The organism is Pseudomonas sp. OG7 (assembly GCF_014192825.1).
GTDB classification, from domain to species: domain Bacteria; phylum Pseudomonadota; class Gammaproteobacteria; order Pseudomonadales; family Pseudomonadaceae; genus Aquipseudomonas; species Aquipseudomonas monteilii.
The window spans coordinates 56175-167199 of sequence record NZ_JACHYK010000005.1; the positions used below are offsets into that span (position 1 = coordinate 56175).

Here is a 111025-nt window from a genome sequence, read left to right on the forward strand (position 1 = left end):
GGTACCGACGGTTCGGTGGCCTACCTGTTCGAGCGCAAAGGCCAGATCAGCTTTGCGCCGGGCGTGGACGAAGACGCGTTGATGGAAGCAGCGATGGAGGCTGATGCCGACGACGTTGTGGCCAACGACGACGGCTCGTTCGACGTGTTCACCTCGTTCAACAGCTTCTATGCCGTGCGCAACGCCCTGGAAGAGGCGGGTTTCAAGGCCGCTGACGCAGAAATCGTCATGCAGCCGACCACCAGCGCCGAGCTCGACCAGGAGGGTGCCGAAAAGGTGCTCAAGCTGATTGACATGCTCGAAGACCTGGATGACGTGCAGAACGTCTACTCCAATGCCCAGATTTCCGATGAGATCATGGAAAACCTCGGCTAAGGTTCTTTCGTTGGCCTTGATGGCCTATTCGCGGGCAAGCCCGCTCCCACAGGGGCCGTGCGGTCTTTGTGGGAGCGGGCTTGCCCGCGAAAGGGCCGTACATTTTGAACAAACAGGCACTATGACTCTGATTCTTGGTATCGACCCCGGCTCACGCATCACCGGCTATGGTGTGGTACGCCAGACCGCCCGTGGTTGCGAGTACGTGGCGTCGGGCTGTATCCGCACCGGCAGCGGCGAGTTGCACGAGCGGCTGCAGATCGTTTTTCGTGGTGTCAGTGAAATCATTGCCCAGCACGGCCCGGTCACCATGGGCATCGAGCGGGTGTTCATGGCCCGTAACGCCGACTCGGCGCTAAAGCTCGGCCAGGCCCGCGGTGCGGCCATCGTCGCGGCCGCCGAAGCCGGCCTGGAAATCGCCGAATACAGCGCCACCCAGGTCAAGCAGGCGGTAGCCGGTACCGGTGGGGCTAACAAGGAGCAGGTGATGATGATGGTCATGCACCTGTTGAAATTGACGCAAAAGCCGCAGATTGACGCCTCCGATGCGCTGGCCATCGCCTTGTGCCATGCGCATACCCGTTCAAGCCTGGTACCGCATGGCCTGAGCACGGCACGGCGACGTGGCGGGCGCTTGCGTCTGTAGGCGCTTCATGCGCTGATACACATTTTGTTCGGGTGATGCGTTCACCCGCTGCATTTGCTGATAGGGTTGAGCGGTCTTTGACCGGCTCCCCGAGAGGAAGGATCGGAACGTGATTGGACGTTTGCGCGGCACCTTGGCGGAAAAACAGCCGCCGCACCTGATTATCGACGTCAACGGCGTGGGGTACGAACTGGAAGTTCCCATGACCACGCTGTACCGTCTGCCCAAGGTGGGCGAAAGCGTCACCGTGCACACTCATCTGGTGGTGCGCGAAGATGCTCACCTGCTATACGGCTTTGCCGAAAAGCGCGAGCGCGAGCTGTTCCGGGAGCTCATCCGCCTCAACGGCGTGGGCCCGAAGCTGGCGTTGGCGCTGATGTCCGGCCTCGAAGTCGACGAACTGGTGCGTTGCGTGCAAGCCCAGGATACTTCGGCCTTGGTGCGCGTGCCCGGTGTCGGCAAAAAAACCGCCGAACGCTTGCTGGTCGAGCTCAAAGACCGCTTCAAGGCCTGGGAAACTTCGCCAGCCATGTTCACCCTGGTGTCCGATGGGCCATTGCCGCTCGCCAGCGAGTGCACTGCCGAGGCCGATGCGGTCAGCGCGCTGGTCTCGCTGGGCTACAAGCCGCAGGAAGCCAGCAAGGCAATCGCCGCGATCAAGGACAAGGCCGGTCTGAGCAGTGAAGAACTGATCCGCCGCAGCCTGAAAGGGATGATTACCAAGTGATCGAAGCCGACCGCCTGATCGCCGCCAGTGGCCGCGACCGTGAAGAAGTCCAGGACCGGGCGATTCGCCCGCTGCGCCTGGACGAGTACATCGGCCAGCCGGTCGTGCGCGAGCAGATGGCCCTGTTCATCCAGGCCGCTCGTGGGCGCAACGAGTCGCTCGACCACACGCTGATCTTTGGACCGCCCGGGTTGGGCAAGACCACGTTGGCCAACATCATCGCCCAGGAAATGGGCGTTTCGGTCAAAAGCACCTCGGGCCCGATCCTTGAGCGTCCAGGTGACCTGGCGGCCATGCTGACCAACCTCGAACCGCACGACGTCCTGTTCATCGACGAGATCCACCGGCTGTCACCGGTCGTCGAAGAGGTGCTGTACCCGGCCATGGAGGACTTCCAGCTCGACATCATGATCGGCGAAGGCCCGGCCGCCCGTTCGATCAAGCTCGACCTGCCGCCGTTTACCTTGGTCGGCGCGACTACCCGTGCCGGCATGCTCACCAACCCGCTGCGTGACCGCTTCGGTATCGTGCAGCGTCTGGAGTTCTACAGCGACAAAGACCTGGCCACCATCGTTAGCCGTTCGGCGAACATCCTTGGCCTGGTCATCGAAGATCAGGGCGCCTACGAAATTGCCCGTCGTGCCCGTGGCACGCCACGTATCGCCAACCGCCTGTTGCGCCGCGTGCGCGACTACGCCGAGGTGCGCGGCAAGGGCCAGATCACCAAGGCCGTGGCCGACATGGCGCTGAACCTGCTGGACGTCGACGAGCGCGGTTTCGACCATTCCGACCGCCGCCTGCTGTTGACCATGATCGAGAAGTTCGATGGTGGCCCGGTAGGCGTGGACAACCTGGCGGCGGCGATCAGCGAAGAGCGCCACACCATCGAGGATGTGCTCGAACCGTACCTGATCCAGCAGGGCTATATCATGCGCACGCCGCGCGGCCGCGTTGTTACCCGGCATGCCTATCTGCACTTTGGCCTGAATATTCCCGGGCGCTTGGGGGAGGGCGGTGATTTTTCAGAACCAGGTGATGAATGACAGATCGAATGCGACTTTTCGTGGTCCTACCGCTGGCATGCCCAGGGTGCGCTGGCAATCAGACATTAATGAAGAAAAAACAGTTGCCACAGCGGATTGGCAAGCTGAGGAGTAAGCACTAGAGTATGCGCGCGCAAAATCAGCTCGAACCGTTCGCACACCGTTGTCGCGTCTATTACGAAGATACCGATGCGGGCGGCGTGGTGTATTACGTCAACTACCTGAAATTCATGGAGCGCGCGCGCACCGAACGCCTGCGGCACCTGGGCTTTTCCCAGTCGCAACTGGCCGAAGACAACCTGCTGTTCGTGGTCCATTCCAGCGAAGCGCGCTATCACGCGCCGGCGCGGCTGGATGACGAATTGCGGGTAACCGCGCAAGTACTTGAACTCAATCGCGCCAGCCTGCGTTTCGTGCAGCAGGTCTGGCGGGAAAAGGATGAAACGCTGCTTTGCGAAGGGCAGTTCCTGGTGGCCGCCGTGCGCGCCGACACTTTCAAACCCCGAGCCATACCCCCCCAGCTGCGCGACGCCTTTGCGGCGGACGGCTCGGGTAATCAATCGAATGCAGGAGAATAAGCGTGGAAGCTAACGTCGTCGACCATACCTCCATGTGGAGTCTGGTCAGCAATGCCAGCGTGGTGGTACAGCTGGTAATGCTGACCCTGGTGGCCGCCTCGGTCACTTCATGGATCATGATCTTCCAGCGCAGCACCATGCTGCGCGCCGGTCGTCGTGCGCTGGATGCCTTCGAGGAGCGCTTCTGGTCGGGCATCGACCTGTCCAAGCTGTACCGCCAGGCAGGCAGCAACCCAGACCCGGACTCCGGTGTAGAGCAGGTTTTCCGTGCCGGCTTCAAGGAGTTCTCGCGCCTGCGCCAGCAGCCGGGTGTTGACCCGGATGCGGTCATGGAAGGCGTTGGCCGTGCCATGCGCGTGGCCATTTCGCGCGAGGAAGAAAAACTCGAGCAGAGCCTGCCATTCCTGGCCACCGTCGGTTCGACCAGCCCGTACATCGGCCTGTTCGGTACCGTATGGGGCATCATGAACTCCTTCCGTGGCCTGGCCAGCGCCCAGCAGGCCACCCTGGCCACCGTGGCCCCGGGTATCGCCGAAGCGCTGATCGCCACTGCCATCGGCCTGTTCGCGGCAATCCCGGCGGTCATCGCCTACAACCGTTTCGCCGCGCGCAGTGAAGTGCTGATCGGTCGTTACTACACCTTCGCCGACGAGTTCCAGGCGATCCTGCACCGCAAAGTGCACACCAGCGAAGAGTAATCAGGTAGAAGCCCATGGCCCGAGTTCGCCACAAACGCAAGCCCGTCGCCGAGATGAACGTGGTGCCCTACATCGACGTGATGCTGGTGCTGCTGGTCATCTTCATGGTGACGGCGCCCATGCTCAACCAGGGCGTGAAGGTCGACTTGCCCAAGGTTTCCAGCGAAGCCTTGCCGCAGGACAACAACGTCCAGATCCTCACCATCTCCATCAAGGCCGATAAAACCTATTACTGGAACCTCGGCAGCGAAGTCGATACCGACAAGCAGATGGACAAGGCCATGACCTTGCCCGCCATGACCGACGCCGTGACCAAGATCATTGCTGCCGGTCGTGACCAGGGCAAGCAGACCCAGGTGTTCATTCGTGGCGACAAGGCTGTCGACTATGGCGCGGTCATGGGTGCCATGGGCGGGTTGCAGAAGGCCGGTGTCGGTAACGTTGGCCTGATTACCGAGGCGCCCTGATGCAACAGCGAGAGCCATCCGCCTCGGAAAGCTACTTCTGGCCCAGTGTCTGGGCCATCGGCCTGCATGTGTTGGTGTTCGCCCTGCTGTTCGTCAGTTTTGCCATGACGCCTGAGCTGCCGCCATCCAAGCCGATTGTTCAGGCTACCCTGTACCAGCTCAAGTCCAAGAGCCAGGCGACTACCCAGACCAATCAGAAGATTGCCGGGGAAGCGAAGAAAACGGCTTCGCGCCAGACCGAGGTCGAGCAGCTGGAGCAGAAGAAGGTCGAGCAGGAGGCCGTGAAGGCCGCGGAACAAAAGAAAGCCGACGCTGCTCAAAAGGCCGAAGAGGCCCGCGAAGCCGCCGAGGCGAAAAAAGCCGAGGACGCTGCCAAGGCCGCTGAAGCCGCCAAGGCTGCCGAGGCCAAGAAAGCCGCCGAAGCCAAGAAGGCCGACGAGGCGAAGAAGGCCGCCGAGAAGCAGCAGGCCGACATCGCCAAGAAGAAGGCCGAGGAAGAAGCCAAGAAAAAAGCCGAAGAAGAGGCCAAGAAAGAGGCCGCTGAAGAGGCGAAGAAACAAGCCGCCGAGGACGCCAAGAAAAAGGCAGCCGAAGAGGCCAAGAAGAAAGCAGCCGAGGACGCCAAGAAGAAAGCGGCGGCCGAGGACGCGAAGAAGAAGGCAGCTGAAGAGGCCAAGAAAAAGGCCGCTGCAGACGCCCAGAAGAAAAAGGCACAGGAAGCGGCCCGCAAGGCGGCAGAAGACAAAAAAGCGCAGGCCCTGGCCGAGCTGTTGTCCGACACCACCGAGCGGCAGCAAGCGCTGGCCGACGAGCAGGGTGACCAGGTGGCCGGCGACTTCGACGACCTGATCCGCATGCGAGCGGCCGAAGGCTGGGCGCGTCCGCCTTCCGCGCGCAAGGGCATGACGGTGGTCCTGCAGATCAACATGTTGCCGGACGGTACCATCACCAGTGTCAGCGTGGCCCGTTCCAGTGGTGACGGCCCGTACGACAGTTCGGCGGTGGCTGCGGTGAAGAACATTGGTCGTTTGACCGAGATGCAGGGTATGAAGCCGAGCGATTTCAACCAATATCGTTCGTTCAAGATGACATTTACACCTGAGGATCTAGCGTTGTGATTAAACGTCTTAGAGGACTGCTGGTCATGCTGTGCTGTGTGGCAGGCATGGCTGTGGCAGAGGAAAAGAACATCCTGGTCACCAGCGGCAGCGACCGGGCAACCCCGATCGCGGTGGTGCCGTTCGGTCTGCAGGGCGGCAGCGTGTTGCCAGAAGACATTGCCGATATCATCGGCAACGACCTGCGCAACTCTGGCTACTACTCGCCAATTCCGCGGCAGAACATGATCAGCCAGCCGTCGCAGGCCAGCGAAGTGATCTTCCGCGACTGGAAAGCGCTGGGTGCACAGTACGTGATGGTGGGCAGCATCGTGCCGGCAGGCGGTCGTCTGCAGGTGCAGTACGCGCTGTTCAACGTCGCTACTGAGCAGCAAGTGCTGACCGGCAGCGTCGCGGGTAGCACCGACCAGTTGCGCGACATGGCGCACTACATTGCCGACCAGTCGTTCGAGAAGCTCACCGGCATCAAGGGTGCGTTCTCCACCCGCATGCTGTACGTGACGGCCGAGCGTTTCTCCACCAACAACACCCGCTACACCCTGCAGCGTTCGGACTACGACGGTGCGCGTGCAGTTACCCTGCTGCAATCGCGTGAGCCGATCCTGTCGCCGCGCTTTGCGCCGGATGGCAAGCGTATCGCCTATGTGTCGTTCGAGCAGAAGCGCCCGCGCATCTTCATCCAGAACATCGATACCGGCCGCCGCGAGCAGGTGACCAACTTCGAAGGCCTGAACGGTGCGCCAGCCTGGTCGCCGGACGGTTCGCGCCTGGCGTTCGTATTGTCGAAAGACGGCAACCCGGACATCTACGTTATGAACGTGGCATCGCGCCAGATCAGCCGTGTTACCGCCGGCCCGGGTATCAATACCGAACCATTCTGGGGTAAAGATGGCAACACGCTTTACTTCACTTCCGACCGTGGCGGCAAACCGCAGATCTACAAACAGTCGGTCGGTGGTGGTGGTGCCGAGCGTGTAACCTTCGTGGGTAACTACAACGCCAACCCGAAACTTTCGGCGGACGAAAAAACCTTGGTGATGATCCATCGCCAACAGGGCTTTACCAACTTTAAAGTGGCGGCACAGGACTTGCAGCGCGGAAGTGTAAAGATTCTGTCTGAAACAAGTCTTGATGAGTCTCCCACTGTTGCGCCCAACGGCACCATGCTAATCTACGCCACCCGCCAGCAGGGCCGGGGAGTCTTGATGCTCGTGTCGCTTAATGGCCGCGTGAGGCTCCCACTTCCTACCGCTCAAGGCGAAGTCAGAGAACCGTCCTGGTCCCCTTACCTGAACTGATTGCGGCGTAATACGTTTTGCTTAACACACTGGGGTTTCATTAGGAGTTTCACGATGGAAATGCTGAAGTTTGGTAAATTTGCTGCGCTGGCTCTGGCCATGGCCGTAGCTGTAGGTTGCTCCTCGAAGGGCGGTGACAATGCAGGCGAAGGCGCTGCTGTAGACCCGAACGCTGGCTACGGTGCCAACACTGGCGCAGTTGACGGCTCCCTGAGCGAAGAAGCTGCCCTGCGCGCAATCACCACCTTCTACTTCGAATACGACAGCTCGGACCTGAAGCCAGAAGCCATGCGCGCTCTGGACGTTCACGCCAAGGACCTGAAAGCCAACGGCAACCGCGTTGTTCTGGAAGGCAACACCGACGAGCGCGGCACCCGCGAGTACAACATGGCTCTGGGTGAGCGTCGTGCGAAAGCCGTTCAGCGCTACCTGGTTCTGCAGGGCGTTTCCCCTGCTCAGCTGGAACTGGTTTCCTACGGCGAAGAGCGTCCAGTTGCCACCGGCAACGACGAGCAGTCCTGGGCTCAGAACCGTCGCGTAGAACTGCGTAAGTAAGTTCGTATGCGTATGTGCCGCCGTGTAGTAACCGTCCTCGCACTCAGCCTGCCGCTCGCGGCCTGGGCTGAGGTCCCTGTAGTAGATGACAACGCAGGCGCTTATCCGCCTGCGGGTTATGGCACGAGCGGCGCCTATGCCGGGTCGGGGGCTTCGGCCCCTGCCTCTGCACAGGGCCAGCTGTTCATGCAGCTGCAACAGATGCAGGATCAGCTTTCCCGCCAGCAAGGCATCATCGAAGAGCTGCAAAACGATGTGTCGCGCATGAAGCAGGAAAACCTGGAGCGATACCAGGACCTGGACCGTCGCATCAACAGTGGCGCTGCGCCTGCCGCAACCCCTGACAATTCCTCCGGTGGTGGTGCTTCCAATGCCGCCCCCGATGCAGCAGCAGGTGCTGCTGCGCAACAACCGGCCGCCAGTAGCGAGCCCGGTGATCCGGCGAAAGAAAAGCTCTACTACGATGCCGCTTTCGACCTGATCAAGCAGAAAGACTTCGACAAGGCCAGCCAGGCGTTCAATGCCTTCCTGCGCAAATACCCCAACAGCCAGTACGCCGGCAATGCCCAGTACTGGTTGGGTGAAGTGAACCTGGCCAAGGGCGACCTGCAAGGTGCCAGCCAGGCCTTTGCCCAGGTCAGCCAGAAGTACCCGAAACACAGCAAAGTGCCGGATTCGCTCTATAAGCTGGCCGATGTCGAGCGTCGCATGGGGCACACCGACAAGGTCAAGGGCATCCTGCAACAGGTCATCACCCAGTACCCCGGCACCTCCGCCGCGCAACTGGCTCAGCGTGACCTGCAGAAGCTCTAAGCGCTGTAGCTGTACCTTTCGAAAGAAACCCGCGCCAGTCGCGGGTTTTTTCGTTAGAATCAATGCCCTTTTTTCGTAAACACGCTGCTGCGGATAACGCTATGTCGAGTCCGCGACAGTGCCTGACGGAGGCGGACAGCCTGTTTAGCTGTCACGCCCGTGGCGAGCATGCAAGACACACTACGCATCACCGAAGTCTTTTACTCTTTGCAGGGTGAAACGCGAACGGCTGGGCTGCCCACGGTTTTCGTGCGCCTCACCGGTTGCCCCCTGCGCTGCCAGTACTGCGACAGTGCCTATGCCTTCACCGGCGGCACCATTCGCACCCTCGATTCTATCCTTGAGCAGGTTGCCAGCTTCAAGCCCCGTTATATCTGTGTCACCGGCGGCGAGCCATTGGCCCAGCCGAATGCCTTGCCGTTGCTGCAGCGCCTGTGTGACGCCGGTTACGAGGTGTCGCTGGAAACCAGCGGCGCGCTGGATATCGCTGGCACCGACACGCGCGTTAGCCGCGTAGTCGACCTGAAGACCCCGGGCTCTGAGGAGTCGCACCGTAACCGCTACGAGAACATCGAGCTGCTGACCCGCAATGATCAGGTCAAGTTCGTTATCTGTTCCCGAGAGGACTACGACTGGGCGGTGTCCAAGCTGATCCAGTACAACCTGGCCGAGCGTGCCGGCGAGGTGTTGTTCTCGCCGAGCCACCATCAGGTGAATGCCAGCGACCTGGCAGACTGGATCGTCGCGGACAACCTGCCTGTACGCTTCCAGTTGCAGTTGCACAAGCTGCTGTGGAACGACGAACCCGGACGTTGATTGAGGAGCAAGTACACATGACAGAAAAGCGCGCAGTAATCCTGTTGTCCGGCGGCCTGGACTCCGCCACCGTGGTCGCCATGGCCAAAGCAGAAGGCTATAGCTGCTACACCATGAGCTTCGACTACGGCCAGCGCCACCGTGCCGAGCTGAACGCAGCCGCACGCGTGGCTCGCGACCTGGGTGCGGTCGAGCACAAGGTGATTGGCCTTAACCTCGACGGTATTGGTGGTTCGGCGTTGACCGACAGCAGCATTGACGTGCCGGAAGCCCCCAGTGAAGGTATCCCGGTCACCTACGTGCCGGCCCGCAACACCGTGTTTCTGTCACTGGCGTTGGGTTGGGCGGAAGTGCTGGAGGCGCGGGATATCTTTATCGGCGTCAATGCCGTGGATTACTCCGGCTACCCGGATTGCCGCCCCGAGTTCGTCGAGGCCTTCGAGCGTATGGCCAACCTGGCGACCAAGGCGGGCGTAGAGGGGCAGGGCTTCCGCATTCAGGCGCCGCTGCAGAACATGAGCAAGGCGCAGATCGTGCAGGCTGGTATCGCCCGCGGTGTGGACTACAGTTTGACTGTTTCCTGCTATCAGGCCGACGATGAAGGCCGTGCCTGTGGCAAATGTGACAGCTGCCGCCTGCGTGCAGATGGCTTCAAGGCAGCCGGTGTCGAAGACCCGACACGGTATGTTTGACAAAAAACCTTTGATGAAGTGTTGATTTCCCGTTAGAAATCAGTATTATACGCGCCATCCAACGGGTCGTTAGCTCAGTTGGTAGAGCAGTTGGCTTTTAACCAATTGGTCGTAGGTTCGAATCCTACACGACCCACCATACTCAATACGTCAAAGCCCGCTACCGGCAACGGTCGCGGGCTTTTTCGTCCTCAGCGCGTCATGCGCTCCCAGCTTACTCAGCCCACTCCGGATCCCCGGTGAACACCACCGTCAGCCAGCGGTCCGGCCCTTCGCCACCGACGGCATCACCAATCTCGTTGCGCCATGCGTCCCATTCATCGATGGTCTTCGCCGCCATGGCCTTTGGCACGATGAAGTACAGCTCGATCTCCCGCGAGCGCCCGACCTTGGCCACATAGGCGCGGTATGACTGCAGCCCGTGGCGGGCAACGAAAGCCTTGGCCACTTCATCCACGTGCAGCTTGAGGTCGCCAGGGGTGACCAGAAATATTTCTGACAGCGCCTGACGCACCACCGACATCGGCAACGGCACGATTACCAGGCACACCAGCGCCAGCACGGCCGGGTCGATGTACGGTGATACCCACTCCAGCGACGTGCCCTGCACCGCGTAACCAAAGCAGAACGCAATCAGCAGCGCGGCGGTGATGCTGGCCGACATCACCCAGCCCTTGACGTCCATGCGCACGAAGTCTGATTTCAGCTGGCGGTTGGCGCGGGCTTCGATCACGGCGATGGTCACGCAGGTGATCACGGTCAGCACCGCATAGATCATGGCAATGCCGAATTCGAGGTGACGGCCGCCTTGCAGCAGGCTGCTGACGGCGTTGATCAGTGCGTAGATGGCCACGCCGCTGAGCAGAATGCCGTTCAGTGCCAGCACCATGGGTTCCAGGTGCCAGAAACCCATGGTGAAGCGCTCGCGCAGCTTGCGTGACATCTGCACGCTGGTGGTGTGCGAGGTGATCAGTTTGACCACAACGAGCGACAGGCCACTCATGCTGGCATCGACCAGCGAATAGACGCCGTCGAAGACGATGGAGTAGGAGCCAGAGGCCACGCCGAAGGCGATACCGATGCTGGCGATGAACAGGGTGACGGCAATCGAGGTGCGTAACAGGCCCTGTTCGCTGGTGATGTCGAAAAAGGTGGATCGGGTTGCGGTTTGCATGAATTGTGCTCTGGAAAACGATAATGCTGTGGTGTCTGCAGGGGCCTCTTCGCGGGCAAGCCCGCGAAGAAGGCGCATTGGCCCTTACAGGCTAGACGCGGAATTGCTCCATCAGCGCCTGTTGTTGATTGGCCAGCCGGTTCAGTGCCTGGCTGATGCGGGCCGATTCGTCGGCCTGGCCCGCCAGCGACTCGGTCACATCCCGAATGCCGGCTACGTTGCGGTTCACTTCCTCAGCCACCGCGCTCTGTTCTTCCGCGGCCGAGGCAATCTGCAGGTTCATGTCGCTGATCACGGTCACCGCTTCGCCAATGCGCTGCAGTGCCGGTAGCGCCTGTTCCATGCGCGTTGCGCTGTCCTGTGCCTGGCGCTGGCCCTCGTGCATGGCGCCCACGACATCCTGGGTGCCTTGCTGCAAGCCTTCGATGACCTGGCGAATCTCCTCCACCGACACCTGCGTGCGCTGGGCCAGCCCGCGTACTTCATCGGCGACCACGGCAAAACCGCGCCCGGCCTCGCCAGCACGGGCCGCTTCGATGGCGGCATTCAGCGCCAGCAGGTTGGTCTGCTCGGCGATGGTGCGGATCACTTCCAGCACCGTACCGATCTGCCCGCTGCGGTCTTGCAGGGCACGTGCCTCGTCCATGGCGGTGTCCATGCCGGCAGCCAGGCGGTCGATGCCCTGGCGGGTGCTGTCGATCAGCTGCAGGCCTTCGCGGCTGGCCTGGTCGGCGGCGCGCGCGGCCTGAGCCGCCTGCGAGGCGTTGTGGGCGACATCCAGGGCGGTGGCGCTCATCTCGTTGGCAGCCGTGGCCACCTGCTCGATTTCGCGGTGCTGCTGTTGCATGCCGTTGCTGGTCTGGCTGGCAATGGCGGCTGACTGGTCGGCGGTGCTGCGGGCCTCCAGCAACGAGCCTTTGACCTGGGCGATGATCGGCTGCAGCTTGTCGAGGAAGCGGTTGAACCACCCCGTGAGCTGGCCCAGTTCGTCGTCGCGGGCGTATTCCAGGCGGCGGGTCAGGTCGCCTTCGCCGCTGGCGATGTCTTTCAGGCGCGCAGCCACGGCCAGGATGGGCCGGGTAACGCCGCGTGCGGTCAGCCATACCAGCAGCAAACCCACCACCGCCGCGCCAAGGCCGATCAGCAGGCTGGTGAGGTTGGCGCTTTGGTTGTGTGCGTCCAGGCGTTGATTGAGGGCCACGGCGGGTGCCTGCAGCACGCTTTCCGGCAGCTCCAGCAAAACCTGCCACGGGGCTGCGTCAGGGATAGGCGTGAAGGGGTGGGCCACGCGCAGCAGGCCGTCGGCTACCGCCTTGTCCATGGGCTGGCCGAGCGCGCTGTCGTCGCGGCTGTTGCCTGCCAGCAGGCCGGCAGCGCTGGCGATACTCACCTGGCCCTGGCCATCGAACAGTTCGCGGCGGCCCTCCACGCTCAGTTGCTGGAGGTTGGCAAGGCCAATGTCCAGGCCCACCACGCCGATTACCTTGCCGTGCTCCAGCAGCGGCAGGGCGATGCTGGTCATCAGCACCTGGCGGCCGTTGACGTCGTCCAGATACGGCTCGAGCATGCACGTTTTGGCGGTGTCCTGCGGGCAGGTCAGCCAGCGGTTCTTCGCCGCGCCGTTGCTGCCGATGCTGGCATCGCCGAGCATCGATTCCGGCATGGCCTCACGTTCCAGTGCGCCGGGGCTGGGCTGCGACCAGTACAGCGAGAAGCGCCCGCTGTCGTTGCTGCCTGCGGCATCCTGGCCGACGAACTGGCTGTCCTGCTGATCCAGCGCGTTGGGCTGGAACACGAGGTACAGGCCGATCACGTCCGGGTTGCCGGCCAGGCTGGCACGCGCCTGGCGGGTCAGCTCGGCGCGCAGGTCACTGCCGCCACGGGCTTTCAGAACTTGTACCAGGCGGGCAAAGCCATTGCCGTACTGGTAAGCGTCCATGAAGTAGCGCTGGATACGCAGGGCCTGGGTTTCGGCATGGGCCTGCAGGCGCTGGCGGGCGCTGCTGTCGAGCATGGCGGTGTTGGCCTGGTTGACCAGCGCGGCACTGCGTTGTGCCTGGGGCAGCGATGTGGCCACCAGCAAGGCGACGATGGCCAGCAGGCACAAGCCGGCGAGCAGGGTGATCTTCCATTGGATGGAGAGGCGACGCAGCGGCATGAGGGCTTTCCTTTTCGAGCAAGTACAACGCCCGCGGTCAGGCGCGGGCGTTGTTGGCAGCGTGGGTCATTCGGCGACGTAGTTGGGCGGTGCCGACCGGAAGGCTTTGGTCAGCCAGCCCAGGTAGAACAGCCCGAGCGCAGCCCAGATGCCGCCAAACATCAGCGAATGCGCATTCAGGTCCAGCCACAGCGAGACGATGATGCAGAAGCCGACGGTCGGCAGTACCAGGTATTTCAGCTGGTTGGCCAGGCCTTTGCGGTTGCCTTCGCGCAGGTAGCAGTGGTTGATCACCGACAGGTTGACGAAGCTGAACGCGACCAGGGCGCCGAAGTTGATGATCGAGGTGGCGGTCACCAGGTCGAAGAAGATTGCCGACAGCGAAATCAGCCCCACTACCGCAATGTTCAGCACGGGCGTCTTGTAGCGTGAATGCAGGCGGGCGAAGACGCTGGCCGGGATCACGTTGTCGCGGCCCATCACGTACAGCAGGCGCGACACGCTGGTTTGCGAGGCCAGGCCAGAGGCGATGGTGTTGATCACGGTACAGGCGATGAAAATCGACTGGAACAGTTTGCCACCCACGTACAGGGCGATTTCCGGCAGGGCCGCTTCATGGTCGTGGAAGCGCGCCATGGTCGGGAAATAAGCCTGGATGAAGTACGACACGGTGATGAACACCACGCCGCCGATCAGCGCAGTGAGGAAAATGGCACGTGGGATGGTCTTGCTCGGATCGCGGGTTTCCTCGGACAGGCAGGTAACCGCGTCAAAGCCCAGGAACGAGAAGCACAGGATGGTCGCGCCAGCGGCCAGGGCGCTGAACTGGGTCTGGCTGTCGCCGAAGGGGACCAGGCTCCAGGCGGTACCTAGCCCTTCACCGTGGTCCAGGCCGCGCACGCACAGGTAGATGAACACCGCGATGATCGCTACCTGCACGCCCACGAACAACAGGTTGAAGTGCGCCACCAGGTTCACGCTGCGCATGTTGATCAGGCTGATCAGGGTGACGAAGCCGGCCACCCACATCCACTCTGGTACTTCCGGGAACATGGCCGAGAGGTAAAGCTTGGCCAGCAACGCGTTGACCATCGGCAGCAGCAGGTAATCCAGCAGCGACGACCAGCCGACCAGAAAGCCTACATGCGGGTTGATGGCGCGTTGGGTGTAGGTGTAGGCCGAGCCTGACTGCGGGAAGCGCTTTACCAGGGTGCCATAGCTCACGGCGGTGAACAGGATGCCGGCCAGCGCCAGGATGTAGGCGCTGGGTACGTGGCCGGCGGTAATCCCGCTGACGATGCCGAAGGTGTCGAACACGGTCATCGGTGTCAGGTAGGCCAGGCCGATGATGATCACATGCCAGAGACGCAGGGTTTTGCGAAGTTGGCCGTTGCCGGTAGCGCTGTGGTCATGCTGCATGCTGGCATGGCTCCTGCTGCTGGGCGTAAACGGCGGGCACGGTGTATTGCGCATGCGGCAAGGGCGAGCGGGTGGGCTCCATGTTGTTCACCTTTTATGTTGGAGCGGCGGAAGGCGCGGGGGGGCGCGCAAAGTGGTGAAAATAAAAAACGATGGGTAGGTGGGTGTCAAGTTAAACATGACAAGATGTTACTGAATTGAAACATTTATCGATTTAAAGGCTGTTTTGTTCGGTTTTTGCGCGGTTTTTTGCGGTTATGATCAATTTGAATGTTCGTAAAAATTAACGATTGGGCATCGTCCATGGGCTGGGTGTCAGACGCTTCCAAAAAATGCCATTTCTCGATCCGCACCCGCCTGTGTACCTGTTGCAGTGGTAATCTTCGCTGCGTGGCCTTTGGTCGCCCAACAAGCCCTTACGGACAGCATTCGGTTCTATTCATGAAGAAATCAGTTGGCATCCTTTTCGGCCTGGCTATCGCCATTGCCGTTGCAACCACCGCTGGCGCCTGGTACACCGGCAAGCAGCTGCCGGCCGAGCTGGACAATGCCCTTGCCCGCAGCAACGCCGAGCTGAAGAAAGCCCTGGTGACCACCGGTGGCAGCATGAGCATCGAGCGGGTGTCGCTGGAGCAGCATTTCTTCAGCAGTACCGCCCAGTACCGCCTGAAAGCACGCGACATCAACGTGGGTGACGGCGAGGTGTTGAGTTTCGACGTGGGCGTGACCGACCAGATCGAGCACGGCCCGTTCCCCTGGTCACGGGTCAAGGCGTTCAAGCTGATGCCGGTGCTGGCGGTCAGCAACAGTAGTTTGCAAAAGGACGAAGCCACCGCACCGTGGTTTGCCGCAGCGGGTGAGCAGGCGCCCGTCAGCGCCCAAACCAGCCTGGGCTACGGCGGTAATGTGGTCAGCCAGGTTCGGCTGGCGCCGGTCAAGTTCGACGAAGCGGATGGCAACAGCCTCGACTTCTCGGGCATGCAGCTGGAGGTCAGTGGCGACAAGGAAGGCAAGGCTTCGAAATTCCACGGCCAGGCCGATCGTTTCGTGATGAAACTGGTGCATGACGACCAGCCGCCTGCCACGTTCGAGCTCAAAGGCCTGAAGCTTGGCGGTAACCTGGCAGCCACCGCGCACGACGCCATCTATGTCGGTAATGCCGACCTGGCGCTGGCTGAAACCAAGGTCACCCTGGGGCCCAAACAGCAGGTAATGCTGATCAAGGGCTTCGAGCAAAATGCCCTGCAAACCCTTGATGGTCCGGATACCGTGGGCGGTCGCGTGGAGTACAAGGTTGGCGACATCACCTGGGATGGCCGTGCAGTGGGTAAGGCACAGATGGCGGTGAGCATTACTTCGGTCAATGCACCGGCACTGCAGGCATTGTCGAAGTGGTACCAGGCGCATCTGGCGGAGTTCGAGGCCGCCGCCGCCGCCGGCCAGCCGGTGCCGCAAATCCAGATGGACGACGCCGAGAAGGCCCGTTTCCAGGGTGATCTGCAGAAGCTGCTCGCCGCCAGGCCCAAGGTGGCGATTGAAAATCTGTCGTTCAAGACCGCCAATGGCGAGAGCCGCTTCAACCTGTCGATGGACTTTGCCGCCCCGTCCAGCTTCGACCTGCCGCCGGACCAGTTGAGCAAGCAGATGATCACCGAGGTGAAGAGCAAGCTGTCGTTGTCCAAGTCGATGATGGGTGACCTGGCGACCTTGCAGGCGCTGCTGGATGGTCAGACTGACGCTCAGGCGATTGCCATGCAGTCCAGCCAGGCCGGGGAGATGGTTGGCATGATGGCGCTGCAGAGTGGCATGGCGACTGTCGAAGGTAATGATGTGGTGAGCAGCCTGCACTATGCCGATGGCATGGTTGACTTCAACGGCAGGAAAATGACCGTGGAAGAGTTCGCCATGCTGATGGCGGCGCACCTGGCCGCGTTGTCGCCGCAGGGTTGATTGGTTCTGCCTGTGCTGGCCCTGTCGCCGGCACAGGCAACACAAAAACCACTTTAGTAATCGCTGGATTGTCTGTAGCCTTCGGCCTCCGATAATAATCCGTGCCCGCAGAGGGCCGTGGCGGGCAGTATGCCGTCCGGCGCCCTTAGCCGATCTGTCAGGGCCGGGTGATACACTCGATTTGACGCGCACGCGCGCCTGCAGGTCCAGCGATCATGACCCAGATTTCCGAACGCCTGTTGGTTCAGGCCCACCTCGACGCCAAGCAGCCCAACCCGCTGACAGCCGAGCAGGAGGCCGAATACCGTGCGGCCATCGCTGCCGAGCTCAAGGCCCAGAACGCAGTGCTGGTTGCCCACTATTACTGCGACCCGGTCATCCAGGCGCTGGCTGAAGAAACCGGCGGCTGCGTGTCCGACTCGCTGGAAATGGCCCGCTTCGGCAAGAACCATCCGGCCGAGACCGTGATCGTGGCTGGCGTGCGTTTCATGGGCGAAACGGCAAAAATCCTCACCCCGGAAAAGCGCGTGCTGATGCCGACCCTGGAGGCGACCTGCTCGCTCGACCTGGGTTGCCCGGTCGAAGAGTTTTCTGCGTTCTGCGACCAGCACCCTGAACGCACCGTGGTGGTTTACGCCAACACGTCCGCTGCCGTAAAGGCCCGTGCCGATTGGGTAGTGACTTCAAGCTGCGCGCTGGAAATCGTCGAAAGCCTGATGGATAACGGCGAGACCATCATCTGGGGGCCGGACCAGCACCTGGGCCGTTACATCCAGAAGCAGACCGGTGCCGACATGTTGCTGTGGGACGGTGCCTGCATCGTTCACGAAGAATTCAAATCGCGCCAGCTGGCCGACATGAAGGCACTGTACCCGGACGCAGCGATCCTGGTGCACCCTGAGTCGCCGGAAGCGGTCATCGAACTGGCCGACGCGGTGGGTTCTACCAGCCAGCTGATCAAGGCAGCGCAGACCCTGCCGAACAAGACCTTCATCGTCGCCACCGATCGCGGCATCTTCTACAAGATGCAGCAGCTGTGCCCGGACAAGGAATTCGTCGAAGCGCCTACTGCCGGCAATGGCGCGGCCTGCCGCAGCTGCGCGCACTGCCCGTGGATGGCGATGAATACCCTGGAGCGCGTGCTGCACTGCTTGCGTAATGGCGGTGATGAGATTTTCGTCGACCCGGCGCTGGTGCCCAAGGCGATCAAGCCGCTGAACCGGATGCTGGACTTTACCCAGGCTGCAAGGCTGAAACTGTCCGGTAACGCCTGACGACAGACCGCGTCGTCTTCTTCGCGGGCTCGCCCGCTCCCACAGATACAGCGCAGCGCTCGCAGGCGGTGCGATCCCTGTGGGCGCGGGCGTGCCCGCGAATGGCCCTCAGCGCCCCATCATTTCCCGCACCATGCGCTGCTGCTCCATGATCTCGCGCTGGCGCTGGTCAATCTGCGAGGCCAGCGGGAAGTTGCTGCCCGACCGGCGCTTGGCGTAATCCAATTGCTGGATCGCTTGGTCAAAGTCCCCCACCAGGGTGAAATACTCGGCCCGTGCGCGGTGCAGGCCAATGGTATTGCCCGACAAGCCCCGCACTTCAGCCATGTCATACCACACGTCCGGGTCATCCGGCCGGCTCTTGACCAGTTCGTTGAGCACCTTCTCCGCTTCGGCAGGCTTGTTCTGCTTCACCAGCAAATCGGCGCGGACCTGTTTCAGCGGGTAGTTGCCCGGATACAGCCCCTGCATCCGTTCGGCCCGCTGCTGGGCGTCGGCCAGGCGGTTGTTGGTGATGTCCAGGTCGATCTGCGCCAGGTTGTAGGTGATGTCGTTGGGTGCCTTGGCCAGTAGCGGCTTGAGCATTTCACGCGCTTCGTTCAGCTGCCCGCCTTTGATCTGAGCCAAGGCCAGGCCGTAACGCGCGGCGTCCAGTTTCGGGTCTTCGTCCAGCTGGGCACGGAAGCGCTTGGCGGCAAGCCCTGGTGTGCCTTCGTAGGTCAGCGCCACCCGGGCGCGAATCAGCTGGTAGCGCATGCTGTCTTCAATGCCGCCCTTGGGCGCCTGGTCGGCCCGGTTGCGGGTATCGGCGATACGGGATTCGGTCACAGGGTGGGTCAGCAGGAATTCAGGCGGCTTGGCGTCATAGCGATACTGGCGTGCCAGGCGCTCGAACATGGTCGGCATGTTGCGCGGGTCGTAGCCAGCCTTTTCCAGGTTCTGGATACCGATACGGTCGGCTTCCTGTTCGTTCTGGCGTGAGAACCGGCGCTGTTCCTGGATCGCCGCCGCCTGGGTACCGGCAATCATGCCGATGCCCGCATCGCCGGCGCCACCGGCGGCCAGCACGATACCGGCCAGCAACGCCGCCATCATCGGCAGCTGCATGCGCTGCTGCGCCTCGACGCCTCGGGCGAAGTGGCGCTGCGACAAGTGCGCCAGTTCGTGCGCCAGTACCGAGGCGTACTCGCCTTCGGTCTGGGCGTTGAGGAACAGCCCGCCGTTGACCCCGACAATGCCACCCGGGGCGGCAAAGGCGTTCAGCTCGCGGCTGTCGATCAGGATGAATTCCAGGCGCCGGTCCTGCAGCTGGCTGGTTTCGGCCAGTTTGTAGACGCTGGTTTCGACATAGTCCTTGAGCTGTGGGTCGTTCAGCTGGTTGACCTGGCCACGCAGCAGGCTTAGCCAGGCGCGGCCCAGCTGGTGCTCCTGTTGCGGCGAAACGATCGCGGAACTGGCGTCACCCAGTGATGGCAGGTCGTCAGCATGGCCGGGAAGGGCCATCAGGCAGGCCAGCGTCAGCAGGGTAGGGCGCAGTAGATTCATGCATGAAGCTCGCGTCGGTCAAAGATACCTACTGTAGCGGGCTCACACGTTGGCGACCAGTGGCGCTATCCTAGCCGACCCTGTCAGCAAGCAGTCTGGCAACGCCTTTGGAGACCCTGCGATGAGTGACACCCTTACCTGCGATGCCGAACTGGACGCCAGCGGGCTGAATTGCCCTTTGCCGCTGCTCAAAGCCAAGATGGAGCTCAATCGCCTTGCCAGTGGCGCGGTACTCAAGGTGATCGCCACGGATGCCGGGTCGCAGCGTGACTTCCGCACTTTCGCCCAGTTGGCCGGTCATACCCTGCTGCGTGAAACGGCCGAGGCCGGCACCTACACTTACTGGCTGCGCAAGGCCTGAGTCTTTACCAAGGATCGTCAATGTTCAAAGTGCTTCGCGACTGGATGCAGCGCTACTTCTCCGATGAAGAAGCAGTGGTGCTGGCGGTCCTTCTGTTTCTGGCTTTCACGGCTGTTCTTACCTTGGGCGGCATGCTCGCGCCCGTGCTGGCGGGTATGGTGCTGGCGTTCTTGATGCAGGGCCTGGTCAACGCCCTGGAGCGTGTGCGGGTACCGACGCGGCTGGCGGTAATGTTGGTGTTCGCCCTGTTCATGGGTGCGCTGGCGCTGTTCATGCTGGTGCTGGTGCCGCTGCTGTGGCACCAGCTTATTACCCTGTTCAACGAGCTGCCGGGCATGCTCGGTAAGTGGCAGTCGCTGCTTTTGCTGCTGCCCGAGCGCTACCCGCACCTGGTGTCGGACGAGCAGGTGCTGCATGCCATCGAGTCGGTACGTGGCGAAATCGGCAAGTTTGGCCAGTGGGCGCTGACCTTCTCGCTGTCGAGCCTGCCGTTGCTGGTCAATGCCATGATCTACCTGGTGCTGGTGCCGATCCTGGTGTTCTTCTTCCTCAAGGACCGCGAACTGATCGGGCGCTGGGTGAGTGGCTATCTGCCGCGCCAGCGCACCCTGCTGAACCGGGTGGGCAGCGAGATGAACCGGCAGATCGCCAACTACATCCGTGGCAAGGGCATCGAAATTCTGATTTGTGGCATTGCCACCTACATCGCCTTCATCAGCCTGGGGCTCAACTACGCTGCACTGCTGGCGCTGCTGGTGGGGCTGTCAGTGGTAGTGCCCTACGTGGGGGCGGTGGTGGTGACGGTGCCGGTGACGCTGATTGCGCTGTTCCAGTGGGGCTGGGGCGACCAGTTCATCTACCTGATGACGGTGTACGCGATCATCCAGGCGCTGGATGGCAACGTGCTGGTACCGTTGCTGTTCTCCGAGGCGGTGAGCCTGCACCCGGTGGCGATCATTTGCGCGGTACTGCTGTTTGGCGGGTTGTGGGGGGTCTGGGGGATTTTCTTCGCCATCCCGCTGGCGACCCTGATCAAGGCCGTGCTGGATGCCTGGCCGCGGCAGGAGCCTAGCGTTTCACCGATGCTTTGATCTGATTGGGGCCGCTTTGCGGCCCCAAACGATCTCAAGCCTTGTTCAGCGCTTGGGCTGCTGCCAATACGGCATCCACGTGCCCTGGCACCTTCACCCCACGCCATTCCTGGCGCAGTACACCCTTCTTGTCGATCAGGAAGGTGCTGCGGTCAACGCCCATGTATTCCTTGCCGTACAGCTTCTTCAGCTTGATCACGTCGAACAGCTGGCACAGGGCTTCGTCCTTGTCGCTGATCAGCTCGAACGGGAAGCCTTGCTTGGCCTTGAAGTTCTCGTGCGACTTGATGCCATCGCGCGACACGCCGAACACCACGGTGTTGGCGGCGGCAAAGGCGTCATGCTGGTCGCGGAACCCCTGGCCTTCGGTGGTGCAGCCCGGCGTGCTGTCCTTCGGGTAGAAGTACACCACCACTTGCTGGCCCTTGAGTTCGGCCAGGCTGACGGTTTGCCCGCTGGTGGCCTGGGCCTGAAAGTCCGCAACAGGTTGGTCGAGTGCTACAGCCATGGTGGTTTCCTTACATGGGGTTCTGTGGGCGCCAAGGTTCGATCAGCGCATCCAGGTTCAGGGCATCGGCAAAGTCCAGGAACTGGTCACGCAACCAGCTGATTTGCGTACCGGCCGGCAGAATCACGGTGAACTGGGCGTTGAGCATGCTGCTGCCGGTTTGCGGAGCCAGGTAGGTGTCGCAGGTCATGGCTTCCAGCTCGACGCGGTGGTCGAGGAAGAACTGGCACAGCTCGTTGATGATGTCCGGGCGGTAGGCGGCGCTGACGTAGGCCACGTACGGCAGAGCCTGCGGGCGCACTTCCTGGTCGGCGCTGCGCACCACGTCCAGGGTCAGGCCATGTTTTTTGCCCAGGCCCGGCAGGGTGGACTCCAGGCGCGCCAGGGCGTCCCAGCTGCCGCCCACTTGCAGCACCAGGGCGCTGGTCTCGCCGTGGCGACTCAGGCGCGAGGTGACCACCGCGCAGCGGTTTTCGAAAGCGGCGCGGCTGAGGACGTTGGCCAGTTCCATGGGGTTCGGGCCCAAGGCACTGATGACAAGGAATTGTTCGCGGACGGTGGGGGTGGACATGCAGCATTCCTAAAGCGATGAGCGGTCGGTACAGGACGGGCGAAAGCCTCCTGTCGGCAGGGCCCGGGGCTCGCATGCGAGGTCGTGGACGCTGGCGGGGAGCAAGGTCGACGGCCCGGCGGGCCGCGCTGCACCGATCAAAGGATCAAGGGTAGCGAAATAAGGCGCCGAGGGGAATGCTCCGCCTGCCTGCTTCGCTTGTGCAAGGCCGATGCCCCCAGTACCATTACGGCTCTCTTTTTCCGGCAGGAGCAGTTACATGATTGCGGGCAGTATGGTGGCATTGGTCACACCCATGGATGCACAAGGGCGTGTGGACTGGGGCAGCCTCGACAAACTTGTAGACTTCCACCTGGAAAACGGCACCCATGCGATCGTCGCTGTAGGCACCACGGGTGAGTCCGCCACGCTGGATGTCGAAGAACACATCCTGGTCATCAAGCACGTGGTCGAGCGCGTCAAACGCAGCAGCCGCCGCGTTCCGGTCATTGCCGGTACCGGTGCCAACGCCACTGCCGAAGCCGTGCACCTGACCCAGAACGCCAAGAGCGCCGGTGCCGATGCCTGCCTGCTGGTAGTGCCGTACTACAACAAGCCGACGCAAGAAGGCCTGTACCAGCACTTCAAGCACATTGCCGAAGCCGTCGACATTCCGCAGATCCTCTACAACGTACCCGGCCGCACCTCCTGCGACATGCAGGCCGAGACCGTGATCCGCCTGTCGACCGTGCCGAACATCATCGGCATCAAGGAAGCCACCGGCGACCTGGTCCGCGCCAAGGCCATCCTCGATGGCGTCAGCAAGGACTTCATCGTCCTGTCCGGCGATGACCCGACTGCCGTCGAGCTGATCCTGATGGGCGGCAAGGGCAACATTTCTGTTACCGCCAACGTCGCCCCGCGTGAAATGGCCGATCTGTGCGAGGCCGCCCTTGAGGGCAATGCCGAGAAGGCCCGCGCGATCAACGAAAAACTCATGCCGCTGCACAAAGACCTGTTCTGCGAAGCCAACCCGATCCCGGTGAAGTGGGCGCTCGTCGAAATGGGCCTGATGCAAAAGGGCATTCGCCTGCCACTGACCTGGCTAAGCGAAGGCTGCCACGAAAAAGTCCGTACTGCCTTGCGCCAGTCCGGCGTACTGGTTTAAGAGGAAGTACACCGCATGAAGCGACTGGCTGGTCTTTCCGCCCTTGCCCTGATTATCTCCAGCACCAGTGGGTGTGGCTGGCTGTGGGGCGAGGATGGCTATTTCCGCGACCGCGGCAGCGACTACCTGCAGGCGCACCCGACTGCGCCGATGCAGCTGCCGCCGGACGCCAGCAACGTCAAACGCCTTGACCCGCTGCTGCCCATTCCGCGTAACGTCGCCGACGATCACGTCACGGGCGAGTTCGAAGTGCCGCGCCCGCAACCCCTGACCGGCGGTGCCGCCCAGGTCACCGACTACAGCCTGCAACGCAGCGGCAGCAGCCGTTGGGTGCTGGCCCAGCACTCGCCAGCCGAAGTGTGGCCGGTGGCTCGCCAGTTCTTCGAGGACAATGGCTTCCGCATCGCTGAGGAGCGCCCGCAGACCGGTGAGTTCAACACCACCTGGCAGCGTTTCGACGAGCTGTCGGCATCGCTTGGCCAGCGCCTGGCGAGCACCGCCAGCAGCGGTGACAGCGAAGTGCGCGTGCGTGTCCGCATGGAGCCGGGCGTGCAGCGCAACACCTCCGAGGTGTATGTGGTCAGCGTCGAGCGCCCGGCCGGCAGCACCGCCGAGCCTGACTTCCCGTCCACCTCCAGCAACACGGGTGCCGATGCCCTGCTGGTCGACGAAATGCTCGCCAGCATGAACCGCAGCGCCGAGAAAGGCGGTTCGGTATCGCTGTTGGCCGCGCGCGATTTCGACGCGCCAAGCCGTGTCAGCCTGAGCGAAGACGGCAGCGGCAACCCGGTGCTGTACCTGGGTTCCGACCTGGACCGTGCCTGGTCTGGCGTAGGCCGTGCCCTGGAGCAGGGTGGCGAGTGGCGTGTTGAAGACATCAACCGCAGCCTGGGCCTGTACTACATCAACCTGTCGGAAAAACCGGACGACAAGCAGAACCAGCCTGGCTTCTTCGGCCGGATGTTCGGCAGCGAGCCGACCAAGGAAGAGCGTGAAGCCCGTGCCGAGCGCTACCAGGTTCGCCTGAGCAAGGTGGGTGATAGCGTGCAGGTCACGGTCGAGAAAAACATCAACACCGTTGCCCCGGCCGATGTCGCCCGCCGCGTGCTGAGCGCCATTCAGGACCACCTGGGCTAAGTGCGCTTCGCGGTACTCGGAAGCGGCAGCCAAGGGAACGGCACGCTGATCGCCAGTGGTGACACGTTCATCCTGGTCGATTGCGGCTTTTCCCTGCGCGAAACCGAGCGGCGCCTGGCGCTGCTCGGTGTATCGGCGGCTCAGCTCAGTGCGGTGCTGGTGACCCACGAACATGCCGACCACGTGCATGGGGTGGGCTTGCTGTCGCGGCGCTACAATGTACCGGTCTACCTCAGCCAAGGCACGTTGCGCGGCATGCGCAAGCCGGTGGAGGTGGCCGGTTTTCTCGCTTGTGGCCAAAGCCTGCGTATCGGCAGCCTGGAAGTGACCGCCGCGCGGGTCGAGCACGATGCCTACGAGCCGTTGCAATACGTGATCAGCGATGGCCAGCGGCGCTTCGGTATGCTGACCGACCTGGGCTCTTATGACGCGCTGTTGCTGGAGCGTTACCAGGGCCTGGATGCATTGTTGATCGAGGCCAACCACTGCCGCGACCTGCTGGCACGCGGTCACTACCCGGCCTTCTTGAAGCAGCGGGTAGGGGGCATGCAAGGGCATTTGAACAATCACCAGGCCGCGCGCCTGGTGCACGAGTTGGGCTGGAACAACCTGCAACACCTGGTGCTGGCCCACCTCAGCAGCAAGAACAACCTGCCACACTTGGCTCGCCAGTGCTTCGTCGACACCCTTGGGTGCGACCCGGACTGGCTCCAGGTGGCGAATCAGGAACACGGGCTCGACTGGCGCGAAATCGCCTAGCCCAACACCTCAAGCAAGCGGAGCCCAATCATGGAAAAACGCGACGAACTCTACCGCGGCAAGGCCAAATCGGTTTACAAGACCGACGACGCCGACCGCTTGATCCTGCTGTTCCGTAACGACACCTCGGCGTTCGACGGCAAGCGCATCGAACAACTCGACCGCAAAGGCATGGTGAACAACAAGTTCAACGCCTTCATCATGCAGAAGCTGGAAGAAGCCGGCGTGCCGACCCAGTTCGACAAGCTGCTGGGCGACAACGAGTGCCTGGTGAAGAAGCTGGACATGATCCCGGTCGAATGCGTAGTGCGTAACTACGCCGCCGGCAGCCTGGTCAAGCGCCTGGGCGTGGAGGAGGGCATCAAGCTGGAGCCGTCCACCTTCGAGCTGTTCCTGAAGAACGATGAGAAGGGCGACCCCTTCATCAACGAATCCCACGTTGTCGCGTTCGGCTGGGGCACCGCCGAGCAGCTGGTGGAAATGAAAAAGCTGTCGCTGAAAGTCAACGAAGTGCTGAGCAAGCTGTTCGATGACGCCGGCCTGCTGCTGGTCGACTTCAAGCTGGAGTTCGGCGTATTCCACGGCCAGATCGTGCTGGGCGACGAGTTCAGCCCGGACGGTTGCCGCCTGTGGGACAAAGAAACCCGCAAGAAGATGGACAAGGACCGCTTCCGCCAGGGCCTGGGCGACGTGATCGAAGCCTACGAAGAAGTTGCCAAGCGCCTGGGCGTGCCGCTGTAAGCGGCGCGTTCACGCAAGCGCCTGATACCACGCGATTTTTTTGAAAAAAATGTTTGCGTTTTTAAAAAACGCTGGTAAGATGCGCGGCATTGGAGAGATGCCGGAGTGGTCGAACGGGACGGATTCGAAATCCGTTGTACTGGCAACAGTACCTAGGGTTCAAATCCCTATCTCTCCGCCATACATCGAGAAGCCCCGCAGATTTAGATCTGCGGGGCTTTTTCGTTCTGGACCATCGAGAATCGGCATATCGCCGCTCATTTTTTCATCATCCCCAATTCAGCATCATCCAGCAGCGCCTTGGCCATCGCGCTGAGGTAATGCGAAGCCCAGATCAGTTTCCGGTCGTCGTCCATCAAGCCGGTGATGATCAGGTCGCGGACGTAGCCCATCGGTTCGGATGCCTGTTTACGAGCGTCCTGGCAGGGGATGTCGGGCGCTGGCTTGCCGGCGATGGTCTGCGAAGCAGGCCTGTTGTAGAGCCGTTTTTCGCAACATTTTGTCTTGAACTGCCAATGTCACCTTGCGCTACAATGCGCTCCTCTAATACGCCTTTCACGCCCAGACCAAACGCCGTAATGATTACGCGCTGGGCGATGACCTTTTTCTGACATGGATTCGTTGGATGCTTCGCGCCGTACTGGTCTCCCTCTATGCCCTTCGCTGGACGGCTGAATTGTCGTCTGCAGCCAGTGCTGCACCCTCTCTGAAATCCCCGCACAACGTCGAATGCTGCCGCCAGACCCTGGCTGCGGTACGCGGCTGTGCGCCCCACCGAAAATGGAGTGCTCCACTTGCGTAAGAAATTCGTCGCGTCCCTCTTGGCGGTTGCCATCGCCTCTACCACGGCCTGTGCACAGCTCGGGATCAGCAAAGAGCAAGCGGGCACCGTGATCGGTGGCCTGGCCGGTGTGGCCATCGGCTCGACCATGGGCAGCGGCAACGGCAAGATCGCCGCTGCCCTGATTGCAGGTGGCATCGGTGCCTACGTGGGCAACCGCATTGGCCACATGCTGGATGAAAAGGACCAGCAGGCCCTGGCGCTGCGCACCCAGGAAGTGTTGAGCCAACAGCAGACTACCGCCAGCGCCCAGCCGGTGACCTGGACATCCGACCACTCGGGCGCCACCGCGCAGATCGTGCCGGGCAAGGAATACACCCAGACCAAGAAGGTCGAGGTCAAGCGCGCGCCGAAGATTCAGGCGGTGCCGTCGATGAAGCTGATCAACGAACCCTACGTGACCATCAGCGACAACCTGAACGTGCGTGCCGCGCCTAACCAGAACGGTGAAAAAGTCGGCAGCCTGAAGAACCACACCGAGTTCACCGCCGTCGGCTCCACGGGTGACTGGATCCTGGTCGGCCGCAAGGGCGTGACTGTTGGCTATGTGCACAAGAACTACGTCGAACCGAAGGCGCAGGCAGTTGCCAAGCGCGTAACGCCGGCAGTGAACCTGGACGAACTGGACGTAGCCGCCAGCAAGGAAACCCAAGGCTTCGACCTGGACTCGGTGCAGTCGCTGCCGACCGAAACCGTCGCTGCCGAAGCGGCCTGCCGCCCGGTCACGGTCAACCTGAAGTCGCAAAGCGGCAAGACCGAGCAAGAGCAGAACACCTTCTGCAAACAAGCCAACGGCACCTGGGAACTGATCTGAGGAACTCCATGAAAAAGCACGCGCTCGCGCTGGCTGTGATCGGCGCTTGTGGTCTGGTACCGCAGGCGTTCGCCCATGAGCTGGCCTTCTCGAAGAAAGAAAACATCAAGGTCGAAGTACCTGGGGACGCCACCACCTGGTGCAAACCCGAGGTCGAGCTGACCATCACCCGTCCGGCCTGGGACAACCAGGAGCTGCTATCGGGCTTGCTGACCAAGCTGCCGTTCGTGTTCGCCAAGGACTGCTCGACCGCCAAGGTGAGCTGGAAAGCCGTGGACGCCAAAGGCAACCTCTACGCCAGCGGTTCGGGCAATGCCAGCAACCTGGGCCTGGTGACCCTGGCCGCCGCGCCTGCCGCTGTCGCTGCTGTTCCGGCACCCGCTCCGTCTGCGCCAGCCCCGGCACCTGCACCGGCAGAAGCCCCGGCGGCTGTTGCTCCAGCCCCAGCGCCTGAGCCAGCTCCTGCGGTAGTCGAATCGACACCTGCGAAAGTAGAAGCAGCCCCTGCTGCAGTGCCAGCTCCAGCCGTTGCCGCAGAGCCCGCACCAGCACCAGCAGCCGAAACCCCCGCCGCAGCGCCTGCCGCTCCGCCCGTCGCAGCCCCTGCCGCCGCAGTAGCCGCAGTAGCCGCAGCCCCCACCTCGGATTTCGGTCGCGCCGTGGTCCTGGAAAACCGCAACCTGATGCAGGTAACGGACGGTTCTGGCTGCAAATGGGTACTCAGCCGCGAGATCATCAGCAACGGTGACACCCTGTCGTTCGGCACCACCCCGGCCATGCCGTGCCCGGCGTCCGGTTTTGGCGAAGGCAACTTCGAAAAAATCAGCTGGAAGGCCGTGGGCACCTACCGTGGGGATAACTGGAGCCGCGTATACGTGCACCCGAGCGGCCTGATTTTCAACAAGGTCTACGAGCCTGCGGTCAAGGACAAGGCCGTTTCCTACCTCACGGCAGACGCTGGCCAGGCCGCATTCCTGGTGGGCGAGATCCCCAGCCGGCAGATGAAGGTGTACCTGGCCTTCACCCGTGGCAGCTACGGCGTGCTCCGTCCATTCGGCAGCGACCCTTACTACGTGGCAGTAACCCCGGACGAGTCGTTCGCTCTGGACGCAGCCAAGTACAAGGAAGCTGCGCTGGAAATCTTTGACCTGATCAAGACCACCTCGCCGACCACCACCGACGTGGCCGACCTGCTCATCGTCAAAGACATTTCGGCGATCACGAACAACATGTGGGGCAACGACGCGCAGAAGATCACCCGCAACCGCATCGGCATCAATCGCCAAGGCCTGTTCTTCGATGTGCGCGATGGCGCGAACTGGGCGGTTCAGCGTGAGGAGCAGCGCGTGCGTGAGGCGCGCCGGCGTCAACAGGAACTGGCCAGCGTCCACACCCGCGTACTGGAGCGTTACCAGCAGTTGCAAGACGGCATGAGCGAGTTCAAAGGGCGCGAAACCGAAGCCCTGGCGCAAATGGCCGGCATCAAGGTGCGCTTCGCTTCGCCGCTGGAACAGCAAAACCCGGCAACTTCGGCCCGCGTGGTGCCGATGATGGTCCACGTCACCGGCAAGCAGGGCGATTTCTACGCCATCGACTTCCCGAGCAAGGGCCGCCTGGTGGCGGACGAGGAGTACAGCGAAGGCTGGTACGTGGCGCAAGTGGCCAACGCCACGCCGTACTACCCGCTGGACGATGGCCGCGCGGTGCCCACATACCGTGCCTATAACGCGGGCGAGCCCCAGGCATGCAAACAGGACAAGTGTGCGGACCTCGTGTCGTTCGGCGCCGTGCTGGCCAAGGAATTCCCTAACGCCGGTATCGATTTCAGCTGGACCCCCGAGGTCTCCCAAAAGTACGTGAACGACTGGAACAACGCTTCCGCCATGGTCCAGTGAGGCAAACACCATGATCAAACAGATGAACAAGAAGCAGCTGCTGATTGGCGGTGTGGCCGCAGCGGTGCTGGTGCTCGGCGGTGGTTACGCGATGCTGTCCAGCTCGGGCAAGAAGGCTGCGATGGCCTACTACGACGACTTCAAGGAGCGCTACTTCCTTGAGGACGTGCTGTCTGAAGGTGATATTTCCTACTCGGCGTTCTCTGGCAACCTGACTGTCGCCGACCCCGAGATCCGCGTGGCGGCCGCGCAGACCAACGGTGCCCAGCAATTCATGCGTGGCCTGTCGGGCCTGATGGAGTCGGTTCGCGGTAGCTCGGCGGAGGAAGGCCTGGCCGGTTGGGCCAAGTACCAACTCAACGCCAGCGGCAATGTTGCAGGCGTCTACCTGAAGGCCGATGCGCTGAAGCTGGCGCACGATGGTGACAGCAAGGACGGCACGATCCACATCCAGCTGCTTGGGATGCAGATGGGCAACCCTTTCGTTGCCAGCAAGGGCGCTGAAGTGGTGCTGGTGTCTGATGTCAGCGACGAGATCCAGCCGCGTGCCGAACTGGCCGCCAATGGCCGGGCCACCCAGTCGAACTTCGACTGGGGTAGTAACATGGTTGTGCGTCAGCCAATGACCGGCGCGTTTTTGGTCAGTAGCACGGGGGAATTCGGCACCACGGTAGACGTGGACTTCACCCTCAAGCGCTCCAGTGACGGCGAGGGCTCGATGGCGTTCGTCGTGACCCACCGTAACGATGGCTCCAAGGTGGGTGAGATCGTGCGCAAGGCCGAGTTCCAGTCGCTGCCGGAGCTCGACGATGTCGAAACCCAGCTCAAGAGTGCGTTGAGCGCCATGCTGATCGGGGCCTACAGCACGTACACCGGTCAGGCTGTACTGGCCGAGGCGGTGAGTGGTTTTGCACGCAAGGCCAAGGTGGAGAACTACAGCGTGAGCTACAGCGGCTTCAAACCGCTGAAAGAGGCTTACAGCGACTACCAGCAGAATGTTCCGAAGGCGAAGTTTGCCGCCTTCTGTGAACAGGTCGGGTTGTCGACGTGGAGCAGTGATTTCGGTGCCAAGGGCAAGAACCACAGCGACTCGGAATGTGCCATCGGGCAGAAGCTGGTCGAGGATGGCAAGTTTGAAGAGCACTACACCTTCAAGGAAGGCAAGAGCCTGTTTGCGGCGTTGTTCGTGAGCAAGGCGTATGAGCTGGAAACCAATTGACCGGTTGATCGCTGATAAACAAAGCCCCCGGCAACGATGAGTTGCCGGGGGCTTTTTCAATTCTGCGAATCAGAGGTTTCAGCGCATCGCCGCCAGCTTGATGCCGAACCCTACCAGGCAAGCCCCGGCCAGCCGCTCGAACATATTGGTAATGCGCGGGTTGGCGCGCATGCGTTCGGCCAGCCGGTGGGTCAGCACCACGGCGATCAACCCGTACAGGAACGTGATCACCGCCACCGTTGCCGCCATGAAGCCGAACGTCACCAACCCCTGATGCTTCACCGGGTCGATGAATAATGGGAAGAACGCCATGTAGAACATGATCGCCTTGGGGTTGAGCAGGGTGATCAGCATGGTCTGGCGCAGGTATTGGCCGTTGTCCATGCGGCTGGTGCGCGGCGCGTCACCCGGTTTGCTCAACAGCATGCGTAGGCCCAGGTAGGCGAGGTACGCGGCGCCGGCCCATTGCACGATGTGGAAGGCCGCAGGGTAGGTGGCCAGCAAGGTGGCGACGCCAGCTACCGCTAGCCACAACAGGACTTGGTCACCGACGATCACCCCACAGGTCGCGGCCAGGCCTGCCTTGATGCCGCCCTTGCCGGTGGCAGTGATCAGGGCAAAATTGCCCGGGCCCGGGATGGCCAGAAGAATGATGAAGGCGATGACGAATGCGCCGTAGTCGGTGACGCCGAGCATGGTGAACTCCTGTAGAGCAATGCAAAGGCAGAGTCATGACTATCGTCGCCAACAGCGTGCTTTACAACCTGTTGTTGCACATTCGCAATCCATCATTGCCAAGCACGACTTGGATCCAATGCCTGTTTTCTGTATTATCCCGCCGCCATCAGACGATGGTCGAAGATGATTCATTTAAAGGACTTTGTAATGAAAAAGCTGTTCAAGGCCACCGTAGCCGTTGCTGTAGTTTCGGGTGTTGCCCTGCTGTCGGGTTGCACTGGCCAGGTTTACAACCAGCCGAAAAACTGCACCTACGACTACCTGTTCCACCCTTCGGTTTCCATCTCCAAGATCATCGGTGGCTGCGGCCCGATCGATAAACTGCCTCAGCAGCAGTAATCTTGGCGGTACCCTGATCGCGACGCTTGCGGCGTGATCCAAGGCCCCCGGTCATGTAGATGGCCGGGGGTTTTTGTTTTTGGCGTGACAATCTGCCACTGGGGCAACCCGTCGTCTTGACGCCGGGGCGGGCAATTTGTTTGTGCTGGCATTTCATATACAATCAGAAAAACGATTCAGCGTTGTCGGTCAATTCGACAAAAGGCCGAGTCGTTTTCTGGTTCTCTGGCTGCTGAACAATGATCAACAACAAGCCTGCGCTGAAGAACACGCTTTACCTGGGCCAGCCACAGGCCCGCCCTCTGTTCTCCTGACTGGAATTGATCAATGTTCAAGAAAGCTGGCAAGACCTTGCTGGGTCTGGCTGTCGCTGCAAGCTTCATGCAAGCGCACGCCGCAGAAACCAAGAAAGTAGACGTGCTGCTGGTCGGCGGCGGCATCATGAGCTCCACCCTGGCCGTGTGGCTGCATGAGCTGGAGCCAAGCTGGTCGATGGAAATGGTCGAGCGCCTGGACGGCGTGGCCGAAGAAAGCTCCAACGGCTGGAACAACGCCGGTACCGGCCATTCCGCGCTGGCCGAGCTGAACTACACCCCGGAAGACAAAGACGGCAACGTCAACATCGCCAAGGCCATCGAAATCAACGAAGCCTTCCAGATTTCCCGTCAGTTCTGGTCGTGGCAGGTACGCCAGGGCGTGTTGAAGAATCCGCACTCGTTCATCAACACCACCCCGCACATGAGCTTCGTGTGGGGCGATGACAACATCAAGTTCCTGAAGAAGCGCTACGACGCGCTGCAGGCCAGCCCGCTGTTCCGCCCGATGCAGTACTCCGAGGACCACGCGCAGATCGCCAAGTGGGTCCCGCTGATGATGGAAGGCCGCGACCCGAACCAGAAGCTGGCCGTGACCTGGACGCCGATCGGCACCGACGTGAACTTCGGCGAGATCACCCGCCAGTTCGTTGGCCACCTGCAAACCCAGAAAGGCTTCGACCTGAAGCTGTCCACCGAAGTACAGGACATCACCCGCAACAAGGACGGCTCCTGGCACGTCGAGTACAAGAACCTGAAGGACGGTACCGAATCGGCCACCGACGCCAAGTTCCTGTTCATCGGTGCTGGTGGCGGCGCACTGAAGCTGCTGCAGAAGTCGGGCATTCCTGAAGCCAAGGAATACGCAGGCTTCCCGGTGGGCGGCTCGTTCCTGGTGACCGAGAACCCGACCGTTGCCATGCAGCACATGGCCAAGGCCTACGGCATCGCCTCGACTGGCGCACCACCCATGTCGGTACCGCACCTGGACACCCGCGTGCTGGACGGCAAGCGCGTGATCCTGTTTGGCCCGTTCGCCACCTTCTCGACCAAGTTCCTGAAGAACGGCTCGTACCTGGACCTGCTGAGCAGCACCACCACCCACAACGTGTGGCCAATGACCAAGGTGGGTATCGAGCAGTACCCGCTGGTCGAGTACCTCGCTGGTCAGCTGATGCTGTCGGATGATGACCGCTTCGAAGCCCTGCGCACCTACTTCCCGAACGCCAAGAAGGAAGACTGGCGCCTGTGGCAGGCCGGCCAGCGTGTGCAAATCATCAAGCGTGATGCCGAGAAAGGCGGCGTGCTGAAGCTGGGCACTGAAGTGGTGGCGTCGCAAGACCGCACCATTGCTGGCCTGCTGGGTGCATCGCCAGGCGCCTCGACGGCTGCGCCGATCATGCTGAACGTGCTGGAAACCGTGTTCAAGGAGAAGGTCGCTACTCCTGAGTGGCAGGCCAAGATCAAGGAAATCGTGCCAAGCTACGGCACCAAGCTGAACGATTCGGCAGCGGCCACCCAGAAAGAGTGGAACTACACCGCTGAAGTGCTTCAGCTGGAGAAACCGCCGGTGATCGATGCCAGCGTTGACTTCAACGGCGCGCCGAGCGAGCCGGTTGAGAGCAAGCCTGCGAACGACATGGCGCTGTAATCGGCCATTGTTGTGAAAGAAGCCACGGGGGAAACCTCGTGGCTTTTTTTTTGCCTGTTCGGGCCCTTTCGCGGGTACAGGAAAATCAGCTCTGCCGAAGAATGCACTCCAGCAACCCGGGAAACCGCTCACCCAGCATTTCGCTGCGCAGCGAGTTCATGTGGGTCGTCCCCACATTGCGGGTATGCACCAGCCCCGCATCACGCAGGACGCGGAAGTGATGGGACATGCTCGACTTCGGCCGGCCGCCATCCAGCTCGCCGCAGCTGGCTTCGGTGACACCGGCCAGGTGTCGGACGATTTCCAGGCGCACGGGGTCGCTCAGCGCATAGAGCAGGCGTTCGAGGATCAGGTCTTCAGCGGTGGGGTGTTTGTAGGCTCGCATGGCTCACATGATAACGGGGGTTTCATTAATTGCCATAGTTCGATTATGATCGAACAACAGTATTCAGATGAGCCCGGAGTTTCCCATGTCCGCACTGTTCGAACCCTACACCCTCAAAGACGTCACCCTGCGCAACCGCATCGCCATTCCGCCCATGTGCCAGTACATGGCCGAGGATGGCCTGATCAACGACTGGCACCAGGTGCATTACGCCAGCATGGCCCGTGGCGGTGCCGGCCTGCTGGTGGTCGAAGCCACGGCGGTGGCACCTGAAGGGCGCATCACCCCTGGTTGCGCCGGAATCTGGAGCGATGCCCACGCCCAGGCTTTCGTGCCGGTGGTGCAGGCCATCAAGGCGGCCGGTTCGGTGCCGGGCATCCAGATTGCGCACGCCGGCCGCAAGGCCAGCGCCAACCGCCCGTGGGAGGGTGACGACCACATTGGTGCTGATGACGCGCGTGGCTGGGAGACCATCGCCCCGTCCGCCATTGCCTTTGGCGCGCACCTGCCAAACGTGCCGCGCGCAATGACCCTGGACGACATCGCCCGGGTCAAGCAGGACTTCGTCGATGCCGCCCGCCGTGCGCGTGATGCCGGCTTCGAGTGGATCGAACTGCACTTCGCCCATGGCTATCTGGGCCAGAGCTTTTTCTCCGAGCACTCCAACAAGCGTACCGACGCCTACGGTGGCAGCTTCGACAATCGCAGTCGTTTCCTGCTGGAAACCCTGGCAGCGGTACGTGAGGTGTGGCCAGAAAACCTGCCGCTGACCGCACGCTTTGGTGTGCTGGAATACGACGGCCGCGACGAGCAGACCCTGGAAGAGTCGATCGAGCTGGCGCGCCGCTTCAAGGCGGGTGGCCTGGACCTGCTGAGCGTGAGTGTCGGTTTCACCATTCCCGAGACCAACATCCCGTGGGGCCCGGCGTTCATGGGGCCGATCGCCGAACGCGTGCGCCGTGAGGCGAAGCTGCCGGTGACCTCGGCGTGGGGCTTTGGTACGCCGCAACTGGCTGAAGCCGCGTTGCAGGCCAACCAGTTGGACCTGGTGTCGGTAGGGCGCGCGCATTTGGCTGATCCGCACTGGGCGTACTTTGCGGCCAAGGAGCTGGGCGTGGAAAAAGCCTCCTGGACCTTGCCGGCGCCGTATGCGCACTGGCTTGAGCGCTATCGCTGAGTGATGCCGGGGGCTGCGCAGCAGCCCCCGAATCTAAAACCGATCCAACCGGTAGGCCCCCATCTCAGGCCCACTGGCCTGCTCAGCCAACCGCCCCACCCACTCCGCCGTCACCGCTGCCTGGGTCAGCCCCAAATGCTGATGCCCAAACGCCAGCAGCACCCGCCCATCACACACCCTGTCGATCACCGGCAACGAGTCTGGCAACGAAGGCCTGAAGCCCATCCACGGCGTAGCCCCTTCGGCACTCAAGTCTTGCCGAAACAGCCCCTTGCTCAAATGGTGCAACTGCCAGGCGCGCTGCATGCTCGGCGGTGCCTCCAGCCCGGCGAACTCCACCGTGCCGGCCAGGCGCAAGCCGTCGGCCATGGGCGTCATGATGAACTTGCGTTCCAGCGACGTGACCGCAAACGGCAGGCGCTGACGCTCGCCCGGCAGCATCAGGTGGTAACCGCGCTCCGTGTCCAGCGGCACCCGCTTGCCCGTCAGTACGGCGGTCAGTTTCGCAGAGTGCGCACCACAGCTGATCAGCACCTGACGGGTATTGAACGTGCCATGGTCGCTGACCAGGGTGACCCCGCCGCTGTGCAACCGGCCACCCTCGACCTGCGCCCGGGCAAACCGTACGCCACTGGTTTTGGCCGCTTCGAACAGCTCGCACACCACCCTGTACGGATCGATGAAATGACCGGTCTTGGGAAAGAACAGCCCGCCCAGCAATGATGGGTTCAACTGCGGTGCCGCTTCGCGTATGGCTTCGGCCGACCAGAAGTCCACCGGCACCGCCTGCTGTTGCATGCGTGCGCGCAAGGCCTCCAGCGCCTGGCGTGATTCAGGCTTCTCGAACACCAGCAGTGAGCCATCTTCCTGGAACAGCTCGCTGCGCCCGATCGAGCCCAATAATCGCTGCCAGGCACCCAGGCTGCCTTCGTTCAGTGTGCGGATGCCGGCCACGCTGCGCTGGAACGGCGCCGGGCGCAGGTTGAGCAGCAAGCGAGTGAACCACGGCATGGCCTTGGGCAGGTACTTCCAGTCCAGGCGCAACGGGCCCATCGGGTCCAGCAGCATGCGCGGCAAGCGCTTGAGGATCGACAGGTCGGCGATCGGGAACACCTGCTCGGTCGCCAGGTGCCCGGCATTGCCATAGGACGCGCCCTGGCCGGGCGCCTGACGGTCGACCAGCAGCACTCGGCGGCCCTGACGGGCCAGTTGCAGGGCGCAAGCGACGCCGACAATGCCGGCGCCAACCACCGCGATATCGGTTTCAGCGGTTTCGAGCATGCTCAGCCTTCCCGTTTACCGTCAAGCAGGCGCCGCAGCTGCAGCGGGTTGCCGTGCTGCAACGCCGACGGCAGCAAGGCATCGGGGAAGTCCTGGTAGCACACCGGACGCAGGAAGCGCAGGATCGCCGCCGTGCCCACCGAGGTGGTGCGGGCATCGGAGGTGGCCGGGAACGGTCCGCCGTGGACCATCGCATCGCACACCTCAACGCCGGTCGGCCAGCCATTGACCAGAATGCGCCCGGCCTTGCGTTCAAGGGTCGGCAGCAGGGCGCGGGCGCTGGTGATGTCGGCATCGTCCAGCTGCAACGTAGCGGTCAGTTGGCCCTCCAGATGCTCGGCCACCTGGCGGACCTGTTCATCGCTCGCGCAGGCCACGACCAACGACGCAGCACCGAACACTTCGGCCTGCAACGCCGGGTCTGCCAGGAAGGCTTCGGCCTGGGTCACGAACAACTGTGCCTGGCATTGGTTGGGGCCTTGCCCGGCCTGACCACTGGCTGCCGTCTTGGCATTGGCGTTTTCCGCCAGGGCACCGACACCGGCCTGGTAAGCACTGAAGATGCCCGGGGTGAGCATGGTCTGCGCGGCGGCCTGTTGTACGTGTTCGCTGGCGGCAGCGATGAAGCGCTGCAACGCGGGCCCTTGTCGGGCGATCACCAGGCCGGGGTTGGTGCAGAACTGGCCAGCACCTTGGGACAACGAGGCGACGAAGCCTTGCGCCAGCGCTTCGGCGCGGGCCTGCAAAGCGGCCTCGAAGAGGAATACCGGGTTGATTGAGCTCATTTCGGCGTACACCGGGATCGGCTCCGGGCGTGCCTGAGCGGCTTGGCACAGTGCGACACCACCGCTGCGCGAGCCGGTAAAACCTACTGCCTTGATACGCGGGTCGCTGACCAGGGCGATGCCCACTTCTCGGCCAGAGCCGTACAACAGCGAGAACACGCCGGCCGGCAAACCGCACAGCTTCACCGCTTGCGTCACGGCCTGGCCGACCAGTTCGCTGGTGCCAGGGTGGGCGCTGTGGGCCTTGACCACCACCGGGCAGCCAGCGGCCAATGCCGACGCGGTGTCGCCACCGGCTACCGAAAATGCCAGCGGAAAATTGCTGGCGCCGAACACGGCCACCGGCCCCAGGGCGACCTGGCGCTGACGCAGGTCGGCGCGGGGCAGGGGCTGGCGTTCGGGCTGGGCATTGTCGACCCGTACATCCAGCCATTCACCAGCCCGCACCACCCGGGCAAAAGTGCGCAGCTGGGTGCAGGTGCGGCCCCGTTCACCCTGGATGCGCGCTTTGGGCAGGCCGGTTTCGGCCACGGCGCGGTCGATCAGGGCATCGCCGAGGGCTTCGATCTGCGCGGCGATGGTTTCGAGAAATTGTGCCCGTTGTTCGAGCGAGGTTTCGCGGTAGGCATCGAACGCCGCCCAGGCCAGGGCGCAGGCCTGGGCGACGTGTTCGCCGGTGCCGCCGAGGTAGGCCGGTTCCAGCGTTTGGCCGGTAGCCGGGTTGATGGCGTGGATGGCTTCGCGGCTGCCAGTTACCGGCGTCTGGCCGATCAGCAGGTTGCCTGTGAGGGGCATGTAGCCTCCTTGGAATCAAATACGGGTATCAAGGGAAACCGCAGCCCCTGTAGGAGCGGCCTTGTGTCGCGAAAGGGCTGCGAAGCAGCCCCAGCAATTTGTGCCTCTGCGCGAAAATCCCGGGGCCGCTTGGCAGCCCGTTCGCGACACAAGGCCGCTCTTACAAGAGTCCGCGCAGGTCCAAAGTCAGGCGACGTTTTGCTCAGCCGACCAGCTGGCATACCAGCTGCGGAACAGCGCGTACTGCTGCTCGGCATAGTTGCGCTGGGCATCGGTCAGCACGTCGGTCTCGTTGAAGTGCAGGCTGTACTCGCGGTCACCGTTCAGCACCATCAGATGCTTGTAGTACAGCACCAGGTCGCAACCCTCATCGAACGACGACAGCACCGCCAGTGCCGCTTCCAGCTCACGTGCCAGGCGACGGGCCTTCGCATCGCCCTTGGCCGCCTGCTTGCTCAGGCTCACCAAGTGCAGCACTTCACGCGGCAGGGCGTTGCCGATGCCGGTGATGGCACCGGTGGCGTTGCAGTTGACGAAACCATGCACCACCTGGGTATCCACGCCGACCATCAGGGTCACATCGTCATCCTTGGAGGTGATGTGCTCGGCGGCGTAGCGCAGGTCGGCGCCACCGCCGAACTCCTTGAAGCCGATCAGGTTGGAGAATTCGCGGCGCAGTTCGAAGAACAGGTCGGCGCGGGTGGCGAAGCCGTAGTAGGGGCTGTTGTAGATCACTGCTGGCAGCTTGGGCGCGGCGGCAAGGATGGCCGAGAAGTGGTGCTTCTGGGCGATCAACGAAGCACCACGGCTAAGCACGCGGGGGATGACCATAAGGCCGGCGGCACCGACCTTGGCAGCATGGGCCGCGTGGGAAACCGCTTCGCGGGTGTTCACCGCACCCGTGCCGACGATGGTGGGAATGCCTGCGGCCACCAGGCGCGCCACACCTTCCTGGCGCTCGGCTTCGGTCAGCAGCGGCCAGTCACCCATCGAGCCGCAGTACACCACGGCGCTCATGCCGGCCTCGATCAGTTCGCGGCCCTTGCGCACCAGGGCGTCGAAGTCCGGCTTGCGGTCGGCGGTGCATGGGGTCATCAAGGCGGGCATGGTGCCGGTGAAGATGTTGTCAGTCATTGTTGTCACTCCTCGCAATGTTCAGTCGGAAAAAGCCGGGGTCAGATACCCCAGGCGAACGGGTCTTGTTCGTCGATCAGCAGGGTGCTGTCGGCGGTCATGTAGGCGCGGCCGGTGATGAACGGGCGAATGTGTTCGCCGTCGCGCTCGTAGCGGCCGTGGAACTGGCTGCCGGTGATGCTGGCCTGCACCCAGGTCTGGCCTTCGGCAAGCTTGCCGTCGGCGGCCAGGCAGGCCAGCTTGGCGCTGGTGCCGGTGCCGCAGGGCGAGCGGTCGTAGGCCTTGCCGGGGCACATCACGAAGTTGCGGCTGTCGGCGTTGGCGTCGTTGGCGAACAACTCGACGTGGTCGATGGGGGCGCCGTTTTCACCCGTGATGCCCTGGGCTTCGAGGGCCTTGAGCATGGCCCAGGTGTACTCGGTGAGCGCTTCGCGGTTGCCCAGCTCTATGCGCTGGCCGTGTTCGGAAACCAGGAAGAACCAGTTGCCGCCCCAGGCAATGTCGCCGTGCACCACGCCGTGCCCGGGCACATCCACCGCCACCTGCTGGCGATAGCGGTAAGAGGGCACATTGGCGACGGTGACGGCGCCATCTTCATGCAGGGTGGCGCTGACTTGGCCGACCGGGGTGTCTATCTTTTGCACGCCGGGCGCGATCAGGCCCAGGTGCTGCAACGAGGCGACCAGGCCGATGGTGCCGTGGCCGCACATGTTCAGGTAGCCGGCGTTGTTGAAGAAAATCACCCCGCAGGTGGCGTCGGCCGACACCGGTGGGCAGTACAGCGCGCCCACCAGCACATCGTTGCCGCGAGGCTCCAGCAGGCAGGCACGGCGCCAGTGGTCGTGCAGCTCGCGCAGTTCGTCGCGCTGTTCGGCCATGCTGCGGCCATGCAGTTGCGGGAAGCCCTTCATCACCAGGCGGGTCGGTTCGCCGCCAGTGTGGGAGTCGATGACGTGAATCTGTTTCATGGGCTTGTCCCTTGCGTAAAAGATCAGGAGGCGACGGCGGCAGGGCGGCCGGCATAGGTGTCAGCGGTGGTTTCGCTTTCGTCCTCGCCTTCCAGGCGTACAAGGTGTGCAGGCACGCCAGTGGCCGCTCCCCAGTAGTAGATGCCCAGGGCACAAGCCGCCACGGCTACGGTGTCGAGCGGGTGGCCGATGACCCCCAGGCCGCCGAAGCTGCCCAGCCACGACAGCAGGATGGTTACTGCGTAGAAGCCGATCAGCCATGCCGACGAGCGCACTTGCTGGGCCAGCGACAGGTGCTGGGTGGGCACGAAGCGACCGCACAGCAGGTACAGCACGAACATCACGATTTGCAGGGCCAGTAGCCACGACACGGTATTCCAGCCGGACCAGTACACGATCAGCGCGGCGATGATGAACGACAGCGGGCCGAGCACGCCCATACCCTTGACCCGGAACGGGCGCGGCATGTCTGGCGCATTGCGGCGCAGGGCGGCGACGGTGACCGGGGCCACGGCGTAGCTCAGTACCAGGGCGGCGGATACCACGTTGATCAGTGCTTCCCACGATGGGAATGGCAGGGTCCAGAACACCGACAGGCCAAACGTCAGCCACAGCGCTGGGCGCGGGATGCCGGACTCTGCATCGATGCGGGTGAAGTACTTGAAGAAGGTGCCGGTCTGCGCCCAGCCATAGATCACGCGCGGGGTGGCGTTCATGTAGATGTTGCCGCAGCCGCTGGGCGAGATCACCGCGTCGGCCACCACCAGGTAGGCCAGCCAGCCCACACCCAGGGCAAGGGCGATGTCACGGTAGGGCAGGGCCAGTTCCTTGGTGACCGCAGCCCAGCCGTTGGTGAGCATTTCGGTCGGTACGCTGCCGAGGAAGGCCAGTTGCAGCAGGGCGTAGATGGCGGTGGACAGCAGCACCGAAAGCATCAGCGCAATCGGGATGGTGCGCTGCGGGTTCTTCACTTCGCTGGCCACCGAAATGATCGGCGTCAGGCCCAGGTAGGCGAAGATGATGCCACCGGCCGACACGGCCATTTCTACGCCGGACAGGCCGAACGGAGCAAAACCGTGGACTTCGAAGTTTTCCGGTTTGAAGAAGGTGAACAGCACGCCAATCACCAGCAGCGGCACGATGAACTTGAATACGCTGACCAGGTTGTTGGCCTTGGCGAAGGTTTTCACGCTGCGGTAATTGAGGAAGAAGAACAGCCCCAACAGCGCGAACTGCACGAGCCAGCCAAGCACGGTCGGGTCGCTTGAACCGGTTTTGGTCAGCCCGGGAAACCAGGCGGCGGCGTACTGGCGCGAGGCGACCACTTCGATGGCGATCAGGCTGGAAAAGGCGATCAGGGTGATGAAACCCATCAGGTAGCCCAGCAGCGGGCCGTGCGAGTAAACCGGGTAGCGCACCACGCCACCGGCGCGGGGCAGGGCGGCGCCCAGTTCGCAGTAGACGATGCCCAGCAGCAGTACGGCGAAACCGCCGAGGAACCAGGACAGGATGCCCGCCGGGCCGGCGATGGCCGAGACGTGGCTGGCGGCGAACAGCCAGCCAGAGCCGAAAATGGCCCCCAGGCCGATGAAGGTGAGGTCCAGCAGTGATAACTGTTTCTTGAATTTGCCTGACATGGGTTCGCCTTTTTGTTGGTTATTGGATAGGCAGGTCTGATGTCACGAGATGCGGCTTTTTGGGCCGCGCTCTTGTAGGACTTGGGCGGCTTGCGTGGGGCATAGAGTGAACCGGTCGGGGCGGCGGTTCTTGATGGTTTTCTGCAAGGGGGATGACGAAATCGGCACAGTTGCAAAAAATGCTGGCGGCGAGGGTGGGGTGCTGGATAGGCTGTAGGCCTTAGCGAATAAGGGCTGTAGAGATGTGTTGGTAGTACTGGCCTCTTCGCGGGCACAGCCAGCAGAGAACCGAAGATGACCGACAATCCCTTGGCAACCCTGTACCAGTCTCTCGACCTTCACCGCCCCGCGAGCCTTGAGGCCCTGCTGGCCAGCGTTTCCCTGCTATTGCCGATCCTCGACGTCATCCCCAACGCCGCCATCTTCATCAAAGACCCGGCCGCCCGCTACGTGCTGGCAAACAACACCCTGGTCCAGCGTTGCGGCCTCAAGCGCTTGCAGCCGTTGCTCGGCAAGACCAGCGCTGAAGTCTTCCCGGCACAGCTTGGCCCCGGCTACACCGAGCAGGACCGCCGCGTACTCAAGGAAGGGCTGGTGCTGGACGACCAGCTGGAGCTGCACCTGTACGGCAGCCGCGAGCCCGGCTGGTGCCTGACCCACAAGCGCCCGCTGTACAACCAGGCGGGCGAGATCATCGGCTTGGTAGGCATTTCGGTCGACCTGCAATCAGCCGCCGACACTCACCCTGCCTACCAGCGCCTGGCCGCGGTGGACGAGCATATCCGCCAGCACTTTCACCAGCCGATCAGCATGGGCGAGCTGACCCGCATCGCTGGCATTTCCGTGGCTCAGCTGGAGCGCTACTGCAAGCGGGTATTTCACCTCACGCCCCGACAGATGATCCACAAGGCGCGCCTGGAGCACGCCCACCGCCTGCTGCATTCGGACCTGCCGATCACCGATGTGGCGATGCGCTGTGGCTACACCGACCACAGCGCCTTCAGCCGCCAGTTCAAGCAACTGACTGGTTTCACCCCGCGCCAGTACCGCCAGGCAACCAGCGATCAGGTGGCTTGAAACAGCGCCCGTGCCTCGGCAAAACACTGCTCGGCAATCGCCGAGCGCGGCTCGCTACGGCGCAGCAACAGGCCGACCGGGCTGTGGATGGCAGCGTCGGCCACCGGCAGAATGCGCAGGTGCTCGCTGAGGTCTTCGAGGCCGCAGTCCAACGGCATGATCGCGCAGCACATGCCGGTGTTGATGGCCTGTATCAGCTGGAAAGTCGAGTCGCTTTCCAGTACCGCATGCGGTTCCAGGCCACGGCTGCGCAAGCTCAGGTCCAGCGACTGTCGGTAGTGCATACCCTTGCTCAACAGGCCCAGCGGTATGTCGCTGAGCGCGTCCCAGCGCAGGGTGTCGCTGTCAAACTGGAAGTGCCGGGTGTCGTGCAGCAGGCCCATGGTGGTGGTGCCCAGTTCCAGTACTTCGAAGAAGCTGGGGTTGACCTGGTCCAGGTAGCAGATACCCAGGTCGAGCTGGTTGCGGCTCAGTCCGTCGATGACTTGCTCCGAGCTCAGCGAACTGAGCTGGAAGTGCAGTTCGGGGTATTTTTCGCGTAGCGGCAGCAGCAGGTGCATGGGGTTGAAGCTGGCCAGCGGCACTGTGCCCAGTCGCAGGCTGCCGACCACCTGGCCCCGGCAACTGGCGGCCTCGGCCTGCAGGCCGTCGTGGGCGGCGAGCAGGGTGCGGGCCCAGGCCAGAATACGCTCGCCGGCCTCGGTGAAGCCTTCGAAGCGCTGGCCGCGTTTGACCAGCACCAGGTCCAGCTCGTCCTCCAGGTTGCGCAGGCGCATGGACAGCGTCGGCTGAGTGATATGGCACAGCGCCGCCGCCTGGCCGAAGTGGCGGGTCTGGTCGAGGGCGATGAGGAACTTGAGCTGCTTGATGTCCATGAAAGTGCCTGGCGTATGGTTGTGCAGACCATAACCCACGTCTGCGATAGATGTCATTGATCGGCCGGTAAGCCATAACGATTGGACGCCCCCGCGCCACGCCTCTAGCGTGGTGACAATGCCATTCAAGGAGCTTTTACTGTGCGCGTCCAACCCGATGCGGTCTTCGTACCGCTCAACATTGCCGTGCTGACCGTCAGCGACACCCGTACCTACGACAACGATACCTCCGGCGAGCTGCTGGCCAGCCGGTCGGTCGAGATCGGCCACCGGCTGGTGGCGCGGGCGTTGCTCAAGGACGACCTGTACAAGATCCGCGCCCAGGTCGCCACCTGGATTGCCGACGAGCAGGTGCAGGTGGTGCTGATTACCGGCGGTACCGGCTTTACCGGGCGTGACAGCACACCGGAGGCGGTCGAGTGCCTGCTGGACAAGCGCATCGATGGCTTTGGCGAGCTGTTCCGGGCGCTGTCGATTCTGGATATCGGCAGTTCTACCGTGCAGAGCCGAGCGCTGGCCGGGTTGTCCAACCGCACGTTGGTGTGCTGCTTGCCGGGTTCCACCGGCGCCTGCCGTACGGCGTGGGAAGGAATACTGGCGGAGCAGCTGGATGCCCGGCACCGGCCGTGCAATTTCGTCAAACACCTGCTGCCGATCGAGGCCTGTGCCAGCCGGGGGTGAGTTTTCTCCTGTGACGGCTATCAGCTCAACACATGCTCCACCGGCAACAACGCCGGTGGCAACTGTGTCTCGCCCAACCCCGCCAACACATCCCGCTCCACCGTCCGCACCATGGCATCGGTTGGCAGGTCGTTCTCATCCCGCCCGAACGGGTCCTCCAGTTCGTTGCCAATCGCATCCAGCCCGAAGAACGTGTAGCCCACGATGGTGGTGAACAGCGGTGCCAGCCAGCCCAGCGGCTCGGCCAGGGCAAACGGCAGCAGCAGGCAGAAGATGTAGATGGTGCGGTGCAGCAACAGCGTGTAGGGGAACGGCAACGGTGTGAACTTGATCCGCTCACAGGTGGCCTGCACCTCGGTCAGGCCTACCAGCCGCTGTTCCAGCAGGCTGTAGCGCCAATCGCTGATGTGCTGTTGTTCCGCCAGCCGCGAGCAATGCTGGCCGATGTCGCGCAGGATGCCGTCGCACACGTTGTGCGGGCTGATCGTCTCTGGCCGGGCCAGCCAGGGCCGGGCGGCTGCCAAGTCGTCCTCGTTACGCAGGCGGGCATTCAGCGCATGGGCATAGCCACACAGGCTGCGCAGCAGCTCTGCGCGCAGCGCTTCGTCAGCAATCACCACGCTTTCGCGCACGAACGAGCGGGTTTCGATAATCAGCTTGCCCCAGGCCTTACGGCCCTCCCACCAGCGGTCGTAGCAGGCGTTGTTGCGAAAGCTCATGAAGATCGACAGCGACAGGCCCAGCAACGTAAACGGCGTGGCACTGACCGGGTAGAAAAACGCGGGGAAATGGCGCTCGACCAGCACGATCAGCGCGGCCAGCAGGGTCACCATCAGGCAGCGCAGGGCGATGCGCTTGACGATCGACCCCTTGAGGGTGAACAGCACACGCAGTACATCGGGGGTTGGGTGAACAATCATGGAAATCCAGAGACGGCCATTCAGCCGCCGGTCATGTTCATGAAGCGCAGGATCTGCACATCGCCACCCACTTCGAAGTGGTGGCGGTAGGGCTTGAGGTGCAGGGAGTCGCGGATGGCCTTTTCCAGGCGCTCGCGGTTGCCTGGGTGAGCACGCAGCACGTGCTTCAGGTCTACCGAGTGTTCGTTGCCCAGGCACAGCAACAGGCGGCCTTCGACCGTCAGGCGCACGCGGTTGCAGGTGGCGCAAAAGTTGTGGCTGTGCGGCGAGATGAAACCGACCCGGGTGTTGGCGGCTTCGGCCAGGCGCCAGTAGCGGGCAGGGCCCTGTGATGATTCGGTGGACTCCACCAAGGTGAACTGTTCTGCCAGGCGCTCGCGTACTTCGTCGCTGGAGCAGAACGACTCGCCGCGCTCGTGTTCGCTGATTACCCCCAGCGGCATTTCTTCGATGAAGGTGATGTCCAGCTCGCGATCGATGGCAAAGCGTACCAGGTCGACCAGTTCGTGGTCGTTGCGGCCTTTGAGTACTACACAGTTGAGCTTGATGCGTTTGAAGCCGGCCTGGCGTGCGGCGTCGATACCAGCGATGACCTGGTGCAGGTCGCCGGTACGGGTCAGCTGCTTGAAGCGTCCGGTATCCAGGCTGTCGAGGCTGATGTTCAAGCGCGACAGCCCGGCGTCGAACAGTGGCTGTGCCAGGCGCCCGAGTTGCGAGCCGTTGCTGGTCATGCACAGTTCGCGCAAGCCGGGCAGGGCGGCAATCCGCCCGCACAGCTCGACGATGCCCTGGCGTACCAGCGGCTCGCCGCCGGTCAGGCGGATTTTGCGGGTGCCCAGGGCGACGAAGCGCTCGGCCACCTGGAACAGTTCTTCGAGGCTGAGGATCTGCTGGCGCGGCAAAAACTGCATGTCTTCGGCCATGCAGTACACGCAACGGAAGTCACAGCGGTCGGTGACCGACATCCGCAGGTAGTCGATTTTCCGGTTGAAGCCGTCGATCAGGGCCCGGCTGTTCTGTTCCACGTTCGCGCTCGAATGGGGTGGGTTCACTCCAAGCTATAGCCTGGCCGCAGGGCCGTCAAATTGCTTTGCCCGACTGGTTGATCGATGGTTTCTATCACGGCTGCAGGCCCGATGCCTCAAAGCTTCCACCCCATGATCGAAACCGCTTATCACGCCGTAAGATCTTTCGATTGGACGCCCCACCCCCACGCTCAATAGGCTGAATAAAAGCATCGAAGCGTGAGGATTCATCGCATGAGCCAGGACGAACACATCAGGGACTACAAAGGCGCAGCCGCCGGCTGGGGAGCGCTCAAGAGCGTGACCAAAAGCTGGCTGGGCAGCGAAAATGCCTTCAAGAACCTGCGGGCCATGCTCAAGACCAACCAGAACGGCGGCTTCGACTGCCCCGGCTGTGCCTGGGGGGAGTCGCCGGAAAGCGACATGGTCAAGTTCTGCGAAAACGGCGCCAAGGCGGTCAACTGGGAAGCCACCGGCCGCTCGGTTGACCCGGCTTTCTTCGCCAAATACAGCGTCAGCGCGCTGAAGGACCAGACTGACTATTGGCTCGAATACCAGGGCCGCCTCACGCACCCGATGCGCTACGACGCTGCCACCGACCACTATGTCGAAACTACTTGGCAGGAGGCCTTCGAGCTGGTCGCCAGACACCTGCGTGCGCTGCAGTCGCCAGACGAGGCCGAGTTCTACACGTCGGGCCGGGCCAGCAACGAGGCGGCGTTCCTCTACCAGTTGTTCGTGCGCGCTTACGGCACCAACAACTTCCCCGATTGCTCGAACATGTGCCACGAAGCCAGTGGTGCAGGCATGTCGGAAACCCTCGGGGTGGGCAAAGGCACTGTCGTGTTTCACGACCTGGAGCTGGCCGATGCGATCTTTGTCATCGGTCAGAACCCAGGCACCAACCACCCGCGCATGCTCGAACCGCTGCGTGAGGCGGTCAAGCGCGGGGCTCAGGTGGTGTGCTTCAACCCGCTGAAAGAGCGTGGCCTGGAGCGCTTCCAGCACCCGCAGCACCCGTTCGAAATGCTCAGCAACGGCTCCGAGCCGACTTCCAGCGCCTACTTCCGCCCGGCCTTGGGCGGTGACATGGCGGCCATGCGTGGCATTGCCAAATTCCTGTTGCAGTGGGAGCGCGAAGCCCAGGCCAACGGTGAGCCGGCGGTGTTCGACCATGCCTTCATCGCCGAGCACACCAGTGGCGTCGATGACTACCTGGCGGCAGTGGACGCCACCTCCTGGGCGCACATCGTCAAGCAGTCGGGCTTGACCCTGGCCGAGATCGAGCTGGCGGCCCGCATGTACCGCAAGGCAGAGCGGGTGATCATGTGCTGGGCCATGGGCGTCACCCAGCACCGCCATTCGGTGCCTACCGTGCAGGAAATCGTCAACCTGCAGTTGCTGCGCGGCAACGTCGGCAAACCCGGCGCTGGCCTGTCGCCGGTACGTGGCCACAGCAACGTGCAGGGCGACCGCACCATGGGCATCGACGAAAAGCCCAAACCGGCGCTGCTCGATGCCCTCGAAAAACGCTTCCGGTTCCGTGTGCCGCGTGCCCATGGGCACAACGCGGTGCTGGCGATCAAGGCCATGGAAGAGGGGCGGGCCAAGGTGTTCGTCGCCCTGGGCGGCAACTTTGCCCAAGCCACCCCGGACACCCCGCGCACCCACGCGGCGCTTCAGAACTGCGCGTTGACCGTGCAGATTTCCACCAAGCTCAACCGCTCGCACCTGGTCACTGGCCGCGATGCGTTGATCCTGCCCTGCCTGGGCCGGACCGAAATCGACCTGCAGGCCGAAGGGCCTCAAGGCGTGACCGTGGAAGACACCTTCAGCATGGTGCACATCTCTAACGGCCAGTTGCGCCCGCGTTCACCGCACATGCGCTCGGAGCCTTGGATCATCGCCGGTATGGCCAAGGCCACGCTGGGCAATCAGCCAATCGACTGGGAGTATGCGGTGGCTGACTACAACCGCATTCGTGACATGATTGCCGACGTGATCCCTGGTTTCACCGGCTTCAACGAACGCCTGCATAGCCCGGGCGGTTTCCACCTGGGCAACAATGCCGCCGATCGCAACTTCCGCACGGCCACGGGCAAGGCACGGTTCATGCCCCACGCGCTGCCAGAGGAGTTGATCAACGCCAAGGTGCTGGCGCGGGGTGACAAGCCCGACCTGATCCTGCAGACCCTGCGCTCGCACGACCAGTACAACACCACGCTGTATGGCCTGGACGACCGCTACCGTGGCGTGTTCGGCCTGCGTGAAGTGGTGTTCGTGAACGAGGCCGATATTCGTCGCCTGGGCTTCGAGCCGGGTGAGCATGTGGACCTGGTGTCGCTGTGGGAGGATGGCGTCGAGCGGCGGGTGTCGGGGTTCCGCCTGGTGGCGTATGACGTGCCTGAAGGGCAGGCGGCGGCGTATTACCCGGAGACCAATCCGCTGGTGCCGCTGGAGAGTTATGGCGAGGGGACCTATACACCGACGTCGAAGTTTGTGGCGATCAAGGTTGAGAAAGCCAAGGCGGGGAACCGGATTGCGGCGGTGCTGGCGGCTAACTGATTGGTTGCCTGTACCGGCCTCTTCGCGGGCTTGCCCGCGAAGAATCCATCACCGATTCAGGATCGATGCACCGGGTACGCTGTGGTGTACTTCATCTGCTCCATGGCAAAACTGGACGTAATGTTCGACAGCCCATCGGTACGGGTAATCAGCTTTTTGTAGAACCGGTCATACGCCGCAATATCCCCCACCACCACCCGCAGCATGTAATCCCAGTCGCCGGACATGCGGTAGAACTCCATCACTTCCTCGAACCCGGTCACGGTCGCGGCAAACTGCTCAAGCCAGGCGCTGTCGTGGCGCTGGGTCTTGAGCTGGACGAACACCGTCAGCCCCAGGCCAAGCCGTTCGGGGTCGAGCAGGGCGACGCGGCCAAGAATGTAGCCTTCTTCTTCCAGGCGCTTGACCCGCTTCCAGCAGGGCGTGGTGGACAGGTTGACGGCCTCGGCCAGGTCCTTGAGCGATATCGAGGCATCGCGCTGAAGCAGGGTAAGAATGTGCTGGTCGAAACTGTCCATATCGCGCGCGGGCCGTGAAGAAAATTTTTCACAGATTACCCCAAGGCCAGAACATTTGGGTTGTGCGATAGTTGCAGCCTTAACTCTGCCAATGGGCCTGACCATGTCCGACAAGCCGCGCAATTTCGCCACCCGTACCATTCACGCCGGCGAGCAGTTCAGCGTCGCTGAAAACGCCATTTTTCCAGCCATCGTCACCGCCAGCTCGTTCACCAAACGCAGCCTGGATGACAAACCGGAATACTCCTACAGCCGCGTTGGCAACCCCACCCGGCATGCCTACGAAACCTGTGTCGCCGCGCTGGAAGAGGGCGTGGGCGCGGTTGCCTGTGCCTCGGGCGTGAACGCTACCGCGACGGTGCTGGAGCTGCTGCCCAAGGATGCCCATGTCGTGGTGATGAACGGCGTGTACGGCGGCACTTTCCGTATTCTGGAAGACTACCGCAGCCGCACCTCGGGCCTGACCACCACCTATGTCGACCTCAACGACCTGGAGGCCGTGGCTGCCGCCATCAAGCCGGAAACCCAGCTGATCTGGATCGAATCGCCGACCAACCCGCTGCTGCACCTGGTCGACATCAAGGCCGTGTGCGACCTGGCCAAGGCCCGGGGCATCCTCACCTGCATCGACAATACCTTCTGCTCGCCGTGGAACCAGCGCCCCATCACCTTGGGCGTGGACCTGGTGATGCACTCGGCCAGCAAGTACATCGGTGGCCACTCCGACCTCACCGGTGGTGTGGTGGTGGCGGCCAACGATGCACTGCTGGCGCGCCTTCGCCGCATCAGCATGGCAATTGGCGCGGTGCAGGGGCCGTTCGACTGCTACCTGGCCCTGCGTGGCCTGAAAACTCTGGATGTGCGCATGGAGCGCCAGTGTGGCAATGCCCTGCAGGTGGCGCGCTTCCTCGAAAACCATCCGCAGATCGAGCAGGTGTATTACCCGGGGCTGGAAAGCCACCCGCAACACGAATTGTGCAAACGCCAGATGCGCAGTGGCGGGGCGGTGGTGGCCATGAAGGTCAAGGGCGACCGCGCCGCGCTCAACCGCTTGGTGGAAGCGTTGCAGATCTTTGTGCTGGCCGACTCGCTGGGTGGGGTGGAGAGCATGATCAACCACTCGTGGACCATGTCGCACTGCTCGCTGAGCCCGGAGCAGAAAGGGGTGATGGGGATCAGCGAGAACCTGCTGCGGCTTTCGATGGGGATCGAGGATTACCGTGATCTGATCGAGGATCTGGATGGCGCCTTGAAAGCTTCGGCAGCTGTGTAAGGGTTGCTGGCCCCTTCGCGGGTGAACTCGCGAAGGGGCCAGTGAATTCAATACATTTCCATCAGGATTTCGGCGGATGAATGATCCGTTCGATCTTGTCCTTGATCAGCAACCGTTCCTTGCGCAGGCGGTTGACGGCGTCGTCGTTGGTGCCGTTGACTTCGGCGGCGACCACCTCCTTGTCCTTGGCGTTGTATTCCTTGTGCAGTGAGTGCAGCGTCTGGTCCTTGTCAATGAGCGCCTGGAATGCATCGGCGGTAACGTGCAGGTCAGCGAGCAGATCATGCGGAACTGGCATTTCTTCACCTCTGTCAGGGTTGTCGGTAAGGTCCTGACCTCTGAGGATAGCCGCCTTTGCGCAGGCCGGTGATGTCGGCCAGCCTGAATGGCAGCTGAATGAAGCGCCGTAAATCACCGAAAGACGCGTCCTCACGAAATTGTTACCAACTTTTTCACAAAAAATTGATGACGCGCTTTCTAGAGTTCGCCCAACTTTCCCACGGTGCCAGCCGGCCTGGGGGTTGATAATCACTCTTGATTGCGAACGCTAATGCTCAACTTCAAATCCCTGCGGACTGAATGGGTCACGCTGCTGGCCAGCCTTTATCTGCTGATTGGCTTGAACATGTTCCTCTGGGAGCACCTGCAAGAGGTGGTGCCTGCCGGCCTGTCCGGGCTGTGGCTGAGCCTGGCGTTTGCCGTGCTGATGTTGTTCGCTTTCAATCTCATCCTCACGTTGTTTGCCTTCCGATATGTATTCAAGCCGATACTTATCCTGTTGTTCATGAGTGGCGCGGGTGTGGCTTACTTCATGAATCAATACGGCGTACTTATAGATGCGGGTATGTTCCGCAACATTGCAGAAACCAACGTAACCGAAGTACGCGACCTGCTTTCGCTGAAGTTTGGCTTGTATATTCTGGGCTTGGGCGTGGTGCCTTCGGTGCTGTTGTGGAAGGCGCCCATTGCCTACCGTCCCTGGCCCCGCGAGCTGCTGGGCAAGCTGGTAGTCAGTGGCGCCTGCGTGGTAGCCCTGGGCTCGGTGGCGCTGGTCAACTATCAAGGGTTGTCCTCGCTGTTTCGCAACCACCACGAATTGCGCCTGATGCTGACCCCCAGCAATATCGTCGGTGCTTCCATTGGCTATGTCAGCGAACGCGTCGGTACGGCATCGCGTCCTTTCCAGCACTATGGCGAAGATGCCAAGCGTGATGTCGCCTGGCAGAAGCATGAGCGCAAGTCGTTGACCGTGCTGGTGGTGGGTGAAAGTGCGCGGGCCGACCACTTTGGCGTGTTGGGCTATGACCGCGATACCACTCCGAACCTGGCCAAGGAGCAGGGCCTGGTGGCGTTTTCCCATGTGCATTCGTGCGGTACGGAAACGGCTGTCTCGGTGCCGTGCATGTTCTCGGGTATGGCCCGCAAGGAATACGATGCCCGCGTGGCCAAGAACCGCGAAGGGCTGCTGGATATCCTCCAGCGGGCCGGCCTGGCCGTGCAGTGGCGCGACAACCAGTCGGGCTGCAAAGGTACCTGCGACCGTGTGCAGTTCATCGATGTCAGCAACCTCAACGACCCGCAGCTGTGCGCCAATGGCGAATGCCATGACCAGATCCTGCTGCAAGGGCTGGACGCGCTGATCGACAACCTCGACAAGGACACCGTGCTGGTGCTGCACCAGATGGGCAGCCACGGCCCGGAATATTTCAAGCGCTACCCAAGTGACAGTGAGCGCTTCACGCCGGTGTGCCAGAGCAACGCGCTGAACCAGTGCAGCGAGCAAGACATCATCAACGGTTACGACAACACCCTGGCTTACACCGACAAAGTGCTGGCGTCGCTGATCGACACCCTGCGCAGCAAACAGGACAAGGTCGACACCGCGATGATTTACCTGTCCGACCATGGCGAGTCGCTGGGTGAGTACAACCTGTTCCTGCACGGCACGCCTTACGCCATCGCCCCGGAACAGCAGAAGCACGTGCCATTGCTGACCTGGTTCTCCGACAGCTACAAAGAGGATTTCGGTATCGACACCGACTGCCTGGCCAAGCTCAGCGATGCGCCGCTGTCGCAGGACAACCTGTTCCACTCCATGCTCGGCCTGTTGCAGGTGCGTACCGAGGTGTATCAGCAGTCGCTGGACATGTTTGCCAGCTGCCGTCCGTGGTTGGCGGCCAAACGCTGACCCACACAACACCACCACTTATCGATATCAAGGATGGCCCGGGTTTCACCAGCAGTGCCCGCGCCGTATATACTGCGCGCCAATGTTAGTGGGAGAGCCTTGTGGCCATCGAAATTCACTGGATCCGTGACGACCAGAGCCTGGCCGAACACTGCCGCGACTGGCACCAACTGCCTTTTGTCGCTGTCGACACCGAGTTCATGCGGGTTGACACCTTCTACCCGAAAGCCGGGCTGATCCAGATCGGCGACGGCCAGCGTGCCTATCTGATCGACCCGTTGCTGATCGGTAACTGGCAACCCTTGGCCGACTTGCTCGAAGACAGCGGTGTGGTCAAGGTGCTGCACGCCTGCAGCGAAGACCTCGAAGTGCTGTTGCGCCTGACCGGCAAGCTGCCGCAGCCGCTGTTCGACACTCAGCTGGCAGCCGGCTACCTGAACCTGGGCTTCTCCATGGGCTATTCGCGCCTGGTGCAGGAGGTGCTGGGTATCGAGCTGCCCAAGGGCGAAACCCGCTCCGACTGGCTGCAGCGCCCGCTCTCCGACACGCAGGTCAGCTATGCCGCCGAAGATGCCGTGCACCTGGCCGAGCTGTTCACCGCCTTGCGCCCGCGCCTGAGCGACGACAAGTACGCCTGGGTGCTGGAAGACGGCGCCGAGCTGGTGGCTGCGTTGCGCCGTGAGGTCGAGCCCGAGACCCTGTACCGCGACGTCAAGCTGGCCTGGAAGCTGGCCCCTCAGCAACTGGCGGTGTTGCGAGAGCTGTGCGCCTGGCGCGAGCGTGAAGCCCGTAGCCGCGATGTACCGCGCAACCGCATCCTCAAGGAGCACTCGCTGTGGCCCATGGCCAAGAGCCAGCCGAACAACCTGTCGGCGCTGGCCAGGATCGACGAGATGCACCCGCGCACCATTCGTCAGGACGGTGAGTGCCTGATCAAGCTGATCCAGCGCGCCGCCAGCCTGCCTGCCGAGCAGTGGCCCGCGCCTTTGCCCGAGCCGCTGCCGATCGAGGCCGCCGGCATCCTCAAGCAGCTGCGTGCCATCGGCCAGGCCGAAGGCGAGCGCCTGGGGATCGCCCCCGAGCTGATGCTGCGCAAGAAAGCCCTGGAAGCGCTGCTCAAGAGCGGCTACCCCAATGGCCCTTATCAACTGCCCGATTCGCTGCGCGGCTGGCGCCGTGAGCGTATGGGCCAGGCCCTGCTGGACAGCCTTGCAGGTGCCGGAGAGACCCGATGAAACGCATTTGCTCGATCTACAAGAGCCCCCGCAAGAACGAAATGTACCTGTATGTGCTCAAGGCCGAGGGCCTGGAGCGCGTGCCGGAAGGTCTGCTGCCATTCTTCGGCACCCCTGTGCATGCCTTCGACCTGGTGCTCACCCCGGAGCGCAAGCTGGCCCGCGAGGACATCGCCAAGGTGCTGGAGAACCTCGACAACCAAGGCTACCACCTGCAGATGCCGCCGGCGGAAGACGAGTACATCGAGCACCTGCCTGAAGAGCTGCTGCGCCGAAACGACCCGGTCTGACCATGCGCGTACTGATTGCTGAGCATGATCATGCTCGTTACGCCGCGCTTTTGCGTGAAGCCGCGCCTGATCTGGAAGTACTGACCAGCGGTGATTCCGCCGAACTGGCCCGCCTGGCACCACAGTGCAAGGTGTGGCTGGGCCAGCCGGACCTGCTGGCGAGCTTGCTGCGCCAAGGCCACAAGCCGGACTGGGTGCAGTCGACCTGGGCGGGTATCACGCCGTTGCTGGCCGATGGCTTGCCGCGTGACTATCGCCTGACCCGCGCAGTAGGCATCTTTGGCCAGGTGATGGCCGAGTACATGCTTACCTACATGCTCGGCCACGAACGCGAGGTGCTGTCGCGCCTGGTCAGCCAGGTGGAGCGGCGCTGGGACGCTCGCCCAGGACGTACGCTGGAAGGGCGCAAGGTGCTGATCGTGGGCACCGGCGATATTGGCCAGCGCGTGGCCGAGTTCCTGCAGCCGTTTGGTGTGGTGTTGTATGGGGTTGCCAGCAGTGCCCGGGAGCAGGCACCGTTCGTCGAGGTGGCGGCACTGGCCGACTTGCCGCGCATTGTTGGCCAGGTCGACTACGTGCTCAACCTGTTGCCGGATACCCCGGCGACCCATGACCTGTATGACGCGGCGCTGTTCAAGTGCTTCCAGCCGAGCACGCTGTTCATCAATGCCGGGCGAGGCGCGGCGGTGGTGGATGCGGACCTGGTCGAGGCGCTGAAGGAAGGGCATCTGGCCGGTGCAGTGATCGATGTGTGCCGCCAGGAACCACTGCCTAAACAGCACCCGTTCTGGACCGCCTGGGGCTTGCTGCTGACCGGACACAGCTCGGCACCTACCTCGCCGGCGGCGATGGTGCGGCTGTTTGTCGAGAATATGCAGGCGTATGAAGCGGGGCAGGGGTTGCGGGGTGAAGTGGATTTTGCCCGGGGCTATTGATTTGTAGTGCCTGTACTGGCCTTTTCGCGGGCATGCTCGCGAAAAGGCCAGTAAGGCCATCACAGGGCTTACAGGCTGAAATCACCCTCGGCAGCCAGCTCGCTCAATGGTTTGCGCGGGCTCGGCACTTCACGTGCCTGCAACGCCTCATCCAGGCTGGCCTTGTCACCCAGTTTGCCGATCGCCACCATGGCATGCAGCACATAACCTTCAGGAACCTTCAGCTCCTGACGCGCCAGGTCCTGGTCGAAGCCGGCCATGCCATGGGTGTGCCAGCCGCTGATGCTGGCCTGCAGGGCCAGGTGCCCCCAGGCGGAACCGGTGTCGAAGGTATGCCACAGCGCCGGCTTTTCCTCCGTGGCGCCCGGGGCGGCGAAGGTGGTCTTGGAAATGATCAGCACCAGCGCCGAGGCCTGTTGTGCCCAGCTGCGGTTGAACGGCACCAACAGGTTCAGGTAACGCTCCCAGTTTGGCGTGTCGCGGCGGGCATACAGGAAGCGCCAAGGCTGCGAGTTGTACGCCGACGGAGCCCAACGGGCGGCTTCCAGGAAGCTCAGCAGGGTCTCTTCGCTGATCGGCTCGGCGGTGAAAGCACGCGGCGACCAGCGGTTGATGAACTGCTCGTTGATGGCGTAATCGGCAATGCGAGGGTTGGCACTCATGACAGCTCCTGCAAAAGGACGGGAAACCCGCACGCTACTGCGTCCCGTCGCGACTGACAAGCGGTCTGGCTTTGCGCAAGGTCAGGCTCTAGACTGGCGCCGCCGCGCGCCGTGGCCTATCGATGAATGCAGGAAACCGTGTGATGATCGCTGAAAACGCGCCGTTCTGGCGGCGCAAGACCCTCGAACAACTCAGCCCACAAGAGTGGGAGTCGCTGTGCGACGGCTGCGGCCTGTGCTGCCTGCAAAAGCTTGAGGACGAGGACGACAACAGCGTCTATTACACGCGCATCGCCTGCAAGCTGCTGGACTTGCACACCTGCCAGTGCAGCGACTACCCCAACCGCTTTGCCCACGTGCCGGACTGCATCCAGCTCACTCCGGGCAAGGCCGACCAGTTCAAGTGGCTGCCGAGTACCTGCGGTTACCGCCTTGTCAGCGAGGGCAAGGACTTGCCCGCCTGGCACCACCTGGTCTGCGGCGACCGCCAGCAAGTCCATGAACAGCGCATTTCCCAGTCGGGGCGTATGCTCAGTGAACACGATGTGCACGAAGACGACTGGGAAGACCACCTGATCTTCCGCGCCAGCTGACCGGCGCGGCCCGCTGCCACGGGGAAACAAGGAGTTTCTGTATGCGTTGCCAGCTGTTGCTGTTGTTGGGCCTGATGGCCAGTTCGCCGGCCTGGGCGAAAAAGGTCGACCTCGACTACCAGGTGCGTTTGTTGCCGGCCAGTGGCCAAGCTGAAGTCCGCCTCACATTGGCCGAAGGCAGCGCCGTGCGCAGCCTGGACTTCGACCTGGGCAAGGCCGGGGCCTACAGCGGCTTCCAGGCCGATGGCCAATGGCAACTGCAGGGGCAGCGCGGTGTGTGGCAGCCGGCGGCCGGCAAGACCAGTCTCACCTACCGCGTGCAGTTGGACCAGAAGCTCGCCAGCGGTGCCTATTCTTCGCGTGTTACCCCGCACTGGGCGTTGTTCCTCGGTGACCAGCTGGTGCCGCCCGCGCGCCTTGATCAGCAGGATGGCACCGAGCTGGTGGCACGCCTGGCGTTCGACCTGCCCGAGGGCTGGAAGAGTATCGAGACCTCCTGGCCGCGCATCGGCAAGGACAAGTTCCGCATCGACAACGTTTCGCGCCTGTTCGACCGCCCCACTGGCTGGATGCTGGCTGGCGATCTTGGCAGCCGCCGTGCTCGCCTTGGCGATACCGAGGTCACCGTGGCCGCACCGGTGGGGCAGGGTATGCGGCGTATGGACAGCCTGACCCTGCTGACGTTCATATGGCCGCAGTTGCAGGCGGTGTTCCCGCGCAATCCGCCGAAGCTGCTGCTGGTCGGTGCCCGTGACGGCATGTGGCGTGGTGCAATGGCGGCACAGGGTTCGCTGTACCTGCACAGCGCCCGGCCGATGGTAAGCGAGAACGGCAGCAGCCCGTTGCTGCGCGAAGTGGTTCAGTTGTTTGCGCAGATCCATGGGCGTGACGGCAGTGACTGGCTGGTGGAAAGCCTGACCGACTACTACGCCAGCGAGTTGCTGCGCCGCTCGGGCGGGGTGAGCGATGACCGTTACCAGGCCTGGCAGGCACGCCTGAGCAAGCAGGGCGCCAAGGTCACCCGGCTCAAGGGCGAGCGCGCAAGCCCGGCTCAGGTGGCGCGCGGGGTGATGCTGTTGCAGGCACTGGACAAGGAAATCCGTATCCATACCCAGGCCAAGCGTTCGCTGGACGATGTGGTACGCGGGTTGATGCGTCTGCCCGGCGTGAGCACCGAAGACTTCGTGCAAATCAGCGAGAACGTGCTGGGTCGCAAGTCCGAGGTGTTGCAGAGCAAGGCGTTGCGCTAGATATCTGCATCGCCTGTACCGGCCTCTGCGCGGGCAGTGCAGAAATCAACGTCCAGCCAACGGATCCTGCCCAGTCACCGACACCCCTCTGGTCGCGGCCTTGGCACTGGCCTTCAACGCCTCCAGCTCCGCCGCGCTGCGTTCTATGTCCGAACGCAACCGGTGATATTCCTGCCGATGCCGCTGCCACCACGCCTTGGTCGAGCAATGCCCGCTGACCCCGCGTGCCACCGCAACGCCTCCCACCACCATTTGCAGCAAACCAATCAGGCCGCCATGGCGCAGCCCCTTGCTGAACATCAACGCGCCACCGGCCAGTGAGCCGACCCGTTCCAGGCCATGGACATTGTGCTGCGACGACGTCGCGTTATGGATATCAAGCATGGCAAGGCCTCCTTGTGAAGTGTAAGCAGCTGACCCTTTCACCCTCGCCAGGGTTCAGTCGGTGCGCCCGGCGACATCCCGTGTCGTGCAGAAGGCTCATCCACGCTGGGTTTCGATCCAGAAGAGCAAGACCGGTGCTGTTCTGACGGAGTTCGGCACCTGGCCGCCCTGCTATTGCAGTGGCGGCCTTTTTATTACTTGAACTTCGGCCCCGAGCGGGTATTCAGCCCCTTGGCCATGCGGTCGTACAACACCACATTCACCGTCGCCGCCAGGTTCATGCAACCTTCGGTCGGTATGTAGATGGTCTCTTCACACCAGCCCCGCACATCCTCGCTCAACGAGCCGTCCTCTGGCCCGAAGATGTAGATGGCACGGTCCGGGTGGGTGTATTCCGGCAATGGCCGCGCACCTTCCACCAGCTCCACCGCCACCGGCGTGCAGCCTAGCGGGATGATGCGTTGCAGGTCGTCGATGCCGATCAGCGGAATGTCGTAATGCACGCGCTTGGTGTCGGTGACGAAGTCACGCGCGCGTTCGTAGCGTTTGCCGGTGTAGAACACCGAATTGACGCCGTAGCAGCCCGCCGCGCGCATCACCGAGCCGACGTTTTCTGGCGACTTGGGGTTGAACAGGCCGATGCAGCTGTATCGTTTGTTTGCCACGTACCGGGGCCCTTCGCGAAAAAAGCGCGATTATACGGGCTGCCCGGTAGCAGCGGGGGGGCGAATCGATGGTCAGTCTTTCTTCAACATGCCCGCCAGCCCGGCGAACGGGTTGTGGGTGGCCTTGGCGATGCTCGGGGTGCTGGTGGAGCCTTCGCTGAAGTACTGCTGGTCGGTGTAGCGCGAGTGCTCGTTGTCGTGGCAGTACAGGCACAGCAGTTCCCAGTTGGAGCCGTCCTGCGGGTTGTTGTCGTGGTTGTGGTCGCGGTGGTGTACGGTCAGCTCGCTCAGGCGCTTGCCTGAGAACTCGCGGGCGCAGCGGCCGCACACGTGCGGGTACATTCTCAGGGCCTTGTCGCGGTAGCCCATTTCCTTGTCACGCTTGGCATCGGCCAGGATGCGGTCGAGGCGCGCGGTGGCGGCGGCGGAAGAGGTGGAGCTCATGGTGTTTCCTTTGTTCTGATCAGGCAAATGACGGTTATGTCATTGAGTCTAGCGCGCTAGCAGGGCGGGCGGACAGGCGAAAGCTTTGATTTAGGCGTAGCCTGTAGGAAGGTTCCCGACAGGAGGTTGCTGATGGTTCACGCGATCCTCACCGTGCTGTTGTTGGTTGGCTTGCCGCTGGCCGAAGCGGCAAGCACGCCACCCCGGTTGACGACGCCTGTGCCTGGTGCACCGGGTACGCCGACGCCCACGCCATACCCGCAGGTTACCCCGAGTACGCCGCCCAAGGCTTATGACAGCCAGCCGGGGGCGCCGCTGTTGCCGCCCATGCCGGTGCCGGGGCCACCGAAGGATCAGCCGTTGCCGGGGTTGCGGCCGGAGCCGCCGAAGCCGGCGGTGCAGGATGATTAGGGCTATACGGCTTTAGTTTTTTGGCGCCTGTGAGATCGAGCGCCGCGCCGGCGGCGCTCGGTTTCACAGGCGCAGAAAACCTGTCGGCGAACCCTCCAAACCTCACACCATACCCAGCTCGCCAAACACGAACGCATATTCCAGCGCCACATCCTTGAGCCCCTGGTACCGGCCGCTCATGCCCCCATGGCCAGCACCCATCTCGGTCTTGAGCAGCAGCAGGTTGCTGTCGGTCTTGCGGGTACGCAACCGCGCCACCCATTTGGCCGCTTCCCAGTACTGCACGCGGCTGTCGTTGTAACCCGCCACCACCAGCATCGCCGGGTAGGCCTGGGCTTTCACGTTCTCATACGGCGCATACGCCTTGATCCGCTCATACACCTCGGGCTCTTCAGGGTTGCCCCATTCGTCGTACTCGGTCACGGTCAGCGGCAGCTCGGGGTCGAGCATGGTGTTGAGCACGTCGACGAACGGCACTTCGGCAATTGCACAGCGGAACAGCTCGGGGCGCAGGTTGAGCACCGCGCCCATCAGCAGGCCACCGGCGCTGCCGCCACTGATGGCCAGGCGGTCAGATGAGGTGACGCCTTCGGCAATCAGGTGCTGCGCACAGGCGATGAAGTCGCTGAAGGTGTTGTGTTTGTGCTCCTGCTTGCCGGCGCGGTACCAGGCCTCACCCAGTTCACCGCCGCCACGCACATGGGCGATGGCAAAGGCCACGCCGCGCTCCAGCAGGCTCAGACGTGCATGGGAGAACCACGGGTCGAGGCTTTCGCCGTAGGCACCGTAACCGTACAGGTAGAGCGGCACGGTCTTGCCAAGGTCCTGGCGGCGACGCACCAGGCTGATCGGCACCCGGGTGCCGTCTGCTGCGCTTGCCCACAGGCGCTCACTCACATAGTCATCGGCATTGAACGCACCCAGTACAGGGGTTTGCTTGAGCACGGCCTGGGCGCCTGTGGCCAGCTCCAGCTGGCGCACCTGGGCTGGGCGGTTGAGTGCCTCGTAGCGCAGGCGTATGCGGGTGCTGGCGAACTCCAGGCTGTCCTGCACGTACAGGCTGTAGGCCGCGTCTGGGAGTTCGACGCGATAGGCCGGCAGAGCCTGCGGGCGTACTTCGATGATCGGCAGGCCGCCTTCGCGCAGGCTCAGGGTCAGGGCGCCGGCATTCAGGCTGAGGCCTTCGAGCATGATCGTGTCGCGGTGTGCCACCAGCACCTGCCATTGCTCACGGCTTGGTACGGGCGTGACCGGTGCGTGGTACAGGGCAAAGTTGATGCCGTCCTGGTTGGTGCGGATAAACCAGCGCCATTCGCCATCGAGCTGACCGTGGTCGGGGAAGTACTCGTGGCCTTCGACACGCGGGGCCAGGCAGGTAAACGGCGCCTGTGGAGTTTCGGCGTCCAGTACCCAGGCTTCGCTGGTGGTTTTGCTGTTCAGCAGCAGCACCAGCTGGCGCTCGGAGCTGGTGCGGTAGCAGTGCAGGAAAAAGCGCCCGTCGGGCTCTTCGAACACGGTCTGGGCACCGTCTTTGCCCAGGGTGTGGCGGCGCAGGCGCCATGGTCGGTGGGTGTCATCCAGTTCGGCGAAGAACAGCGTCTGGCTGTCGTTGGCCCAGGTCAGGCTGCCGTCGCAGTCGTCGAAGGGCAGGGCAGTGACGTTGCCGTTGGCCAGGTCTTTGACGTACAGGGTGTAGATTTCGTCGCCGCTGGTGTCGAGGCTGTAGGCCAGCAGGCGGTGGTCGGGGCTGACGTTGAAGGCGCCCAGCGACAGGAAACCACCCTTGGCCAGGGCGTTGGGGTCGAGCAGCAGTTGCTCCTGGCTTTCATCGACCGTATTGGCGTCGTCGGCCGGACGAGGGCAGCGGTAATGGCGTGGGTATTCGTCGCCAGCGGTGGTGCGGGTGTAATAGAGGTAAGGGCCCCAGGGAGACGGCAGCGACAGGTCGGTTTCCTGGATGCGGCCCTTGATTTCTTCGAACAGTTGCTCGCGCAAGGGGGCCTGGTCAGCCAGGCAGGCTTCCTGGTAGGCGTTTTCGGCTTGCAGGTAGGCGAGCACCTCGGGCGTGTCGCGCTGTTGCAGCCAGGCGTACGGGTCGGTGGTGTTGTCGGCGTGGGCGATGGGCGGCTGGGGCTTGTTGGGCATTGGTGATCTCTTGGCTAGGGACAGGCAAACACTGTCTGCGCCCGGAAAAGTGTTTATCATAGGCGTCTCTTTGCCTGGCTTGCACGAACACCATGACCGAGAACGACTACACCTTCGCCTGGGGCCTGTACGCTGTGGCCGCTTTGGGCTGCCTGCTGGTGGGCTTCAAGCTCACCGGCTGGATGTGGCGCTGGCTGCGCGAACCGCTGCGGGTGGTGCTGGCGGTGCTGTTGCTGACCCCGACCGTGGTTGACCCGGTAAAGGACAGCTTCGCCCCGGCCATCGCCATCACGGCCCTGGATGTCGCGTTCAAGGTCGGCAACAACGCCTGGCGTGCGGTGTCCGACTTCGCCATGTACGGCATGATCGCCTTCGGCCTGTATTTCCTCTTCGTGTTGCTGCGCTGGCCACTGGAAAAGCGCGCCCGCGAGCGCCGTGCGCAAGCCGAGGCTGCTGCCCATCGCCAGGCGACCGAAGATGACCAGCTCTCCGCCCAGGCGCCCTTGGCTGCCGATCGCGGTGACCGTTACCGCGACGACCCACGCCCTGCCGCACCGCGCGGCAATGGCCGGGTCGAGCCCCGTCTGTAAGCGCAGGAGACACGCCTATGTGCGAACTGCTGGGCATGAGTGCCAACGTCCCCACCGATATCGTTTTCAGCTTCACCGGTCTGATGCAGCGCGGCGGGCGTACTGGCCCGCACCGTGACGGCTGGGGCATCGGCTTTTACGAAGGCCGTGGTCTGCGCCTGTTCCAGGACCCGGCAGCTAGCAGCGAATCGGAGGTGGCCAACCTGGTGCAGCGCTATCCGATCAAGAGCGAGGTGGTGATCGGCCACATCCGCCAGGCCAACGTCGGCCGGGTGTGCTTGTCCAACACCCACCCGTTCGTGCGGGAAATGTGGGGCCGCAACTGGTGCTTCGCGCACAACGGCCAGCTGGGCGACTTCAAAGGCCTGGCCAGTTTCTACCGGCCGGTCGGCGACACCGACAGCGAAGCGGCCTTCTGCGACCTGCTCAACCGCATCCGCAGTGCGTTCCCCGAGCCGGTGCCGGTGGAACAGCTGCTGCCGGTGCTGGTCGAAGCCTGTGCCGGCTACCGTGGCCAGGGCGTGTTCAACTGCATGCTCAGTGACGGCGACTGGCTGTTCTGCTTCTGCTCGACCAAGCTGGTACACATTACCCGACGTGCGCCTTTTGGTGCCGCGCGGTTGAAGGATGTCGACCTGATCGTCGATTTCCATACCGAAACCACCCCCAACGACGTGGTCACGGTGATCGCCACCGAGGCCCTGACCGAAAATGAGACCTGGCAGCGCTACGAGCCGGGTCAGTGGGCCCTGTGGCGGCACGGCGAGTGCGTGGCGCACGGCCAGAGCTAAGGACGCTGCATGTTCAGAAGTTACCTGCGGTTGCTGCTGTTCACCTTCGGCCTGCTGGCCGGTATTCAGGTCCCGGGGCTGGTCAAGGACTACAGCCAGCGGGTCGAGGCGCACCTGTTCGAATCGCGCGAGGCGCTGGATGGCTTCCGGCAAACGGCCGAGCGTTTTTTCAAGGGCGACTTGCAGGCGCTGCTGCAGCATTACCGCAGCAGTGACGACCCGGTGTTCAACAGTGATGCCAACAGCATCGAAAGCCTGATGATCCGCAACGAACTGCTGGAAAACGAATGGCAAGCGTTGCAAGGGCCGTGGGCGCAGCGTACCTGGCATGTGCTGGTGCAGGCTGATCCGCAGTTGCGGGAAGAAACGCTGAATGGCTACAGCTACCAGATTCTGTTGGTCCCCGAGGCGGTCGGCTGGGGGGTAGGGGCCGGGTTTGTGCTGGCCTTTGTGGTTGAGAGCCTGTTGCTGGGGATTGGCTGGGTGATCCTGGGCGGGCGGCGTGGCGCGGTGAAAGAGAGCTGGCGCTGACGTTCGCCTCGATCTCACAGGCGCGGAAAACCTAACGGCGAACAGCTACGAAGCTAGCACAATCCGCTGCCCACCCACATCTCGGGCATACAGCTCCAGTACCTGCCGGCAAACCCCGACCACTTCATCCACCAGCGCCACCCCGGTCTGCCAGGCCACCACCAGCTCCAGGCTGGGCGGGGGTTGTAGCCCTTCCAGCAACACCAACTCACCCCGGCCCAACTCGGCATCCACCAACGCTGGCGGCAACGCGCCAATACCAAACCCATCGCGTAACAGCCGGGTAATCGCCGCCACCGAGTTCACGCAGTTCAGCCGCGGTGCCTCAGCCCCCGCAGCTTGCAGCAAGCTCAGCACCTCCTGGTGTGGCCGCGAATTTTTCGAAAAGGTGATGATGCGCTCGCGCCCAAGCTCGGCCAGCGACGCATAGTCCCGGTGCTGGTGCGAGCCTGCGGCCACTACCCAGCCCATCGGGTAACGCGCCAGGTCCAGGCTGCGGATCGACTGCTCGCGCAGGAGGTCGGTCTGCAGGATCACGTCCAGAAAACCCTTCTGCAGCTGCTCGCGCAGGTTTAGCGCAGTGTCGGCCACCAGTTCGATTTCCACCTGTGGGTAGCGCTCGGTCAGCTCCGCCACCAGTGCGCTCATCCAGGTGTGGATCACGGTGTCCATCACCCCGATACGAATGCGCCCAACCTTGGCCCGGTCGCTGTCCAGCGACTGTTTCATGGCCTTGGCGGTTTCCAGCATGCGTTCGGCATATTCCAGCACCTTGCCGCCTTCCGGCGTCAGGCTGACCCCGCGTGAGTCGCGCAGCAACAGCTTCACGCCAAGGTCTGCCTCCAGCGCGGCAATGCGGCTGGACACCGAGGCTTGAGTGGTGAACAGCTTTTCTGCGGTCAGGCGGAAGCTCTTGAGCCGGGCGACCCAGACGAAGGTTTCGAGGAAGCGAAGGTTCATGATCAGTTTTTCTTGTTCCAGACCGGCGGTTTTTCTCGTTGGACGCAGGCGGCGTGGCCTCTGAACAATGGTGCCCAGGCCGCGACGCTTTATGTCGCCCATAAAACAATACCAACAAGCCGAGGCATCCATGAACCCCACCGGCGTGCAGCAGCAGGTCAGTTCCCCACCTTCGTCCGGGCCTTTCGCCTGGTACCGCGATATCGACAAACAGCAACGGCGCACGTTCTGGAGCTGCAAGATCGGCTACGGCCTGGACGGCATGGACACGCAGATGCTCAGCTTCGTCATCCCTACGCTGATCATGCTGTGGGGCATCACCACCACCGAAGCCGGGTTGATCCACACCAGCACGTTGATCGCCTCGGCCGTAGGCGGCTGGGTCGCCGGCATCCTCTCCGACCGCATCGGCCGGGTGCGTACCCTGCAACTGACGGTGCTGTGGTTCGCCTTTTTCACCTTCCTGTGCGGTTTTGCCCAGAACTACGAACAGTTGCTGATCGCCCGGACGCTGATGGGCTTTGGCTTCGGCGGTGAATGGACTGCTGGCGCGGTATTGATCGGCGAGGTCATCCGCGCCCAGGACCGTGGCAAGGCGGTGGGCATGGTGCAATCCGGCTGGGCCATCGGTTGGGGCCTTACGGCGATTCTCTACGCGCTGCTGTTCTCCTGGCTGCCGCCAGAGCAGGCCTGGCGTGCGCTGTTCCTGCTGGGGCTGGTACCCGCTGTCTTCGTGATCTTCGTCCGTCGCCTGGTCAAGGACCCTGAGGTGTACCGCGAGGCCAAGGCGGTGGAAAACGCCGAGGCACCTTCGCATTTCTACGAAATCTTCGCCCCGGGCATGCTCTGGACCACTGTACGTGCGTCCTTGCTGACCACCGGCGCACTGGGCGGCTACTACGCCATCACTTCGTGGCTGCCGACCTTCCTCAAGAACGAGCGCGGCCTGAGCGTGCTGGGCACAGGTGGCTACCTGGCCATGGTGATCGTCGGCTCCTACGTGGGATATGTGGTCAGCGCTTACCTGTCCGACCTGCTGGGGCGCAAGAAGAACTTCATCCTGTTCGCCGTGGGCTCGTTCGTCATCGTGCTGCTGTACACGCAAATGCCGGTCAGCGATGGCGTGATGCTGTGGCTGGGCTTCCCGCTGGGCTTCTTCGCTTCGGGCATCTTCAGCGGCATGGGGGCGTTTCTCACCGAACTGTTCCCTACGCGCATTCGCGGTTCGGGGCAGGGCTTTTGCTACAACATCGGCAAGGTCGTTGCGGCACTGTTCCCGTTGCTGATCGGCATGCTTGGCCAAAATGTGCCGCTGGGCTTGGGTATCGGTGTGTTCTCTGCTGTGTCCTACGGGATTGTCATCGTGGCCGCCTTGAGCCTGCCGGAAACCTGCGGCAAACAGCTCAAGGCGCGGTAAGGTAGGGCTATGGACAACAACAAGGGAGACCGCGTGGTGGAACGCCTGCTACTCAATTGCGACATGGGCGAGAGCTTCGGCAGCTGGCGCATGGGCCTGGACGCCGAGGTGATGCCCTACATCGATTGCGCCAACATCGCCTGTGGCTACCACGCAGGTGACCCCGGCATCATGCGCCGCACCGTGGCCCTGGCGCTGGAGCATGGGGTGACCATCGGCGCGCACCCCGCTTACCCGGACCTGGTCGGCTTTGGCCGCCGCTCCATGGCTTGCAGCCCGGAAGAAATCCGCGACCTGCTGCACTACCAGATCGGTGCGTTGGCGGGTATCTGCAAAGTGCTGGGGGGCCGCGTGGCCTATGTGAAACCTCATGGCGCGCTGTACAACGACATGATGGCCGACCCGCTCAAGCTGCGCACCGTGCTGGAGGCCGTGGCAGCCTACGACAGCAACCTGCCGCTGATGCTCATGGCCACTGCCGACAACCGTGCTGCCCAGGCTCTGGGCGATGAAGTCGGCGTGCCGCTGTGGTTCGAAGCGTTCGCCGACCGCGCCTACACCGCCAGCGGCCACCTGGTGTCGCGACGCCTGCCTGGGGCGGTGCATCACGACCCGGCACTGGTCGTTGAGCAGGCCGTGCGTCTGGCTCGGGGCGACACTCTGGTGGCGGACGATGGCAGTGCCCTGCGCCTGCACGCCAGCACCCTCTGCGTGCATGGCGACAACGACAGTTCGGTGGCAGCGGTGCGGCAGATACGCCAGGCCCTTGATGCCATGGAGGCACGATGAAGCCGCGCATCGAAACGGTGGCCATCGACAGCCTGATGGTGCGCCTGTTCGATCGTATCGACGAGGCGAACATGCCCTGGATGCTCGCCGCCAGTCAGCGCCTGAGCGCCGCGTTCGGTAAGCACTTGCTGGACCTGGTGCCGTCCTATACAACCCTGATGGTGCAGTTCGACTTGCCGCCGGGTGAGGCGAGGGCGCTGATCTTCCAGGCCCTGGACGGTTTGCAGCCAGACACCGGCAGCGGCGGTCGGCGTCATGAGATTCCGGTCTGGTATGACGCCAGCGTCGGCCCGGAGCTGCCCGTTCTGGCGGCCCGCAGCGGCTTGAGTGAAGCCGATGTCATCCGCTTGCACAGCGAGCGCGACTATCCGGTATTCGCTTTGGGCTTCGCCCCAGGTTTTGGCTTTATGGGCCTGGTGGACGAGCGCCTGGCCAGCCCGCGCCTGAGCACCCCGCGCAAGCGCGTGGCGGCGGGTAGCGTGGGCATTGCCGAGCGGCAGACGGCAGCGTATCCGGCGGTATCGCCGGGTGGCTGGAACCTGATTGGCCGTACCCCGGTGCGCCTGTTCGACCGGGATCGCGAGGGCTACAGCCTGTTGCAACCCGGTGACCGGGTGCGCTTCGTGCCGGTTTCGCGCAGCGAATTCCTGGCCTTGGGTGGTGATGTGGAGGCGCAGGGATGAAGCAGTTGAAGATCGAGGCCAGTACGCCGTTGTGCCAGTTGCAGGACGCCGGGCGCTTTGGCGTGCGCCACTTGGGCGTAACCCAGGGCGGTGCGCTGGACTGGGTGGCGATGCACTGGGCCAACTGGCTGCTCGGCAACCCGTTGGGGGCGCCGGTGGTCGAGGTAGCGCTGGGTGGGTTCTGCGTGGTGGCCGAACAGGCGTGTGTGCTGGCCTTGGCCGGTGCCGATCTGGATGCGCGGGTTGATGATCAGCCTTTGGCCCCCTGGCGCAGCTTTGCCCTGGCCAAGGGGCAGCGCTTGACCCTGAAGCAGCCTAAGCAGGGCGTTCGGGCTTATCTGGCGGCACCGGGCGGGTTCCTGGGCGAAGATGTGCTGGGCAGTTGTGCCACGGTGGTACGTGAAGAGCTGGGTGGCATTGATGGCCAAGGGGCTGCGCTGGTTAAAGGCCAGGCATTAGCGTTCACCGGTAGCGATGCAACCCTGCGCGAGGTGCCGCATGCGTTGCGGCCGCAGTACGCACAAAAGCCTGTGCTCGATTTGGTCATGGGCGCGCAGATCGGCGACTTCAGTGGTATCAGCCTGTTCGAGGCGTTCAACAGTGACTGGGCGCTGGACAGCCGGGCCGACCGCATGGGCATCCGCCTGCTGGGGCCGCAGCTGGTCTATCAGGGCGCGCCGATGATTTCCGAAGGCATACCGCTGGGGGCCGTGCAGGTGCCGCCAGATGGGCAGCCGATCGTGCTGCTCAATGACCGGCAGACCATTGGTGGTTATCCGAGGCTGGGGGCGTTGACGCCGCTGGCGTTGGCGCAACTGGCGCAGTGCATGCCGGGGGCAGTGGTGCGGTTCAGGGCGGTGGTGCAGGATGAGGCGTGGCGAGAGCAGCAGGCTTTTGGAGTGCGTTGGCTTTGAGATCTATGGGGCCGCAAAGCGGCCCCATACTCACTTGGACAGGTACCGCATCCCTTCCTCCAACCCCTGCAAGGTCAGCGGATACATCTTGTCTTCGATCAAATCCCGCACCAGATGGGTCGAAGCGGTGTAGTCCCAGGCCTGCTTCGGATACGGGTTGATCCAGATGATCTTCCTGAACTTCTCCATGAAGCGCAGCATCCACACATACCCGGCCTCTTCGTTCCAGTGCTCCACGCTACCCCCCGGCTGGGTGATTTCGTAGGGCGCCATGGCCGCGTCACCCACGAACACCACCTTGTAGTCGTCGCCATACTTGTGCAACAGGTCGAAGGTGGAATACCGCTCCGAGGTGCGGCGCAGGTTGTTCTTCCATACCGACTCGTACACGAAATTGTGGAAGTAGTAGTACTCCAGGTGCTTGAACTCGGTCTTGCACGCCGAAAACAGCTCTTCGCACACCTTGATGTGCGCGTCCATCGAGCCGCCGATGTCGAACAGCAACAGCAGCTTCACCGTGTTGCGCCGCTCAGGGCGCATCTGGATGTTCAGCAACCCGGCATCACGCGCGGTGTGGTCGATGGTGCCGTCGATGTCCAGCTCTTCGGCAGCCCCCTCACGGGCGAATTTGCGCAGCCGGCGCAGGGCCAGCTTGATGTTGCGCGTGCCCAGTTCCACCTGGTCGTCCAGGTTCTTGTACTCGCGCTGGTCCCACACTTTCACTGCCTTGCCCTGGCGCTTGCCGGCTTCGCCCACGCGGATACCCTCGGGGTTGAAGCCGCCTGAGCCGAACGGGCTGGTACCGCCAGTGCCGATCCACTTGTTGCCACCGGCGTGGCGCTCCTTCTGCTCCTCAAGGCGCTTCTTGAATTCTTCGATCAGCTTGTCCAGGCCGCCAAGGGACTGGATCTGTGCACGCTCTTCGTCAGTGAGCGAGCGCTCGAATTCCTTGCGCAGCCAGTCTTCGGGGATCAGTGCCTCGATGTGCCGGTCGAGGTTTTCAAGGCCCTTGAAATAGGCGGCAAACGCCCGGTCGAACTTGTCGAAATGGCGTTCGTCTTTCACCAGAATGGCGCGGGCGAGGTAGTAGAATTCGTCCATGTCGGCGAACACCACGCGCTTTTGCAGGGCCTGGTGCAGGTCCAGCAACTCGCGTACCGACACCGGCACCTTGGCCGCGCGCATTTCATTGAACAGGTTGAGCAGCATGGCCCGGCTCCTGTCAGCGGTTGCCGCGCCGGCTCATGAAGGCCAGGCGCTCCAGCAGTTGCACGTCCTGCTCGTTCTTTACCAGCGCACCGGCCAAGGGTGGGATGGCCTTGGTCGGGTCGCGCTCGCGCAGCACCGCTTCACCGATGTTGTCGGCCATCAGCAGCTTCAGCCAGTCGACCAGCTCGGAGGTGGACGGCTTTTTCTTCAGGCCAGGTACCTTGCGCACGTCGAAGAACACATCCAGCGCCTCGCTGACCAGCGACTGGCTGATGTTCGGATAGTGCACGTCGACGATCTGCTGCAGGGTAGTGCGGTCAGGGAAGGCGATGTAGTGGAAGAAGCAGCGGCGCAGGAAGGCGTCCGGCAGCTCCTTTTCGTTGTTGGAGGTGATGATGATGATCGGGCGCTGCTTGGCCTTGATGGTCTCGTCGATTTCGTAGACGTAGAACTCCATCTTGTCCAGCTCTTGCAGCAGGTCGTTGGGGAACTCGATGTCGGCCTTGTCGATTTCGTCGATCAGCAGGATGACCCGTTCTTCGGCCTCGAAGGCCTCCCACAGCTTGCCCTTTTTCAGGTAGTTGCGCACATCGTGCACCTTGTCCACGCCCAGTTGCGAGTCACGCAGGCGGCTCACTGCGTCGTACTCGTACAACCCCTGGTGGGCCTTGGTGGTGGACTTGATGTGCCAGGTGATCAGGCGCGCGCCGAACGAGGCAGCCAGTTGCTCGGCAAGCATGGTCTTGCCGGTGCCGGGCTCGCCCTTGACCAGCAGCGGGCGTTCGAGGGTGATGGCCGCGTTTACCGCCAGTTTCAGGTCGTCTGTGGCGACGTAGTCGCGGGTGCCTTCGAACTTCATGGGTGTGTCCTCTGCGGGTGTGCTGTTCTGGCCCTATCGTCGGCAAGCCAGCTCCCACAGGTACTGCACAAGTCTTGAAAACCGTGGGGTCCCTGTGGGAGCTGGCTTGTCGACGATAGGGCCAGTACACACACACCAGTTTTTGATGTGTTACCGACTATAACGCGGGGTTGGCTGGCTGAAAACGCAGACCGGGTATTCAGTCCCTGAATGCCCCGTCACGCTCACTCAGTCGGAATCCGGCCTGGGCTGCTCATACCGCGCATTGAACGCCTGAATGAAGCCATTACGCAGTATCTGCAAGAACGCCTCGAATGCGCTGACATCCTGTTTACGCACACTGCCACTGAGCTCCACACGGGTGGCGAACTGGTTCTTGCGCTGGTTCTTCAGTACAGTCTCGGTCGCCCCAATCAGCGCCTCCCACACCGAGCGGAAAAAGCCTTTGTCCTTTTCCTGCACGTCCTGTTGCCAGTTGAACACGTCCACATCACGCAATAACGGTTTGATATACCCCGTAAGCCGGCCATTCTCGGCCTGCGCCTCGATCACCAGGTCACCATGGCCTGCATTGAAATCGAACTTGCCGTAGGCGCTGGAAAAGTCATTGAGCCTGCGCAGCTCAATGCCCGTGGCGCGCAAGCGGAACTGGAAGTCGTCGAAATCGCTGAACGGGTCGAATGTGGCACGGCTTTCGACCCTGGCATCGCCCAGCAGCAGGGCACTGGCCTCCAGACTGGCGTCGCGCCGGCCCTGCTTGTTGCGCACGTTGGTCAGGTTGCGAATGTTGGCATTGAGCTGGGTGGCCTTGAGGTCGACCGGTGGTTTGGAGTTGAAGTTGCGGAAGGTCAGCACGCCGTTGTCGATACGCACCTCGTTGAGCGTAATGGGCAGCAGTTTTTCCAGTTGTTGCCGCCAGTCGGTTCCCCGGCCGGTCTGCGATGCCTGTTTGCTGCCGCCGTCGACGAAATTCAGCACAGGACGGGCGAAGGTCACTGTGGCCACCACGGCCTTGTCGTACCAGAGCGAGGCCCAACTCACCGACAGGTCGATCAGCGGTGCATCAAGGAAGGGCACCGGAACCCTGCCGCTCGTCTTGACGATTTTCAGCCCGTTGATCTGGTAAGCGCCGCGCCACCAGGCCAGGTCCACGTCGGCCACCTGGCCCCGATAGTCGCCCATGTTGGCCAGTTTGTCGTTCAGGTAGTCGCGCACCAGGTAGGGCAGGGCCAGGTGCAGCGTTACCAACAGCACGACCAGGCTGCATATGCCGATCAGCGGCCAGCGATAACGGGCTCTCATCGGGGCGTCTCCAAGGCGGGATGTGCGGTTGACCGCAATGCCCCCGGTTGAGTTCGAACAGGCTTTACGGGCCACTGGCCGGGGCTTACCCTTGAGGTCTTTCCCTGCTCTTTTTCATGCCAAGGACCCCTGCCATGAGCCGTATCTTTGCAGACAATGCCCACTCCATCGGTAACACGCCGCTGGTGCAGATCAACCGCATCGCCCCACGTGGTGTGACCATCCTGGCCAAGATCGAAGGGCGCAACCCAGGCTACTCGGTCAAGTGCCGCATCGGTGCGAACATGGTCTGGGACGCCGAGAGCAGCGGCAAGCTCAAACCGGGCATGACCATCGTCGAACCCACCTCGGGCAACACCGGTATTGGCCTGGCCTTCGTCGCCGCTGCCCGTGGTTACAAACTGATGCTGACCATGCCCGCTTCCATGAGCCTGGAGCGTCGCAAGGTACTGAAGGCACTGGGCGCCGAACTGGTACTGACCGACCCGGCCAAGGGCATGAAAGGCGCCATCGAGAAGGCCAACGAAATCGTCGCGTCCGACCCGGCCCAGTACTTCCTGCCGGGCCAGTTCGAAAACCCGGCCAACCCGGCCATCCATGAAAAAACCACCGGTCCGGAAATCTGGAACGACACCGACGGCGCAGTCGACGTGCTGGTGGCGGGTGTGGGCACCGGCGGCACCATCACCGGTGTATCGCGCTACATCAAGCACACTCAGGGCAAAGCCATTCTGTCGGTGGCCGTTGAGCCGGCTTCGTCGCCGCTGATTACCCAGACCCTGGCCGGCGAAGAACTCAAGCCCAGCCCGCACAAGATCCAGGGCATCGGCGCCGGTTTCGTGCCAAAAAACCTCGACCTGTCCATCGTCGACCAGGTGGAAACGGTAACCGATGAAGAGTCCAAGGCCATGGCCATCCGCCTGATGCAGGAAGAGGGCATCCTCTGCGGTATTTCCTGTGGCGCAGCCATGGCTGCCGCCGTGCGCCTGGCCGAAAAGCCGGAAATGCAAGGTAAGACCATCGTCGTAATACTGCCGGATTCGGGCGAGCGTTACCTGTCGAGCATGTTGTTCAGCGACATGTTCAGCGAGCAGGAAAACCAGCAGTAATCGGCCTCGCCGCTGACCCGGCGCAACAATCGGCGGCCTGGTTTATTGCAAAATCTTCATGAATGCGATCCCGCCCGGGTTGTTTTTACCTCGGCGGGATCGGTTTATGATGGCAGGATGATTTTCAGGAGAGCAGGACGCGCAGCCCTGGCTCTTCCCCAAGGAGTGAAAGCATGACCTTTTCCTTTGCAGCCAAGGCGGGTGTCTTGCTGGTGTTTTTCGGCAGCGTGCTGTTCGTGCACTTGCGCGGCAAGGCCCGCCTGCCGGTGTTGCGCCAGTTCGTCAACCATTCGGCGCTGTTCGCCCCGTACAACGCTTTGATGTACCTGTTCTCCGGCGTGCCGTCCAAGCCCTACCTGGACCGTCAGCGCTTCCCTGAACTGGACGTGTTGAAAGACAACTGGCAGGAAATCCGCGAAGAGGCCATGCGCCTGTTCGACGAGGGCTACATCCGCGCTGCCGAGAAGGACAATGACGCCGGTTTCGGCTCGTTCTTCAAGAAAGGCTGGAAGCGTTTTTACCTGAAGTGGTACGACAAACCTCTGCCTTCGGCCGAAACGCTGTGCCCACGCACCGTCGAGCTGGTCAGCAGTATCCCCAACGTCAAGGGTGCGATGTTTGCCCTGCTGCCTGGCGGCAGCCACCTGAACCCGCACCGTGACCCGTTCGCAGGGTCCCTGCGCTACCACCTGGGCCTGTCCACCCCCAACTCCGATGCTTGCCGCATCTACGTCGATGGCGAGGAATATGCCTGGCGTGATGGCGAAGACGTGATGTTCGACGAAACCTATGTGCACTGGGTCAAGAACGAGACCGACGTTACCCGCGTCATTCTGTTCTGCGACATCGAACGCCCGCTGAGCAGCCCGCTGATGACCCGCATCAACCGCCAGGTCAGTGCCTTCCTCGGTCGCGCCACCGCGCCGCAGAATACCGATGACGAGCGCGTGGGCGGGATCAACCAGGCGTATGCCTGGAGCAAGCGCTTCAGCAACAGGATCAGCGGCCATGTGAAGCAGTTCAAGCGCGCCAACCCCAAGGCCTACCGCGTGCTGCGGCCGGTGCTGGCGGTGTTGGTGGCCTATTTGCTTTATCGTTGGTTGTTCTGACCGGCAGGGCCGGCCTCTTTGCGGGTTTAGCCGCGAACTGGCCGGCTCAGGTTGTTGCCCAATCCAGCATTCACCGTTATATTCCGAAACACATATCTTCCCTGAAGACCTGAACATGCCAGCCACCCCTTCCACCGCAAACTTTGCCATCGCGCCAGTCGCGGGCATGGTCGTGCGTGGCAGCCAGCAGCCGGCCATGATCAGTCACTACCCACCACCTGTCAGTGGCGTTGTAGGCGGCGTAGCACCGCCTCCTTGCGTGGTCGTGCTGGGCTGATCGGCTTCTGGCCGAACCCTTTCGCACACGCAACCTACTGAACACGGTCGGCTACTTCCCCTGCTGAAGTCTACGCCCACCGTTCGGCTTATTTGCCCGAATACAGGTGCATACATGTCTGTCTTTTCCAAAACATCCGTGGCCTCGGCGGCCACTACCAGCCTGTTCGTCCTGCTGTGGAGCAGCGGGGCGATCGTCTCCAAGCTGGGCCTGGCGCATGCCAGCCCGTTTGCCTTCCTGCTGTTGCGCTCGGCGCTGGCGCTGACGGGCCTGCTGTTGATCGGCCCGTTGCTGGGGCTGCGCTGGCCGCGTAGCCGTGGGGCCATTCTGCGTGCCCTGGGCACCGGGTGTGTGCTGCTCGGCGCCTACCAGATCTTCTATTTGCTGGCGCTCAATACCCATGTCACCCCGGGCGTCATGGCCACGGTGATGGGGGTTCAACCCATCCTGACCGTGGTGCTGATGGAGCGGCAACGTTCCTGGAGCCGTCTGTTCGGACTGGGGCTGGGCTTGGCTGGCTTGATCATGGTGGTCTACCAGGGCATCAACCTGGGCGGCGTGTCGCTGGCGGGGATGCTGTTCGCCCTGCTGGCGCTGGCCAGCATGACCTTGGGTTCGATCCTGCAGAAGCGCATCACCGACAACCCCATGGGCACGCTGCCGCTGCAGTACCTGGCCGGTTTTGCCATGTGTGCGCTGTTCGCGCCTTTGCAACCGCTGCAGGTCGAGTGGACCGGCGGCTTCATCGGCGCGCTGCTGTGGATGGGCCTGGTGGTCTCGTTGCTGGCGACCCTGCTGCTGTACCGGCTGATCGCCAAGGGTAACCTGGTCAATGTCACCAGCCTGTTCTACCTGGTGCCGGCAGTGACCGCAGTGATGGACTTCCTGATCTTCGGTAACCGCCTGGCACCGCTCAGCCTGCTGGGCATGGGGCTGATCGTGGTGGGCCTGCTGTTCGTGTTTCGCAAACCCGCTGCCCGGTTGGCCGAGGCGTAAGCCTTAGCGGAACTCTTCGGGGATGGTGTGGCGCAGCACGCCTTCCTCGAAGTCCAGCAGGCCGGCTTCGCGCTGGGTGAGCAGGTAGTAGAGCAGGGTATCGAGCGACCGCTGCGATGGCACCTCGACAGCCAGCATCTTCACGGCCTGCTCGGTTTCGCAGTTGCAGCCGAAGTCCTGCAACGCTGCGCGTACCTGGTCCAGGGTTTCCGGCGGTTTGACCACCACCCGAAACACCGAGCTGCCGCTGCGCTGGCGCAGTTCGGCGAACCAGGTCTCGCCGGCGTCTTCACGGGTGCCGATCACGTCGCCCGGGGCGATGCCGTAAACGTGGAAGGGAATATTGTCGACGGCATAGCCACCTTCCACGGCTTTTGCCCACAGGCCCTCGACCGAGGCCGGTGGGTAGCCGGTCTCGTCCTGTTCCAGGCGGAACAGGACTTTCTTGTACGCGCTGTTCATCGTGTACCCCGCTTCAACTGCGCGCCGGGCGCAGCACCAGCCACAGTGCCACGCCAATCAGCAAGCCGCCGTACAGGTGTGCCATCGACAGCGGCTCGTCCAGCAACCACGCCCCCCACAATACGCCGAATGCCGGGATCAGGAAGGTTACGGTGCTGGCTTTTACCGGGCCGATTTCTTCCAGCAGGCGGAAGTACAGGATGTAGGCGAATGCAGTGCACAGCAGGCCCAGGCCCAGCAGCGACAGCCATACCTGCCAGCCCCCCCAGCTGGCGGGCGGTTGGGTGAGTGCGCTCCAGCCGAACAGCGGGCTCAACATGAGGGTGGCGCCGAGCATGCTGCCCAGTGCTGACAGGCGGCTGTCCAGACCACTGACCCAGCGGCGGGCGAGGAACCCGGCAAAGCCGTAGCAGGTGGTGGCCGCCAGGCAGGCGAGGGCGCCTTGCACCAAGGCCATGTCCAGTGCCACCGGGCCAGCGCCGCTGAGGATGCCGACCCCGAACAGGCCCAGGAAAATGCCGCAGAGCTTGGGCAGGGTCATGGGTTCGCGGAAGAACAGCACGCCGATCAGTACGCCCATCAGCGGCGTGGTAGCGTTGAAAATGGCCGAATAGCCAGCCGGCAATACCTGGGCCGCTACGGAATAGAAGGTGGCGGGGATGCCGGAGTTGATCATGCCCAGCACCAGGCAGGCGCCGAGCTTGCCCTGGAAATCCCAGCGTACGCGGGCGGCGGCGACGATGGCGACCAGGCCCAGGCAAGCGATGGACACACGGAAGAACGCGGTCGGCACCGTGCCCAACTCGGGGGCGATGATGCGCATGAACAGGAAACTCGCTCCCCAGACGGCGGCAAGGGTTAGCAGGCGGGCTAGGGCGATGGGGCTCACAACGGTCTCCGGAGGCAGGGCAGGGGCGCGAGTTTACGCGAGGGGGCGGGGAGATTCTTGTGCTTTCTTGCGGTGTAATCCTGTGCGGCTAAGCTGTCTATCTCACCCCGCACCGAGGTGTCCCGCATGACCCAGCACTGGCCTGCCGGCGAGATCGCCCGGATGATCCTCGATGGCTTTGACGACTATCGCGAGCATTTTCGCCGCATCACCCTCGGTGCCCGTGAGCGTTTCGAACAGGCGCGCTGGCAAGCGTGCCAGCGCGCCGCTGCCGCACGGATCAACCTGTATGAGCAGAAGGTCGGCGAGGTCAACGGCTGGTTGCGGGATGCGTTCGATGACGAGGTGCTGCTGGAGGTCGGCCAGTGGCCCTTGGTGAAAAGTGCCTACATAGGCCTGATCGACCCGCGCCTGGACGATGAACTGTCGGAGACCTGGTACAACTCGCTGTTCTGCAGCCTGTTCAGCCATGACCAGATCAGCGACGGCTGCATGTTCATCCACACCACCCGGCCGTCGATCCGCAGCCATCAGCGCGCTGCGCAAACCCGTACCTATTGCCCCGATGGCAGCCTCAAGGGCCTGTTGCGCGCGATCTTCGCCGACTACGCATTCGTCTATGGCGACCTTGAAAACGACCTGTCACGCCTTGAGGAGCAACTGCGCGAATGCCTGCCGGACTGGGTCTGCAAGGACCCGACGCTCGCGGTGGAGCTGTTTTCACCGGTGTTGTACCGCAACAAGGGGGCCTACCTGGTCGGTCGGCTTTACAACAGCGACGAGCAGTGGCCACTGGTGATCCCGCTGTTGCACCGCGAAGGGCATGGTGTAGAGGCCGATGCGCTGATTACCGACGAGGCCGAGGTGTCGATCATCTTTTCCTTCACCCGCTCGTACTTCATGGTCGATGTGCCGGTGCCGGCCGAGTTCGTCAACTTCCTCAAGCGCATCTTGCCCGGCAAGCACATTGCCGAGCTGTACACTTCAATCGGTTTCTACAAACACGGCAAGTCGGAGTTCTACCGGGCGCTGATCAACCACCTGGCCAGCAGCGACGACCGCTTCGTCATGGCACCCGGTGTGCGTGGCATGGTCATGAGCGTGTTTACCCTGCCGGGCTTCAATACGGTGTTCAAGATCATCAAGGACCGTTTTTCGCCCTCGAAAACCGTTGACCGCGCCACGGTGATCGACAAGTACCGGCTGGTGAAAAGTGTCGACCGTGTCGGGCGTTTGGCCGATACCCAGGAATTTGCAGACTTTCGCTTCCCGCGTGACAAGTTCGAGCCAGAGTGCCTGGCCGAGCTGCTGGAGGTGGCGCCATCGACCGTGGCGCTGGAGGGTGACACGGTGCTGATCCGCCACTGCTGGACCGAGCGGCGCATGACGCCGCTGAACCTGTACCTGGAGCATGCCAGCGAAGGCCAGGTGCATGAGGCGCTGGAAGACTATGGTTTGGCCATCAAGCAGTTGGCGGCGGCGAACATCTTCCCGGGTGACATGTTGCTGAAGAACTTTGGGGTGACGCGTCATGGCCGGGTGGTGTTCTACGACTATGACGAAATCAGCTTTTTGACCGAAGTGAATTTCCGCCATATCCCGCCGCCGCGTTACCCGGAAGACGAAATGTCGGGCGAACCGTGGTACTCGATCGGCCCGCATGATGTGTTTCCCGAAGAGTTTCCGCCGTTTCTGTTTGCCGATATCGGCCAGCGGCGGTTGTTCAGCCGGTTGCATGGGGAGTTGTATGACGCGGATTACTGGAAGGGGTTGCAGGCGGCGATCAGGGAAGGGAAGGTGATTGATGTGTTTCCTTATCGGCGCAAGGCTCGGTAAACCTGTTTTTGCAGGCCCGCGAAGAGGCCAGGCCTGTTGAGCACAATTATCCCCTCAAACACTTCAACTCACTGAAATCCGTTCGCACCTTGGCCAACCTATCCTGCAAAAACCGCCGCTGTTGCGGCGTGCTTTGCTGCACCAGGTCCACCAGTAAACTCCGGGCCTGTCGTTCGGTATTCTGAAACGCCGCACGATACGCCGGCGTCCACAAACTCTCCTTGCGCTGCAGCAACGTCGCCAGCCGCGGCTCGAAACTCGCGTCATTGCGCTGGTTCATCGCCAGCAGCAATTGCTGCTGCCAGTGGGCGCGGTTGGCGATCCATTCGCGGTTCTGGTCACCCAGCGCCTGCGACCAGGCTTGCACCCGCTGTTTCTGCACTGGTGTCAGTTCCCCCAGCCATGGCGTCAGGCGTTTTTCCATGCGCTCGGTACGGCGGGCGATCTGTTTGGCCAGCGGTGTATCCACATACTGCTTCTGCCGTTCGCTGATGTCGTCGCGAAAGGCATCACGCATTTCCGCCACTTGGGTGTCGCTCATGCCACGCAACAGTTCAGTGGCCGACGGGGTGATTTCCTCTGCCACCCGGCCAATCGCCTCGCGGGCCTCATGGGTACGTTGCTGCAGGGCCTGGTCGGTCACCTGGTCGTCAGCGACCATGCCGCGTACCCGGTCCAGCCAGTCGAGGTAACCGGGCAGTTGGGTCTTGCAATGCCAGGCCAGGTGCTCGCGCAAGCGGTCGTCGAGCATGGCCTTCTGCTCGCGGTTCATGTCCAGGTAATCGCCCAGCGACCACGGCACCAGGCGATCAAGGTTGCGGTAAGCCAGGTCGATACGGCTGCAGGCGGCCAAGGCCAGGGCGAAGCCGATAGCGACAAGCAGGGCTTTGGACAGGCGTGCAGGCATGTACTGTTCCTTCCCGAATCGGGCCAGACCGTAGACGCCAAGGAGCACGGACGGTTCCACTGCATCAGCGGTCGGACGGTGTGATGGCTTCAGGTGTAGAATAGCCCCCTTGTCTTGAGGATCATCAGAAATGGCTCTGCTTGGGCGTTACAACAGTTTGCAAATCGTGAAGCACGTGGACTTCGGCCTGTACCTGGACGGCGGTGCCGACGGCGAGATCCTGCTGCCCGGGCGCTACATCCCGAAAAACGCCGAAACCGAGGTGGATGACTGGCTGAACGTGTTCATCTACCTGGACAGCGAAGACCAGCTGATCGCCACCACCGAAAAGCCCAAGGTGCAGGTCGGCGAATTCGCCAGCCTCAAGGTCAAGGATATCAACGGTGCCGGCATCTTCCTGGATTGGGGGCTGTCCAAGGACCTGCTGATGCCGTACTCGGAAGAGGCACGGCCGCTGAAGATCGGCGACTACTGCGTGGTGCACGTCTACCTCGACAAGCGCACCCGCCGCATCACCGCTACTTCACGCCTGGACCGCTACCTCGACGTCACCCCGGCTGACTACAAGGTCGGGCAACCGGTCGAGCTGCTGGTCGCCGGTGAAACGCCGATGGGCTTCAAGGCCATCATCAACAACCGTCACTGGGGCCTGATTCACAAGAACGAGGTGTTCAAGTTCCTGCGTTCGGGCATGCACGAGAAGGGCTTCATCAAGGAAGTGCGCCACGACGGCAAGATCGCCCTCAGCCTGCAGCCATTGGGCGCGGCCCTGTCCGACAGCCTGCAAGAACAGATCATGGCACGCCTGGAGGCTGAAGGTGGGGTATTGGGCGTGTGCGACAAGAGCGACCCGGCGCTGATCAGCAAGCTGTTCAACGTCAGCAAAGGCAACTTCAAGAAGGCCATTGGCGGGTTGTTCAAGCAGGGCCTGATCGTCATCCATGACGACCGTATCGAAAAGGTCTGATTGCCCTTACGCCTGTACGAAGTTGCGGAAGTCCAGTTGCTCGCCACCCGGACGGGTGTCGCGCAGCAGCGAGTCGCGGTCAGCGCTGAGGGCCAGGCTGATGGTCGAGCGGCGCTTGCCGGGCTTGCGCACTTCCATCTGCTCCAGGTGAGCCTTGAGGAAGTTGGTGGGCACCTTCAGGTGCTGCAGCTCATCGCTTTCTGGCGTGTGCAACAGCAGGTTGACCCAGTCGGCCTGGCCCTTGCCCAACAGCGCCACGGGCACTTCGAACCACCACAGGTTGCGTTTGTTGTCCAGGATGGCGAACAGGGTGTTGCTGCTGGTCAGCACCGGCCGGGCCAATGCTTCGTTGCGCCGGGCGATGGCGGCGGGTTTGTCGAGTTTCATGCAGGTTCCTGCGGGTTGACGCTATGAAGGCCTGCATTGTGAGGGGTGGCACGGGGCGGGGCAAGGTTTGTGATTTGCGGTGCCTGTGCCGGCCTCTTCGCGGGTTTACCCGCGAAGAGGCCAGTAGCCTTACCGCCGAACCGGCAGGCTCAACTCGGAGGTTGCCCCATCGGCAGTGGTCACGGTTGCAGTAAAGCTGCGCAACCCGCCGATGTTCTCCAGCACCTGGGCAAACCGCGCCTGTCCCTGCTCGTCACTGTTCACCAGCACGTCCCCAAGGTACTGCTCCGCCTCGGTGCCATCGGCTTGGGCATTACCAAAGAACTCCACGCGCAACAGGCTCGACACCGGTCCCTGCACTTCGCCGCGCAATACATTGCCTTCCAGCGCCATCAGCCGTGGCGCCTGTTGGTTGTGGTTAGGCAGCGGCTGGCAAGGCTTGGGCTCGCCCTTGGCATCACAGATGATCGCCTGGTCCTGCTTGGGCAAATCGGCCCCCACCCCGCGCGAACCTACATACAGCGCATGCGCCTGCGCCGGGACGCCAAACACGATGGCGCCCGTGCGTTGGTCAGGCACGCAGGAGCCGCCCGCCTCGCAGCGGCGGATATCCTGGCTGTTACCCCAGATGCGGTTGGCGCTCAGGCGCGTGGCGGTCGTGTCCGGCTCCGGGCGCAGGGCCACGCCGATGCGGTTACCGTGGATCAGGTTGCCGTCGAGGACGTTGCCCTCGCCGGTCACGCTGACCCCGATCGAGTTGCCGCTGAAGGTATTGGCTGCCAGGTAATTGCGCTTGCCCCAGTTGATCTGCAGGCCGTCGGAGTAGTTCTCGAAGCGGTTGCGCACCACGCTGTTGTCGTTGCCCAGCAGAATCTCGATGCCTTGCGAGGGCTCCGGGTTGCCAGCGGTGGAGCGGAACAGGTTGTCGGCCACCAGGTTGAACGCCGCGCCACGGGTCAGCTCCAGGCCGTCGCCATTGTCGATCAGCTGGTTGCGCAGCACCTTGTTGTTGTTCGTGGTGGTGGCGGTGGGGTTACCGGCACCGTCATCACCGGTCAGCATGATGCCCGCGCCGCCCTTGTTGGCGACGATGCGGTTGTCTTCGATCACGTTGCCGCTGGCGCGGTTGACCAGGATGCCGATGCAGAAGTTGCGCACTTCCAGGCCGCTCAAATGCACGCCTTGGGTATCGCGCAGCACCAGCCCGGGGTGGGTGGTGGTGCGCACGTTGGTGCCAAACTGGCCGGGCAGGGCGCCGGGGCAGGTGCGCACGCCTTGGTCCTTGATGTAAGCCGAACCGTCGATGGCGATGTATTGGCCATCGCGTGCCCAGGGCAGGCCAGTGATGCGCACCGGGCCTTTGATTTCTGGCAGTGGGCTATTGGGGCGGATGACGTAGGGCGGCTTGCCCACTGCCGCAATGTCGATGCGGTAATGGCCAGGGTTCTGGTTGCTGGTTTCGATGGCCCAGCGCAGCGAGCCGGGTTGGCCATCGTCGGCGTAATGCTCGACACGCAGGGTTTCAGGGTGGGCCGGTGCGGCGGCCAGGGCGGGCAAGGGGAGCAGTGGCAGCAAGGCCACCAGCGCAGGCATCAGACGCATGGGTGCGGGTATCCGGAAAACATTGTTTTTATGAAGTGCCAGCCTGCTTTGGGCGGACGTTTGCGGGGGATTTTAGGGCAGGGCTGATGGCATCGCGCGGGCGCAGGGGCGATTCGGTGCGGTATTCGCCCGCAGTTTTACCGCTCGGCCCAAGGGTTACAAATCCGTTGAAACTCCTGGCGAGGGCGCTGGGTCCACCAACTGTCGGCACGGTTTACGTGTCTCCCATTGCAGGAGTTTTGCCATGAGCGGTACTAAAGACAAAGCGAAAGGCCTGGCCAACGAAGCGGTTGGCAACATCAAAAAGGGCGTCGGCAAGGTGACCGACAACGACAAGCTGCGGGCCGAGGGCAAGGCGCAGGAACTGAAGGGCGAGGCGCAGCAGGTCAAGGGCAATGTGAAGGATGCGGTGAAGAAGCCTTGATTCGAGGCAGTCTGACCCGGCCTCTTCGCGGGCAAGCCCCCGAAGAGGCCGGACCTGTGTAAGCAAATTCTTCAAGCATGGCGGGGAGCAGCACAGCAACCGCAGGGTCTATTAGACTTACCCGTTGTATTGATGAATCAAGCGGCGAAAGGAGACGCTATGATTTTCCCCGACCTGCGCGGTCTGCCCCTGCACCGCGTGCTGGTACGCACCGTCAAGGAATTCCTCGACGACGAGATGTCCACCTATGCCTCCGCGCTGGCTTATCAAGCGCTGTTTTCGCTGTTCCCCTTCTTGCTGTTCCTGATTGCCCTGATTGGTTTCCTGCACCTGCCAGACTTCTTCTCCTGGCTGCGCCTGCAAACCGAGCTGGTGCTGCCGCCCCAGGCACTGGAGCAGGTAAACCCGGTAATCGACCAACTCCAGCAGTCCAAGGGCGGGCTGCTGTCGGTGGGTATCGTGATTGCCCTGTGGACCGCGTCGGCGGGCGTGCGACTGATGATGAGCGCCATGAACGCCGCCTACGACGTGCCCGAAGGGCGACCGGTATGGAAGCGCATACCCCTTTCCATCATCTACACCGTAGGCTTGGCCGGCATGCTATTGGTGGCGGCGGCGCTGATGGTGCTGGGGCCGCAGGTGATGGAATGGATTGCCTCACAGATAGGCATGCAGGAGTTCATCGTAACGCTGTGGACCATCCTGCGCTGGCCGGCGATCATTATCCTGCTGATGGTGGCCGTTGCGGTGATCTACTACGTGATGCCCGACGTTAAGCAGAAGTTTCGCTTCATCACACCCGGCTCGGTGCTGGCGGTGGTGGTGTGGATCGTGGCCTCGCTGGGCTTCGCCTACTACGTGAAAACCTTTGCCGACTACAACGCCATGTACGGCAGCATTGGTGCAATCATCGTGCTGTTGCTGTATTTCTATATCTCGGCTGCCGTATTGCTGCTGGGCGCCGAAATGAATGCGGTGATCGAGCACATGTCAGCCGAAGGCAAGAACCCGGGCGAAAAAGATTTCAACGGCGAAAAGCCCAAGGAAACCTTGACGGTGCTGGGCCACGAGCACCCCAACCCGAACGCGTCCAATACTGTCGAGCCGAACACCAGATGATCCGCGACATTCTTAAAATGGGTGATGAACGCCTGCTACGCATCGCCCCGCCCGTGCCCGAGCACCTGTTCGGCACGGCCGAACTGCAGCAACTGATCGACGACATGTTCGAAACCATGCGCCATGTGGGCGGGGTCGGCCTGGCCGCGCCGCAGATTGGCGTCGACCTGCAGTTGGTGATCTTCGGCTTCGAGCGCAGCGAACGTTACCCCGATGCCGAAGCGGTGCCGCAGACCATTTTGCTCAACCCGGTCATCACACCGACCTCCACCGAGGTCGAGGACGGCTGGGAAGGCTGCCTGTCGGTGCCTGGCCTGCGTGGCGTGGTGCCGCGCTTCAAGCACATCTGCTACGAAGGGGTCGACCCCCAGGGCAACCCGATCAACCGCTTTGCCGACGGCTTCCATGCACGGGTGGTGCAGCACGAGTGCGATCACCTGATCGGCCGTTTGTACCCATCGCGCATTCAGGACTTCGCCAAGTTCGGTTACACCGAGGTGCTGTTCCCGGGGCTCGACGTCAGCGACGACTAAGCCCGCTCCAGCGCTACCAGGCGTTTGCTGCGCTGGTAGCGCAGCAGGCGGCTTGCCAGGCTTTCGGGCAGTTGCCCGGCCATGTGGAAACCCAGGCGCTGATAGAAGGGCGCCAGGTCCGGGTGGCAGAACAGCCAGGTTGGGCCATTGGCCTGCTCCAGCGCCGCATCGATCAAGCGTCCGGCCACCCCCTTGTTGCGCTGTTGCGGGTCGACGAACAACCCGGTCAGCCAATAACCATCGCCTACGGGGCTCAGGCTCAAGCCTGCAATGATGCCCGGCGCCCTCGCCACCCACAGTTGCGCATCGCTTGCAGCACGCATGCGCGAGCCGTGCTGACGGTAAAAATGGTCCAGTAGCCGGCGTTTAGTGTCCGAAAGCGTCGAGCAGTGAAGATATGTTAATGAAATGGCGAGTCCTGCCCTGAAAGCTGGCCAGAGGCTCTGGCTGGATGTTTTGCGGCTAATTTGACGCAGATTGTTGCAAATCCGGCAAGGGTGAATATCCGACTACGGGGTTCAACTATTGCCATGCGGGAGTAGACTTTTACACATCCCCCCTGGCAGTACGAAGCGGGATCGGTACTTCGTGCCATCTTCACCGTAGATGGCAACTTCTCCGTGCCGTTCACGGCAATAGAAGTCAATCGATCAGCTTGAATGCTTAAAAGGCAAACCCACATGAAACCATTACTGATTCTTGCATTGGTCGGTATGTCCTCGTTCGCGCTCGCCGATGAGGCCACCCCCGTCTCCAGCCAGCCTGTGGCCCAGCAGTATGACTATTCCATGAACCTGGACATCAAACGGGTGATCAACTTGTCGACCATCCCCAATGTCTGCGAAGTGGTACCTGCCACCATGACCTATGAAGACCACCAAGGCCAGGTGCATACCATTCAGTACCGGGCCATGGGTGAGGGTTGTCAGCAAGGTTGAAGCTGAAGCGATCCTTTAGGAGCGGCTTTAGCCGCGAACACCGGCGCAGCCGGTGCCATCCACCATCGGTAGATGGATCGCGGGGAAGCCCGCTCCTACAGGCTATAAAACCACTGCTCGAGAGAATAATTTCCAAGGCCTGTCGATTCCTCCGTTCTCCATTCGACCATAGGTGAAGGCACCACCGTGCCCCCATGACCTGTCGGAGGAACCCCCGATGAGCACCGCAGCCGAAACCGAGATCCGCCAACTGATCGAGCGCTGGATGCAGGCCGTGCGCGATCGCGACATCCCCAAAATCACCGCCCCCTATGCCGATGACATCGTCGCCTTCGATGCCATCCAGGCGCTGCAATTCAAGGGCAAGGCTACCTACACCGCGCACTGGGAAATGTGCATGGGCATGTGCACCGGCCCCATGGTCTTCGAACTGGCCGAACTCACCGTACACGCCGCTGGCGACCTGGCCCTGGCCCACTGGCTGAACCGCTGCGGCCCGGGCGATGACGAAAGCCAGTGCGGCTTTATGCGTGCCACCGTGGGCTATCGTCGTCAGAATGGCCAGTGGCAGGTGATCCATGAGCACTGGTCGGCGCCGTTCGACATGGAAACCCAGAAAGCCCTGTTCGATCTCAAGCCCTGAGCCGTTATCGCCAAACGCACTTTGCCAAAGCCCTGGAGGCGACCATGAAATACCTGTGCCTGGTCTATTGTGACGAGGGGCTGCTGCACAGCCTGCCCGACAGCCCGGAAGACGCCGAATGCATGGCGTATGCCGAAGCCATCCAGGGCTCCGGGCGAATGCTGGCGGCCGAGGCGCTGAAGCCTGTGCAGACCGCCACCACGGTACGGGTGCGCAACGGGCACATGAGCCTGACCGACGGCCCGTTCGCCGAAACCAAAGAGCAACTGGCGGGCTTTTACCTGGTGGAGGCCCGCGACTTGAACGAGGCGCTGAACATCGCCAAGGGTATTCCTGCCGCACGGGTCGGTAGCGTCGAGGTAAGGCCCGTGCGCCAACTGCAACCCTGACAGCCAAGGAGCACAACAACAATGAGCCTTGCCCAACCTGCACCTGCCCAACACGAGTTGTCCATCAGCCGCTTGATCGACGCACCCCCGGCCAAGGTGTTCCGCGCCTGGACCGAACCCCAGTGGCTGATGCAGTGGTGGGGGCCGCACGGCATGACCACACCGGAGTGCGAGATGCAGTTGTGGGCCGGCGGCCTGTTCCGCACCCTGATGCGCGCGCCGGATGGCAGCGAGTACCCGAACCAGGGTGTGTTTCTGGAGATTGCCGCACCACGGCGGCTGGTGTTCACCGATGCCTTCGGCCCCGGCTGGGTGCCCTCGAACAAGGCCTTCATGACCGCCGTGATCAGCTTTGACGAGGAGCAAGGCAAAACCCGCTACACCGCCCGCGCCTGGCACTGGAATGCCGCCGACTGCCGGGCCCATGAGGAAATGGGCTTTCACCAGGGCTGGGGAGAAAGCCTGGACCGCCTGGTAGAGGTGGTGACCCAGCGGATGCCCGACTGATGGCGGCACTGGCGCAAGTGCGCACCGAAGTCGAGGCGGTGTACCGGCGGGAGTCGCGGCGCATTTTGGCAACGTTGATCCGCTTGCTGGGTGATTTCGACCTGGCCGAGGAGGCCATGCATGATGCCTTCTTCATCGCCGTCGAGCGTTGGCAGCGCGACGGCATCCCCGAAAACCCAAGGGCGTGGCTGGTTTCCACCGGGCGCTTCAAGGCCATCGATGCGCTGCGCAGGCGCGCACGTTTCGACCGCTCCCAGGCCGACCTGAGCATGCTGCTCGACGGCCAGGCACAGGATCCCAGCGAAGAAGAGTTGCTGGCCGATGACCGCCTGCGGCTGATCTTCACCTGCTGCCACCCGGCACTGTCCGCCGATGCCCAGGTACCGCTGACCCTGCGTGAAGTCTGCGACCTGACCACTGAACAGATTGCCCGCGCCTTCCTGCAAAGCCCGGCCACCATCGCCCAGCGCATTGTCCGCGCCAAGGCCAAGATTCGCGATGCAGCCATCCCGTACCAGGTACCGGAATTGAACGAACTGCCTGAACGGCTGGAGAGCGTTTTGCGGGTGATCTACCTGGTGTTCAACGAAGGCTATTCGGCGTCATCGGGCGAGGCGCTGCTGCAGCAGGACCTAAGCGATGAAGCGATCCGCCTGGCGCGGTTGCTGGTGCAGTTACTGCCCGACCCGGAGGCGGTTGGCCTGCTGGCCTTGATGCTGCTGCAGGCGTCCCGGCAGCAGGCGCGAACCGATGCCCAGGGCAACCTGGTGGTGTTGGAGCAGCAAGACCGCAGCCTGTGGGACCGGCAACGCATTGAGGAAGGCTGCGAGCTGGTGCGCCAGGCGCTGCAAAGCCGGGCGTTCGGCGCCTATACGGTGCAGGCCGCGATTGCCGCGGTGCATGCCGAAGCATCGACGGCAGCGGAGACGGACTGGGCGGAGATTGTCGGGCTTTATGACGTGTTGCAGCGGCATTGGCCTTCAGCCGTGGTGGAGCTGAACCGGGCGGTGGCAGTGGCCAAGAGGGATGGACCGGAGGTTGGCTTGCAGGTGGTCGAGGGGATTATGGCGCGAGGGGAGCTGCTGGACTATCACCTGGCGCATGTGGCCCGGGCGGAGTTGCACTATCAAATGGGGCAGGTCGAGGAGGCCCGTGCGGCTTGGCGGCAGGCGCTGGCGCTGACCCGGCAGGAGCCGGAGCGCAGGCACATTGAGCGGCGGCTTCAGTCCATTGAATGATGTTTGCTGTGCCGGCCTCTTCGCGGGCACGCCCGCGAAGAGGCCGGTACTGGCTATATCGATCTTCAGCTAGCCACAAAATTCGGCGGCGACACCAGCTCGACGGTCTGCTGCTTGCGCGGTGCCAGGATCTCGGCCTCACCCTCGACCACCAGCTCATCGTTCTGGTTGTACACATTGGTGGCGATACGCACCTTGAACTTCGGCAGTTTCTCGAGGATTTCCAGGCGCACGGTCAGGGTATCGCCAATTTTCACCGGCTTCTGGAAGCTCATTTGCTGGCCCAGGTAGATGGTGCCAGGGCCTGGCAGGGTGCAGGCCACTGCTGCACTGATCAGCGCGCCGCTGAACATGCCGTGTGCAATACGTTCGCGGAACATGCTCTTGGCGGCGAACTCGGCATCCAGGTGAACCGGGTTGTGGTCACCGGACATCGCGGCGAACAGCTGGATGTCGCGTTCTTCAACGGACTTCTTGTACTCGGCCTTCTGGCCGACTTCGAGGGCTTCGTAAGGCGTGTTGGTGACCTGGGACATCGGTGCTTCCTTAAGCGTTAGGCGAGGGTGGCTATCATTCACTGCGCACGGGGCGGCCAAGGGCCAGCGCCTGTTCAAGCCAGCCGAGGATATCGGCGGTGACCTCGTCACGGTTGGTTTCGTTGAGTACTTCATGCCGCGCTTGAGGATAGACGCGCAGCTGTACATTTCGATTGCCGGTCGCGCGCAGGGCGTCGGCCAGATGGGTGAGACGCTTGCCGGCACTGACCGGATCACATTCACCACCGATCACCAGCATCGGCAGGTTCGGATCGATCTGCGCGAGGTTACTCGGCTGGCTGATCTGCGCCAAGCCTTGTAACAGGTCGAGCCACAGCTGGTTGCTGCAACGAAAGCCGCACAACGGGTCGTTGACGTACAGGTCGACTTCGGCCGGGTCGCGGCTGAGCCAGTCGAATGCGGTGCGGTTGGGCTTGAACGCCTTGTTGAACGAGCCGAACGACAACCACTCGATCAATGCACTTTTGCCCAACGGCCCCTGACGCCAGGCTTCCAGCCGGGCAATCTGCCGGGCCACTCGGTAAAGCGTTGCCGGCTGGTAGTTGGAGCCACTCAGGATGGCCCCGTGCAGGCTGGCACTGTGGTGCAGCAGGTAGGCCTGGGCGATGTAGCTGCCCATGCTGTGGCCGAACAGGAACAGCGGCGTGCACGGGTATTGCTGACCGATGTGCTGGGCCACCCGGCCGAGGTCGTTGACCACGGCATTCCAGCCATGATGGCGGGCGAACAGGCCGAGGCTGCCCTGTTCGGCAGTGCGCCCGTGACCGCGCTGGTCGGCCGCGAACAGGGCAAAGCCCGCCTCGCTCAGGGCCTGCCCAAGGCGTTGGTAGCGCCCGGCATGCTCGGCCATGCCATGGGCCAGCAGCACCACGGCTTTCACCGGTTTGGCCGGCAGCCATTGGTGCACGTACAGGCTGCAGTGCTCGCTGGCGGGTAGCCAGAAGGCGTCGTGAGGCATGGCGGGTCCTTGTGCGCACGGGTACCCGAACAGTGTATGCACAACCGGCCGGATTGCAGGAAGGGCACAAATAAGATTCACAATGTTAATGGCGGCACTTGGCGTATATGCCACCTTGGACTTACCTGTTAACGTCGGATCAACGCCTTTTCGCCGGCTGGCGATCAGGTAAGGGACTAAAGGACGCAGTGCAGGTCCAGGCAGAGGAACAATAATAAATGCAAGCCGACTTCTGGAATGACAAGCGCCCGGCGGGCGTGCCTTCCACCATCGACATCAATGCCTACGCCTCGGTCGTCGAGGTGTTCGAGCGCTCCTGCAAGCGCTTTGCCGACCGCCCGGCGTTCAGCAACCTGGGCGTGACCCTGACCTACGCCGAGCTGGAGCGCCATTCAGCCGCCTTCGCCGGCTGGTTGCAGCAGCACACCGACCTCAAACCGGGCGACCGCATCGCGGTGCAGATGCCCAACGTGCTGCAATACCCCATCGCCGTCTTCGGCGCCATGCGCGCCGGCCTGATCGTGGTCAACACCAACCCGCTGTACACCGAGCGCGAAATGCGCCACCAGTTCAAGGACAGCGGCGCGCGCGCACTGGTGTACCTGAACATGTTCGGCAAGCGTGTGCAGGAGGTGTTGCCCGATACCGGCATCGAATACCTGATCGAGGCGAAGATGGGCGACCTGCTGCCCACCGCCAAAGGCTGGCTGATCAACACGGTGGTCGACAAAGTGAAGAAGATGGTGCCGGCCTATCACTTGCCCCAGGCGGTATCGTTCAAACAGGCGCTGCGCCAAGGGCGCGAGCAGTCGCACAAACCGGTGCCGCTGAGCCTGGACGACATCGCCGTGCTGCAATACACCGGCGGTACCACGGGCCTTGCCAAAGGCGCGATGCTCACCCACGGCAACCTGGTGGCCAACATGCTGCAGGTGCTGGCCTGCTTCTCGCAGCATGGCCCCGACGGGCAGAAGCTGCTCAAGGACGGGCAGGAGGTGATGATCGCGCCGCTGCCGCTCTACCACATCTATGCCTTTACCGCGAACTGCATGTGCATGATGGTCACCGGTAACCACAACGTGCTGATCACCAACCCACGGGACATCCCGGGCTTCATCAAGGAGCTGGGCAAGTGGCGTTTCTCCGCGCTGCTGGGGCTGAATACCCTGTTTGTTGCGCTGATGGATCACCCGGGCTTCCGTCAGCTGGACTTCTCGGCGCTGAAGGTCACCAACTCCGGCGGCACGGCGCTGGTCAAGGCCACTGCCGAGCGCTGGGAAGCGCTTACGGGGTGTCGCATCGTCGAGGGCTACGGCCTGACCGAAACCTCGCCGGTGGCCAGCACCAACCCCTATGGCAAGCTTGCCCGACTGGGTACGGTGGGCATCCCGGTGGCGGGTACCGCGTTCAAGGTGATCGACGATGACGGCAACGAGATGCCGCTGGGCGAGCGGGGCGAGTTGTGCATCAAGGGCCCGCAGGTGATGAAGGGCTACTGGCAGCAGCCCGAGGCCACGGCCCAGGCCCTGGATGCGGACGGCTGGTTCAAGACCGGCGATATTGCGGTGATCGACCCGGACGGTTTCACTCGCATCGTCGACCGCAAGAAAGACATGATCATCGTCTCGGGCTTCAATGTTTACCCCAACGAGATCGAGGATGTGGTGATGGGCCACCCCAAGGTCGCCAACTGTGCAGCCATCGGTGTGCCGGACGAGCGTTCCGGCGAGGCGGTGAAGCTGTTCGTGGTGCCGCGTGAGGGGGGGCTGAGCGTGGATGAGCTCAAGGCCTACTGCAAGGCCAACTTTACCGGCTATAAGGTGCCCAAGCACATTGTGCTGCGCGAGTCGTTGCCGATGACGCCTGTGGGCAAGATCTTGCGGCGGGAACTGCGGGATATCGCTTGATGGGTATGGCTTTGACTTAGTGGTGTTGTTGAGATCGAGCGCCGCGCGGGCGGCGTTCGATCTGCGAAACCTTACAAAACTCAAGCCATCCGCGACATTTTGGTTAAAAACTCTAAAAATGACTTGTATTGTTCATTGAGTCATTTTTGTGACTGCAAGGCCTGTTTTGGCCTCTAGGCGACCCTAGGCAAAGCTGTTACTCTCGGCCCGCTTTCAGACGATCCGGTTTGCAACGAACCGCCGTCTCATATCAATAATAAGCGCATCGACGCGCCAATCGAACTTCGCTGTTGCTGAAGGAGTGGGCTTCCATGATCGAACATTTTTGGAAGGATAAGTACCCAGCCGGGATTACGGCGGAAATCAATCCTGACGAATTCCCCAATATCCAGGCAGTACTCAAGCAATCCTGCCAACGCTTTGCCGACAAACCGGCCTTTAGCAACCTGGGCAAGACTATCACTTATGGCGAGTTGTATGCGCTGTCGGGGGCGTTTGCGGCCTGGCTGCAGCAGCATACCGACCTCAAGCCGGGTGACCGCATTGCCGTGCAACTGCCCAATGTCCTGCAATACCCGGTCGCAGTATTCGGTGCCATGCGTGCCGGGCTGATCGTGGTCAATACCAACCCGCTGTACACCGTGCGGGAGATGGAACACCAGTTCAACGACTCCGGCGCCAAGGCCCTGGTGTGTCTGGCCAACATGGCCCACCTGGCTGAAAAGGTGGTGCCCAAGACCCAGGTCAAGCACGTTATCGTCACCGAAGTGGCCGACCTGCTGCCGCCGCTCAAGCGCTTGCTGATCAACAGCGTGATCAAGTACGTGAAGAAAATGGTACCGGCCTACAACCTGCCGCGTGCCATACGCTTCAACGATGCGTTGGCATTGGGCAAGGGCCAGCCGGTAACCGAGGCCAACCCGCAGGCCAACGACGTGGCGGTGCTGCAGTACACCGGCGGCACCACGGGCGTGGCGAAGGGGGCAATGCTCACCCACCGCAACCTGGTGGCCAACATGCTGCAGTGTCGGGCGCTGATGGGCTCCAACCTGCACGAAGGCTGCGAAATCCTTATCACGCCGCTGCCGCTGTACCACATCTATGCCTTTACCTTCCATTGCATGGCGATGATGCTGATCGGCAACCACAACGTGCTGATCAGCAACCCGCGTGACCTGCCGGCCATGGTCAAGGAACTGGGCAAGTGGAAGTTCAGCGGCTTTGTCGGCCTCAACACCTTGTTCGTTGCCCTGTGCAACAACGAGGCGTTCCGCGCCCTGGACTTTTCGGCGCTGAAAATCACCCTGTCTGGCGGCATGGCTTTGCAACTGAGCGTGGCCGAACGCTGGAAGGCCGTTACCGGCTGCGCCATCTGCGAAGGTTACGGCATGACCGAAACCAGCCCGGTGGCGGCAGTGAACCCGGCAGAGGCCAACCAGGTGGGTACCATCGGGATTCCGGTGCCTTCGACCCTGTGCAAGATCATCGACGACGCCGGCAACGAGCTGCCGTTGGGCGAAGTGGGCGAGCTGTGCGTCAAGGGCCCGCAGGTGATGAAGGGCTACTGGCAGCGCGAAGACGCCACCGCCGAAATTCTGGACAGCGAAGGCTGGCTGAAGACCGGTGACATCGCCCTGATCCAGGCGGACGGCTACATGCGCATCGTCGACCGCAAGAAGGACATGATCCTGGTCTCGGGCTTCAACGTGTACCCCAACGAACTGGAAGATGTGCTGGCGGCCTTGCCGGGTGTGTTGCAGTGCGCGGCCATTGGTGTGCCGGACGAGAAGTCGGGTGAGGTGATCAAGGTGTTCATCGTGGTCAAGCCGGGCATGACCCTGACCAAGGAGCAGGTGATGGAGCACATGCGTGCCAACGTTACCGGCTACAAGGTGCCGCGCATGATCGAATTCCGTGATTCGTTGCCAACTACCAACGTGGGCAAGATCCTGCGTCGCGAGTTGCGTGATGAAGAGCTGAAGAAGCAGGGCCTGAAGAAGATCGCCTGACCTTCTGAATCTATGCTGGCCTTACTGGCCTCTTCGCGGGTTTACCCGCGAAGAGGCCAGTGAAATCAGCGCAGCTTTTCAAGCATCTGGTAGTACCACATCCCCGCCGCCAGCAGCGGGTTCCCCAGCAAGTCCCCCATCGGCACGCGCACATGCTTGCATTGCGCGAAGGTGTCGAACTTCTCCAGCGTCCCGGTCAATGCCTCGGCCATGATCTCGCCCATGATGTGGCTGGTAGCAATGCCATGCCCCGAGTAACCCTGGCAATACCATACGTTGTCCGACAGCTTGCCCAACTGCGGAATGCGGTTGACCACGATGCCCATGGCACAGCTCCACTGGAACTCGATCGGCACGCCCTTGAGCGCCGGGAAGGTGCGTTCGATACACGGGCGCAGCTCGCCTTCGATGTCGCGTGAGTCCTTGCCCGAGTAATTGGCGCCGCCACCAAACAGCAGGCGTTTGTCGGCGGTCAGACGGTAGTAGTCGAGCACGAAGCGGCAGTCGTATACCGCCAGGTCCTGCGGATTGATCTGCTCGGCCAGCTCACCCAGCGGCGCGGTGGTGACGATGCCGCCCATGGCCGGGAAGATCTTGCCCTTGAGCTGGCGCTTTTCCAGCTTGTGATACACATCGCCGGCCAGCATTACCTGGCGCGCTTCGACCCGGCCATGGGCAGTGACCACTGCCGGGCGCGGGCCGTGAACGATGTCCAGCACCTCGGAGTTCTCGAAGATCAGTGCACCCAGGCTGTGGGCCGCACGGGCTTCACCCAGGCACAGGTTGAGCGGGTGCAGGTGCAGGTTGCGCAGGTTTTTCAGTGCGCCCAGGTACAGCGGGCTTTGCAGGTGCTCGGCCACTGCCGCACGGTCCAGCAATTGCACCTGCTCGCCCATGCCACGGCGGTGGGCCTCGGCCTCGAAGGCACGCAGTTCGTCCATGTGCGAAGGTTTCATTGCCGCATGCAGGTGGCCGCGCTTGAGGTCGCAGTCGATGCCATAGCGCGCCACGCGCTGCTCGATCACCTGGTGACCGCGCCAGCGCAAGTGCCAGATGAAGTCGTCGACTTCGGCACCCAGGTGGTTGCGCATCTGCGAGCGCATGGCCTCATCACCCGACAGGCTGCCGGTGACCTGGCCGCCATTGCGCCCGCTGGCGCCCCAGCCGATGCGGTTGGTTTCGACGATGGCCACTTTCAGGCCACGCTCGGCCAGCTCCACCGCCGTGGCCACGCCGGTAAAGCCGCCGCCGATGATGGCCACATCCACCTGCACCGTGCCCTTGAGTTGCGGGTACTCGGTGTGGTCGTTGAGGGAGGCGGTGTAATAGGACGGCGCACGCTGCGCCGGGCCTTTGTTCAATGCTGCGTTCATGGGTGTTCCTTGTTAGATAGGGGCTCAGGCCTGGTGCAGATACCAACGCCAGTCCTGCTCGCTGACTTCGGCCATGAACTGGCGGTACTCGGCACGCTTTACCTTCAGGTACACGCCAAGGAAGTCGTCGCCCAAGGCTTCGCGAGCCCAATGGGAATGCTGCAGGGCATCGAGGGCGGTCAGCCAGTCGGTGGGCAAGTGCTCGGTGGCCTGGGCATAGCCGTTGCCTTCCACCGGTGCGCCTGGGTCCAGCTGTTCGCGGATGCCGCGATGGCTGGCGGCGAGGATCGCTGCGGCAGCCAGGTAAGGGTTGGCGTCGGCGCCGCAAATGCGATGCTCTACATGCCGGCTGTTGGCCGGGCCGCCGGGCACGCGCAGGCTCACGGTGCGGTTGTCCACGCCCCAGGTCGGGGCCAGCGGCGCATAGCTGTTGGCCTGGAAGCGACGGAACGAGTTGGCATTGGGGCAAAACAGCAGCAGCGAGTCGCGCAGGTGGCGCAGCATGCCCGCCACGGCCTGGCGCAGCAGCGGGGTGCCGGCCTTGTCTTCGCTGGCGAACAGGTTGTTGCCCGCGCTGTCGGCCAGGCTCAGGTGCATGTGCATGCCGGTGCCGGCCAGGTTGGCAAACGGCTTGGCCATGAAGCAGGCCTGCATGCCGTGGGCATGGGCCACGCCTTTAACCAGGCGCTTGTAGCGCACGGCCTGGTCCATCGCTTTTAGGGCGTCGCCGTGCTCAAGAGTGATTTCCACCTGGCCGGGGGCGTACTCGGAAATCGCAGTGCGCGCCGGAATGCCCTGCGCCTTGCAGGCGGCGTACAGGTCGGCGAGGAAGGGTTCGATCTGTTCCAGCTCGCGCAGGCCATAGACCTGGGTGGTGCGTGGGCGGCCACCGTCATTGTCCAGCGCCGGTTGCGGGCGGCCCTGGGCATCGCGTTGCTGGTCGAGCAGGTAGAACTCCAGCTCGCAGGCCATTACGGGGTGGTAGCCGTCGGCTTTCAGGGCGTCGATGGTGCGCAGCAGCACATGGCGCGGGTCGGCGATGCTGGCTGGCAGGCCCTCGGTAGGGTGCATGCTGACTTGTACGGCCGCGGTCGGCACCCGGCGCCAGGGCAGGCGCACCAGGCTGCCTTCGAGTGGGTAGGCGCGGCAGTCGATGTCGCCCACGTCCCACACCAGGCCCGAATTTTCCACGTCGTCACCGTTCAGGGTCAGGCCAAGGATGGTGCTGGGCAGCGGCCGGCCGGTCTGGTACACGGCCAGCAATTCATCACGGTGCAGCAGCTTGCCGCGTGGTACGCCGTTGGCGTCGAGGATGAACAGTTCGAACAGCTCGATATCGGGGTTTTCAGCCAGGAAACGGGAAGCCTGCTCTACAGGTGCAAAGTGCATGATGTATTCGCTCACGGGCGCACAGGACGTTCGCGCAGAACGCGCGGTCCAGTTGAGTCAAACGGCCAGACAATGGCCGGGTTTGGTCACAAAGGCGTGAGCTGGCAGTCCGGTGGGCGTGCGTGACGGCAGTGCCACAAGGCCCAGAAGGCGAGGATGATGTGCACCAGCGGATTTTCCCCGGCACGGCTCCGGGCCTTCGGTAACGAAGGGCGGGACGACGGTGGGGCGATGTGCTGGACGGGAGTCATGCTTTTGATACTCACATGCGGCGTAAGGTTGATTAAAGCAGTGAATGGCAACCTTTACGTATACCCTTGCTAAACTTTCAGCCGCTATACGATCCCTGTAGGAGCGGCCTTGTGCCGCGAAGGGCTGCGGCACAAGGCCGCTCTCCTACCATGACAGCAAAGTAGGCCCAAATCTGCGACAATCGCGCATCCTTCGAATGCCGATCATGAAAAAGCAGGGCCACCTGCATCACTAAAAAGCCCCATGACTGACCACGCCATCGACAAACTGCTGCAAAACCTCGACCACGCCATGATTGCCGACCGCCATCGTCTGCGCCGGCAACTGCACGAACTGCGCAAGCGCCCCGACGAGGCGAAGCTTTCGCAGTGGGTGGAAAAGGTCCAGGCCTCCTGCGCCCAGGTCACTGCACGTCAGCAAAGCGTGCCGACCGTGCGCTACGACGACAACCTGCCGATCGCCGCCAAGCGTGACGAAATCAAGAAGGCCCTGGCCGAAAACCAGGTGCTGGTGATCGCCGGCGAAACCGGTTCGGGCAAGACCACCCAGCTGCCAAAGATTTGCCTGGAACTGGGGCGTGGCAGCCACGGCCTGATCGCCCACACCCAGCCACGCCGGATCGCCGCGCGCAGCGTGGCAGCACGGGTTGCCGAAGAGCTGGGCACCCCGCTGGGCGGGCTGGTCGGTTACCAGGTACGTTTCGAAGACCAGAGCGATGCCAATACCCTGGTCAAACTGATGACCGATGGCATCCTGCTGGCCGAAACCCAGCACGACCGCTTTCTTGAGCGCTACGACACGATCATCGTCGACGAAGCCCACGAACGCAGCCTGAATATCGATTTCCTGCTCGGCTACCTGAAGACACTGCTGCATCGCCGGCCAGACCTGAAACTGATCATCACGTCGGCCACCATCGACCTGGAACGCTTTTCCAAACACTTCGATGGCGCGCCGATCATCGAGGTGTCCGGGCGCACATTCCCGGTGGAAACCTGGTACCGCCCGCTCACCAGCGAGCAGGATGAAGAAGGCAACCAGATCGAGGACGACCTCACCGTCGACCAGGCCATCCTCGCCACACTGGATGAGCTGGCGCACCACGAACGCAGCGAAGACAAAGGCCCGGGCGATGTGCTGATCTTCCTGCCCGGCGAGCGGGAAATCCGCGATGCCGCTGAAATCCTGCGCAAGGCGCAGTTGCGCCACACCGAGATCCTGCCGCTGTATGCACGCCTGTCGCCGGCCGAGCAACAGCGCATCTTCCAGCCGCACACCGGGCGCCGCGTGGTGCTGGCCACCAACGTGGCCGAAACCTCGCTGACCGTGCCGGGCATCCGCTACGTGATCGACACCGGCACCGCACGCATCAGCCGCTACAGCTACCGCGCCAAAGTGCAGCGCCTGCCCATCGAAGCGGTGTCCCAAGCCAGCGCCAACCAGCGTAAAGGCCGTTGCGGCCGGGTCGAGCCGGGCATTTGCGTACGTCTGTACAGCGAAGAGGACTTCAACAGCCGGCCGGCGTTTACCGACCCGGAGATTCTGCGCACCAACTTGGCGGCGGTGATCCTGCAGATGTTGCACCTGCGCCTGGGCGCGATCGATGCGTTCCCGTTCATCGAGCCGCCGGATGGCAAGGCCATCAGCGATGGTTTCAACCTGCTGCAGGAACTGTCAGCGGTCAACCGCGAAAACCAGTTGACGCCGATTGGCCGCCAACTGGCCCGCCTGCCCATCGACCCACGACTGGGCCGCATGCTACTCGAAGGCGCCCGACTGGGCAGCCTGCAGGAAGTGCTGATCGTTACCAGCGCACTGTCGGTGCAGGACCCACGCGAGCGCCCGCCAGAGCGTCAGCAGGCGGCTGATCAGGCCCATGCGCAATGGAAGGACGTGGACTCCGACTTCGCCGCGCTGGTCAACCTGTGGCGCGGTTTTGAAGAGCAGCGCCAGGCGCTGACGGCCAACCCGCTGCGCAACTGGTGCCGCAAGCATTTCCTGAACTACTTGCGCCTGCGTGAGTGGCGCGATGCCCACCGCCAGCTGGCGCTGATCTGCCGTGACCTGCAGTTGACGGTGAACAAGGAACCGTCCGACTACCAGAAGATGCACAAGGCCATCCTCAGTGGCCTGCTCAGCCAGATCGGCCAGAAGACCGAAGAGGGCGACTACCAGGGGGCGCGTCAACGGCGCTTCTGGGTGCACCCGTCCTCGGGCCTGGGGCGCAAGCGACCGCAGTGGGTCATGGCCGCCGAACTGGTCGAGACCACCAAGCTGTATGCGCGCATGGTCGCCAAGATCGAGCCTGACTGGATCGAGCCGCTGGCTGGCCACCTGGTCAAGAAAAACCACTTCGAACCGCACTGGGAGAAGAAGCGCGGTCAGGTGGTGGCCTATGAGCAGATCACCCTGTACGGCCTGATTCTGGTCGGCCGCCGCCCGGTGCACTTTGGCCCGATCGACCCGGTCATTTCGCGTGAGCTGTTCATCCGCGAGGGCCTGGTGGGTGGCGAAATACAGTCGCGGGCCAAGTGCCTGGCGGCCAACAAACGCCTGCTCGAAGAACTCGACGAGCTGGAGGCCAAGGCCCGCCGGCGCGACATTCTGGCTGACGAAGAAACGCTGTACGCCTTCTACGAAGCGCGCCTGCCGGCGGAAATCCACCAGACCGCGACCTTTGACAGCTGGTACCGCATGGGCAGCCAGAAGGATGCCAACCTCCTGATCATGCGTGAGGAAGACGTGCTGGCCCGTGAGGCTAGCGAAGTCACTGCCGCGCAGTACCCCGACAGCATGCAGGTCGGCGAGCTGCGCCTGCCGCTGAGCTATCACTTCGAACCCGGCCACCCGCGTGACGGCGTGACCGTGCGGGTGCCGGCACCGTTGCTGCCAAGCCTGCCCGGCGAGCGCCTGGAATGGCTGGTGCCAGGCTTGCTGGAGGCCAAGTGCGTGGCGCTGATACGCAACCTGCCCAAGGCCTTGCGCAAGAACTTCGTGCCGGTGCCGGACTTCGTCAAGGCTTCGCTGGCGCGTATGACCTTCGGTCAGGGCGCACTGCCGCAGGCCCTGGGCCAGGAGCTGCTGCGCATGACCGGTGCGCGGGTGTCCGACGAGGCCTGGGACGAGTCGGTCCAGCTGGTCGAAGGCCACCTGCGCATGAACATCGAAGTGGTCGACGGCCAGGGCAAGTTCCTTGGCGAAGGCCGCGACCTGGCCGAGCTGACCGCGCGCTTTGCTGCCGCCAGCCAGGCTGCCTTGGCGGTGCCGCGTACCGAAAAGAGCGAGCAGCCGGTGCAGGCGAAGGCTTTCAGCGAAGTGAAGCAGACCGCCCAACAGAAGATTGCCGGCCTGTCGATGACCGTGTACCCGGCGTTGGTGGAAGAGGGCGGTAGCGTGCGCGAAGGGCGCTTCTCGACCCAGGCCGAAGCCGAGTTCCAGCACCGCCGTGCCCTGCAGCGCCTGTTGTTGCAGCAATTGGCCGAGCCGGCCAAGTACCTGCGCGGCAAGCTGCCGGGCCTGACCGAGCTTGGCCTGCTGTACCGTGAAATGGGCAGGGTCGAGGCACTGGTCGAGGACATCCTGCTGGCCAGCCTGGACAGCTGTATCCTTGAAGGTGAACAGCCGTTGCCGCGTGATGGTGCGGCCTTGGCCAGGCTGGCTGAGCGCAAGCGCGGCAGCTGGGCCGAGCATGCCGAGCGGTTGGCGCGCCAGACGCTGGAGGTGCTGAAACTGTGGCATGGGCTGCAGAAGCGCTTCAAGGGCAAGATCGACCTGAGCCAGGCGGTGGCGCTGAACGACATCAAGCAACAGCTGGGCAACCTTGTGTACCCGGGCTTTGTGCGTGAAACGCCCGGGGTTTGGTTCAAGGAGCTGCCGCGTTACCTCAAGGCGGTGGAATTGCGCCTGGAGAAGCTGGGTTCGCAGGTGCAGAAGGACCGGGTATGGAGCGGTGAGCTGGCCAACTTGTGGGCACAGTACAAGGCGCGTGCCGACAAGCATGCCCAGGAAGGCAAGCGCGATGAGCAACTGACGTTGTACCGCTGGTGGCTGGAGGAATACCGGGTGTCGCTGTTTGCCCAGCAGTTGGGCACCAAGGTGCCGATTTCCGACAAAAGATTGAGCAAACAGTGGAGCCAGGTGGAAGGCTAACCTGCCCAATTTGTGGCAAACTTCAGGGAGTTTGGGGCCGCGTTGCGGCCCTTCGCGGGTGAGCCCGCTCCCACAGGGGTAACGTACGCTCCTGATTTGGTACTAAAGTGCCACTAAATTGTCATATTCCCAGCCAGCGCCCCGTGGCGATGGCCTTTGACCAGAGGAACGACCGTGCATAACGTCGTGATCAGCGGCACCGGCCTGTACACCCCGGCCCAGAGCATTTCCAACGAAGAACTGGTGGCTTCCTTCAACGCCTGGTCGCAGCAGTTCAACCAGGACAACGCCGCTGCCATCGAGCGCGGCGAAGTTGAAGCAGCGCCGCTGTCCGATGCGGCCTTTATCGAAAAGGCCTCGGGCATCAAGAGCCGCTTCGTGATGGACAAGGCCGGCATCCTCGACCCGCAGCGCATGAAACCACGCCTGCCCGAGCGTTCCAATGACGAGCCCTCGGTGCTCTGCGAAATGGCCGTGGCCGCTGCCCGCCAGGCCCTGGAGCGTGCCGGCCGCACGGCTGCCGATGTCGATGGCGTGATCGTCGCCTGCTCCAACCTGCAGCGCCCGTACCCGGCCATCGCCATCGAAGTGCAACAGGCGCTGGGCATCCAGGGCTTTGCCTTCGACATGAACGTGGCCTGCTCGTCGGCCACCTTCGGCATCCAGACCGCTGCCAACAGCGTGGCCCTGGGCCAGGCGCGCGCGGTGCTGATGGTCAACCCCGAGGTGTGCACCGGGCACCTGAACTTCCGTGACCGCGACAGCCATTTCATTTTCGGTGATGCCGCCACTGCGGTGTTGCTCGAGCGTGCCGACAAGGCCACCTCGGCGCACCAGTTCGACATCGTCAGCACCAAGCTGTGGACCGAGTTCTCCAACAACATCCGCAACAACTTCGGCTTCCTCAACCGGGCAGCGGAAGAGGGCGAAGGCGCCGCAGACAAGCTGTTCATCCAGGAAGGCCGCAAGGTGTTCCGTGAGGTGTGCCCGAAGGTGGCCGAGCTGATCGGTGAGCACCTGCAGGAAAATGGCCTGCAACCGAGCGATGTGAAGCGTTTCTGGCTGCACCAGGCCAACCTCAGCATGAACCACCTGATCGTCAAGAAGTTGCTGGGGCGTGAGGTGGCCGAGGAAGATGCACCGGTGATTCTGGACCGCTATGCCAATACCAGTTCGGCGGGGTCGGTGATTGCCTTCCACCTCTATCAGGATGACCTGGCCAAGGGTTCGTTGGGCGTATTGAGCTCGTTTGGTGCGGGGTATTCGATTGGTAGCGTGATTCTGCGCAAGCGCTGATCCTTAGTCAGCCTGTACCGGCCTCTTCGCGGGCTCGCCCGCGAAGAGGCCGGTGCATTTTTCCAGGCAAAAAAAAGCGGGAAACGCCGGATGGGGTCGGCATTTCCCGCTTCAGGTGAAGCAGAAGAGGGTGTCGCTTAGAACTTGGCTTCCAGGTCCACCTGCAGGGTGTCTACATCCGCATCGCTGTTCGGCAGGTTGGAGTAGTCGGTCTTGGCCATCATGTAGGCCGCGCCCAGGGCGAAGTTCTTGTCGATTTCGTAGCCCACTTTGAACTTGTGGCCACGGGAACCGGTAAAGCCGTTACCGAAGTCGGAGTCGGTGAACAGGCTCACTACACCGTTACGCTGCACGTCGCGGTAGTTGTAGTCCAGGCTCCAGGCACCGATCTTGCTCTTCAAACCAGCCAGCCAGGCCTTGTCCTTGCCATCGGTGCTTTCGGTGTTCTTGACGAACTGGCCGTAAGCCGACAGTGGAATGGCGAAACCGGTGAAATCGACCTGACCGAAGCCTTCAACCAGGTTGAACTCGTCGGTGGTGTTGCCCAGCGAGCGCAGAGCAGCCGAGGCCTTGTCGTTGTCGTAGCCGTATACGCTGCCGCCAACGGTAACCTTGACGGTGTCAGCCGCGTTGAACTTGGTACCCAGCTGGGCCGCGTACAGCTGCGCGTCGTGCTTGAACTGCACGCCGTCGCCGTCGACGTTGTCCTTCAGGTTGTAGTGGCCGATGCTGCCGAACACTTCGGCCGGGCCGAGGTTGGTCTTGTAGGTAGCTGCCACGCCTTCCGGGTTGATGTCGCTGTCCCAGATGATGTCGCCCATGCTCACCCATGGCTGCATCATCTTGCCGCCAATCAGGTGCAGGTTGGGCACGGCAGTCGGGTGCCAGTCGAGGTAGGCCAGGTCGACCCACAGCGATTTCTTCTCGAAGTAGTTGTCCAGGCTCTGGTTGGTCGAACGGGCATCGGCGCTGCTGCCGGTGGCCACACGCACGCCAGCGTCAACCTGCGGGTTGATCTCGCTGTAGAAGCCGACACGGGCACGTACACGCTCACGGTCCTGGTTGCCGCTGCGGGAGATCGGGTTGTCGACGTTGACGTCTTCGTAACGCAGGCGCACATCACCCTTGATCTGGGTCTTGGCGGCCCATGCCACTTTCTGTTCGAAGTTGCTCATCCGTTCAGACTGAGCTTTCTGGTCGGCCCTTTCCTTGGTTTCTTTTGCCAGGTCGCCCTGCAGTTCGTTGTACTGCGCCTGATTGATCGAGCCGTTGGCGCGGAGCATTTCGAGCAGCTTGGCGTCGACAGCAGCACTGGCCGGGGCGCTCAGAGCCAGCATCATGCCGGTGAGGCTCACTCCGGTAAGTGTAGAAACAAGACGCATAAGGTTCTCCCTACTGAAAAAAATGGGGGAGGCTCAAGCGCCTGCCCCTGCGTTGGCATGTCTTCGGAAAGGGCCTGACTAGACAGGTTCTGAGGTTCCGGAAAACAGGCGCAAGTATTGCGGGGGCCAATGACAGATTAATGTCTGATTAGTGGCACTGCGGTTAAGTAATTGAGAATAAAAGGATCAGCCCGGCGTTCGTCATTTGAGTGCCGGGCCTTACTTGGGGATACTGAAGGCCTTCTCACAGCGAGCCGAAACCGTGACCAGCCTGTACAGCCTTGCCAACTTGCATGATCTTCCGGCGGCCACCTGGGATGCCCTGGTGCCAGCGGGTCAGCCGTTCCTGCGCCATGCCTTTCTCAGTGCAATGGAAGACAGTGGCAGCGTCCAGCGAAAAACTGGCTGGGCTGCCGAGCACTTGGTCCTGGAGCGTGAGGGGCAGGTGCGGGCGCTGATGCCGGCGTACCGCAAGTGGCACTCCTATGGCGAGTATGTGTTCGACCATGGCTGGGCCGATGCCTGTGAGCGGGCCGGCATTGCCTACTATCCCAAGCTGTTGGGGGCCGTGCCGTTCAGCCCTGTGAGTGGCCCACGCCTTTTTGCGGCCGATCCGGCTGACGGTTTGATGATGTTGCAGGCCCTGCCTGAGTATTTGGCCAAGGGTGGGCTATCCGGAGCGCACATCAATTTCACCGACTCGGCGCTGGACGAACAACTGGCAGCCCAGCCGGGCTGGATGGAGCGCTTGGGTTGCCAGTTCCATTGGCAAAATCGGGGGTATCGAGATTTCCAGGACTTTCTCGACAGCCTGAGTTCGCGCAAGCGCAAGCAGATGCGCAAGGAGCGTGAGCAGGTGGCGGGGCAGGGTATTGATTTTCGCTGGTACCGAGGCGATGAACTGGATGAAGCCCAGTGGGATTTCGTCTTCCTCTGTTACGCCAACACCTATGCCGTACGCCGCCGGGCGCCTTATCTGACTCGCGCGTTTTTCAGCCTGCTGGCCGAACGCATGCCCGAGGCTGTGCGGGTGGTAATGGCGCGTCAGGGGGGGCGCGATGTGGCGATGGCGCTGAGCCTGGTGGGGGGCGACAGCCTGTTTGGCCGTTACTGGGGCTGCCTGGATGAATTCGACCGGCTGCATTTCGAAACGTGTTTCTATCAGGGGATGGACTTTGCCATTGCCGAGGGCTACCAGCGTTTCGATGCCGGGGCGCAGGGGGAGCACAAGCTGATACGCGGGTTCGAGCCGGTGTTGACGCGGTCGTGGCATTACCTGCTGCACCCCGGGTTGCGGCGGGCGGTGGAGGATTTTCTGGTGCAGGAGCGGGAAGGGGTGAGGGGGTATGCCGAGGAGGCGAGGGGGATGTTGCCTTATCGTCGGGACTGATCCATTTGTATTGCCTGTGCTGGTCTCTTCGCGGGTTCACCCGCGAAGAGACCAGCACAGGTTTCAGTCCACCCCGACAAACCCCCCGGTCTGGTGATGCCACAACCGGGCATACAACCCCTGCTGTTCCAGCAGCTCGCTGTGGCTGCCACTCTCGACAATCCGCCCCTTGTCCAGCACCACCAGCCGGTCCATCCGCGCGATGGTGGACAACCGGTGGGCGATCGCGATCACCGTCTTGCCCTGCATCAGCGTTTCCAGGCTTTCCTGAATGGCTGCTTCCACCTCCGAGTCCAGCGCCGAAGTGGCTTCGTCCATGATCAGGATCGGCGCATTCTTCAGCAGTACCCGGGCAATGGCGATGCGCTGGCGCTGGCCGCCCGACAGCTTCACCCCGCGCTCACCCACATGGGCATCGAAGCCGGTGCGCCCCTGGGCGTCGGATAGCTGCGGGATAAACTCGTCGGCGCGGGCGCGGCGCACGGCGTCGAGCAACTCCGCCTCACTGGCGCCGGGGCGGCCATACAGCAGGTTGTCGCGGATCGAGCGGTGCAGCAGCGAAGTGTCCTGGGTGATCATGCCGATTTGTGCGCGCAGGCTGGCCTGGCTCACCTCGGCAATGTCCTGGCCATCGATAAGGATACGCCCGCCCTGCACGTCGTACAGCCGCAGCAGCAGGTTGACCAGGGTCGACTTGCCCGCGCCGGACGGGCCGATCAAACCGATTTTTTCGCCTGGGCGAATGTTCAGGTCGAGCCCTTCGATCACGTTGGCAGCCTTGCCGTAGTGGAAATCCACGTCATCGAACCGCACCGCGCCACGGCTCACCTTCAGCGCCGGCGCATTGGGCTGGTCAGTGACGGTGACCGGCTGGGCAATGGTCTGCAGGCCGTCCTGGACCATGCCGATGTTCTCGAAGATGCCGTTGACCACCCACATGATCCAGCCCGACATGTTGACGATGCGGATCACCAGGCCGGTGGCCAGGGCAATGGCGCCGACGGTAATCAGCGACTGGCTCCACAGCCACAGCGCAAGGCCCGTGGTGGTGACCACCAGCAGGCCGTTGAGGCTGGTGATGACGACGTCCATGCTGGTGACCACGCGTGCCGCCAGTTGGGTTTTTTCGGTCTGTTCGCTGATCGCTTCGCGCGCGTATTGCTGCTCGTAGTCGGTGTGGGCGAACAGCTTCAGGGTGGCGATGTTGGTGTAGCCATCGACGATCCGCCCCATCAGCTTGGAACGGGCGTCGGAGGAGATCACCGAACGCTCCTTCACCCTTGGCACGAAGTAGAAGAGCGCGGCGATGTAGCCGACGATCCACAGCAGCAGCGGCAGCATCAGGCGCCAGTCGGCCTCGGCGAACAGCACCAGCGAGGTAATGGCGTAGATCAGTACATGCCATAGCGCGTCCACCGCCTGCACGGCGGAGTCGCGCAGCGAGTTGCCGGTCTGCATGATGCGTTGGGCGATGCGCCCGGCAAAGTCGCTCTGGAAGAAGTTCAGGCTCTGCTTGAGCACGTAGGTGTGGTTTTGCCAGCGGATCAGGCTGGTCATACCGGGGTTGATGGTCTGGTGCACCAGCAGGTCGTGCAGGCCGAAGAACACCGGCCGCAGCACCAGGATCACCACCAGCATCCAGATCAGCTCGCCACTGTGCTCACTGAAGAAGTTGGCATTGGGCGTGCCCTGGGCCAGGTCGATGATGCGGCTGAGGTAGCTAAACATGGCCACCTCGATCAGCGAGGCGAACAGGCCGACCACCAGCAGGGCAAGAAAACTGGGCCATACCTGGCGCAGGTAATACAGGTAGAACGGCCACACGGTGGTCGGCGGCGATTCACTGGGTGCTTCGCGGAAAATATCGATCAGTTGTTCGAAACGGCGGTACAGCATGGGTAACGACACTCCTGTTCCATCCTGCCCTCAGGCGGTTTCACGTCCCTGTGAAGCCTGCGGTCAGTCGATGCGTTTGGCCGACTTGATGTAGACCGGGTCGGCCGGCACATCACGCATGCCTTTCTTGATGGTGGTCGGTGAGTTGACGATCTGGTCGACCACTTCCATGCCCTTGGTCACCTTGCCGAACACGGCATAGCCACGGTCACGCCCGGGGTTGAGGAAGTCGTTGTCGGCCACGTTGATGAAGAACTGGCTGGTGGCCGAGTTCGGGTCCGAGGTGCGCGCCATCGACAGGGTGCCGCGGGTGTTCAGCAGGCCGTTGCTGGCTTCGTTCTTGATTGGGGCGTTGGTGTTTTTTTGCACCATCTGGTCAGTGAAACCACCGCCCTGGACCATGAAACCCGGGATTACACGGTGGAAAATGGTGTTGTTGTAGAAGCCGCTGTCAACGTACTGCAGGAAATTCTTGGTACTGACCGGCGCCTTCTCGGCGTTCAGCTCGATTTCGACCTGGCCGAAGCTGGTGTCCAGCAGAACGTGCGGGGTCTTGTCAGAGGCCATGACGCTGGTGGCGAAGGCGACCGAGCAGGCGGTGAGCAGGAGTTTTTTCAGCATGGGCTCAAAGATCCTTGAGAGGTGGAAGCGGCTGCGAGGAACTGCAGCAGGGTCTGGTTGAAGACCTCGGGTTGATCGAGGGGCGTAGCGTGCCGGGAATCGTCGACGACGACCAGCCTGGCGTTGGGCATCAGCGCGACATAGCGCTCTTTCAGTTGTATCGGGGTGTAATCGTGGTCGGCGGCAATGATCAGGGTAGGACAGTGGACCTGCCCGATGCGTTCCTGCACGCCCCAGTCGACGATGGCGTCGAAGCTCTTGAGGTAGGCGCGCTTGTCGTTACGCGCCCAGCGTTGGGCCATCTTCTGTCGCAGTTCGGCTTGATGAGGTTTGGGGAACAGGCGTTCAGCCAGGCCCTTGCCGACGGTTTCGACACTGAGCAGCCGCGCCAGGCCCCAGCGCTTTAGCCACCATATCCAGTCACTGCGGGTGCGGCGCTTGACCTCGGGGGCGCTGTTGACAATGCACAGGCTGCGCAGCCATTGCGGGTGGTCGACGGCAAACTGGAATCCGACCATGCCGCCCATGGACAGGCCGACGAAGTGCACCGGGCCGGTGTGCAGGTGTTCGAGCAGGGCGAGCAGGTCGGCACTGAAGGTCGCGATCTGGTAGCCGTCGCGGGGTTTGTCGGAACGGCCGTGGCCGCGAATGTCCATGAGGATCACCCGGTAGTGGCGGCTGAGCGCCGGCACCTGCAGCTCCCAGTCCTGGCAACTGGAGCCCAGACCGTGCAGCAGTACCAGTGGTTCGCCCTGGCCATATTCCTCGTAATGCAGTGTGCATCCTTCGTGTTCGAAATAGGCCATGGGCGCGGTCCTCTCAAGCTTGTGGGGGGGCTGCGAAGGGCACGTCCAGTGGCGCGGTGTCGAAGTTGCGCAGCAGGTCGATGAGAATCTGCGTGGCCGGGCCCAGGGTCTTCTCTTTGCTCGAATAAAGGTAGAACAGTGGATGGCGGCTGCCACCCTGATCCAGCGGCAACGGCTTGAGCACGCCTTCGCGCAGCTCACGCTCGATCATGTGCCGGGGCAGCCAGGCAAAGCCCAAGCCGCTGCTGACGAAGGTAGCGGCGGTGCCCAGGCTGCCGACGGTCCAGCGCTGCTCTGCACCCAGCCAGCCGACATCGCGCGGCTGAGCGCGGCCGGAGTCGCGGATTACCACCTGCAACTGGCTTTCCAGGTCCTGGAAGGTCAGCTCGCGGCCCAGGCGGTGCAGGCTGTGCTCAGGGTGGGCGACGGCGACGAACTCCACCGCACTCAGTTCGGCGCCCAGGTAGCCACCGATGCTGTAGCTGCTGATGGCCAGGTCGGCGATGCCTTCATGCATGACTTCTTCCACGCCAGACAGCACTTCTTCACGCAGGCGCACCCGGCAGCCACGGCTTTGCGGCATGAACGCGGCCAGGGCACGTACCAGGCGGGCGCTGGGGTAGGCGGCATCGACCACCAGGCGTACTTCGGCTTCCCAGCCTTGTTCCATGTGGTGGGCGAGGTCCTCGAGCTGGCTGGCCTGCTTCACCAGGTGGCGCGAGCGGCGTAGTAGCACGTTGCCAGCGTCGGTAAGCACCGCCTTGCGGCCGTCGATACGCAGCAGTGGCACGCCCAGTTGCTCTTGCATGCGGGCCACGGTGTAGCTGACCGAGGACTGTGAGCGATGCAGTGCCTCGGCGGCCTGGGCAAACCCGCCGTGATCGACCACTGCTTGCAGGGTTCGCCACTGGTCAAGGGTTACGCGCGGCGCTTTCATCTTTCGCTCCTGTTGTCCTAAGCTGCCCTCTTTCAAGGAGAGCGGCCCATGAAGAAATGTTGTGCGGCAATACTGATGTGCCTGCCCCTCGGGGCCATGGCCTATCCCATCGATGTGGAGAAGGAACTGACCGGGGTAAAGCTTGACTACACCGCCTATGACACGGCCTACGACATTGGCGCCATTACCCTCAACAACTATGGGCAGGTACCGGCGGCCTGCAAGGTGACCTTCCGCAATGGCCCTGAAGCACCCCGGGTTCGCCGGGTGAATGTACCGGCCGGTAAAAGCGTCGATGTCACCGCCAAGTTCAACCGGCAGATCATCAAACTGCGTATCGCCTTGAGCTGTAGCGCGGAATAAACTGATTAATCGATTGATTGAACCCACTTTTTACGCTTTTTTATCGATAGGTCAAGCCTTAATCTCACCTCCATCGAATCGCAACCCTTTTTGCCGATGGAGGCACCCCATGTCCCGCGTACTGATCATCGAAAGCAGCGCCCGCCAGCAGGATTCCGTTTCCCGTCAGCTGACCCGTGATTTCATCCAGCAATGGCAGGCCGCTCACCCGGCCGATCAGATCACGGTGCGCGACCTGGCGGTGAACCCGGTGCCGCACCTGGATGCCAATCTGCTGGGTGGCTGGATGAAGCCCGAAGAGCAGCGCAGTGCCGCCGAACTGGAGGCCCTGGCCCGTTCCAACGAATTGACCGATGAAGTGCTGGCGGCTGATGTGCTGGTAATGGCCGCGCCGATGTACAACTTCACCATCCCCAGCACCCTTAAGGCCTGGCTGGATCACGTACTGCGCGCCGGCATCACCTTCAAGTACACCCCGACCGGCCCGCAGGGCCTGCTGACCGGCAAGCGCGCCATCGTACTGACTGCCCGTGGCGGCATTCACGCCGGTGCCAGCAGCGACCACCAGGAACCGTACCTGCGTCAGGTGATGGCCTTCATCGGTATTCACGATGTCGATTTCATCCATGCCGAAGGCCTGAACATGAGCGGCGAGTTCCATGAGAAGGGCGTCAACCAGGCCAAGGCCAAACTGGCGGCCGTGGCCTGAGGTTCAACGAATTCCCAACCCTGACACCTGTTTGTTGCTCCTTTGGGTGTACCTGCCCGGCCAATGGCCGGGCTTTTTTATGCCTGGGCTTCCGTGGGGGCCGGTTCAGCCCTTACATTCCTCATGGTTGAACTCATTTGCCGCAACCCGCTAAGGTCGCGGCCTTGATTCACGAGAGACAACCATGGGCTACCTGATAATCGTCGCGCTGATCCAGGCGTTTTCCTTCAGCCTGATCGGCGAGTACCTGGCCGGGCACGTCGACAGCTATTTTGCTGTGCTCGCACGGGTGGTGCTGGCAGGCCTGGTGTTCCTGCCATTGACCCGCTGGCGCCAGGTCGAGCCGCGCTTCATGCGCTCGATGCTGTTGATCGGCGCGCTGCAGTACGGCATCACCTACGTCTGCCTGTACCTAAGCTTCCGCGTGCTGACCGTGCCGGAAGTGCTGCTGTTCACCATCCTCACGCCACTGCATGTGACGCTGATCGAAGACGCCATGAACCGGCGTTTCAACCCGTGGGCGCTGCTGGCCGCGCTGGTTGCCGTGGGCGGTGCGGCGGTGATCCGCTTCGACAGCATCAGCGGCGAGTTCTTCATCGGCTTCCTGCTGCTGCAACTGGCCAACTTCACCTATGCCGCTGGCCAGGTGCTGTACCGCCACCTGGTCGCGCGCCACCCCAGCGACCTGCCACATTACGCGCGCTTCGGCTACTTCTACCTGGGCGCCTTGCTGGTGGTGTTGCCGGCCTTCCTGCTGTTCGGCAACGCCCAGCACCTGCCGAGCACCGATGTGCAATGGCTGGTGCTCCTGTTCCTGGGCCTGTGCCCGACGGCGCTGGGCCTGTACTGGTGGAACAAGGGCGCGTGCCTGGTGTCTGGCGGTA

The 111025-nt window shown here is 62.5% G+C and carries 109 protein-coding genes, 2 tRNA genes and 2 pseudogenes (2 of these 113 only partly in view); 69 read left to right on the forward strand and 44 right to left on the reverse strand.

The features are described 5' to 3' along the window. The 14 genes from FHW75_RS13410 to FHW75_RS13475 all read left to right on the forward strand — a co-directional run. A protein-coding gene (locus tag FHW75_RS13410; protein ID WP_016711997.1) for a YebC/PmpR family DNA-binding transcriptional regulator crosses the window boundary here: on the forward strand, positions 1 to 375 show its 3' portion. The gene continues 372 nt to the left of window position 1, outside the view; the window shows 375 of its 747 coding nt (coding positions 373-747); the start codon falls outside the window, past its left edge; its stop codon occupies positions 373 to 375. A 121-nt stretch (positions 376 to 496) separates the two neighbouring features. Next, positions 497 to 1021, forward strand: a complete 525-nt coding sequence (gene ruvC / locus FHW75_RS13415) for a crossover junction endodeoxyribonuclease RuvC (RefSeq protein ID WP_003254769.1) — start codon at positions 497 to 499, stop codon at positions 1019 to 1021. A 109-nt stretch (positions 1022 to 1130) separates the two neighbouring features. Continuing rightward, positions 1131 to 1748 carry a Holliday junction branch migration protein RuvA gene (gene ruvA, locus FHW75_RS13420; protein WP_183673877.1) on the forward strand — a complete coding sequence of 206 codons (618 nt, stop codon included), beginning with the start codon at positions 1131 to 1133 and terminating at the stop codon, positions 1746 to 1748. Then, complete coding sequence (gene ruvB, locus FHW75_RS13425) at positions 1745 to 2791, forward strand: Holliday junction branch migration DNA helicase RuvB (RefSeq protein ID WP_019098466.1); 1047 nt, start codon at positions 1745 to 1747, stop codon at positions 2789 to 2791. The genes ruvA and ruvB overlap by 4 nt, the downstream gene beginning before the upstream one ends. A gap of 125 nt (positions 2792 to 2916) precedes the next feature. Next, positions 2917 to 3369, forward strand: coding sequence for a tol-pal system-associated acyl-CoA thioesterase (gene ybgC, locus FHW75_RS13430; protein WP_016711994.1), 453 nt, complete (start codon positions 2917 to 2919; stop codon positions 3367 to 3369). Between the two features lie 2 nt (positions 3370 to 3371). Then, complete coding sequence (gene tolQ, locus FHW75_RS13435; RefSeq protein ID WP_010952367.1) at positions 3372 to 4067, forward strand: protein TolQ; 696 nt, start codon at positions 3372 to 3374, stop codon at positions 4065 to 4067. 14 nt (positions 4068 to 4081) lie between these two features. After that, positions 4082 to 4534: a protein TolR gene (gene tolR / locus FHW75_RS13440; RefSeq protein ID WP_003254760.1), complete on the forward strand. Its 453-nt coding sequence runs from the start codon at positions 4082 to 4084 to the stop codon at positions 4532 to 4534. Then, positions 4534 to 5652: a cell envelope integrity protein TolA gene (gene tolA / locus FHW75_RS13445; protein ID WP_016711993.1), complete on the forward strand. Its 1119-nt coding sequence runs from the start codon at positions 4534 to 4536 to the stop codon at positions 5650 to 5652. Before tolR ends, tolA begins: the two co-directional genes overlap by 1 nt. A 26-nt stretch (positions 5653 to 5678) precedes the next feature. Further along, positions 5679 to 6950: a Tol-Pal system beta propeller repeat protein TolB gene (tolB, locus tag FHW75_RS13450; RefSeq protein WP_019098470.1), complete on the forward strand. Its 1272-nt coding sequence runs from the start codon at positions 5679 to 5681 to the stop codon at positions 6948 to 6950. 54 nt (positions 6951 to 7004) lie between these two features. Continuing rightward, entirely contained in the window at positions 7005 to 7505 is a 501-nt protein-coding gene (pal, locus tag FHW75_RS13455; RefSeq protein WP_003254755.1) for a peptidoglycan-associated lipoprotein Pal, read from the forward strand. Between the two features lie 6 nt (positions 7506 to 7511). Next, positions 7512 to 8318: a tol-pal system protein YbgF gene (gene ybgF, locus FHW75_RS13460; protein ID WP_016711991.1), complete on the forward strand. Its 807-nt coding sequence runs from the start codon at positions 7512 to 7514 to the stop codon at positions 8316 to 8318. Positions 8319 to 8486: 168 nt separating this feature from the next. Next, a complete protein-coding gene (queE, locus tag FHW75_RS13465) occupies positions 8487 to 9134 on the forward strand; it encodes a 7-carboxy-7-deazaguanine synthase QueE (protein WP_025753913.1) in 648 nt (215 codons plus the stop codon). A 17-nt stretch (positions 9135 to 9151) separates the two neighbouring features. Further along, positions 9152 to 9826 carry a 7-cyano-7-deazaguanine synthase QueC gene (gene queC, locus FHW75_RS13470; protein WP_016711989.1) on the forward strand — a complete coding sequence of 225 codons (675 nt, stop codon included), beginning with the start codon at positions 9152 to 9154 and terminating at the stop codon, positions 9824 to 9826. Positions 9827 to 9889: 63 nt separating this feature from the next. Next, positions 9890 to 9965: transfer RNA gene (locus tag FHW75_RS13475), tRNA-Lys, on the forward strand. Between the two features lie 75 nt (positions 9966 to 10040). On the opposite strand, the gene FHW75_RS13480 is transcribed toward FHW75_RS13475, so the two are convergent. From FHW75_RS13480 to FHW75_RS13490, 4 genes and pseudogenes are all read right to left on the reverse strand, one after another. After that, complete coding sequence (locus tag FHW75_RS13480; RefSeq protein WP_183673878.1) at positions 10041 to 11000, reverse strand: cation diffusion facilitator family transporter; 960 nt, start codon at positions 10998 to 11000, stop codon at positions 10041 to 10043. Positions 11001 to 11091: 91 nt separating this feature from the next. Next, positions 11092 to 11847, reverse strand: coding sequence for a methyl-accepting chemotaxis protein (locus tag FHW75_RS27175; protein WP_371058798.1), 756 nt, complete (start codon positions 11845 to 11847; stop codon positions 11092 to 11094). Between the two features lie 102 nt (positions 11848 to 11949). Next, positions 11950 to 13158 (reverse strand): annotated as a pseudogene (locus FHW75_RS27180) (HAMP domain-containing protein); the annotation flags it as partial. A 66-nt stretch (positions 13159 to 13224) separates the two neighbouring features. After that, positions 13225 to 14577 (reverse strand): APC family permease, encoded by a 1353-nt coding sequence (locus FHW75_RS13490; protein WP_025753911.1) that lies wholly within the window; start codon positions 14575 to 14577, stop codon positions 13225 to 13227. A 441-nt stretch (positions 14578 to 15018) separates the two neighbouring features. Here FHW75_RS13490 and FHW75_RS13495 point away from each other — a divergent pair, with 441 nt between their 5' ends. Both FHW75_RS13495 and nadA read left to right on the forward strand, forming a co-directional pair. Then, positions 15019 to 16527: a YdgA family protein gene (locus FHW75_RS13495; protein WP_183673880.1), complete on the forward strand. Its 1509-nt coding sequence runs from the start codon at positions 15019 to 15021 to the stop codon at positions 16525 to 16527. A gap of 215 nt (positions 16528 to 16742) precedes the next feature. Further along, positions 16743 to 17801: a quinolinate synthase NadA gene (gene nadA, locus FHW75_RS13500; protein ID WP_016711984.1), complete on the forward strand. Its 1059-nt coding sequence runs from the start codon at positions 16743 to 16745 to the stop codon at positions 17799 to 17801. Between the two features lie 108 nt (positions 17802 to 17909). Here the strand turns inward: nadA and FHW75_RS13505 are convergent, their stop codons facing one another. Next, complete coding sequence (locus tag FHW75_RS13505; RefSeq protein ID WP_016711983.1) at positions 17910 to 19346, reverse strand: M48 family metalloprotease; 1437 nt, start codon at positions 19344 to 19346, stop codon at positions 17910 to 17912. A gap of 121 nt (positions 19347 to 19467) precedes the next feature. Here FHW75_RS13505 and FHW75_RS13510 point away from each other — a divergent pair, with 121 nt between their 5' ends. Next, on the forward strand, positions 19468 to 19707 hold the full coding sequence (locus FHW75_RS13510) for a sulfurtransferase TusA family protein (RefSeq protein ID WP_008097503.1): 240 nt from the start codon (positions 19468 to 19470) through the stop codon (positions 19705 to 19707). A gap of 20 nt (positions 19708 to 19727) precedes the next feature. Continuing rightward, positions 19728 to 20798, forward strand: coding sequence for an AI-2E family transporter (locus FHW75_RS13515; protein WP_183673881.1), 1071 nt, complete (start codon positions 19728 to 19730; stop codon positions 20796 to 20798). Between the two features lie 34 nt (positions 20799 to 20832). On the opposite strand, the gene FHW75_RS13520 is transcribed toward FHW75_RS13515, so the two are convergent. Then, positions 20833 to 21306 (reverse strand): peroxiredoxin, encoded by a 474-nt coding sequence (locus FHW75_RS13520; RefSeq protein ID WP_016711981.1) that lies wholly within the window; start codon positions 21304 to 21306, stop codon positions 20833 to 20835. A 10-nt stretch (positions 21307 to 21316) separates the two neighbouring features. After that, positions 21317 to 21877 carry a glycine cleavage system protein R gene (locus FHW75_RS13525; protein ID WP_003254741.1) on the reverse strand — a complete coding sequence of 187 codons (561 nt, stop codon included), beginning with the start codon at positions 21875 to 21877 and terminating at the stop codon, positions 21317 to 21319. A 259-nt stretch (positions 21878 to 22136) separates the two neighbouring features. On the opposite strand from FHW75_RS13525, the gene dapA reads away from it, so the two are divergent. The 5 genes from dapA (at position 22137) to FHW75_RS13550 (ending at position 25842) form a co-directional block, all read left to right on the forward strand. Then, positions 22137 to 23024 carry a 4-hydroxy-tetrahydrodipicolinate synthase gene (dapA, locus tag FHW75_RS13530; protein ID WP_019098479.1) on the forward strand — a complete coding sequence of 296 codons (888 nt, stop codon included), beginning with the start codon at positions 22137 to 22139 and terminating at the stop codon, positions 23022 to 23024. 15 nt (positions 23025 to 23039) lie between these two features. Further along, positions 23040 to 24161: an outer membrane protein assembly factor BamC gene (gene bamC / locus FHW75_RS13535; protein ID WP_016711979.1), complete on the forward strand. Its 1122-nt coding sequence runs from the start codon at positions 23040 to 23042 to the stop codon at positions 24159 to 24161. Beyond that, the gene (locus FHW75_RS13540; protein ID WP_019098480.1) at positions 24162 to 24920 is read left to right on the forward strand and encodes an MBL fold metallo-hydrolase; all 759 of its coding nucleotides are present in this window, start codon (positions 24162 to 24164) and stop codon (positions 24918 to 24920) included. Between the two features lie 30 nt (positions 24921 to 24950). Continuing rightward, positions 24951 to 25661, forward strand: a complete 711-nt coding sequence (purC, locus tag FHW75_RS13545; RefSeq protein ID WP_011535129.1) for a phosphoribosylaminoimidazolesuccinocarboxamide synthase — start codon at positions 24951 to 24953, stop codon at positions 25659 to 25661. Between the two features lie 91 nt (positions 25662 to 25752). Then, positions 25753 to 25842, forward strand: a tRNA-Ser gene (locus tag FHW75_RS13550). A gap of 76 nt (positions 25843 to 25918) precedes the next feature. On the opposite strand, the pseudogene FHW75_RS13555 reads toward FHW75_RS13550, so the two are convergent. Continuing rightward, positions 25919 to 26098 (reverse strand): annotated as a pseudogene (locus tag FHW75_RS13555) (DUF3077 domain-containing protein); the annotation flags it as partial. Between the two features lie 357 nt (positions 26099 to 26455). Here FHW75_RS13555 and FHW75_RS13560 point away from each other — a divergent pair. From FHW75_RS13560 to FHW75_RS13570, 3 genes are read left to right on the forward strand one after another with little or no spacing between them, the layout of a single operon-like run. Then, the gene (locus tag FHW75_RS13560; RefSeq protein WP_016711968.1) at positions 26456 to 27316 is read left to right on the forward strand and encodes an SH3 domain-containing protein; all 861 of its coding nucleotides are present in this window, start codon (positions 26456 to 26458) and stop codon (positions 27314 to 27316) included. A gap of 8 nt (positions 27317 to 27324) precedes the next feature. Then, entirely contained in the window at positions 27325 to 29211 is a 1887-nt protein-coding gene (locus FHW75_RS13565; RefSeq protein ID WP_183673883.1) for a hypothetical protein, read from the forward strand. A gap of 10 nt (positions 29212 to 29221) precedes the next feature. Next, the gene (locus tag FHW75_RS13570) at positions 29222 to 30430 is read left to right on the forward strand and encodes a hypothetical protein (RefSeq protein WP_159266562.1); all 1209 of its coding nucleotides are present in this window, start codon (positions 29222 to 29224) and stop codon (positions 30428 to 30430) included. 78 nt (positions 30431 to 30508) lie between these two features. Here the strand turns inward: FHW75_RS13570 and FHW75_RS13575 are convergent, their stop codons facing one another. Next, positions 30509 to 31126, reverse strand: coding sequence for a LysE family transporter (locus FHW75_RS13575; protein WP_016711965.1), 618 nt, complete (start codon positions 31124 to 31126; stop codon positions 30509 to 30511). A 189-nt stretch (positions 31127 to 31315) separates the two neighbouring features. Between FHW75_RS13575 and FHW75_RS13580 the strand changes: the two genes are divergently transcribed. Then, the gene (locus FHW75_RS13580; protein WP_003254720.1) at positions 31316 to 31507 is read left to right on the forward strand and encodes a YhfL family protein; all 192 of its coding nucleotides are present in this window, start codon (positions 31316 to 31318) and stop codon (positions 31505 to 31507) included. Positions 31508 to 31834: 327 nt separating this feature from the next. Then, a complete protein-coding gene (gene mqo, locus FHW75_RS13585) occupies positions 31835 to 33472 on the forward strand; it encodes a malate dehydrogenase (quinone) (protein ID WP_019098485.1) in 1638 nt (545 codons plus the stop codon). A gap of 85 nt (positions 33473 to 33557) precedes the next feature. Here mqo and FHW75_RS13590 read toward each other — a convergent pair whose 3' ends face one another. Beyond that, complete coding sequence (locus FHW75_RS13590; protein WP_025753907.1) at positions 33558 to 33857, reverse strand: helix-turn-helix transcriptional regulator; 300 nt, start codon at positions 33855 to 33857, stop codon at positions 33558 to 33560. An 85-nt stretch (positions 33858 to 33942) separates the two neighbouring features. Here FHW75_RS13590 and xenA point away from each other — a divergent pair, with 85 nt between their 5' ends. Next, on the forward strand, positions 33943 to 35034 hold the full coding sequence (gene xenA / locus FHW75_RS13595) for a xenobiotic reductase XenA (RefSeq protein WP_016711963.1): 1092 nt from the start codon (positions 33943 to 33945) through the stop codon (positions 35032 to 35034). A 33-nt stretch (positions 35035 to 35067) separates the two neighbouring features. Here the strand turns inward: xenA and FHW75_RS13600 are convergent, their stop codons facing one another. The 5 genes from FHW75_RS13600 to FHW75_RS13620 all read right to left on the reverse strand — a co-directional run bounded on the left by FHW75_RS13600 (position 35068) and on the right by FHW75_RS13620 (position 41634). After that, positions 35068 to 36315 carry an FAD-binding oxidoreductase gene (locus tag FHW75_RS13600; RefSeq protein WP_183673885.1) on the reverse strand — a complete coding sequence of 416 codons (1248 nt, stop codon included), beginning with the start codon at positions 36313 to 36315 and terminating at the stop codon, positions 35068 to 35070. A 2-nt stretch (positions 36316 to 36317) separates the two neighbouring features. Further along, positions 36318 to 37895: an aldehyde dehydrogenase (NADP(+)) gene (locus tag FHW75_RS13605; RefSeq protein ID WP_027615339.1), complete on the reverse strand. Its 1578-nt coding sequence runs from the start codon at positions 37893 to 37895 to the stop codon at positions 36318 to 36320. Positions 37896 to 38081: 186 nt separating this feature from the next. After that, the gene (locus tag FHW75_RS13610) at positions 38082 to 39029 is read right to left on the reverse strand and encodes a dihydrodipicolinate synthase family protein (RefSeq protein ID WP_016711960.1); all 948 of its coding nucleotides are present in this window, start codon (positions 39027 to 39029) and stop codon (positions 38082 to 38084) included. A gap of 41 nt (positions 39030 to 39070) precedes the next feature. Next, the gene (locus tag FHW75_RS13615; protein WP_183673887.1) at positions 39071 to 39997 is read right to left on the reverse strand and encodes a 4-hydroxyproline epimerase; all 927 of its coding nucleotides are present in this window, start codon (positions 39995 to 39997) and stop codon (positions 39071 to 39073) included. Between the two features lie 23 nt (positions 39998 to 40020). Next, the gene (locus FHW75_RS13620; protein WP_027615338.1) at positions 40021 to 41634 is read right to left on the reverse strand and encodes an APC family permease; all 1614 of its coding nucleotides are present in this window, start codon (positions 41632 to 41634) and stop codon (positions 40021 to 40023) included. A 294-nt stretch (positions 41635 to 41928) separates the two neighbouring features. Between FHW75_RS13620 and FHW75_RS13625 the strand changes: the two genes are divergently transcribed. Further along, entirely contained in the window at positions 41929 to 42711 is a 783-nt protein-coding gene (locus FHW75_RS13625) for an AraC family transcriptional regulator (RefSeq protein WP_025753902.1), read from the forward strand. Here FHW75_RS13625 and FHW75_RS13630 read toward each other — a convergent pair. Then, entirely contained in the window at positions 42699 to 43586 is an 888-nt protein-coding gene (locus tag FHW75_RS13630; RefSeq protein ID WP_027609388.1) for a LysR family transcriptional regulator, read from the reverse strand. The two genes, FHW75_RS13625 and FHW75_RS13630, sit on opposite strands and share 13 nt — an antisense overlap. A 141-nt stretch (positions 43587 to 43727) precedes the next feature. Here FHW75_RS13630 and moaB point away from each other — a divergent pair, with 141 nt between their 5' ends. Continuing rightward, positions 43728 to 44267 (forward strand): molybdenum cofactor biosynthesis protein B, encoded by a 540-nt coding sequence (moaB, locus tag FHW75_RS13635; protein ID WP_012273701.1) that lies wholly within the window; start codon positions 43728 to 43730, stop codon positions 44265 to 44267. Positions 44268 to 44287: 20 nt separating this feature from the next. Here the strand turns inward: moaB and FHW75_RS13640 are convergent, their stop codons facing one another. Together FHW75_RS13640 and moaA are read right to left on the reverse strand one after the other, a co-directional pair. Beyond that, positions 44288 to 45187, reverse strand: coding sequence for a bestrophin family protein (locus FHW75_RS13640; protein ID WP_019098492.1), 900 nt, complete (start codon positions 45185 to 45187; stop codon positions 44288 to 44290). 20 nt (positions 45188 to 45207) lie between these two features. Further along, positions 45208 to 46212: a GTP 3',8-cyclase MoaA gene (gene moaA / locus FHW75_RS13645; RefSeq protein WP_183673889.1), complete on the reverse strand. Its 1005-nt coding sequence runs from the start codon at positions 46210 to 46212 to the stop codon at positions 45208 to 45210. 234 nt (positions 46213 to 46446) lie between these two features. Here moaA and FHW75_RS13650 point away from each other — a divergent pair, with 234 nt between their 5' ends. After that, on the forward strand, positions 46447 to 48777 hold the full coding sequence (locus FHW75_RS13650) for an FdhF/YdeP family oxidoreductase (protein ID WP_019098494.1): 2331 nt from the start codon (positions 46447 to 46449) through the stop codon (positions 48775 to 48777). Positions 48778 to 48833: 56 nt separating this feature from the next. Here FHW75_RS13650 and FHW75_RS13655 read toward each other — a convergent pair whose 3' ends face one another. Beyond that, positions 48834 to 49295: an Lrp/AsnC family transcriptional regulator gene (locus tag FHW75_RS13655; RefSeq protein ID WP_016498365.1), complete on the reverse strand. Its 462-nt coding sequence runs from the start codon at positions 49293 to 49295 to the stop codon at positions 48834 to 48836. Between the two features lie 91 nt (positions 49296 to 49386). On the opposite strand from FHW75_RS13655, the gene FHW75_RS13660 reads away from it, so the two are divergent. Continuing rightward, entirely contained in the window at positions 49387 to 50568 is a 1182-nt protein-coding gene (locus tag FHW75_RS13660) for a PLP-dependent aspartate aminotransferase family protein (RefSeq protein ID WP_025753901.1), read from the forward strand. A gap of 61 nt (positions 50569 to 50629) precedes the next feature. Here the strand turns inward: FHW75_RS13660 and FHW75_RS13665 are convergent, their stop codons facing one another. Continuing rightward, positions 50630 to 50866 carry a YdcH family protein gene (locus tag FHW75_RS13665; RefSeq protein WP_019098495.1) on the reverse strand — a complete coding sequence of 79 codons (237 nt, stop codon included), beginning with the start codon at positions 50864 to 50866 and terminating at the stop codon, positions 50630 to 50632. Between the two features lie 252 nt (positions 50867 to 51118). Between FHW75_RS13665 and FHW75_RS13670 the strand changes: the two genes are divergently transcribed. From FHW75_RS13670 to FHW75_RS13685, 4 genes are all read left to right on the forward strand, one after another. Beyond that, positions 51119 to 52756, forward strand: a complete 1638-nt coding sequence (locus FHW75_RS13670) for a phosphoethanolamine transferase (RefSeq protein ID WP_183673891.1) — start codon at positions 51119 to 51121, stop codon at positions 52754 to 52756. 101 nt (positions 52757 to 52857) lie between these two features. Beyond that, complete coding sequence (gene rnd, locus FHW75_RS13675) at positions 52858 to 53991, forward strand: ribonuclease D (RefSeq protein ID WP_019098497.1); 1134 nt, start codon at positions 52858 to 52860, stop codon at positions 53989 to 53991. Beyond that, positions 53988 to 54281 (forward strand): YcgL domain-containing protein, encoded by a 294-nt coding sequence (locus FHW75_RS13680; RefSeq protein WP_016711947.1) that lies wholly within the window; start codon positions 53988 to 53990, stop codon positions 54279 to 54281. Before rnd ends, FHW75_RS13680 begins: the two co-directional genes overlap by 4 nt. Positions 54282 to 54283: 2 nt before the next feature. Beyond that, positions 54284 to 55216, forward strand: a complete 933-nt coding sequence (locus tag FHW75_RS13685; protein WP_019098498.1) for a D-2-hydroxyacid dehydrogenase — start codon at positions 54284 to 54286, stop codon at positions 55214 to 55216. A gap of 68 nt (positions 55217 to 55284) precedes the next feature. Here FHW75_RS13685 and FHW75_RS13690 read toward each other — a convergent pair whose 3' ends face one another. Next, the gene (locus FHW75_RS13690) at positions 55285 to 55878 is read right to left on the reverse strand and encodes a nitroreductase family protein (RefSeq protein WP_016711945.1); all 594 of its coding nucleotides are present in this window, start codon (positions 55876 to 55878) and stop codon (positions 55285 to 55287) included. Positions 55879 to 56021: 143 nt separating this feature from the next. Here FHW75_RS13690 and FHW75_RS13695 point away from each other — a divergent pair, with 143 nt between their 5' ends. Continuing rightward, positions 56022 to 56471 carry a YcgN family cysteine cluster protein gene (locus FHW75_RS13695; RefSeq protein WP_025753897.1) on the forward strand — a complete coding sequence of 150 codons (450 nt, stop codon included), beginning with the start codon at positions 56022 to 56024 and terminating at the stop codon, positions 56469 to 56471. A gap of 41 nt (positions 56472 to 56512) precedes the next feature. Beyond that, entirely contained in the window at positions 56513 to 57721 is a 1209-nt protein-coding gene (locus FHW75_RS13700; protein WP_019098500.1) for a hypothetical protein, read from the forward strand. Between the two features lie 45 nt (positions 57722 to 57766). Here FHW75_RS13700 and FHW75_RS13705 read toward each other — a convergent pair whose 3' ends face one another. From FHW75_RS13705 to FHW75_RS13715, 3 genes are all read right to left on the reverse strand, one after another. Then, a complete protein-coding gene (locus FHW75_RS13705) occupies positions 57767 to 58105 on the reverse strand; it encodes a YgaP-like transmembrane domain (RefSeq protein WP_019098501.1) in 339 nt (112 codons plus the stop codon). Positions 58106 to 58299: 194 nt separating this feature from the next. After that, positions 58300 to 58770, reverse strand: a complete 471-nt coding sequence (locus tag FHW75_RS13710) for an RNA methyltransferase (protein ID WP_016711941.1) — start codon at positions 58768 to 58770, stop codon at positions 58300 to 58302. Between the two features lie 72 nt (positions 58771 to 58842). Next, positions 58843 to 59214 (reverse strand): YajD family HNH nuclease, encoded by a 372-nt coding sequence (locus FHW75_RS13715; RefSeq protein ID WP_016711940.1) that lies wholly within the window; start codon positions 59212 to 59214, stop codon positions 58843 to 58845. A 132-nt stretch (positions 59215 to 59346) separates the two neighbouring features. Here FHW75_RS13715 and FHW75_RS13720 point away from each other — a divergent pair, with 132 nt between their 5' ends. Then, positions 59347 to 59625 (forward strand): hypothetical protein, encoded by a 279-nt coding sequence (locus tag FHW75_RS13720; protein WP_019098502.1) that lies wholly within the window; start codon positions 59347 to 59349, stop codon positions 59623 to 59625. 102 nt (positions 59626 to 59727) lie between these two features. On the opposite strand, the gene FHW75_RS13725 is transcribed toward FHW75_RS13720, so the two are convergent. Further along, a complete protein-coding gene (locus FHW75_RS13725) occupies positions 59728 to 61770 on the reverse strand; it encodes a S9 family peptidase (protein ID WP_025753896.1) in 2043 nt (680 codons plus the stop codon). A gap of 92 nt (positions 61771 to 61862) precedes the next feature. Here FHW75_RS13725 and FHW75_RS13730 point away from each other — a divergent pair, with 92 nt between their 5' ends. The 3 genes from FHW75_RS13730 to FHW75_RS13740 are packed head-to-tail and all read left to right on the forward strand — an operon-like array spanning position 61863 to position 63682. Beyond that, positions 61863 to 62360, forward strand: a complete 498-nt coding sequence (locus FHW75_RS13730; protein ID WP_025753895.1) for a hypothetical protein — start codon at positions 61863 to 61865, stop codon at positions 62358 to 62360. A gap of 17 nt (positions 62361 to 62377) precedes the next feature. Continuing rightward, positions 62378 to 63151, forward strand: coding sequence for a class II glutamine amidotransferase (locus FHW75_RS13735; RefSeq protein ID WP_016711936.1), 774 nt, complete (start codon positions 62378 to 62380; stop codon positions 63149 to 63151). Positions 63152 to 63160: 9 nt separating this feature from the next. Continuing rightward, complete coding sequence (locus tag FHW75_RS13740; RefSeq protein WP_025753894.1) at positions 63161 to 63682, forward strand: DUF2937 family protein; 522 nt, start codon at positions 63161 to 63163, stop codon at positions 63680 to 63682. A gap of 45 nt (positions 63683 to 63727) precedes the next feature. Here the strand turns inward: FHW75_RS13740 and FHW75_RS13745 are convergent, their stop codons facing one another. Continuing rightward, positions 63728 to 64642 carry a LysR family transcriptional regulator gene (locus FHW75_RS13745; RefSeq protein WP_016711934.1) on the reverse strand — a complete coding sequence of 305 codons (915 nt, stop codon included), beginning with the start codon at positions 64640 to 64642 and terminating at the stop codon, positions 63728 to 63730. A gap of 130 nt (positions 64643 to 64772) precedes the next feature. On the opposite strand from FHW75_RS13745, the gene FHW75_RS13750 reads away from it, so the two are divergent. The 4 genes from FHW75_RS13750 to FHW75_RS13765 are packed head-to-tail and all read left to right on the forward strand — an operon-like array spanning position 64773 to position 68445. Further along, positions 64773 to 66059 (forward strand): MFS transporter, encoded by a 1287-nt coding sequence (locus FHW75_RS13750; protein ID WP_019098505.1) that lies wholly within the window; start codon positions 64773 to 64775, stop codon positions 66057 to 66059. 9 nt (positions 66060 to 66068) lie between these two features. Further along, entirely contained in the window at positions 66069 to 66848 is a 780-nt protein-coding gene (locus FHW75_RS13755; RefSeq protein ID WP_019098506.1) for a 5-oxoprolinase subunit PxpA, read from the forward strand. Then, entirely contained in the window at positions 66845 to 67531 is a 687-nt protein-coding gene (gene pxpB / locus FHW75_RS13760) for a 5-oxoprolinase subunit PxpB (protein ID WP_161751075.1), read from the forward strand. Before FHW75_RS13755 ends, pxpB begins: the two co-directional genes overlap by 4 nt. Then, positions 67528 to 68445 (forward strand): biotin-dependent carboxyltransferase family protein, encoded by a 918-nt coding sequence (locus tag FHW75_RS13765; RefSeq protein WP_019098508.1) that lies wholly within the window; start codon positions 67528 to 67530, stop codon positions 68443 to 68445. The genes pxpB and FHW75_RS13765 overlap by 4 nt, the downstream gene beginning before the upstream one ends. 30 nt (positions 68446 to 68475) lie before the next feature. Here the strand turns inward: FHW75_RS13765 and FHW75_RS13770 are convergent, their stop codons facing one another. The 3 genes from FHW75_RS13770 to FHW75_RS13780 form a co-directional block, all read right to left on the reverse strand. Next, positions 68476 to 69654, reverse strand: coding sequence for a VWA domain-containing protein (locus tag FHW75_RS13770; protein WP_019098509.1), 1179 nt, complete (start codon positions 69652 to 69654; stop codon positions 68476 to 68478). Between the two features lie 13 nt (positions 69655 to 69667). Continuing rightward, positions 69668 to 70513, reverse strand: coding sequence for a MoxR family ATPase (locus tag FHW75_RS13775; RefSeq protein WP_012273667.1), 846 nt, complete (start codon positions 70511 to 70513; stop codon positions 69668 to 69670). A 228-nt stretch (positions 70514 to 70741) separates the two neighbouring features. Further along, on the reverse strand, positions 70742 to 71815 hold the full coding sequence (locus FHW75_RS13780; RefSeq protein ID WP_019098510.1) for a DUF748 domain-containing protein: 1074 nt from the start codon (positions 71813 to 71815) through the stop codon (positions 70742 to 70744). A 134-nt stretch (positions 71816 to 71949) separates the two neighbouring features. On the opposite strand from FHW75_RS13780, the gene cysK reads away from it, so the two are divergent. From cysK to FHW75_RS13800, 4 genes are all read left to right on the forward strand, one after another. Continuing rightward, positions 71950 to 72924 carry a cysteine synthase A gene (gene cysK, locus FHW75_RS13785; protein WP_019098511.1) on the forward strand — a complete coding sequence of 325 codons (975 nt, stop codon included), beginning with the start codon at positions 71950 to 71952 and terminating at the stop codon, positions 72922 to 72924. A gap of 173 nt (positions 72925 to 73097) precedes the next feature. After that, positions 73098 to 74033 carry an aspartyl/asparaginyl beta-hydroxylase domain-containing protein gene (locus FHW75_RS13790; RefSeq protein ID WP_025753893.1) on the forward strand — a complete coding sequence of 312 codons (936 nt, stop codon included), beginning with the start codon at positions 73098 to 73100 and terminating at the stop codon, positions 74031 to 74033. Between the two features lie 115 nt (positions 74034 to 74148). After that, positions 74149 to 74310: a hypothetical protein gene (locus tag FHW75_RS13795; protein WP_174244679.1), complete on the forward strand. Its 162-nt coding sequence runs from the start codon at positions 74149 to 74151 to the stop codon at positions 74308 to 74310. A gap of 114 nt (positions 74311 to 74424) precedes the next feature. Beyond that, on the forward strand, positions 74425 to 75306 hold the full coding sequence (locus FHW75_RS13800) for a DMT family transporter (protein ID WP_016711925.1): 882 nt from the start codon (positions 74425 to 74427) through the stop codon (positions 75304 to 75306). Between the two features lie 3 nt (positions 75307 to 75309). On the opposite strand, the gene FHW75_RS13805 is transcribed toward FHW75_RS13800, so the two are convergent. Both FHW75_RS13805 and FHW75_RS13810 read right to left on the reverse strand, forming a co-directional pair. After that, positions 75310 to 75768, reverse strand: coding sequence for a DUF4265 domain-containing protein (locus FHW75_RS13805; RefSeq protein WP_016711924.1), 459 nt, complete (start codon positions 75766 to 75768; stop codon positions 75310 to 75312). Positions 75769 to 75781: 13 nt separating this feature from the next. Then, complete coding sequence (locus FHW75_RS13810) at positions 75782 to 76657, reverse strand: DMT family transporter (RefSeq protein WP_019098513.1); 876 nt, start codon at positions 76655 to 76657, stop codon at positions 75782 to 75784. Between the two features lie 126 nt (positions 76658 to 76783). On the opposite strand from FHW75_RS13810, the gene aceK reads away from it, so the two are divergent. After that, positions 76784 to 78493 (forward strand): bifunctional isocitrate dehydrogenase kinase/phosphatase, encoded by a 1710-nt coding sequence (gene aceK / locus FHW75_RS13815; RefSeq protein WP_183673893.1) that lies wholly within the window; start codon positions 76784 to 76786, stop codon positions 78491 to 78493. A 46-nt stretch (positions 78494 to 78539) separates the two neighbouring features. On the opposite strand, the gene FHW75_RS13820 is transcribed toward aceK, so the two are convergent. Further along, complete coding sequence (locus FHW75_RS13820) at positions 78540 to 79400, reverse strand: DUF6279 family lipoprotein (RefSeq protein WP_019098515.1); 861 nt, start codon at positions 79398 to 79400, stop codon at positions 78540 to 78542. 130 nt (positions 79401 to 79530) lie between these two features. On the opposite strand from FHW75_RS13820, the gene FHW75_RS13825 reads away from it, so the two are divergent. Continuing rightward, positions 79531 to 80367 (forward strand): S1 RNA-binding domain-containing protein, encoded by an 837-nt coding sequence (locus FHW75_RS13825; RefSeq protein WP_183673895.1) that lies wholly within the window; start codon positions 79531 to 79533, stop codon positions 80365 to 80367. Between the two features lie 6 nt (positions 80368 to 80373). Here the strand turns inward: FHW75_RS13825 and FHW75_RS13830 are convergent, their stop codons facing one another. Next, positions 80374 to 80754: a hypothetical protein gene (locus FHW75_RS13830; protein WP_003254641.1), complete on the reverse strand. Its 381-nt coding sequence runs from the start codon at positions 80752 to 80754 to the stop codon at positions 80374 to 80376. A gap of 129 nt (positions 80755 to 80883) precedes the next feature. Continuing rightward, a complete protein-coding gene (locus tag FHW75_RS13835) occupies positions 80884 to 82356 on the reverse strand; it encodes a nitrous oxide reductase family maturation protein NosD (protein ID WP_183673897.1) in 1473 nt (490 codons plus the stop codon). 244 nt (positions 82357 to 82600) lie between these two features. Here FHW75_RS13835 and FHW75_RS13840 point away from each other — a divergent pair, with 244 nt between their 5' ends. The 3 genes from FHW75_RS13840 (at position 82601) to def (ending at position 84432) form a co-directional block, all read left to right on the forward strand. Continuing rightward, positions 82601 to 82780: a CsbD family protein gene (locus FHW75_RS13840; protein ID WP_183673899.1), complete on the forward strand. Its 180-nt coding sequence runs from the start codon at positions 82601 to 82603 to the stop codon at positions 82778 to 82780. 159 nt (positions 82781 to 82939) lie between these two features. Next, positions 82940 to 83899: a YihY/virulence factor BrkB family protein gene (locus tag FHW75_RS13845; RefSeq protein ID WP_019099156.1), complete on the forward strand. Its 960-nt coding sequence runs from the start codon at positions 82940 to 82942 to the stop codon at positions 83897 to 83899. Further along, positions 83896 to 84432 (forward strand): peptide deformylase, encoded by a 537-nt coding sequence (gene def / locus FHW75_RS13850; protein ID WP_016711916.1) that lies wholly within the window; start codon positions 83896 to 83898, stop codon positions 84430 to 84432. Before FHW75_RS13845 ends, def begins: the two co-directional genes overlap by 4 nt. Here the strand turns inward: def and FHW75_RS13855 are convergent. Further along, the gene (locus tag FHW75_RS13855) at positions 84429 to 84755 is read right to left on the reverse strand and encodes a GNAT family N-acetyltransferase (RefSeq protein WP_016711915.1); all 327 of its coding nucleotides are present in this window, start codon (positions 84753 to 84755) and stop codon (positions 84429 to 84431) included. The genes def and FHW75_RS13855 overlap by 4 nt on opposite strands. Before the next feature lie 357 nt (positions 84756 to 85112). Between FHW75_RS13855 and FHW75_RS13860 the strand changes: the two genes are divergently transcribed. The 5 genes from FHW75_RS13860 to FHW75_RS13880 all read left to right on the forward strand — a co-directional run bounded on the left by FHW75_RS13860 (position 85113) and on the right by FHW75_RS13880 (position 88147). Beyond that, on the forward strand, positions 85113 to 85370 hold the full coding sequence (locus FHW75_RS13860) for a DUF2790 domain-containing protein (protein ID WP_016711914.1): 258 nt from the start codon (positions 85113 to 85115) through the stop codon (positions 85368 to 85370). 217 nt (positions 85371 to 85587) lie between these two features. After that, positions 85588 to 86013, forward strand: coding sequence for a nuclear transport factor 2 family protein (locus FHW75_RS13865; protein WP_019099155.1), 426 nt, complete (start codon positions 85588 to 85590; stop codon positions 86011 to 86013). Between the two features lie 44 nt (positions 86014 to 86057). Beyond that, the gene (locus FHW75_RS13870) at positions 86058 to 86402 is read left to right on the forward strand and encodes a YciI family protein (RefSeq protein ID WP_016711912.1); all 345 of its coding nucleotides are present in this window, start codon (positions 86058 to 86060) and stop codon (positions 86400 to 86402) included. A 21-nt stretch (positions 86403 to 86423) separates the two neighbouring features. Then, entirely contained in the window at positions 86424 to 86909 is a 486-nt protein-coding gene (locus FHW75_RS13875; RefSeq protein ID WP_016711911.1) for an SRPBCC family protein, read from the forward strand. Beyond that, entirely contained in the window at positions 86909 to 88147 is a 1239-nt protein-coding gene (locus FHW75_RS13880; RefSeq protein ID WP_019099154.1) for an RNA polymerase sigma factor, read from the forward strand. The genes FHW75_RS13875 and FHW75_RS13880 overlap by 1 nt, the downstream gene beginning before the upstream one ends. A gap of 65 nt (positions 88148 to 88212) precedes the next feature. Here the strand turns inward: FHW75_RS13880 and FHW75_RS13885 are convergent, their stop codons facing one another. Further along, complete coding sequence (locus FHW75_RS13885; RefSeq protein WP_016711909.1) at positions 88213 to 88683, reverse strand: MaoC family dehydratase; 471 nt, start codon at positions 88681 to 88683, stop codon at positions 88213 to 88215. A 34-nt stretch (positions 88684 to 88717) separates the two neighbouring features. Continuing rightward, positions 88718 to 89662, reverse strand: a complete 945-nt coding sequence (locus FHW75_RS13890; RefSeq protein WP_027609398.1) for an alpha/beta hydrolase — start codon at positions 89660 to 89662, stop codon at positions 88718 to 88720. Positions 89663 to 89880: 218 nt separating this feature from the next. On the opposite strand from FHW75_RS13890, the gene fadD2 reads away from it, so the two are divergent. Then, the gene (gene fadD2 / locus FHW75_RS13895) at positions 89881 to 91569 is read left to right on the forward strand and encodes a long-chain-fatty-acid--CoA ligase FadD2 (protein WP_183673901.1); all 1689 of its coding nucleotides are present in this window, start codon (positions 89881 to 89883) and stop codon (positions 91567 to 91569) included. A 311-nt stretch (positions 91570 to 91880) separates the two neighbouring features. Beyond that, positions 91881 to 93578 (forward strand): long-chain-fatty-acid--CoA ligase FadD1, encoded by a 1698-nt coding sequence (gene fadD1 / locus FHW75_RS13900; RefSeq protein ID WP_016711906.1) that lies wholly within the window; start codon positions 91881 to 91883, stop codon positions 93576 to 93578. Positions 93579 to 93643: 65 nt separating this feature from the next. On the opposite strand, the gene FHW75_RS13905 is transcribed toward fadD1, so the two are convergent. Beyond that, positions 93644 to 94951: an FAD-binding oxidoreductase gene (locus tag FHW75_RS13905; RefSeq protein ID WP_016711905.1), complete on the reverse strand. Its 1308-nt coding sequence runs from the start codon at positions 94949 to 94951 to the stop codon at positions 93644 to 93646. A 24-nt stretch (positions 94952 to 94975) separates the two neighbouring features. Then, positions 94976 to 96340 (reverse strand): glutamine synthetase family protein, encoded by a 1365-nt coding sequence (locus tag FHW75_RS13910; protein ID WP_025753888.1) that lies wholly within the window; start codon positions 96338 to 96340, stop codon positions 94976 to 94978. Positions 96341 to 96835: 495 nt separating this feature from the next. On the opposite strand from FHW75_RS13910, the gene hrpA reads away from it, so the two are divergent. Together hrpA and FHW75_RS13920 are read left to right on the forward strand one after the other, a co-directional pair. Further along, a complete protein-coding gene (gene hrpA / locus FHW75_RS13915) occupies positions 96836 to 100741 on the forward strand; it encodes an ATP-dependent RNA helicase HrpA (protein WP_183673903.1) in 3906 nt (1301 codons plus the stop codon). 174 nt (positions 100742 to 100915) lie between these two features. Further along, positions 100916 to 102037: a beta-ketoacyl-ACP synthase III gene (locus FHW75_RS13920; protein ID WP_019099150.1), complete on the forward strand. Its 1122-nt coding sequence runs from the start codon at positions 100916 to 100918 to the stop codon at positions 102035 to 102037. A 137-nt stretch (positions 102038 to 102174) separates the two neighbouring features. Here the strand turns inward: FHW75_RS13920 and FHW75_RS13925 are convergent, their stop codons facing one another. Next, positions 102175 to 103419 carry a putative porin gene (locus FHW75_RS13925; protein ID WP_016711900.1) on the reverse strand — a complete coding sequence of 415 codons (1245 nt, stop codon included), beginning with the start codon at positions 103417 to 103419 and terminating at the stop codon, positions 102175 to 102177. Between the two features lie 262 nt (positions 103420 to 103681). On the opposite strand from FHW75_RS13925, the gene FHW75_RS13930 reads away from it, so the two are divergent. Then, positions 103682 to 104809 (forward strand): GNAT family N-acetyltransferase, encoded by a 1128-nt coding sequence (locus tag FHW75_RS13930; RefSeq protein ID WP_027615327.1) that lies wholly within the window; start codon positions 103682 to 103684, stop codon positions 104807 to 104809. A 63-nt stretch (positions 104810 to 104872) separates the two neighbouring features. Here FHW75_RS13930 and FHW75_RS13935 read toward each other — a convergent pair whose 3' ends face one another. The 4 genes from FHW75_RS13935 to FHW75_RS13950 form a co-directional block, all read right to left on the reverse strand. Next, on the reverse strand, positions 104873 to 106705 hold the full coding sequence (locus FHW75_RS13935; protein WP_019099148.1) for an ABC transporter ATP-binding protein: 1833 nt from the start codon (positions 106703 to 106705) through the stop codon (positions 104873 to 104875). A 63-nt stretch (positions 106706 to 106768) separates the two neighbouring features. Then, positions 106769 to 107326: a peptidylprolyl isomerase A gene (locus tag FHW75_RS13940; RefSeq protein ID WP_019099147.1), complete on the reverse strand. Its 558-nt coding sequence runs from the start codon at positions 107324 to 107326 to the stop codon at positions 106769 to 106771. Beyond that, a complete protein-coding gene (locus FHW75_RS13945; protein ID WP_016711897.1) occupies positions 107320 to 108132 on the reverse strand; it encodes an alpha/beta fold hydrolase in 813 nt (270 codons plus the stop codon). The genes FHW75_RS13940 and FHW75_RS13945 overlap by 7 nt, the downstream gene beginning before the upstream one ends. Before the next feature lie 13 nt (positions 108133 to 108145). Further along, the gene (locus tag FHW75_RS13950; RefSeq protein ID WP_016711896.1) at positions 108146 to 109069 is read right to left on the reverse strand and encodes a LysR family transcriptional regulator; all 924 of its coding nucleotides are present in this window, start codon (positions 109067 to 109069) and stop codon (positions 108146 to 108148) included. Positions 109070 to 109117: 48 nt separating this feature from the next. On the opposite strand from FHW75_RS13950, the gene FHW75_RS13955 reads away from it, so the two are divergent. From FHW75_RS13955 to FHW75_RS13965, 3 genes are all read left to right on the forward strand, one after another. Continuing rightward, positions 109118 to 109432 carry a hypothetical protein gene (locus FHW75_RS13955; RefSeq protein ID WP_025753884.1) on the forward strand — a complete coding sequence of 105 codons (315 nt, stop codon included), beginning with the start codon at positions 109118 to 109120 and terminating at the stop codon, positions 109430 to 109432. 109 nt (positions 109433 to 109541) lie between these two features. Beyond that, the gene (locus FHW75_RS13960; protein ID WP_019099146.1) at positions 109542 to 110141 is read left to right on the forward strand and encodes an FMN-dependent NADH-azoreductase; all 600 of its coding nucleotides are present in this window, start codon (positions 109542 to 109544) and stop codon (positions 110139 to 110141) included. A 184-nt stretch (positions 110142 to 110325) separates the two neighbouring features. Then, positions 110326 to 111025, forward strand: partial view of a carboxylate/amino acid/amine transporter gene (locus FHW75_RS13965; protein WP_016711894.1) — the 5' portion only. The gene runs 176 nt beyond the window's last position; 700 of the gene's 876 nt are visible here — the first part of the coding sequence; the start codon lies at positions 110326 to 110328; its stop codon lies off the right edge, out of view.

Excerpts from the sequence above, each read along its gene's own strand:
- ruvC (WP_003254769.1), top strand. The coding sequence starts at position 497 with ATGACTCTGATTCTTGGTATCGACCCCGGCTCACGCATCACCGGCTAT.
- ybgC (WP_016711994.1), top strand. The coding sequence starts at position 2,917 with ATGCGCGCGCAAAATCAGCTCGAACCGTTCGCACACCGTTGTCGCGTC.
- tolR (WP_003254760.1), top strand. The coding sequence starts at position 4,082 with ATGGCCCGAGTTCGCCACAAACGCAAGCCCGTCGCCGAGATGAACGTG.
- tolA (WP_016711993.1), top strand. The coding sequence starts at position 4,534 with ATGCAACAGCGAGAGCCATCCGCCTCGGAAAGCTACTTCTGGCCCAGT.
- tolB (WP_019098470.1), top strand. The coding sequence starts at position 5,679 with ATGCTGTGCTGTGTGGCAGGCATGGCTGTGGCAGAGGAAAAGAACATC.
- pal (WP_003254755.1), top strand. The coding sequence starts at position 7,005 with ATGGAAATGCTGAAGTTTGGTAAATTTGCTGCGCTGGCTCTGGCCATG.
- ybgF (WP_016711991.1), top strand. The coding sequence starts at position 7,512 with ATGCGTATGTGCCGCCGTGTAGTAACCGTCCTCGCACTCAGCCTGCCG.
- queE (WP_025753913.1), top strand. The coding sequence starts at position 8,487 with ATGCAAGACACACTACGCATCACCGAAGTCTTTTACTCTTTGCAGGGT.
- queC (WP_016711989.1), top strand. The coding sequence starts at position 9,152 with ATGACAGAAAAGCGCGCAGTAATCCTGTTGTCCGGCGGCCTGGACTCC.
- FHW75_RS13480 (WP_183673878.1), bottom strand. The coding sequence starts at position 11,000 with ATGCAAACCGCAACCCGATCCACCTTTTTCGACATCACCAGCGAACAG.
- FHW75_RS27175 (WP_371058798.1), bottom strand. The coding sequence starts at position 11,847 with ATGCAACAGCAGCACCGCGAAATCGAGCAGGTGGCCACGGCTGCCAAC.
- FHW75_RS13490 (WP_025753911.1), bottom strand. The coding sequence starts at position 14,577 with ATGCAGCATGACCACAGCGCTACCGGCAACGGCCAACTTCGCAAAACC.
- FHW75_RS13495 (WP_183673880.1), top strand. The coding sequence starts at position 15,019 with ATGAAGAAATCAGTTGGCATCCTTTTCGGCCTGGCTATCGCCATTGCC.
- nadA (WP_016711984.1), top strand. The coding sequence starts at position 16,743 with ATGACCCAGATTTCCGAACGCCTGTTGGTTCAGGCCCACCTCGACGCC.
- FHW75_RS13505 (WP_016711983.1), bottom strand. The coding sequence starts at position 19,346 with ATGAATCTACTGCGCCCTACCCTGCTGACGCTGGCCTGCCTGATGGCC.
- FHW75_RS13510 (WP_008097503.1), top strand. The coding sequence starts at position 19,468 with ATGAGTGACACCCTTACCTGCGATGCCGAACTGGACGCCAGCGGGCTG.
- FHW75_RS13515 (WP_183673881.1), top strand. The coding sequence starts at position 19,728 with ATGTTCAAAGTGCTTCGCGACTGGATGCAGCGCTACTTCTCCGATGAA.
- FHW75_RS13520 (WP_016711981.1), bottom strand. The coding sequence starts at position 21,306 with ATGGCTGTAGCACTCGACCAACCTGTTGCGGACTTTCAGGCCCAGGCC.
- FHW75_RS13525 (WP_003254741.1), bottom strand. The coding sequence starts at position 21,877 with ATGTCCACCCCCACCGTCCGCGAACAATTCCTTGTCATCAGTGCCTTG.
- dapA (WP_019098479.1), top strand. The coding sequence starts at position 22,137 with ATGATTGCGGGCAGTATGGTGGCATTGGTCACACCCATGGATGCACAA.
- bamC (WP_016711979.1), top strand. The coding sequence starts at position 23,040 with ATGAAGCGACTGGCTGGTCTTTCCGCCCTTGCCCTGATTATCTCCAGC.
- purC (WP_011535129.1), top strand. The coding sequence starts at position 24,951 with ATGGAAAAACGCGACGAACTCTACCGCGGCAAGGCCAAATCGGTTTAC.
- FHW75_RS13565 (WP_183673883.1), top strand. The coding sequence starts at position 27,325 with ATGAAAAAGCACGCGCTCGCGCTGGCTGTGATCGGCGCTTGTGGTCTG.
- FHW75_RS13570 (WP_159266562.1), top strand. The coding sequence starts at position 29,222 with ATGATCAAACAGATGAACAAGAAGCAGCTGCTGATTGGCGGTGTGGCC.
- FHW75_RS13575 (WP_016711965.1), bottom strand. The coding sequence starts at position 31,126 with ATGCTCGGCGTCACCGACTACGGCGCATTCGTCATCGCCTTCATCATT.
- FHW75_RS13580 (WP_003254720.1), top strand. The coding sequence starts at position 31,316 with ATGAAAAAGCTGTTCAAGGCCACCGTAGCCGTTGCTGTAGTTTCGGGT.
- mqo (WP_019098485.1), top strand. The coding sequence starts at position 31,835 with ATGTTCAAGAAAGCTGGCAAGACCTTGCTGGGTCTGGCTGTCGCTGCA.
- FHW75_RS13590 (WP_025753907.1), bottom strand. The coding sequence starts at position 33,857 with ATGCGAGCCTACAAACACCCCACCGCTGAAGACCTGATCCTCGAACGC.
- xenA (WP_016711963.1), top strand. The coding sequence starts at position 33,943 with ATGTCCGCACTGTTCGAACCCTACACCCTCAAAGACGTCACCCTGCGC.
- FHW75_RS13600 (WP_183673885.1), bottom strand. The coding sequence starts at position 36,315 with ATGCTCGAAACCGCTGAAACCGATATCGCGGTGGTTGGCGCCGGCATT.
- FHW75_RS13605 (WP_027615339.1), bottom strand. The coding sequence starts at position 37,895 with ATGCCCCTCACAGGCAACCTGCTGATCGGCCAGACGCCGGTAACTGGC.
- FHW75_RS13610 (WP_016711960.1), bottom strand. The coding sequence starts at position 39,029 with ATGACTGACAACATCTTCACCGGCACCATGCCCGCCTTGATGACCCCA.
- FHW75_RS13615 (WP_183673887.1), bottom strand. The coding sequence starts at position 39,997 with ATGAAACAGATTCACGTCATCGACTCCCACACTGGCGGCGAACCGACC.
- FHW75_RS13620 (WP_027615338.1), bottom strand. The coding sequence starts at position 41,634 with ATGTCAGGCAAATTCAAGAAACAGTTATCACTGCTGGACCTCACCTTC.
- FHW75_RS13625 (WP_025753902.1), top strand. The coding sequence starts at position 41,929 with ATGACCGACAATCCCTTGGCAACCCTGTACCAGTCTCTCGACCTTCAC.
- FHW75_RS13630 (WP_027609388.1), bottom strand. The coding sequence starts at position 43,586 with ATGGACATCAAGCAGCTCAAGTTCCTCATCGCCCTCGACCAGACCCGC.
- FHW75_RS13640 (WP_019098492.1), bottom strand. The coding sequence starts at position 45,187 with ATGATTGTTCACCCAACCCCCGATGTACTGCGTGTGCTGTTCACCCTC.
- FHW75_RS13650 (WP_019098494.1), top strand. The coding sequence starts at position 46,447 with ATGAGCCAGGACGAACACATCAGGGACTACAAAGGCGCAGCCGCCGGC.
- FHW75_RS13655 (WP_016498365.1), bottom strand. The coding sequence starts at position 49,295 with ATGGACAGTTTCGACCAGCACATTCTTACCCTGCTTCAGCGCGATGCC.
- FHW75_RS13660 (WP_025753901.1), top strand. The coding sequence starts at position 49,387 with ATGGGCCTGACCATGTCCGACAAGCCGCGCAATTTCGCCACCCGTACC.
- FHW75_RS13665 (WP_019098495.1), bottom strand. The coding sequence starts at position 50,866 with ATGCCAGTTCCGCATGATCTGCTCGCTGACCTGCACGTTACCGCCGAT.
- FHW75_RS13670 (WP_183673891.1), top strand. The coding sequence starts at position 51,119 with ATGCTCAACTTCAAATCCCTGCGGACTGAATGGGTCACGCTGCTGGCC.
- FHW75_RS13680 (WP_016711947.1), top strand. The coding sequence starts at position 53,988 with ATGAAACGCATTTGCTCGATCTACAAGAGCCCCCGCAAGAACGAAATG.
- FHW75_RS13685 (WP_019098498.1), top strand. The coding sequence starts at position 54,284 with ATGCGCGTACTGATTGCTGAGCATGATCATGCTCGTTACGCCGCGCTT.
- FHW75_RS13690 (WP_016711945.1), bottom strand. The coding sequence starts at position 55,878 with ATGAGTGCCAACCCTCGCATTGCCGATTACGCCATCAACGAGCAGTTC.
- FHW75_RS13695 (WP_025753897.1), top strand. The coding sequence starts at position 56,022 with ATGATCGCTGAAAACGCGCCGTTCTGGCGGCGCAAGACCCTCGAACAA.
- FHW75_RS13700 (WP_019098500.1), top strand. The coding sequence starts at position 56,513 with ATGCGTTGCCAGCTGTTGCTGTTGTTGGGCCTGATGGCCAGTTCGCCG.
- FHW75_RS13705 (WP_019098501.1), bottom strand. The coding sequence starts at position 58,105 with ATGCTTGATATCCATAACGCGACGTCGTCGCAGCACAATGTCCATGGC.
- FHW75_RS13715 (WP_016711940.1), bottom strand. The coding sequence starts at position 59,214 with ATGAGCTCCACCTCTTCCGCCGCCGCCACCGCGCGCCTCGACCGCATC.
- FHW75_RS13720 (WP_019098502.1), top strand. The coding sequence starts at position 59,347 with ATGGTTCACGCGATCCTCACCGTGCTGTTGTTGGTTGGCTTGCCGCTG.
- FHW75_RS13725 (WP_025753896.1), bottom strand. The coding sequence starts at position 61,770 with ATGCCCAACAAGCCCCAGCCGCCCATCGCCCACGCCGACAACACCACC.
- FHW75_RS13730 (WP_025753895.1), top strand. The coding sequence starts at position 61,863 with ATGACCGAGAACGACTACACCTTCGCCTGGGGCCTGTACGCTGTGGCC.
- FHW75_RS13735 (WP_016711936.1), top strand. The coding sequence starts at position 62,378 with ATGTGCGAACTGCTGGGCATGAGTGCCAACGTCCCCACCGATATCGTT.
- FHW75_RS13740 (WP_025753894.1), top strand. The coding sequence starts at position 63,161 with ATGTTCAGAAGTTACCTGCGGTTGCTGCTGTTCACCTTCGGCCTGCTG.
- FHW75_RS13745 (WP_016711934.1), bottom strand. The coding sequence starts at position 64,642 with ATGAACCTTCGCTTCCTCGAAACCTTCGTCTGGGTCGCCCGGCTCAAG.
- FHW75_RS13750 (WP_019098505.1), top strand. The coding sequence starts at position 64,773 with ATGAACCCCACCGGCGTGCAGCAGCAGGTCAGTTCCCCACCTTCGTCC.
- FHW75_RS13755 (WP_019098506.1), top strand. The coding sequence starts at position 66,069 with ATGGACAACAACAAGGGAGACCGCGTGGTGGAACGCCTGCTACTCAAT.
- pxpB (WP_161751075.1), top strand. The coding sequence starts at position 66,845 with ATGAAGCCGCGCATCGAAACGGTGGCCATCGACAGCCTGATGGTGCGC.
- FHW75_RS13765 (WP_019098508.1), top strand. The coding sequence starts at position 67,528 with ATGAAGCAGTTGAAGATCGAGGCCAGTACGCCGTTGTGCCAGTTGCAG.
- FHW75_RS13770 (WP_019098509.1), bottom strand. The coding sequence starts at position 69,654 with ATGCTGCTCAACCTGTTCAATGAAATGCGCGCGGCCAAGGTGCCGGTG.
- FHW75_RS13775 (WP_012273667.1), bottom strand. The coding sequence starts at position 70,513 with ATGAAGTTCGAAGGCACCCGCGACTACGTCGCCACAGACGACCTGAAA.
- FHW75_RS13780 (WP_019098510.1), bottom strand. The coding sequence starts at position 71,815 with ATGAGAGCCCGTTATCGCTGGCCGCTGATCGGCATATGCAGCCTGGTC.
- cysK (WP_019098511.1), top strand. The coding sequence starts at position 71,950 with ATGAGCCGTATCTTTGCAGACAATGCCCACTCCATCGGTAACACGCCG.
- FHW75_RS13790 (WP_025753893.1), top strand. The coding sequence starts at position 73,098 with ATGACCTTTTCCTTTGCAGCCAAGGCGGGTGTCTTGCTGGTGTTTTTC.
- FHW75_RS13795 (WP_174244679.1), top strand. The coding sequence starts at position 74,149 with ATGCCAGCCACCCCTTCCACCGCAAACTTTGCCATCGCGCCAGTCGCG.
- FHW75_RS13800 (WP_016711925.1), top strand. The coding sequence starts at position 74,425 with ATGTCTGTCTTTTCCAAAACATCCGTGGCCTCGGCGGCCACTACCAGC.
- FHW75_RS13805 (WP_016711924.1), bottom strand. The coding sequence starts at position 75,768 with ATGAACAGCGCGTACAAGAAAGTCCTGTTCCGCCTGGAACAGGACGAG.
- aceK (WP_183673893.1), top strand. The coding sequence starts at position 76,784 with ATGACCCAGCACTGGCCTGCCGGCGAGATCGCCCGGATGATCCTCGAT.
- FHW75_RS13820 (WP_019098515.1), bottom strand. The coding sequence starts at position 79,400 with ATGCCTGCACGCCTGTCCAAAGCCCTGCTTGTCGCTATCGGCTTCGCC.
- FHW75_RS13825 (WP_183673895.1), top strand. The coding sequence starts at position 79,531 with ATGGCTCTGCTTGGGCGTTACAACAGTTTGCAAATCGTGAAGCACGTG.
- FHW75_RS13830 (WP_003254641.1), bottom strand. The coding sequence starts at position 80,754 with ATGAAACTCGACAAACCCGCCGCCATCGCCCGGCGCAACGAAGCATTG.
- FHW75_RS13835 (WP_183673897.1), bottom strand. The coding sequence starts at position 82,356 with ATGCGTCTGATGCCTGCGCTGGTGGCCTTGCTGCCACTGCTCCCCTTG.
- FHW75_RS13840 (WP_183673899.1), top strand. The coding sequence starts at position 82,601 with ATGAGCGGTACTAAAGACAAAGCGAAAGGCCTGGCCAACGAAGCGGTT.
- FHW75_RS13845 (WP_019099156.1), top strand. The coding sequence starts at position 82,940 with ATGATTTTCCCCGACCTGCGCGGTCTGCCCCTGCACCGCGTGCTGGTA.
- def (WP_016711916.1), top strand. The coding sequence starts at position 83,896 with ATGATCCGCGACATTCTTAAAATGGGTGATGAACGCCTGCTACGCATC.
- FHW75_RS13855 (WP_016711915.1), bottom strand. The coding sequence starts at position 84,755 with ATGCGTGCTGCAAGCGATGCGCAACTGTGGGTGGCGAGGGCGCCGGGC.
- FHW75_RS13860 (WP_016711914.1), top strand. The coding sequence starts at position 85,113 with ATGAAACCATTACTGATTCTTGCATTGGTCGGTATGTCCTCGTTCGCG.
- FHW75_RS13865 (WP_019099155.1), top strand. The coding sequence starts at position 85,588 with ATGAGCACCGCAGCCGAAACCGAGATCCGCCAACTGATCGAGCGCTGG.
- FHW75_RS13870 (WP_016711912.1), top strand. The coding sequence starts at position 86,058 with ATGAAATACCTGTGCCTGGTCTATTGTGACGAGGGGCTGCTGCACAGC.
- FHW75_RS13875 (WP_016711911.1), top strand. The coding sequence starts at position 86,424 with ATGAGCCTTGCCCAACCTGCACCTGCCCAACACGAGTTGTCCATCAGC.
- FHW75_RS13880 (WP_019099154.1), top strand. The coding sequence starts at position 86,909 with ATGGCGGCACTGGCGCAAGTGCGCACCGAAGTCGAGGCGGTGTACCGG.
- FHW75_RS13885 (WP_016711909.1), bottom strand. The coding sequence starts at position 88,683 with ATGTCCCAGGTCACCAACACGCCTTACGAAGCCCTCGAAGTCGGCCAG.
- FHW75_RS13890 (WP_027609398.1), bottom strand. The coding sequence starts at position 89,662 with ATGCCTCACGACGCCTTCTGGCTACCCGCCAGCGAGCACTGCAGCCTG.
- fadD2 (WP_183673901.1), top strand. The coding sequence starts at position 89,881 with ATGCAAGCCGACTTCTGGAATGACAAGCGCCCGGCGGGCGTGCCTTCC.
- fadD1 (WP_016711906.1), top strand. The coding sequence starts at position 91,881 with ATGATCGAACATTTTTGGAAGGATAAGTACCCAGCCGGGATTACGGCG.
- FHW75_RS13905 (WP_016711905.1), bottom strand. The coding sequence starts at position 94,951 with ATGAACGCAGCATTGAACAAAGGCCCGGCGCAGCGTGCGCCGTCCTAT.
- FHW75_RS13910 (WP_025753888.1), bottom strand. The coding sequence starts at position 96,340 with ATGCACTTTGCACCTGTAGAGCAGGCTTCCCGTTTCCTGGCTGAAAAC.
- hrpA (WP_183673903.1), top strand. The coding sequence starts at position 96,836 with ATGACTGACCACGCCATCGACAAACTGCTGCAAAACCTCGACCACGCC.
- FHW75_RS13925 (WP_016711900.1), bottom strand. The coding sequence starts at position 103,419 with ATGCGTCTTGTTTCTACACTTACCGGAGTGAGCCTCACCGGCATGATG.
- FHW75_RS13935 (WP_019099148.1), bottom strand. The coding sequence starts at position 106,705 with ATGCTGTACCGCCGTTTCGAACAACTGATCGATATTTTCCGCGAAGCA.
- FHW75_RS13940 (WP_019099147.1), bottom strand. The coding sequence starts at position 107,326 with ATGCTGAAAAAACTCCTGCTCACCGCCTGCTCGGTCGCCTTCGCCACC.
- FHW75_RS13945 (WP_016711897.1), bottom strand. The coding sequence starts at position 108,132 with ATGGCCTATTTCGAACACGAAGGATGCACACTGCATTACGAGGAATAT.
- FHW75_RS13950 (WP_016711896.1), bottom strand. The coding sequence starts at position 109,069 with ATGAAAGCGCCGCGCGTAACCCTTGACCAGTGGCGAACCCTGCAAGCA.
- FHW75_RS13955 (WP_025753884.1), top strand. The coding sequence starts at position 109,118 with ATGAAGAAATGTTGTGCGGCAATACTGATGTGCCTGCCCCTCGGGGCC.
- FHW75_RS13960 (WP_019099146.1), top strand. The coding sequence starts at position 109,542 with ATGTCCCGCGTACTGATCATCGAAAGCAGCGCCCGCCAGCAGGATTCC.